This window comes from Bradyrhizobium hereditatis (assembly GCF_020329435.1).
GTDB lineage: Bacteria > Pseudomonadota > Alphaproteobacteria > Rhizobiales > Xanthobacteraceae > Bradyrhizobium > Bradyrhizobium hereditatis.
In genome coordinates, this window is record NZ_JAGKJK010000005.1 from 56,579 (window position 1) to 155,000 (window position 98,422).

Annotated in this window: 93 protein-coding genes and 1 tRNA gene; 42 read left to right on the forward strand and 52 right to left on the reverse strand. The window is 62.9% G+C overall.

Going from position 1 to position 98,422, the window contains the following annotated elements; genetic code table 11:
• Nucleotides 1-433 precede the first annotated feature (433 nt).
• The 4 genes from J6524_RS12975 to J6524_RS12990 all read right to left on the reverse strand — a co-directional run bounded on the left by J6524_RS12975 (nucleotide 434) and on the right by J6524_RS12990 (nucleotide 5,038).
• Nucleotides 434-871 carry an acyl-CoA thioesterase gene (locus tag J6524_RS12975; protein ID WP_225671029.1) on the reverse strand — a complete coding sequence of 146 codons (438 nt, stop codon included), beginning with the start codon at nucleotides 869-871 and terminating at the stop codon, nucleotides 434-436.
• 220 nt (nucleotides 872-1,091) lie between these two features.
• Complete coding sequence (locus tag J6524_RS12980) at nucleotides 1,092-2,156, reverse strand: nickel/cobalt transporter (RefSeq protein ID WP_249789451.1); 1,065 nt, start codon at nucleotides 2,154-2,156, stop codon at nucleotides 1,092-1,094.
• Nucleotides 2,157-2,158: 2 nt separating this feature from the next.
• Nucleotides 2,159-2,773, reverse strand: coding sequence for a DUF1007 family protein (locus J6524_RS12985; protein ID WP_376712025.1), 615 nt, complete (start codon nucleotides 2,771-2,773; stop codon nucleotides 2,159-2,161).
• A 183-nt stretch (nucleotides 2,774-2,956) separates the two neighbouring features.
• Complete coding sequence (locus J6524_RS12990; RefSeq protein ID WP_225671795.1) at nucleotides 2,957-5,038, reverse strand: M3 family metallopeptidase; 2,082 nt, start codon at nucleotides 5,036-5,038, stop codon at nucleotides 2,957-2,959.
• A 240-nt stretch (nucleotides 5,039-5,278) separates the two neighbouring features.
• Here J6524_RS12990 and J6524_RS12995 point away from each other — a divergent pair, with 240 nt between their 5' ends.
• From J6524_RS12995 to J6524_RS13020, 6 genes are all read left to right on the forward strand, one after another.
• Nucleotides 5,279-5,539 (forward strand): hypothetical protein, encoded by a 261-nt coding sequence (locus J6524_RS12995; RefSeq protein ID WP_225671032.1) that lies wholly within the window; start codon nucleotides 5,279-5,281, stop codon nucleotides 5,537-5,539.
• 652 nt (nucleotides 5,540-6,191) lie between these two features.
• The gene (locus J6524_RS13000) at nucleotides 6,192-7,334 is read left to right on the forward strand and encodes a type III PLP-dependent enzyme (RefSeq protein ID WP_225671034.1); all 1,143 of its coding nucleotides are present in this window, start codon (nucleotides 6,192-6,194) and stop codon (nucleotides 7,332-7,334) included.
• A gap of 124 nt (nucleotides 7,335-7,458) precedes the next feature.
• Complete coding sequence (locus J6524_RS13005; RefSeq protein ID WP_225671036.1) at nucleotides 7,459-8,064, forward strand: GNAT family N-acetyltransferase; 606 nt, start codon at nucleotides 7,459-7,461, stop codon at nucleotides 8,062-8,064.
• Between the two features lie 143 nt (nucleotides 8,065-8,207).
• Complete coding sequence (locus tag J6524_RS13010) at nucleotides 8,208-8,597, forward strand: RidA family protein (protein WP_225671037.1); 390 nt, start codon at nucleotides 8,208-8,210, stop codon at nucleotides 8,595-8,597.
• Between the two features lie 41 nt (nucleotides 8,598-8,638).
• Nucleotides 8,639-10,069 (forward strand): homospermidine synthase, encoded by a 1,431-nt coding sequence (locus J6524_RS13015; protein WP_225671039.1) that lies wholly within the window; start codon nucleotides 8,639-8,641, stop codon nucleotides 10,067-10,069.
• Between the two features lie 196 nt (nucleotides 10,070-10,265).
• Entirely contained in the window at nucleotides 10,266-10,493 is a 228-nt protein-coding gene (locus J6524_RS13020) for a hypothetical protein (RefSeq protein WP_225671041.1), read from the forward strand.
• Between the two features lie 16 nt (nucleotides 10,494-10,509).
• On the opposite strand, the gene J6524_RS13025 is transcribed toward J6524_RS13020, so the two are convergent.
• The 21 genes from J6524_RS13025 to J6524_RS13125 form a co-directional block, all read right to left on the reverse strand.
• Nucleotides 10,510-11,250, reverse strand: coding sequence for an acetoacetate decarboxylase (locus tag J6524_RS13025; protein WP_225671043.1), 741 nt, complete (start codon nucleotides 11,248-11,250; stop codon nucleotides 10,510-10,512).
• 107 nt (nucleotides 11,251-11,357) lie between these two features.
• A complete protein-coding gene (locus J6524_RS13030; protein ID WP_225671045.1) occupies nucleotides 11,358-12,095 on the reverse strand; it encodes an ABC transporter ATP-binding protein in 738 nt (245 codons plus the stop codon).
• Nucleotides 12,085-12,822 (reverse strand): ABC transporter ATP-binding protein, encoded by a 738-nt coding sequence (locus J6524_RS13035; RefSeq protein ID WP_225671047.1) that lies wholly within the window; start codon nucleotides 12,820-12,822, stop codon nucleotides 12,085-12,087. The genes J6524_RS13030 and J6524_RS13035 overlap by 11 nt, the downstream gene beginning before the upstream one ends.
• A complete protein-coding gene (locus J6524_RS13040) occupies nucleotides 12,819-13,784 on the reverse strand; it encodes a branched-chain amino acid ABC transporter permease (protein WP_225671049.1) in 966 nt (321 codons plus the stop codon). Before J6524_RS13040 ends, J6524_RS13035 begins: the two co-directional genes overlap by 4 nt.
• Nucleotides 13,781-14,656, reverse strand: a complete 876-nt coding sequence (locus J6524_RS13045; RefSeq protein ID WP_225671051.1) for a branched-chain amino acid ABC transporter permease — start codon at nucleotides 14,654-14,656, stop codon at nucleotides 13,781-13,783. The genes J6524_RS13040 and J6524_RS13045 overlap by 4 nt, the downstream gene beginning before the upstream one ends.
• Before the next feature lie 42 nt (nucleotides 14,657-14,698).
• Nucleotides 14,699-15,943, reverse strand: coding sequence for an amino acid ABC transporter substrate-binding protein (locus J6524_RS13050; RefSeq protein WP_225671053.1), 1,245 nt, complete (start codon nucleotides 15,941-15,943; stop codon nucleotides 14,699-14,701).
• A 76-nt stretch (nucleotides 15,944-16,019) separates the two neighbouring features.
• Entirely contained in the window at nucleotides 16,020-16,961 is a 942-nt protein-coding gene (locus tag J6524_RS13055; RefSeq protein ID WP_225671055.1) for a dioxygenase family protein, read from the reverse strand.
• 234 nt (nucleotides 16,962-17,195) lie between these two features.
• Nucleotides 17,196-17,504, reverse strand: a complete 309-nt coding sequence (locus tag J6524_RS13060) for a hypothetical protein (protein ID WP_312002381.1) — start codon at nucleotides 17,502-17,504, stop codon at nucleotides 17,196-17,198.
• A gap of 134 nt (nucleotides 17,505-17,638) precedes the next feature.
• Entirely contained in the window at nucleotides 17,639-18,355 is a 717-nt protein-coding gene (locus J6524_RS13065; RefSeq protein WP_225671059.1) for an MgtC/SapB family protein, read from the reverse strand.
• 33 nt (nucleotides 18,356-18,388) lie between these two features.
• Nucleotides 18,389-19,393 (reverse strand): WD40 repeat domain-containing protein, encoded by a 1,005-nt coding sequence (locus tag J6524_RS13070; RefSeq protein ID WP_225671061.1) that lies wholly within the window; start codon nucleotides 19,391-19,393, stop codon nucleotides 18,389-18,391.
• 19 nt (nucleotides 19,394-19,412) lie between these two features.
• On the reverse strand, nucleotides 19,413-20,471 hold the full coding sequence (locus J6524_RS13075; protein WP_225671063.1) for a CobW family GTP-binding protein: 1,059 nt from the start codon (nucleotides 20,469-20,471) through the stop codon (nucleotides 19,413-19,415).
• 55 nt (nucleotides 20,472-20,526) lie between these two features.
• On the reverse strand, nucleotides 20,527-21,396 hold the full coding sequence (locus J6524_RS13080; protein ID WP_225671065.1) for a metal ABC transporter solute-binding protein, Zn/Mn family: 870 nt from the start codon (nucleotides 21,394-21,396) through the stop codon (nucleotides 20,527-20,529).
• Between the two features lie 2 nt (nucleotides 21,397-21,398).
• Nucleotides 21,399-22,268, reverse strand: a complete 870-nt coding sequence (locus tag J6524_RS13085) for a metal ABC transporter permease (protein WP_225671067.1) — start codon at nucleotides 22,266-22,268, stop codon at nucleotides 21,399-21,401.
• Complete coding sequence (locus tag J6524_RS13090) at nucleotides 22,268-23,023, reverse strand: metal ABC transporter ATP-binding protein (protein WP_225671069.1); 756 nt, start codon at nucleotides 23,021-23,023, stop codon at nucleotides 22,268-22,270. The genes J6524_RS13085 and J6524_RS13090 overlap by 1 nt, the downstream gene beginning before the upstream one ends.
• 2 nt (nucleotides 23,024-23,025) lie before the next feature.
• Complete coding sequence (locus J6524_RS13095) at nucleotides 23,026-23,217, reverse strand: hypothetical protein (protein WP_225671071.1); 192 nt, start codon at nucleotides 23,215-23,217, stop codon at nucleotides 23,026-23,028.
• Between the two features lie 530 nt (nucleotides 23,218-23,747).
• A complete protein-coding gene (locus tag J6524_RS13100; protein WP_225671073.1) occupies nucleotides 23,748-24,386 on the reverse strand; it encodes a cation efflux transmembrane domain-containing protein in 639 nt (212 codons plus the stop codon).
• Between the two features lie 42 nt (nucleotides 24,387-24,428).
• On the reverse strand, nucleotides 24,429-24,632 hold the full coding sequence (locus tag J6524_RS13105) for a GDCCVxC domain-containing (seleno)protein (RefSeq protein WP_225671075.1): 204 nt from the start codon (nucleotides 24,630-24,632) through the stop codon (nucleotides 24,429-24,431).
• Between the two features lie 63 nt (nucleotides 24,633-24,695).
• Nucleotides 24,696-25,136, reverse strand: a complete 441-nt coding sequence (locus tag J6524_RS13110; protein ID WP_249789453.1) for a permease — start codon at nucleotides 25,134-25,136, stop codon at nucleotides 24,696-24,698.
• A gap of 59 nt (nucleotides 25,137-25,195) precedes the next feature.
• On the reverse strand, nucleotides 25,196-25,789 hold the full coding sequence (locus tag J6524_RS13115; RefSeq protein ID WP_225671079.1) for a permease: 594 nt from the start codon (nucleotides 25,787-25,789) through the stop codon (nucleotides 25,196-25,198).
• A 149-nt stretch (nucleotides 25,790-25,938) separates the two neighbouring features.
• On the reverse strand, nucleotides 25,939-26,313 hold the full coding sequence (gene crcB / locus J6524_RS13120; protein ID WP_225671081.1) for a fluoride efflux transporter CrcB: 375 nt from the start codon (nucleotides 26,311-26,313) through the stop codon (nucleotides 25,939-25,941).
• Nucleotides 26,314-26,551: 238 nt separating this feature from the next.
• Nucleotides 26,552-27,154, reverse strand: coding sequence for a superoxide dismutase (locus J6524_RS13125; RefSeq protein WP_225671082.1), 603 nt, complete (start codon nucleotides 27,152-27,154; stop codon nucleotides 26,552-26,554).
• A gap of 161 nt (nucleotides 27,155-27,315) precedes the next feature.
• Between J6524_RS13125 and J6524_RS13130 the strand changes: the two genes are divergently transcribed.
• From J6524_RS13130 to J6524_RS13140, 3 genes are all read left to right on the forward strand, one after another.
• Nucleotides 27,316-27,855 carry a GNAT family N-acetyltransferase gene (locus tag J6524_RS13130; RefSeq protein WP_225671083.1) on the forward strand — a complete coding sequence of 180 codons (540 nt, stop codon included), beginning with the start codon at nucleotides 27,316-27,318 and terminating at the stop codon, nucleotides 27,853-27,855.
• Between the two features lie 86 nt (nucleotides 27,856-27,941).
• The gene (locus tag J6524_RS13135) at nucleotides 27,942-29,324 is read left to right on the forward strand and encodes an MATE family efflux transporter (RefSeq protein WP_225671084.1); all 1,383 of its coding nucleotides are present in this window, start codon (nucleotides 27,942-27,944) and stop codon (nucleotides 29,322-29,324) included.
• Nucleotides 29,325-29,410: 86 nt separating this feature from the next.
• Nucleotides 29,411-29,854, forward strand: a complete 444-nt coding sequence (locus J6524_RS13140; protein ID WP_225671085.1) for a DUF2147 domain-containing protein — start codon at nucleotides 29,411-29,413, stop codon at nucleotides 29,852-29,854.
• Nucleotides 29,855-30,062: 208 nt separating this feature from the next.
• Here the strand turns inward: J6524_RS13140 and J6524_RS13145 are convergent, their stop codons facing one another.
• The 4 genes from J6524_RS13145 to J6524_RS13160 form a co-directional block, all read right to left on the reverse strand.
• Nucleotides 30,063-31,217, reverse strand: a complete 1,155-nt coding sequence (locus tag J6524_RS13145) for a DUF3095 domain-containing protein (RefSeq protein ID WP_225671086.1) — start codon at nucleotides 31,215-31,217, stop codon at nucleotides 30,063-30,065.
• Nucleotides 31,218-31,297: 80 nt separating this feature from the next.
• Nucleotides 31,298-33,166, reverse strand: a complete 1,869-nt coding sequence (gene htpG / locus J6524_RS13150; protein WP_225671087.1) for a molecular chaperone HtpG — start codon at nucleotides 33,164-33,166, stop codon at nucleotides 31,298-31,300.
• Nucleotides 33,167-33,270: 104 nt separating this feature from the next.
• The gene (locus tag J6524_RS13155; protein ID WP_225671089.1) at nucleotides 33,271-35,259 is read right to left on the reverse strand and encodes an HlyD family type I secretion periplasmic adaptor subunit; all 1,989 of its coding nucleotides are present in this window, start codon (nucleotides 35,257-35,259) and stop codon (nucleotides 33,271-33,273) included.
• Nucleotides 35,256-36,971, reverse strand: a complete 1,716-nt coding sequence (locus tag J6524_RS13160; protein WP_225671797.1) for a type I secretion system permease/ATPase — start codon at nucleotides 36,969-36,971, stop codon at nucleotides 35,256-35,258. The genes J6524_RS13155 and J6524_RS13160 overlap by 4 nt, the downstream gene beginning before the upstream one ends.
• A 576-nt stretch (nucleotides 36,972-37,547) precedes the next feature.
• Between J6524_RS13160 and J6524_RS13165 the strand changes: the two genes are divergently transcribed.
• The 3 genes from J6524_RS13165 to J6524_RS13175 all read left to right on the forward strand — a co-directional run bounded on the left by J6524_RS13165 (nucleotide 37,548) and on the right by J6524_RS13175 (nucleotide 42,196).
• The gene (locus J6524_RS13165) at nucleotides 37,548-38,996 is read left to right on the forward strand and encodes a hypothetical protein (protein WP_225671090.1); all 1,449 of its coding nucleotides are present in this window, start codon (nucleotides 37,548-37,550) and stop codon (nucleotides 38,994-38,996) included.
• Between the two features lie 251 nt (nucleotides 38,997-39,247).
• Complete coding sequence (locus tag J6524_RS37690) at nucleotides 39,248-41,122, forward strand: ethylbenzene dehydrogenase-related protein (protein WP_225671091.1); 1,875 nt, start codon at nucleotides 39,248-39,250, stop codon at nucleotides 41,120-41,122.
• Nucleotides 41,123-42,196: a 2Fe-2S iron-sulfur cluster-binding protein gene (locus tag J6524_RS13175; RefSeq protein WP_225671092.1), complete on the forward strand. Its 1,074-nt coding sequence runs from the start codon at nucleotides 41,123-41,125 to the stop codon at nucleotides 42,194-42,196.
• A 200-nt stretch (nucleotides 42,197-42,396) separates the two neighbouring features.
• Here J6524_RS13175 and J6524_RS13180 read toward each other — a convergent pair whose 3' ends face one another.
• The 5 genes from J6524_RS13180 to J6524_RS13200 form a co-directional block, all read right to left on the reverse strand.
• Nucleotides 42,397-42,888: a glutathione S-transferase family protein gene (locus tag J6524_RS13180; RefSeq protein WP_249789440.1), complete on the reverse strand. Its 492-nt coding sequence runs from the start codon at nucleotides 42,886-42,888 to the stop codon at nucleotides 42,397-42,399.
• The gene (locus tag J6524_RS13185) at nucleotides 42,885-43,430 is read right to left on the reverse strand and encodes a glutathione S-transferase N-terminal domain-containing protein (protein WP_225671094.1); all 546 of its coding nucleotides are present in this window, start codon (nucleotides 43,428-43,430) and stop codon (nucleotides 42,885-42,887) included. Before J6524_RS13185 ends, J6524_RS13180 begins: the two co-directional genes overlap by 4 nt.
• 92 nt (nucleotides 43,431-43,522) lie before the next feature.
• The gene (locus J6524_RS13190; RefSeq protein WP_225671095.1) at nucleotides 43,523-44,329 is read right to left on the reverse strand and encodes an MBL fold metallo-hydrolase; all 807 of its coding nucleotides are present in this window, start codon (nucleotides 44,327-44,329) and stop codon (nucleotides 43,523-43,525) included.
• A gap of 72 nt (nucleotides 44,330-44,401) precedes the next feature.
• Entirely contained in the window at nucleotides 44,402-46,024 is a 1,623-nt protein-coding gene (ggt, locus tag J6524_RS13195; protein ID WP_225671097.1) for a gamma-glutamyltransferase, read from the reverse strand.
• A 43-nt stretch (nucleotides 46,025-46,067) separates the two neighbouring features.
• Entirely contained in the window at nucleotides 46,068-48,044 is a 1,977-nt protein-coding gene (locus tag J6524_RS13200) for a primary-amine oxidase (RefSeq protein WP_225671099.1), read from the reverse strand.
• 63 nt (nucleotides 48,045-48,107) lie between these two features.
• Here J6524_RS13200 and J6524_RS13205 point away from each other — a divergent pair, with 63 nt between their 5' ends.
• A complete protein-coding gene (locus tag J6524_RS13205; protein ID WP_225671101.1) occupies nucleotides 48,108-49,163 on the forward strand; it encodes a helix-turn-helix domain-containing protein in 1,056 nt (351 codons plus the stop codon).
• Here J6524_RS13205 and J6524_RS13210 read toward each other — a convergent pair.
• The 5 genes from J6524_RS13210 to J6524_RS13230 all read right to left on the reverse strand — a co-directional run bounded on the left by J6524_RS13210 (nucleotide 49,148) and on the right by J6524_RS13230 (nucleotide 54,716).
• Nucleotides 49,148-50,170 (reverse strand): NAD-dependent epimerase, encoded by a 1,023-nt coding sequence (locus J6524_RS13210; protein WP_225671103.1) that lies wholly within the window; start codon nucleotides 50,168-50,170, stop codon nucleotides 49,148-49,150. The genes J6524_RS13205 and J6524_RS13210 overlap by 16 nt on opposite strands.
• A gap of 39 nt (nucleotides 50,171-50,209) precedes the next feature.
• Entirely contained in the window at nucleotides 50,210-51,529 is a 1,320-nt protein-coding gene (locus J6524_RS13215) for a UDP-glucose dehydrogenase family protein (RefSeq protein WP_225671105.1), read from the reverse strand.
• A gap of 71 nt (nucleotides 51,530-51,600) precedes the next feature.
• Nucleotides 51,601-52,389: an FkbM family methyltransferase gene (locus J6524_RS13220; protein WP_225671107.1), complete on the reverse strand. Its 789-nt coding sequence runs from the start codon at nucleotides 52,387-52,389 to the stop codon at nucleotides 51,601-51,603.
• An 84-nt stretch (nucleotides 52,390-52,473) separates the two neighbouring features.
• Entirely contained in the window at nucleotides 52,474-53,907 is a 1,434-nt protein-coding gene (locus tag J6524_RS13225) for a mannose-1-phosphate guanylyltransferase/mannose-6-phosphate isomerase (protein ID WP_225671799.1), read from the reverse strand.
• Between the two features lie 41 nt (nucleotides 53,908-53,948).
• Nucleotides 53,949-54,716 carry a sugar transferase gene (locus tag J6524_RS13230; protein ID WP_283843307.1) on the reverse strand — a complete coding sequence of 256 codons (768 nt, stop codon included), beginning with the start codon at nucleotides 54,714-54,716 and terminating at the stop codon, nucleotides 53,949-53,951.
• A 543-nt stretch (nucleotides 54,717-55,259) separates the two neighbouring features.
• Between J6524_RS13230 and J6524_RS13235 the strand changes: the two genes are divergently transcribed.
• The 10 genes from J6524_RS13235 (at nucleotide 55,260) to J6524_RS13280 (ending at nucleotide 67,045) form a co-directional block, all read left to right on the forward strand.
• Entirely contained in the window at nucleotides 55,260-55,403 is a 144-nt protein-coding gene (locus J6524_RS13235) for a hypothetical protein (protein ID WP_225671111.1), read from the forward strand.
• 63 nt (nucleotides 55,404-55,466) lie between these two features.
• Nucleotides 55,467-56,198: a metallophosphoesterase family protein gene (locus tag J6524_RS13240; protein ID WP_225671801.1), complete on the forward strand. Its 732-nt coding sequence runs from the start codon at nucleotides 55,467-55,469 to the stop codon at nucleotides 56,196-56,198.
• 163 nt (nucleotides 56,199-56,361) lie between these two features.
• Nucleotides 56,362-56,955 carry a polysaccharide biosynthesis/export family protein gene (locus tag J6524_RS13245; protein ID WP_225671113.1) on the forward strand — a complete coding sequence of 198 codons (594 nt, stop codon included), beginning with the start codon at nucleotides 56,362-56,364 and terminating at the stop codon, nucleotides 56,953-56,955.
• 388 nt (nucleotides 56,956-57,343) lie between these two features.
• Entirely contained in the window at nucleotides 57,344-58,672 is a 1,329-nt protein-coding gene (locus tag J6524_RS13250; RefSeq protein ID WP_225671115.1) for an outer membrane beta-barrel protein, read from the forward strand.
• Entirely contained in the window at nucleotides 58,653-60,965 is a 2,313-nt protein-coding gene (locus J6524_RS13255; RefSeq protein WP_225671117.1) for an AAA family ATPase, read from the forward strand. Before J6524_RS13250 ends, J6524_RS13255 begins: the two co-directional genes overlap by 20 nt.
• 32 nt (nucleotides 60,966-60,997) lie before the next feature.
• Complete coding sequence (locus J6524_RS13260) at nucleotides 60,998-62,362, forward strand: VpsF family polysaccharide biosynthesis protein (RefSeq protein ID WP_225671119.1); 1,365 nt, start codon at nucleotides 60,998-61,000, stop codon at nucleotides 62,360-62,362.
• A 16-nt stretch (nucleotides 62,363-62,378) separates the two neighbouring features.
• Complete coding sequence (locus J6524_RS13265) at nucleotides 62,379-63,452, forward strand: glycosyltransferase (protein WP_225671121.1); 1,074 nt, start codon at nucleotides 62,379-62,381, stop codon at nucleotides 63,450-63,452.
• Nucleotides 63,445-64,551, forward strand: a complete 1,107-nt coding sequence (locus tag J6524_RS13270; protein ID WP_225671123.1) for an acyltransferase family protein — start codon at nucleotides 63,445-63,447, stop codon at nucleotides 64,549-64,551. The genes J6524_RS13265 and J6524_RS13270 overlap by 8 nt, the downstream gene beginning before the upstream one ends.
• Entirely contained in the window at nucleotides 64,548-65,603 is a 1,056-nt protein-coding gene (locus J6524_RS13275) for an acyltransferase family protein (protein WP_225671124.1), read from the forward strand. The genes J6524_RS13270 and J6524_RS13275 overlap by 4 nt, the downstream gene beginning before the upstream one ends.
• A gap of 2 nt (nucleotides 65,604-65,605) precedes the next feature.
• The gene (locus tag J6524_RS13280) at nucleotides 65,606-67,045 is read left to right on the forward strand and encodes a lipopolysaccharide biosynthesis protein (RefSeq protein WP_225671125.1); all 1,440 of its coding nucleotides are present in this window, start codon (nucleotides 65,606-65,608) and stop codon (nucleotides 67,043-67,045) included.
• A 23-nt stretch (nucleotides 67,046-67,068) separates the two neighbouring features.
• Here the strand turns inward: J6524_RS13280 and J6524_RS13285 are convergent, their stop codons facing one another.
• Entirely contained in the window at nucleotides 67,069-68,169 is a 1,101-nt protein-coding gene (locus J6524_RS13285; RefSeq protein WP_225671126.1) for an endo-1,4-beta-xylanase, read from the reverse strand.
• A 198-nt stretch (nucleotides 68,170-68,367) separates the two neighbouring features.
• Here J6524_RS13285 and J6524_RS13290 point away from each other — a divergent pair, with 198 nt between their 5' ends.
• The 4 genes from J6524_RS13290 to J6524_RS13305 are packed head-to-tail and all read left to right on the forward strand — an operon-like array spanning nucleotide 68,368 to nucleotide 72,038.
• A complete protein-coding gene (locus J6524_RS13290) occupies nucleotides 68,368-69,162 on the forward strand; it encodes a WecB/TagA/CpsF family glycosyltransferase (RefSeq protein WP_225671127.1) in 795 nt (264 codons plus the stop codon).
• Nucleotides 69,159-70,436 carry a glycosyltransferase gene (locus tag J6524_RS13295; RefSeq protein WP_225671128.1) on the forward strand — a complete coding sequence of 426 codons (1,278 nt, stop codon included), beginning with the start codon at nucleotides 69,159-69,161 and terminating at the stop codon, nucleotides 70,434-70,436. The genes J6524_RS13290 and J6524_RS13295 overlap by 4 nt, the downstream gene beginning before the upstream one ends.
• The gene (locus J6524_RS13300) at nucleotides 70,399-71,628 is read left to right on the forward strand and encodes a glycosyltransferase family 4 protein (protein ID WP_225671129.1); all 1,230 of its coding nucleotides are present in this window, start codon (nucleotides 70,399-70,401) and stop codon (nucleotides 71,626-71,628) included. Before J6524_RS13295 ends, J6524_RS13300 begins: the two co-directional genes overlap by 38 nt.
• On the forward strand, nucleotides 71,625-72,038 hold the full coding sequence (locus J6524_RS13305; protein WP_225671131.1) for a hypothetical protein: 414 nt from the start codon (nucleotides 71,625-71,627) through the stop codon (nucleotides 72,036-72,038). Before J6524_RS13300 ends, J6524_RS13305 begins: the two co-directional genes overlap by 4 nt.
• Nucleotides 72,039-72,060: 22 nt before the next feature.
• On the opposite strand, the gene J6524_RS13310 is transcribed toward J6524_RS13305, so the two are convergent.
• From J6524_RS13310 to J6524_RS13335, 6 genes are all read right to left on the reverse strand, one after another.
• A complete protein-coding gene (locus J6524_RS13310) occupies nucleotides 72,061-72,882 on the reverse strand; it encodes a class I SAM-dependent methyltransferase (protein WP_225671133.1) in 822 nt (273 codons plus the stop codon).
• A 460-nt stretch (nucleotides 72,883-73,342) separates the two neighbouring features.
• Nucleotides 73,343-73,483, reverse strand: coding sequence for a hypothetical protein (locus J6524_RS13315; RefSeq protein WP_249789474.1), 141 nt, complete (start codon nucleotides 73,481-73,483; stop codon nucleotides 73,343-73,345).
• A gap of 39 nt (nucleotides 73,484-73,522) precedes the next feature.
• A complete protein-coding gene (locus J6524_RS13320; RefSeq protein WP_225671135.1) occupies nucleotides 73,523-74,260 on the reverse strand; it encodes an SDR family oxidoreductase in 738 nt (245 codons plus the stop codon).
• 45 nt (nucleotides 74,261-74,305) lie between these two features.
• Nucleotides 74,306-74,566 carry an AMP-binding enzyme gene (locus J6524_RS13325; RefSeq protein WP_225671137.1) on the reverse strand — a complete coding sequence of 87 codons (261 nt, stop codon included), beginning with the start codon at nucleotides 74,564-74,566 and terminating at the stop codon, nucleotides 74,306-74,308.
• Nucleotides 74,517-75,122: a uracil-DNA glycosylase gene (locus J6524_RS37940; protein WP_225671139.1), complete on the reverse strand. Its 606-nt coding sequence runs from the start codon at nucleotides 75,120-75,122 to the stop codon at nucleotides 74,517-74,519. Before J6524_RS37940 ends, J6524_RS13325 begins: the two co-directional genes overlap by 50 nt.
• Nucleotides 75,123-75,292: 170 nt before the next feature.
• On the reverse strand, nucleotides 75,293-75,553 hold the full coding sequence (locus J6524_RS13335; protein ID WP_225671141.1) for a DUF4167 domain-containing protein: 261 nt from the start codon (nucleotides 75,551-75,553) through the stop codon (nucleotides 75,293-75,295).
• Between the two features lie 1,084 nt (nucleotides 75,554-76,637).
• On the opposite strand from J6524_RS13335, the gene dinB reads away from it, so the two are divergent.
• Nucleotides 76,638-77,885 carry a DNA polymerase IV gene (dinB, locus tag J6524_RS13340; protein WP_225671143.1) on the forward strand — a complete coding sequence of 416 codons (1,248 nt, stop codon included), beginning with the start codon at nucleotides 76,638-76,640 and terminating at the stop codon, nucleotides 77,883-77,885.
• Nucleotides 77,886-77,944: 59 nt separating this feature from the next.
• Here dinB and J6524_RS13345 read toward each other — a convergent pair.
• Nucleotides 77,945-78,021 (reverse strand) — tRNA-Met (locus tag J6524_RS13345).
• Nucleotides 78,022-78,350: 329 nt separating this feature from the next.
• Here J6524_RS13345 and J6524_RS13350 point away from each other — a divergent pair.
• The 3 genes from J6524_RS13350 to J6524_RS13360 all read left to right on the forward strand — a co-directional run bounded on the left by J6524_RS13350 (nucleotide 78,351) and on the right by J6524_RS13360 (nucleotide 81,993).
• Nucleotides 78,351-79,958, forward strand: a complete 1,608-nt coding sequence (locus tag J6524_RS13350; protein WP_225671145.1) for a GMC family oxidoreductase — start codon at nucleotides 78,351-78,353, stop codon at nucleotides 79,956-79,958.
• 237 nt (nucleotides 79,959-80,195) lie between these two features.
• Nucleotides 80,196-80,978 carry an SDR family oxidoreductase gene (locus tag J6524_RS13355; protein WP_225671147.1) on the forward strand — a complete coding sequence of 261 codons (783 nt, stop codon included), beginning with the start codon at nucleotides 80,196-80,198 and terminating at the stop codon, nucleotides 80,976-80,978.
• A gap of 10 nt (nucleotides 80,979-80,988) precedes the next feature.
• Nucleotides 80,989-81,993, forward strand: a complete 1,005-nt coding sequence (locus J6524_RS13360) for an NADPH:quinone reductase (protein ID WP_225671149.1) — start codon at nucleotides 80,989-80,991, stop codon at nucleotides 81,991-81,993.
• On the opposite strand, the gene J6524_RS13365 is transcribed toward J6524_RS13360, so the two are convergent.
• Nucleotides 81,956-82,411 carry a DUF3775 domain-containing protein gene (locus tag J6524_RS13365; RefSeq protein ID WP_225671803.1) on the reverse strand — a complete coding sequence of 152 codons (456 nt, stop codon included), beginning with the start codon at nucleotides 82,409-82,411 and terminating at the stop codon, nucleotides 81,956-81,958. The genes J6524_RS13360 and J6524_RS13365 overlap by 38 nt on opposite strands.
• 115 nt (nucleotides 82,412-82,526) lie before the next feature.
• Between J6524_RS13365 and J6524_RS13370 the strand changes: the two genes are divergently transcribed.
• From J6524_RS13370 to J6524_RS13390, 5 genes are all read left to right on the forward strand, one after another.
• On the forward strand, nucleotides 82,527-83,375 hold the full coding sequence (locus tag J6524_RS13370; protein ID WP_225671151.1) for an MBL fold metallo-hydrolase: 849 nt from the start codon (nucleotides 82,527-82,529) through the stop codon (nucleotides 83,373-83,375).
• Nucleotides 83,376-83,498: 123 nt separating this feature from the next.
• The gene (locus J6524_RS13375; RefSeq protein ID WP_225671153.1) at nucleotides 83,499-84,341 is read left to right on the forward strand and encodes a fumarylacetoacetate hydrolase family protein; all 843 of its coding nucleotides are present in this window, start codon (nucleotides 83,499-83,501) and stop codon (nucleotides 84,339-84,341) included.
• A 147-nt stretch (nucleotides 84,342-84,488) separates the two neighbouring features.
• A complete protein-coding gene (locus J6524_RS13380) occupies nucleotides 84,489-85,103 on the forward strand; it encodes a glutathione S-transferase family protein (RefSeq protein WP_225671155.1) in 615 nt (204 codons plus the stop codon).
• Nucleotides 85,104-85,126: 23 nt separating this feature from the next.
• Nucleotides 85,127-86,314 (forward strand): serine hydrolase domain-containing protein, encoded by a 1,188-nt coding sequence (locus J6524_RS13385; protein ID WP_225671157.1) that lies wholly within the window; start codon nucleotides 85,127-85,129, stop codon nucleotides 86,312-86,314.
• A 31-nt stretch (nucleotides 86,315-86,345) separates the two neighbouring features.
• A complete protein-coding gene (locus J6524_RS13390) occupies nucleotides 86,346-87,215 on the forward strand; it encodes an MBL fold metallo-hydrolase (RefSeq protein WP_225671159.1) in 870 nt (289 codons plus the stop codon).
• A gap of 526 nt (nucleotides 87,216-87,741) precedes the next feature.
• Here the strand turns inward: J6524_RS13390 and J6524_RS13400 are convergent.
• Complete coding sequence (locus J6524_RS13400) at nucleotides 87,742-88,284, reverse strand: methylated-DNA--[protein]-cysteine S-methyltransferase (RefSeq protein ID WP_225671161.1); 543 nt, start codon at nucleotides 88,282-88,284, stop codon at nucleotides 87,742-87,744.
• 185 nt (nucleotides 88,285-88,469) lie between these two features.
• Between J6524_RS13400 and J6524_RS13405 the strand changes: the two genes are divergently transcribed.
• Both J6524_RS13405 and J6524_RS13410 read left to right on the forward strand, forming a co-directional pair.
• Complete coding sequence (locus J6524_RS13405) at nucleotides 88,470-89,294, forward strand: alpha/beta fold hydrolase (RefSeq protein WP_225671162.1); 825 nt, start codon at nucleotides 88,470-88,472, stop codon at nucleotides 89,292-89,294.
• A gap of 5 nt (nucleotides 89,295-89,299) precedes the next feature.
• Nucleotides 89,300-90,124, forward strand: coding sequence for an alpha/beta fold hydrolase (locus J6524_RS13410; protein WP_225671164.1), 825 nt, complete (start codon nucleotides 89,300-89,302; stop codon nucleotides 90,122-90,124).
• An 8-nt stretch (nucleotides 90,125-90,132) separates the two neighbouring features.
• On the opposite strand, the gene J6524_RS13415 is transcribed toward J6524_RS13410, so the two are convergent.
• Both J6524_RS13415 and J6524_RS13420 read right to left on the reverse strand, forming a co-directional pair.
• A complete protein-coding gene (locus J6524_RS13415) occupies nucleotides 90,133-91,866 on the reverse strand; it encodes an adenylate/guanylate cyclase domain-containing protein (protein WP_225671166.1) in 1,734 nt (577 codons plus the stop codon).
• 208 nt (nucleotides 91,867-92,074) lie between these two features.
• Entirely contained in the window at nucleotides 92,075-92,884 is an 810-nt protein-coding gene (locus J6524_RS13420; protein ID WP_225671169.1) for a class I SAM-dependent methyltransferase, read from the reverse strand.
• Nucleotides 92,885-93,025: 141 nt separating this feature from the next.
• Between J6524_RS13420 and J6524_RS13425 the strand changes: the two genes are divergently transcribed.
• The 4 genes from J6524_RS13425 (at nucleotide 93,026) to J6524_RS13440 (ending at nucleotide 97,634) form a co-directional block, all read left to right on the forward strand.
• Nucleotides 93,026-93,700 (forward strand): GntR family transcriptional regulator, encoded by a 675-nt coding sequence (locus tag J6524_RS13425; protein WP_225671171.1) that lies wholly within the window; start codon nucleotides 93,026-93,028, stop codon nucleotides 93,698-93,700.
• Between the two features lie 148 nt (nucleotides 93,701-93,848).
• Nucleotides 93,849-94,649, forward strand: coding sequence for a phytanoyl-CoA dioxygenase family protein (locus tag J6524_RS13430; protein WP_225671173.1), 801 nt, complete (start codon nucleotides 93,849-93,851; stop codon nucleotides 94,647-94,649).
• A 147-nt stretch (nucleotides 94,650-94,796) separates the two neighbouring features.
• Nucleotides 94,797-96,110, forward strand: a complete 1,314-nt coding sequence (locus tag J6524_RS13435) for an NAD(P)H-dependent oxidoreductase (protein ID WP_225671174.1) — start codon at nucleotides 94,797-94,799, stop codon at nucleotides 96,108-96,110.
• A gap of 435 nt (nucleotides 96,111-96,545) precedes the next feature.
• Nucleotides 96,546-97,634 (forward strand): TRAP transporter substrate-binding protein, encoded by a 1,089-nt coding sequence (locus J6524_RS13440; protein ID WP_225671175.1) that lies wholly within the window; start codon nucleotides 96,546-96,548, stop codon nucleotides 97,632-97,634.
• 159 nt (nucleotides 97,635-97,793) lie between these two features.
• On the opposite strand, the gene J6524_RS13445 is transcribed toward J6524_RS13440, so the two are convergent.
• Nucleotides 97,794-98,402 (reverse strand): hypothetical protein, encoded by a 609-nt coding sequence (locus J6524_RS13445; protein WP_225671176.1) that lies wholly within the window; start codon nucleotides 98,400-98,402, stop codon nucleotides 97,794-97,796.
• Between the last annotated feature and the right edge of the window lie 20 nt (nucleotides 98,403-98,422).

The following is a 98,422-nucleotide window of genomic DNA, read 5'->3' on the forward strand; positions in this document are numbered from 1 at the left end:
GCGCAACGTCTCTCGCGCCATCTGCGTCCATCGCATCTCACCGCGCGTTCGTGACGTTCGCGAGCGCCCCTCATCTGCGGCGAGACGGCCGGAGTTATGCGACTGATTTGGGTGAAAACGGAAGCGGAATATTTTTGATTTCAGGCCTTGACACGATTTCTGAAAATCAGAAGTGATTTGCTCATCGCCACCTTGTCGCGGGCGATTGCATCAAATTGCGCTTGCGCACTAACCAAATCAGTTAGCAGCGCGATCGGTGATGGATGGCGGCACGTCGCTAAAGCTCCTTTGCCCGCCCTTGTAGGGATGGCCCGCGCGTCATTGCGAGCGCAGCGAAGCAATCCATTGTCACCTCGTGCGTGGATGGATGGATTGCTTTGCTGCGCTCGCAATGACGGGTGGATGCATTCTTCGTGTTCATACGACACACATCTCACGCCGCCAGATGCTTCTCCCGCGTCGCGATCAGGTCGCGGATGTCGTTCGAAATCGGTACCGGGCGATGCGTCTCTTGATCGGTGTTGACCCAGACGATCTCGCCGGTGACGAGCGCCTCACTCCCGCCCTTCAGGAAAATCGCAAGCTCGAAGGTCATGCTCGAATTGCCGATCCGCGCCACGCGCGCGCCGACGTCGAGTTCCCAGTCGAAGCGGACGGGCGCCTTGTATTCGATGACGGATTTCACGACGTGGAAATCGACGCCGGATTTCTGCGCATCGGCATATTGATCGTAGCCGAGCGCGCGAAAATATTCCGTGATGGTGGTGTCGAAATAGGTCAGGTAATGCGCGTTGAACACGACGCCCTGACCGTCGATCTCGGAATAGCGCACCCGGAACGGGTGGAAGAACCAGAATTGCTCGCGTGACATGGGGGGTACTCGGCTTTGCGTGTTCGGCTGTTTGCATAGCCTATCGGATCGAGAATGCGTAGGGCGGATTAGCCGCAAGGCGTAATCCGCCATGTATCCCCAGGAATCGGCGGATTACGCTATCGCTAATCCGCCCTACGCTTCTGTAGCCCGCATGAGCGTAGCGATATGCGGGACAAGCTCCCCCGGATATCGCTTCGCTCATCCGGGCTACAGTTCTCTATAGACACGTCGCGCGTTCGGCGGCGAGATAGCCGAACAACAGGCCGAGGCCGAACAGCAGCACCAGACCGGCGGCGCCGAACTCGATACCGCGCATGATCAGAGCGCCGCCTCCCTCGCGCCCGGCGCTCAGGCGCTTGGCGAGGCCCTTTGCCGAGACGGCGATGATGGCGATGGTGGCGACCGTGATCGCGGTGCCGAGCCCCATCACGAAGGTTGCGGCGATGCCGGCGAGAAACAGGCCCTGGGCCAGCGAGAACACCAGCACCAGGATGGCGCCCGAGCAGGGCCGCATGCCGACCGCAAAGATTGTGCCCAAACCGCGCCGCCAGCCGCCGGGACCGGCGAGCTGATCCGGCGTCGGCCCATGCGAATGGCCGCAATGCTCGTCATGCACGTGGTCGTGGCCGTGGTGGTGATCATGCCCATGACCATGATGGTGGCCATGATCGTGATGATCATGATCATGATGGTGCGCGACAGCCATCGCTACCTGCGGCTTTGCCTGCAGCGCGCGCATAAAACCGGCGCCCTTGGTCCAGACCAGCCGCGCGCCAACGGCCGCGATCAGGGCGTAGCTGACGATCTCGATCGCCTTCTCCGCAGAGCACATCGTCTTGGCGGTTGAGGAAAGCAGCCAGGCGAACACCGCGACGATGGCGACCGCCACCAGCGCCTGCAGGAACGCGGAGGCAAACGACAGCACGATGCCACGCCGCGCGGTCTCCTCATTGGCGACGAGATAGGACGAGATCACCGCCTTGCCGTGGCCGGGGCCGGCAGCGTGGAAGATTCCGTACGCGAACGAAATCGCAAGCAGCGTCCAGACCGCGCTGCCGTCGGATTTCGCGGCGCGAATTGTTGCCGACATCTCGCGATAGAATTCGGATTGCTTGGCGAGGATCCAGCCGATGATGCCGCCGACCTGCGGCTCGGCGGCAGGCCGCGGGCCGCCGAACGGGTTCTGCGCCAGCACTGCGTGCCAGGCGGCGTCGAAAACCACAACGGCCGCGAACACCGCGGCCGTGATCACCACGCCCCGCGCGAGGCCTCGCGTGACCAACCTCACGGGCAGTTCACCGTGATCTTGTTGGCGAACATCGCGCCATAGTTGGAATTGTCGCCGTTCATGAAATTGTTCTCATTGAGCCTCTGGGTGTTGGCGGTCTCGTCGTTCGGCCGCTGAAACTGCATCTGGCACGCCGCGGGCGCGCCGACGAGCTTGATCGGGTCCTTGTCCTCGAACTTGAAGTCGATGAAGTAGGAGGGATCGAACACTTCCAGCGCCAACTGCTTGGACGCCACCGGCGCCTTCAGCGGCAGCACGAAATGCAGGGTGAGCGCGCTGTCCTTGTATTCGAGATAGTAGTCGGTCGGCTCGTTGAACTTCGCCTTCTTGCCGTCCGTCTTGGCGAAGGTGAAGTAGGCGAAATCCTTCAGCGACTCGACATTGGTCTGTGCCAGCGGCGCCAGCTCCTCGCGGGTGTAGACGCCCTTGGTCTTGGTCGCGACGCCCTGCAGCGCATAGGTCGAGAACATGTCATCGAAGGTCCAGGCGTGACGCACGCCGGTCATCGCGCCGTCGGGCCCGTAGACCACCTCGCTTCTGGCGGTGATCCAGACATGCGGATGGGCCTCGGCGGACGATGCGCCGGCCGACCAAGCAACGATCAACCCCAACAATCCGAACAGTACACGGAACGCGCCGTGCCCGCCGGATGCGCGATTTGCGCGCGGGGCGCGGGGACCGATACGCGGTGTCTTCTCGTTTTGGCAGTGTGGCAAAAGCTTTCCCTTCACGACGAACACCAGAAGTTATGGGTCCCTGCGTTCGCAGGGACGACCGCGGAGGCAGCCCGCATCTCAGGCCGCCGGCGTTGCTTCGAGCAGGCCCCGCCGGCGCAGCAGCGCATCCGCCTCCGGCTCGCGGCCGCGGAAGGCGATATAGGCTTCCTCCGGCTCGCGCGAGCCGCCCGACGAGTAGATGTTGTCGTGCAGGCGCTTGGCGGTGGCGGGGTCGAAGATGTCGCCGGCCTCTTCGAAGGCGCCGAACGCGTCGGCGTCCATCACTTCCGACCACATGTAGCTGTAATAGCCGGCGGCATAGTGGTCGCCGGAGAAGATGTGGCCGAACTGGGTGGGCCGGTGCCGCAGCGCGATTTCCGCGGGCATGCCGATCTTTTCCAGCTCGGCCTTCTCGAACGCGCCGACATCGCGGCTGGCCTCGGCCGGCTGGGTGTGGAATTCGAGATCGATCAGCGCCGAGGAGACGAACTCCACGGTGGCAAAGCCCTGGTTGAACTTGCGGGCAGCGAGGAAGCGCTGCAGCAGGTCATCCGGCAGCGGCTCGCCGGTCTGATAGTGTTTTGCGAACTGCCGCAGCACCTGCGGCTGCTCCTGCCAGTGCTCATAGAGCTGCGAGGGCAGCTCGACGAAGTCGGTGAACACGGATGTGCCCGACAGCGAGGGATAGGTGACGTTGGACAGCATGCCGTGCAGGCCGTGCCCGAATTCGTGGAATAGGGTGCGGGCGTCGTCGGGCGACAGCAGCGACGGCAGGCCGTCGGCTCCCTTGGCAAAGTTGCAGACGTTGATGATGAGCGGCGCGATCTCGCCATCGAGCTTCTGCTGGTCGCGCAGCGAGGTCATCCAGGCGCCGGAGCGCTTTGAGGGCCTCGCGAAGTAGTCGCCATAGAACAGCGCCTTGTGCTTGCCGTCGGCATCCTTGACCTCCCAGACCCGGACGTCCGGATGCCAGACCGGAATATCCTTCCGCTCCGAGAAGGTGATCCCGAACAGGCGGGTGGCGCAGTCGAAGGCGGCCTCGATCATGTGGTCGAGCACCAGATAGGGCTTGATGGCGGCGTCGTCGAAATCGGCGCGGCGCTGGCGCAGCTTTTCGGCGTAGTAGCGCCAGTCCCAGGGGGCGAGGTCGAAATTGCCGCCCTCCTCCGCGATCAACTCCTGCAGGGCGTCGCGGTCGGCCAGAGCCTGGGCGCGGGCCGGCTTCCAGACCCGCTCCAGCAGGCCGCGCACGGCCTCCGGTGTCTTGGCCATGGAATCCTCCAGCCGGTAGGCGGCGTAGGTCGAAAAACCCATGATCTTCGCGGCCTCCTCGCGCAGCGCGAGGATTTCCACGATGGTGCTGTTGTTGTCGTTGGCGTTGCCATTATCGCCGCGCGCGATGAAGGCCTTGTAGACCTTCTCGCGCAGGTCGCGGCGGGAGGAGCTCTTGAGGAACGGCTCGACCGAGGAGCGCGACAGCGTCACGATCGCCTTGCCCTCCATGCCCCGCTCTTCCGCCGCCGCCTTGGCCGCGGCGATGAAGGCGTCGGGAAGGCCGTCGCGGTCGTCCTCGCCGAGCTCCATGAACCACTCCTGCTCGTCGCCGAGCAGATGGTGGCTGAACGTGGTGCCGAGCTGCGCCAGGCGCTCGTTGATCTCGGCGCGACGCTTCTTGGCAGCTTCGTCGAGGCCAGCGCCGGCGCGGTAGAAGTTGGTGTAGGTGCGCTCCAGGAGCCGCTTCTGCTCACCCGTCAGGCCGAGCGTGGCGCGGTTCTCGTGCAGCAACGCGATGCGGCCAAACAGCACCGCGTTCATCATGATCGGGTTCCAGTGCCGCGCCATCCGCAAGGAGACTTCCTTGTCGATCTCGAGGATCGCCGGATTGGAGTGGGCCGAGACCAGGTCGTAAAACACTGCCGAGACCTTCGCGAGCAGCCGGCCCGAGCGCTCCAGCGCCGTGATGGTGTTGGCGAAGTCCGGAGCCGAGGGATCATGGGTGATCGCCGCGATCTCGGCGGCATGGTCGGCAAAGGCCTGCTCGAAGGCCGGCAGGAAGTGCTCCGGCTCGATCTCGGCAAAAGGCGGTGTCTCGAACGGCGTCTCCCAAGGCCTCAAGAGCGGGTTCGCCCTGGCTTCCGACAGGTCCGCCGGCTGCAGCATCTCTGACATCACAAATCCCGTTTTCGCCCCGGAACCCCTGGCGATTCTGATTGTATCAGAACCGGGCTCCGGCTCTTAGTTTTGACGCGTTTTCTTCACGCGAACCGGTACCCACTTCGCTTGAAAACGCTTTGAAACATGCGGCAATCTATAGCACGCGATGCGGCATTTTTGGGCCTTTTGCGCTTGATAGATGGGGCCTTTTCGGAGAGATTGCGCCCCCGGAAAAGGACCTTTTTCATGAGCCAACAGCCTGTTTCGAAATCCTCCCGCGAGATCGTCTGGCCGAGCGTCATCACCGTGATCTCGGCGGCGATCCTGATCGGCGCCGAAGTGTTCGGCGCGGCGTTTGCCGGCGGCTGGGCGCTCGCGATCCTGTTCGGTCTCAACGACACCAGCGCGCACATCTTGCAGGCGGTGCTGTTCGGGATCGGCGTGCTGATCATGGTGGCGTTCATCCGCGGCGCGCAGCGCATCGAGCCGTTCTCCAAGCGCGTCTGACGCGCGTTCGAGAAACCGCTGCAGCGCAGGCGCTGCAGCGCTTCACGTCTCTCAAGAAATCTTAACGCCCATTCATGTTCGTTCATCGGCGACGCGCGCGGCGAACGCTTTCGTAAGCACGCGCGCGGGAAATTTTTCCCCACCCTAAAAAAATTCTTGCGAAGCCGATTCAAAAGACTTATTTCCAGCCTTGCCCAATTTCGCACGTGCCTGTGGTCGTGTGTCAGTCGGTAGGTATCCGGACAAGAGGCCGGACAGCCGCCAAGGGATGGAAGAACCGAGGGTCGCTGAACAGGCGGCCAGCATCTCTCTCCAGGGATGCCGTTGAAGGTCTCACCACTCCTTGCAACCGTGACTGGCAGCCGGAGGCGAACCGGCGTACCTCGCTCTCAACGGGGGACGCGACTTAAAGCAACGACGGATCGGGCTTTTTTGGTCTCTACCGGCATTCCACCGCCGGCGCGGGCTACTGAAAAGGCTTGTCCTTCATTGCCAGGTGAGCGGGCGGGAAATCTCCCAACCAATCCACGGCAGCACAATTCGGTCCTCGAGTTCGAGGCTTTGTCGCGTCTCCATCGTGCGGCAAGGCCAAAACGCTCAGGTCCGAGAACTGTTTGAACGCGCCCGTCGCTGGGCCGTTTGGGAGAGTGCCATGACCGAACGTATTCAGGAATTCCTGCGCAACCGCCGCAGCGAGGGCCTCGACACCGAGCCGTGCCTCGTCGTCGACCTCGAAGTCGTGCGCGACAACTACCAGAGCTTTGCCAAGGCGCTGCCGGACAGCCGCGTGTTCTACGCCGTGAAGGCGAACCCGGCGCCCGAAGTGCTGTCGCTGCTGGCCTCGCTGGGCTCCTGCTTCGACACCGCCACCGTCGCCGAGATCGAAATGGCGCTGGCCGCGGGTGCGACGCCGGACCGCATCTCCTATGGCAATACGATCAAGAAGGAGCGCGACATCGCGCGCGCCTTCGCGCTCGGCATTCGCCTGTTCGCGGTCGACTGCGCCGCCGAGGTCGAGAAGATCGCCCGCGCCGCTCCCGGCGCCAAGGTGTTCTGCCGCATCCTCTACGACTGCGCCGGCGCCGAATGGCCGCTGTCGCGCAAGTTCGGCTGCGACCCGGAAATGGCAGTCGAGGTGCTCGACCTCGCCAAGCGTCTGGGCCTGGAGCCGTGCGGCATCTCGTTCCATGTCGGCTCGCAGCAGCGCAAGGTGAAGGCGTGGGACCGTGCGCTGGCGATGGCCTCGACGGTGTTCCGGGACTGCGCGGAGCGCGGGATCAACCTGTCCATGGTCAACATGGGCGGCGGCTTCCCGACCAGGTACCTCAAGGACGTTCCTCCGGTCGTGCAGTATGGCCGGTCGATCTTCCGTGCGCTGCGCAAGCATTTCGGCAACCAGATCCCGGAGACGATCATCGAGCCGGGTCGCGGCATGGTCGGAAATGCTGGGATCATCGAGACCGAAGTCGTTCTGATCTCCAAGAAGAGCGACGAGGACGAGGTGCGCTGGGTGTATCTCGACATCGGCAAGTTCGGCGGTCTCGCCGAGACGATGGACGAGTCGATCCGTTACGCCATCCGCACGCCGCATGACGGCGCGGACATGACGCCGTGCGTGCTCGCAGGTCCGACCTGCGATAGCGCCGACGTGCTGTACGAGAAGATGCCGTATCCGCTTCCGGTGACGCTCGAGATCGGCGACAAGCTGCTGATCGAAGGCACCGGGGCCTATACGTCGACCTACTCGTCGGTGGCGTTCAACGGCATCCCGCCGCTGAAGACCTACCACATCTAAGCGGCCTCCCTTCGAGGCCCGAATAGCGGGAGCCGGTGCGCCGGCTCCCTCCCCGTCATTTGCGATTTTCGAAGACAACGCTTTGCGCGGCAGTCCTGCCGTTGCGAGCGGGGACTGACGTGCCATGACTGCTTTGCGCAAGACCACTGCCGCCCTCATCTCCGATGCCGCTCCGTTCGCGATCCGAACGGAGCGGGCCTCGGATGTCGCTGCGCGCGAAACGCTGTTGGATGCCTGCTTTGGCGCCAACCGCCACATGCGCACCTGCCAGCGCCTGCGCGACGGACGCGCGCCCGCCGAAGGCCTCAGCCTGTCGGCCGTGGCAGCGGGCCGCCTGGTCGGTACATTGCGGTTGTGGCACGTCAGCGCCGGCGGCCAGCCGGCACTCATGCTCGGCCCGCTGGCGGTAGAGGCATCCTCCCGCAAGCTCGGGGTCGGGGCTGCGCTGATCACCTGCGCGCTCGCGGCGGCGAAGGCGCGTGGCCATAGCGCGGTGATCCTGCTGGGCGATGCGCCCTATTACGCCCGCTTCGGCTTCTCGGCCGCCAAGACCGGCGAGCTGTCGCTGCCGGGGGCGTTCGAGCGCGACCGGCTGCTCGGCCTCGAACTCCGTGAAGGTGCGCTCGACGGCGCCTGGGGCATGATCGTTGCCACCGGCACGAAGCTGCCGAAAATCAAGGCAAGCCGCGCTAGGAAGGCGAAGGCCTTGCTCGTGCCGCGCGTGGCCTGAAGACCATGCCGGCGAGCCTTGCCCGAGATGCGCGGTCGCGCCGCTAGCCCGCGAGGGGTTGCGCGCCGCGCAAAAAACCCCTTAAACCGCGCCCATCCCGCTTCCGGATCGGCCCAAGATCGCGCCCAAGATCGAGGTTCCTCATGTCCCGCCGCCTGATTTCCACCGGCTCGCCATTCGAGAAGACCGCCGGCTACAGCCGGGCCGTTATCGATGGCGACTTCGCCTTTGTCGCCGGCACCACCGGCTACGACTACGCCACGATGGTCATACCGGCCGATGTCACAGGCCAGGCACGTAACTGCTTTAGGAATATCGAGGCTGCCCTCAAGGAAGGCGGCTTTGCGATGGCCGATATCGTCCGCGCGACCTACTACATCACCGACATCGCAGACGCGGAGCCCTTCTTTGCGGTCTGCGGCGAAGTGTTTGGCGAGATACGCCCGGCCACTACCCTCCTGGTCGTCGCAGGGCTCTACAAGCCCGAGATGAAAATCGAGATCGAAGTGACCGCCAAACGCCGCACCGCCTGATCCCTCCATTCCCACGAATTTCAGTTTCCGGAGACCAACTGATGAACGCACTCGCGAAAATTCACGCGAAAGTCACTGGCCCCATCGTGATGATCGGCTTCGGTTCGATCGGCAAAGGCACGCTGCCCTTGATCGAGCGCCATTTCGACTATGACAAGTCGCGCTTCGTCATCATCGATCCGCATGAAGATGGCGAGCTCGCCAAGAAACACGGCGTGCGCTTCATCAAGCAAGCCGTGACCCGCGACAATTATCGCGAATTCCTGATCCCGCTGCTCACCGAAGGCGGTGGCCAGGGATTCTGCGTCAACCTCTCGGTCGACACCTCCTCGGTCGACATCATGACCATGTGCCGGGAAATCGGCGCGCTCTACATAGATACCGTGGTGGAGCCTTGGGCGGGTTTCTATTTCGACAAGAACATCGGCCCCGAAAAGCGCTCCAACTACGCCCTGCGCGAGACCTTGCTCGCCGCCAAGCGCAAGAGCCCGGGCGGCACGACCGCCGTCTCCACCTGCGGTGCCAATCCCGGCATGGTATCCTGGTTCGTCAAGCAGGCGCTGCTCGATATCGCTCGCGACACCAACACGCCTTTCAACGAGCCGAAGAGCCGCGAGGGTTGGGCTCAGCTCGCGCACAAGCTCGGCGTCAAAGGCATCCACATCGCCGAGCGCGACACCCAGCGCTCCAGGAATCCGAAGCCGCTGAATGTTTTCGTCAACACCTGGTCGGTGGAAGGATTCGTGTCCGAAGGCATGCAGCCGGCAGAGCTTGGCTGGGGTACCCACGAGACATGGATGCCGGAGAACGGCCGCCAGCACACCGAAGGCTGCGGTGCGGCGATCTATCTGCTGCAGCCGGGCGCCAACACCCGCGTACGCTCATGGTGCCCGACGCCGGGGCCGCAATACGGCTTCCTCGTCACCCACAACGAGTCGATCTCGATTGCGGACTATTTCACGCTGCGCGATGGCGACAAGTTGACCTATCGCCCGACCTGCCACTACGCCTACCACCCGGCCAACGACGCCGTGCTGTCGCTGCACGAGATGTTCGGCGCAACCGGCAAGATGCAGTCGAGTTGGCACATTCTGGACGAGCACGAGGTCGTCGACGGCATCGACGAGCTCGGCGTGCTCCTCTACGGCCACGCCAAGAACGCCTATTGGTACGGCTCGCAGCTCTCGATCGAGGAGACCCGCCTCGTCGCGCCGTACCAGAACGCCACCGGCATGCAGGTGTCGTCGGCCGTGCTGGCCGGCATGGTGTGGGCGCTGGAAAATCCGGAAGCCGGCATCGTCGAGGCCGACGAGATGGATTTCCGCCGCTGCCTCGAAATCCAGATGCCGTATCTCGGCCCCGTAAAGGGCTACTACACCGACTGGACGCCGCTGACCGACCGTCCGGGGCTATTCCCGGAAGATATCGACACGTCGGATCCCTGGCAGTTCAGGAATGTGCTGGTGCGCTAACACCGCTAGAAGTGCGCTGCAGTTCTCGCTGCAGCGCACATCTGCTTCCCCGACCGGGCGTAAAACTACCTACGAGAACTGCAATTCTCCGTAACCCTCGATTAACTCAATCGCGCAATCCTGAAGGATAATTTTTGCGAGGGCCCATGGCCGTCGCCGCTTGGTCCGCGCGACGGCTCCGGTTGGAGCAACCGATATGCGCGTCATCATTGCCATCATCCTGGCAGCCGCGGCATTGGCCGCGTGCACGCCCGAGAGCGGCAGCCATGCCGAGGTGACGGGCTCGATCGACAATTGCGCGCGCAAGCTCTACAGCCAGTACAATCCCAAGGACAAGAAGCAGTGCGTCGCGGTGTGCATCGCCTGCGAGCGCGGCGTGGTCACGACCTGCTCGACCGCCTGCACGCTCCGGGGCGCGATCTGATCGCGAGCCCGAGCCCTCACTTCGCCATGTAATCGAACGCCACCGTTCCGAGGCCGAGCGTCAGATCGGCCTTGAAATGCAGCGCGGAGACCACTTCGCGCACCGGGAGCCGAGCGACGTCGGCGAGCGCATGCGGAAACAGGCCGAGCGCCGCGGGGCCGGTCCAGGCCTCCTTCAGCGTGATGTCTTCGAGATAATAGCGCACCAGCTCGCAAATCCGTGGGCTCCCATCGACATGCGGGATGATCTTGAGCATGAAGTTCGGCGCCTTCATCGCCTTGAGCACCGCATCGTGATCGACCGGGCGGTGCTTGTAGCCCATGGTGGCGGAGGCGCACAGCACCGAGCCGTAATGCAGCGTGCCGACCAGCACATCGCTCTCGACGGCGATCTTCGGCGACGCCAGCTTCTTCGGAAAGCCCCAGAGTTCGCGGCCGCCGGCGATCGGCCCCTCGTCATCGAGATACATCGAATGAACGTAGACGCCCTCCTCGCCCTTGAAACGGACGGGGATCACCTGGCCGGTCTCGGTGTAATCGCCGAAGCCGGTTGAATCAGGCATGCGGATGAATTCGTATTTGACGAGCGACTCCACGACTTCGAGTGGCTCAGGCACCACGGCAGCGAGCGCCTCGGGATCGGTGCGATAGGTGATGATGAAAAATTCGCGGTTGAAGAAACGGTACGGCCCCGGCGGGAATGACGGGTTGGTCAGCGGCATCGAATAGGCGGTTCGCCTGACGTCATCGATCTTCATGGCCTGCCCCATTTGTCATCTGAACTGACGCAATGAGATTATGAGGCAGACGATAACAGCAGGCGAGGCCGAAGAAGCGGCACAACGTCACGATGCCGTCATATCGCTCACACCACGCCGCCGAGATAGAGCCGCTTGACGATGTCGTTGGCCTTCAATTCGTCGACCGATTGGGCGGCGACCGCGATCTCGCCGTGGACGATGATGTAGCCGCGATCGGCGATGCGGATCGCCTGGTTGAAATTCTGCTCCGCCATCAACACGGTCAGGCCGACGCGTTGCTTGAGCTCGCCGATCTTGGCAATGGTCTGCGATACGAGTAACGGCGACAGCCCGACAGACGGCTCGTCGATCAGGAGCAGTCGCGGCGACGACATCAGCGCGCGGGCGATCGCCAGCATCTGCTGCTGTCCGCCGGACATGGTGCCGGCGAGCTGATGGCGGCGCTCCTTCAGCACGGGAAAAGTGTCGAAGACGAGCGCGAGGTTGCCGTCGATCGTGGTGCGCGCGGCCTTGCGGAACGCGCCGAGCATCAGGTTTTCCGTCACCGTCAGCTTGGGAAACAGCCGCCGTCCTTCCGGCACCAGCGCCACACCGAGATCGACGATCGCCTCCGGCGAGAGTTTTGTAAGGTCGTGCGCCACACCGTCGATCGAGAGCGAGAGCCTGCCGCGATCGGGGCGGACCAGGCCGATGACGCACTTCATCAGCGTGCTCTTGCCGTTGCCGTTGGTGCCGAGCAGGGCAACGGTCTCGCCGGCCTCGACATGGAGCGTGACGCCGCGCAGCGCCTTGACGGCGCCATAGCCGGCATCGAGGCCTTCGACGGCAAGGCTAAGTGCCAAGATAGGCCTCCTGCACCCGCTTGTTGGCCATCACTTCATCAGGCGCGCCGAGCGCGATGATCTTGCCGGCGTCGAGACACATCACCCGTTCCGAGAAGCGCATCACCGCCTGCATGATATGCTCGATCATGATGATGGTGATATCTTCCTCGCCGAGGCTGATCAGGAGATCGAGCACCTCGTCGACTTCGGAAGAGGAAAGCCCGGCCATCGCCTCGTCAGAAATCAGGAGCTTCGGCCGCACCGCCATGGCGCGGGCGAGCTCCATCTTGCGCAGTTCGACCTGGCTCAGCGTATTGCTCGGCGCATCGGCTTTCGCGGCCAGCCCCATCCGCGTCAGGATTGACATCGCGGCCTCTTCCTCCGGCTGGCGCGAACCGGTTGCGGCAAAATCGAGCCCGACCATGAGGTTTTCCAGCACGGTCATGCTCTTGAACGGCCGTGGAATCTGGAAGCTGCGGGCAATGCCGCGGCGGGCGCGCAAGTGCGGCGGAAGTAGCGTGATGTCCTCGCCGCGAAAAATCACGCTGCCGGCCTGCGGGCGCAGCGCGCCGGAAATGCAGTTGATCAGCGTCGTCTTGCCCGAGCCGTTCGGCCCGATCAGGCCGAACCGTTCGCCTTGTCGGATATCAACGCTGATATTGTCGAGCGCGGTAAAGCCGCCAAACGTCTTGGTGATGGCCCCGACCTGCAGCAGCGGCGCCTCAGTTGCGGCGGGCGTGGTCATGGCTTGCCTCCCGCACGCAGACGATAGCGCGGCCGCAACAGCCCGATGATGCCCTTGGGTGCGCCGACCACGAACAGCACTAGCATGATGCCGAGCACCAGCACGTTGACCTCGGACGAGATTGTCACGGCAAGGAACTGTTGCGTCGAGCCGAGCAGGATCGCGCCGAGTACCGGTCCGATCCAGTGCGCGGTCCCGCCGATCAACGCCATGGCAAGCGCCGAAACGGAATAAGTGAGATTGAACGCCGAGAACGGATCGGCGTATTGCAGATACATCGCCGCAGGCGCGCCGGCCGCGGAAATCAGCGCGCCCGATATCATGCAGGCGATCAGTTTCAGCTTTAGCGTCGGCACACCGGTGCATTCGGCGGCGAGCTCGTCGTCCCGCAGCGCCTGCAGGCCGCGGCCTACCTTCGAATTCTGGATGTAGCGCGCGATCGAAATCGCTGTGACCGCCAGGATCGCCTGCACGAAGAACAGCATCTTAACGTAACTGTCGAATGGCGCCATTACCGGTGGTCGCTGGATCTGGATGCCGGCCGCGCCGCCGACGAACCGCCAGTTCATCACGAAGGTCTCGATGATGATGGCAAGCGCGATCGTCGCGATCGAGAAGAAGATGCCGCGCATCCGCAAGGTCAGAAGACCCACGCCGAAGCCAAGCGTCATACCAACGACGGCGGCGGCGGCGATCTGCACTACGAGCGGCGCACCCGTCGCCTTGAACAGCGCGACCGCTGTGTAGACGCCGACTCCAAAGAAGGCGTTTGTGCCGAAATTGACGTAACCGGCATAGCCGCCGAGGATACTCCAGGCCACCGCGAGCGCGATGAACTGCAGGATGACGTAGCCGGCAAAGAACGGATATTCGTTGCGGACGATTTGCGTCATCGTCAGCACGGCGACGAGGAAGACGGCCACCCCGCCCCAGAAGATGATGCTGTTGCGATGCCCTGTCATCGGCCGAGCAGACCTTGCGGGCGAACGGCCAGCACGCCGAGCAGCATCGCGAACGAGATCGCCGGCGCCCATGAGGCGCCGAACAGGGTCAGCACGATCGATTCGGCGACGCCAAGAATGATCGCGGCGATCAGCGTGCCGCTGATGCTGCCGAGCCCGGCCATGACCACGACGCAAAAGGTGCGTCCGATATAGGCACGGTCGAGCGTCGGCTCGACCGGCGCCACGATGATCAGAAGCGCGCCGGCGATCCCGAGCACGGCGGTGGCGATGCCGAAGGCATATTGCTTGATGCGGACCGGATTGGCGCCCATCAGCCGCAACGCCTCCTCGTCCTGCGCGACCGCGCGGATCGCGCGGCCCATGAAGGTTTTTGACAGGTAGACCGCAAGCAGCGCTGTCAGCGTCAAGGCCACCGCGAACGCGACCAGTTGCCGGATCGGAATCCGCATTTCGCCGAAACGCCAGGATTTTCCGATATAGGTCGCGGTGACCGAGCGCTGGTCGACGCCGAACTGCAGGATGATCAAGACCTCGATGATGAAGGCGATGCCGAAGAAGAACGCGATGCCGCGCACGGCGGCATCGCTGCCGCGCTTCTCGAAGGTCTCGTGATAGGTGCGGTAGGCGAGCAGGCCGAACAGGAAGAACAGCGGCGTGATCGCAAGCCCCGCCAGCAGTGGATCGATGTCGTAGCTCTCGTTGAGCTGGTAGACGCCGTAGGACGCCAGCACCAGGAAGGCGGGATGCGCGACGTGGGGCACGTCAAGCAGCCCAAACGAGACTGACAAGCCGACGCTGACGGCTGCATAGAAGCAGCCGAGCAGCACCCCGAGCACCACTGCCCCAAGCAGCAGGTCGATCGAAAACACGTCAGGTCCCCCTTTGGCTCCGAGCCGGAAAAGCCACGAGGCCTACTTTCGCGCCGCCTCGAAGGGACTGATGAGTTCGCCGGTTTTCAGCTTCTCGGGAAACAGGATCACCTGCTTGCCGGGGGAGCGGAACTGCTCGATGTCCTTGTCCTTGACGCCGCGGAACTGCGCCTGCAGCGTCGCGGTCTCCTTGCGCTCGCCATCCGCCGCAAAAGCGATCGGGCCGACGATGGTCTTGTGCTCGTTCTCGCGCAGATATTTCGCGATGCCCTTCTGGTCGAGCGACTTGGTGGAATTGACCGCCGCCTCGATCATCTGGCCCATCGCATAGCCGAATGGCGCCAGATAATAGCCGAGCGGATCGACCTTGGCTTCTATCGCGCGCTTGGTGTACTTGTCGAAAAATTCCTTGGTGCCTTCGAAATACATGCTCTTTTCCGGCAGCCAAGTGTTGTAGTTCACCACGCCGTTGAGCAGCGAGCCGAGGTTCGACATCACGGCGGCAAATTGTAGACCGACCATGCCCCCGCCGAAAATCTTGACGTTGTCGCCGACGCCGATCTCGTTGACCGCGCGCAGGATGCCCGCGGAATCCGGCGGATAGGACGCGACATAGACGATGTCAGGCTTGGCAGCGTTGAGCGCGCGAATGATGGACGAGAATTCCACCGTGTTCGGTGGATAGACCTGATCGAAGACAACAGGGATGTTGCGCTTCTTGGCGACATCGCGCGCGGTCAGCGCGAGGTTCTGCGCAAACTCCTGATCTGCCGTCAGCAGCGCCATGTTCTTGCCGCCGGCCTTCTGCGCCAGATCGAGGAACGAGGCCGCCCAGCTATCGGCCGGCCCCCAGGGCGCATTGTTGAACCACATGTCGTGGCCGACCTTGCTGTTCACCTGGAAGGAGAAATTGCCCATCAGCAATAGGCCGCGCTGCTTGACGAACGGCATGATCGGCGCTGTCGGCACCGTCGCATAGGGCGCGAACAACAGATCGACCTTGTCGACATCGACCAGCTTGGCGTAGATCGCCGGCGTCTCCGAGGCGCTCGACTTGTCGTCGTAGACGACGAGTTCGACCTTGCGACCGAGCAGGCCGCCCTTGGCGTTGACGTCGTCGCGCCAGATCTCGATGCCAAGCAGCGACGCCTTGCCGCCGCCGGCAAGACCGCCGGTTTGCGGCATCGACATGCCGATCTTGATCGGCGGCTGCTGGGCAAAGGCGCTCGAACCGTGCCCAACTACCGCGACAGCCATCGCGCCGCCCAGGAATGTTCTGCGTTTCATCGATTCCCCCTTTGTCGTTCTGCATCCGCCGGATCTTTTGCCCGGCTGCGGTGAAGTGGACCGTGTCAGGATCGGGCTAGCCTCCGGCGCCCGCCGGGGCAGGTTCGCCTTTAGCTTGTTTCAGGATCGCCGATGGATCGGCGCCGACGCGCCCGCTGGTCTTATCGGCGGCGCTTTCGCGCGACAGCCGCATGTCGAAACGAATGCTCGGCATGCCCTTGATCGGACAATCCGGATCGTTGGCGACGACATCGACCGCGAGATCGCCCGACGAGCCGAACACGACGTCGTCGTCAAGGTGCGGATCGTCGCGCAGATAGAGCGCGGTGACCAGTTCGCGATAACCTGCAGCGCCGACCAGGAAGTGAATATGGGCCGGCCGCATGCCATGCCGCGCCTGCGCTTTCACCATCGCGCCGACCGGACCGTCCATCGGGATAGAATAGCCGAGCGGCTTGACGGTCTTCAGGAAGTAGAGGCCATTTGCATCAGTCGTGAACACGCCGCGGTAATCGACGGACGTCGCGCTGGACTGGATGTCGTAGAGGCCATCGGCGCCGGTCTGCCAGATCGAAACCGTGGCGCCTGCGACCGGCTTGCCGGCGGCATCGGTGACGCGGCCATACAGCACGCACTCGGTGCCGGGCTTCGGATTTTTGGCGATCGAGCTGCCGGCGGCAAGCGTCGGGGCCGCCTCGCGGTAGAACGGGCCGAGCAGGCTGGTATGCGTGGCTTCCTCGAGGGCCGTCGCGTCGTGCAGGCCATTGATCAGCGCCGAGAGGCCTAGCGTATCCGAGAGCAGGATGAATTCCTGCCGCTCCGGCGAGCACATCTTGCCCGCTGCCGTCATGAATTCGATGCCCTTGATCCATTCCGCCGGAGTCAGGTTGACCTCGCGGGCGAAGGCATGGAGGTGTTTGACCGCTGCCGCCATGATCGTCTTCAGGCGCGGGTCCGGCGTCGTCGCCATCTGGTCGAGCACGGCGTCCGTGATCGTATCAGGCGTTAACTCACGCATGCGTCACTCCCTGGCGTGCCGGCGATTGTTTGACCTGCCGACTATTGTTGCGGCAAGCCTAACCGCTTGTTGGGGACCAACACAAGGCGTTCGGAGGCGGCGTCGGCGTCCTCTGCTACGAATTGATGCGGGCGAACGAGGTGTCATGGCGCGCAACGGTGCCGCAGAACATGCGACCGCAGCCTTCGGCGGCCACGATTTTGCGATTGCACAATCAGTGCTGGGAAAGTGGGATCATTTCTCGCGGACCGGCGGCGCGACTTTCTCCGCCGGTGCGGGCGGCAGCGCGGGCTGAGCGCCCCGCTTCTGCGCTTCCGGATCGGGACGGGCCGGTTGCGGCGGAATTTCGTGCGGCCTCTGGCCGGTCGTGCCGGGCTCCGGTGGCGCGGGCGGCTTTGTTTCCGAGCCCGGCGTCGATTGCGTCGGCGGCGTCGCCTGCGCGATCTGCTGGGGATCTCCGGCCATGATCCGACCGAGCGAAAGCACCGAAATCGCCACGCCCGCCGCGGCTAGCATGGCCGCAAACGCCAGATCCCTCTTCAAGGCGCGTTTCCTGTCGTCAGGAATCATCGTGGGTCACCGCGAAATTGTTCGCGACACCAACGATCATGACGAAGCCTGGTTCCGTGGATGACGTGCGGTGGAACAGCGCGCTAACCAGGCAAACGCCTCCGGAACTAGTCCGTCGTACTCACTTCCCAGGTCGCATGCTTCACGCCGGGTTGGTGCTTCAGGTCGACCAGAACGCGATTGAGTTCGTTGGGATTGACCGCCGTGCTGACCAGCGTCGCCACGATCTCCAGGAGGTCGTCGCCGAACTCAACCACATTGACATCGGCCACCGGATAGTTGGCGGCTTCCAGCTTCTCCACCAGGCGATCGCGCAGATCGGGCAGCGCCTCAGGTGTGACCGCGAGCTTGAAATAATAGGTTGCTTCCGACGTCTGCTCGTTCAGCGGAATGCGATTTATCGCATTCACAAGTGGACGCAGCATCGTATTGCCGGCAATCACGAAGATCGTGAGCGCCACCGCTTGGGCTACCAGGTCGGCGCCAGCGCAGGATCCCACCGCGGCCGACGCCCATAGCGTCGCCGCCGTGTTGAGACCACGCACGTCCATGCCCTGCTTCATGATGACGCCGGCGCCGAGGAAACCGATTCCCGACACGACGTAGGCAACCACGCGCACCGCGCCGTCGGCACCCGTCAGGTGCATGGCGAGGTCGACGAAGGCCGCCGCGCCGACGGCGACCAGCACATTGGTGCGCAAACCCGCCGTGCGCTGCCGATATTGTCGCTCGGCTCCGATCAAGGTGCCGAGGACAAACGCCGTGGCCAGGCTGACCAGCGTGTCGATGAAATCATAAATCTGGAAGGTCGTCAGAAACCGCATGGCCCCACATAGCGGCTGAATGCGACGGATCGATTAAAATTCCAGCATCCCCGCGTCGCCGTCTTCGGTGCCGAAGGCCAGCAGCGTGCCCTTGGCGTTCCAGGCCAGCGCCGAGACCGGCTCGCTGCCATTGCGGCGCACCAGGATTTCCGCGCCATCCTCGTAGCGCACGATCAGCACGGTGCCATCGCTGTAGCCTGCCGCCATGAACTCCTGCTTCGGATGACACGCGACCGCCGAGACGCGCGCCTGCAGCGGCGCCAGCATCGCCGGCTGCTTGCCCATCGGGCCATCCTTGCTGGTGAACGGCCAGATGATCACGCTGTCGGCGCCCGAGGTGGCGAGGCCCTTGCCGCCCGCGCTCCACGACATCGAGCGGACACGGCCGGGATAGCCGCTCATCCGCATGTGCCTGTTGTCGGCGAGCCGCCAGCCATGCAGCGCCGGCTCGTGCATGGCGGTGACGAGGAATTTGTTGTCCGGGCTGAAAGTCACCGAGAGATGCGAGCCGGCCCATTCCAGAAATTCCGGCTTCGCCGCCATGTTGGGAAACCACAGTGTCACGCCGCCATAATGGGCGACCGCCACGCGCAGGCCCTTCGGCGCAAATGCCAGCCCGCCGACGGTCGACGGCGCATCAAAGCTCTTCTCCTCGCCCTTGCCGCTGCGGACGAACGCGGTCTTGCCGGCCGACCACGCTACGGCGCCATCGGGATGTAGCGCGACGTTATCGATCCAGCGCCGCTTGGCGTCGATCGCGAGCACCGATGTCTCGCCCTTTGCGTTCAATGCGACGACCTTGCCGTCATCGCCGCCGGTGACGACGCGCGCGCCATCGGACACCGCGCAGAGGATGGCGCCACCATGAACGTCGGTATGCGAGACTTCGCCATCGGCACCGGCGAGCGCAATTTTCTCCTCCGCGCAAACGAAGGCGGCGCGGTCGCCGAGGAAATGCACTGATGCAACCGGCGCGCCGACCGCGACCGGTTTCACGCGGTCGGTCATGGAAGCAATGCTGAGCTGTTCGGAAGACATGAATTCGATCTTCTTCGCCTCAAGCGACAATGCAGCTCTCAAAACCTTCGCGGATCGTCTTTTCAGGCAATTCGCGGCCGATGAAGACGACGCGGCTTTCGCGCGGCTCGCCTTCCTTCCACTTCCGCTGATGATCGCCTTCCAGCATCATGTGCACGCCCTGGAAGACGTAACGGTCGTCGTCATCCGCGAAGGCAAGAATGCCCTTCGAGCGCAGAATCTTCTGTCCCTCGGTGGCGACGAGGTTCTGCAGCCAAGGCATGAACCTGGTGGGATCGAGCGGCTTATCCGAGCGCAGCGACAACGATTGCATGTCCTCGTCGTGATAGTGCTTCAAGCCGCCATGGCTGTGGCTGTGATCGTTGTGGTGGTGATGGCCATGGCTGTGATCATGATCATGATCGTGATGATGGTCGTCGCCGGCGTCGAGGAATTCCGGCTCGATCTCCAGAATGCGGTCGAGATCGAACGCACCGCGTTCCAGCACGTCTGAGAGCGCCACCTTGCAGCGCTCGGTGCGGTGCAGCTTTGCGTAAGGGTTGATGCCGCGGATGCGGGCCTCGACTTCGGCGAGCTCCGGCTTGGTGACGAGGTCGGTCTTGTTCAGCACGATGACGTCGGCGAACGCGATCTGGTTCTTGGCTTCCGGCGCATCCTTCAGACGGTCGCTCAGCCACTTCGCATCAGCGACCGTGACGACCGCATCGAGCCGCGCATTCTTCTGCACGTCCTCGTCGACGAAGAAGGTCTGCGCCACCGGGGCGGGATCGGCGAGGCCCGTGGTCTCGACGATGATGGCGTCGAACTTGCCCTTGCGCTTCATCAAGCCGTCCATGATGCGCACGAGATCGCCGCGCACGGTGCAGCAGACGCAGCCATTGTTCATTTCGAACACTTCCTCGTCGGCGCCGATGATGAGGTCGTTGTCGATGCCGATCTCGCCGAATTCGTTGACGATGACGGCGTATTTCTTGCCGTGGTTTTCCGACAGGATGCGGTTGAGCAGCGTGGTCTTGCCGGCGCCGAGATAACCCGTCAGCACAGTCACTGGAATCTTTTGAGACGAAAGTTCAGACATAATTGCTCCGGAGCGGAAATTGTAAGGCGCGCCGGCAGGCAGGGAGGCCCCTACCCTATGGGCTCAGCGCGCTGGTCAGGGCCTTTATATTGTGCCTGACCATCGCAATGTAAGTGGGAGAATCGCCCTTTTCGCCGGTAAGACTGTCCGAATAGAGTGTTCCGCCGACCTTGGCGCCGGTCTCGGCCGAGATCCGGCCCATCAGGCGTGGATCGGTGATATTTTCGAGGAACACGGCCGGTATTTTCGCCGCCCTGATCTGGGTGATGATCTTGGCGACATCGCGGGCACTGGCCTCGGACTCGGTCGAGACGCCGAGCGGCGCGATGAATTCGACGCCATAGGCACTGGCGAAATAGCCGAAGGCATCATGGGTCGAAATCACCTTGCGGCGGCCTTCCGGGATTTTTGCAATCGCCTCGCGCACCTCGCGGTCCAGCGCATCGAGTTCAGCCAGATAGGCATTGGCATTGGATTTGAAGACCTCGGCATCCGCGGGCGACGCCGCAGCCAGCGCGTCGCGGATATTGGTGACGTAGATCTTCGCATTGGCGACGGACTGCCAGGCATGCGGATCGGCCGCTGAGCCGAGCTTGAGCGGCGCTATCCCTGATGTCGTGGTCACGACAGTCGTCTTGCCACCGGCGGACTTCAACAGCCGCGACAGCCAGCCCTCGAAGCCGAGCCCGTTGACGAAGACGAGCTTCGCATCCGCGACGCGCTTGGCATCCGCCGGTGTCGGGGAATAGACATGTGCGTCACCGTCGGGACCGACCAGCGTCGTGACGCTGACACGATCGCGGCCGACATTGCGAACGAAATCGCCGATGATCGAGAAGCTGGCGGCGACATTGAGTCGCTCCGCGGCGCGCGCCGGACTGGCGGCTACGAACATGGCGAGAACGATGAGCCAGAGCCGGATCATGGCTACGCCTCCAGATGCCGGCCGGGGAACATCTGGCGTACCAGACCACTCACCGGACCGAACAATAGCGAGACCACGTAGAGCACGGCGGCAACCAGGATGATTGCAGGCCCCGACGGAATTTTGGTCTGAAACGACAGCACCATGCCGACATAACCCGAAAGAATCGCGCTGGCGACCGCGATGCAAATCATGCCGGTGATGTCGCGCGACCAGAACCGCGCGATGCCGGCGGGCAGGATCATCAGACCGACGCCGAGCAGCGTGCCGAGCGCGTGAAAGGCGTTGACGAGGTTGATGACAACGAGCGCCAGGAACGCCAGATGCGCGGGCGCGCCGGCGTGGCTGACCGTGCGCAGGAATACCGGATCGACGCATTCGATCACCAACGGACGATAGATGATCGCCATCACGACAAGCGTGATGGTGGCGTTGAAGGCGATCACAAGCAGCGTCTGATCGTCCATCGCGAGGATGTTGCCGAACAGCACGTGCAACAGATCGATATTGGTGCCCTTGATGGAAACGATGGTGACGCCGAGCGCGAGCGAGACCAGATAGAAGGTCGCGAGCGAGGCATCCTCCTTCAGCTCGGTGTTGCGCGCGACGAGGCCGGCGAGCAGCGCGACGGTGAAGCCAGCGATCAGGCCGCCGGTCGTCATCGCAAACAGATTGAGGCCGGAAACGAGGAAGCCGATCGCAGCGCCCGGCAGGATCGCGTGCGCCATGGCGTCGCCGACGAGGCTCATCCGTCGCAACATCAGGAATACGCCGATTGGAGCCGCGCCGAGCGCCAGCGCGATCACGGCTGCAAGCGCCCGCCGCATGAATTCGAATTCGGTGAAGGGCGCGATCAGCGCGTCGTACAGCATCAGGCGGCCTGCGATGGCATGTCGTCCGAGCAGGCGGCGGCGCTCTCGTCGAACGCCTCGCACATTCGCAAGGCGACCATCAGGTTTTCTGCCGTGAGCACTTCAGCGGTCGCACCCCAGGCCACGGGGCCGCGCGCGAGCAGCAGGGTTTCCGGAAAATGGTCACGCACCAACTCCATGTCATGCAGCGCCGCCAGCACGGTTCGGCCCTCGCCATGCCAGCGCTTCACCAGCGCCAGTAGATCGGCCGAGGTCTTGGTGTCGATGGCGTTGAACGGCTCATCCAGCACGATCAGCCGCGCATCCTGCAGCAGCACGCGCGCGAACAGCAGGCGCTGCATCTGCCCCCCGGACAGCGTGCCGATCGAACGGCCCTCAAATCCGTTGAGGCCGACGGCAGCGAGCGCCCGCGTGATCTTGTCCCGCACCGATTTTCCCATGCCGCCGAAAAATCCGATTGAGCGCCACAGGCCGGTGCCGACGAAATCAAACACCGAGATCGGGAAACTGCGGTCGATGTCGACGCTCTGCGGCAGATAGGCGATGTCGCGGATATCGAGGCCGCCAAGGTCGATCGATCCCGAGAGCGGTTTCAGAATCCCGGCCACCCCGCGGAACAGCGTCGACTTGCCCGCGCCGTTCGGCCCGATCACCGCCACCAGCGCGCCGGCGGCAACCTCGCCGGTGAGATGATGCACCGCCGGATGACGGTCATAACCGAGCGTGACGTTGTGGAATTTGAGCTGCACCCCCATGGTCACCTCATCGCCACCAGCACGACAGCCCACAGGGCGGCCGACACTGCCAGCGCCGCGGCAAGCCGGGCGACGACGGTCATTCGCAGGATCGACCACGGCGCCGCCTGCGCCGGATGCGGCGTCGCCGGGCCATGGGAATGGACGTGGCCGTGGTGGTGATGGGAGTGATCGTGGGTATATGAGTGCGGCATGCGAGAGACGTTATAATATAACATTACGGGAGTCTACGCGTGGAGACGCCGCCAGCGTCCCGGGAATGGTATTTACGTTCCTTCTGCTCGGGGATGGCCCAGGCATATTGGATATGGGCCAAGTGGAGGACGCTGGCACCCTGTCTCACCCTCTGACCCTGATGTGTGGGGTATAGCGCTGCTTGGTATCTGGATGTTGACGAAGATGATGCTGGTTAACGGGCGCGGCGCGGGCGGAGCTGAGATGGAGACAAATGGAATAATCTGTTGGCGCCAGTGTTAGGTACCTTTTAGAGGTCACCAGCCGAAGGGCTTCTGTCATAAGATTTTTAAATCGGTTTGCTTGTGTTTCGCTAGCTGGCCATGGCCGCTGCTTACGGGGCAGGACAATTAATATGGCTGGCAGGGGACCGTCTGAATTTCAGAGCAAGGCAGACGGTCCCACCAATTTTTTCCAGGCCCGAGTGAAGAGTTCGATCGTGACGCGACCGGCAACGGGCTTGCGCATGATATCAGGGCTTCCTGATCGCCTAGGCCGTAGCTGCAGCGGGCTGCTTCAACTCAGCCAGAGCGTGCCGCACGACCGTTACTGCGCCTTGCAGCGCAAGCACAGCCATAACCGCAGCAACGATGGTATCAGGCCAACCGGTGCCGGTGCCAAACACGCCAAGCGCAGCCAGCAACACAGCCAGATTGCCCAACACATCATTGCGCGTGCAAATCCAGGCTGATCGCATGTTGGCGTCACCCATGCGGTGCCGCCACAACAGGTGGAAAGACAGCGCGTTGGCGACGAGCGCAGCAAAGCCGACACTGCCCATGGTGATGGCCTGTGGCAGCGTCCCGTGCAGGACATGCCAGCCGGTGACGCCGATAACCCACAGTCCGAAAACGCCCATCGTGACGCCCTTGGCGAGCGCAGCGCTGGCCCGATAGCGCAAGGCCATGCCGACCACGAACAGGCTGATCGCGTAGTTCGCCGCATCGCCAAGAAAATCGAGGGCGTCGGCCTGGAGTGAGGCAGAGCCGGCAGCCAAGCCAGCGCCGATCTCAACCAGGAACATCGCGGCATTGATGCCGAGCACGGCCCACAGCACGCGCCGGAAGGCGCGCACGTCTTGACGCGGTCCGAGGTTCAAGGGTGGTGGCGCGCAGCAATGATCCGCCATAGCCGGAAGATAGTCGCGGCGAGCACGCTACACAATCACGCCTCAACGCTTTCCCTTGCGGTCGATCTGAATCGGCGGGCACGGCATGGTTCCGTACGAGCAGAAAACGCAGCAATCGCCGGGCTTGGGCTTAAGGCGCGTGCCGCAGCGCTGACAATCATAGAAAAACTGGCAAGCGTCTGTCGGCATGGTCTCGGTGGCCGAGTGCCCACATGAGGGACAGGTCAGTGTCGATTCAAGTTGCATGGACCTAAACTGGATCAAGACTCAGTCCGATTCAACACCAGGACAGGCCGTTTGCGCCTGCCCTCACGGCTTGCCGATCACCATCGCGATCGCTGCCGCCAGAAACGGAAATGGCAGCGACACCGCGGCGCGAAACCAGACAAAGCGGGCCGGCATGAAAGGGATTTCCCAGAGGATCATGCGCTGGAATGCGAACAGCGCCCAGGCGACGACATAGGCGATCACCTGCGGTGTGCCGCCACCGACCTTCAGCGCCACCGCGCCGATTGAGAAACCGACCACGGGGCCGCCCGGCGTCGCGGCGCCGGCAATCACGGCGGTCAATACGCCGAACCAGCCGCTGTCGGGCCCGAGCCAGCCGGTGATCACTTCCGGCGGGATGACAGCGGCGATGTAGCCCGAGCCGACCACGCCGAGCGCAATACGCGGCACGATGTTGATGAAGTCCATCGAACCTTCGCGCACCGACGACACCAGCACGACGCGTCCGCGCCGCCACGCCATGAAGCCGAGGATCGCGACCGAGCCCCACAGCGTGATGTCGATGATCAACGCGGATGCCGTCACTCGGGCTCACCTTTCGGATAGATCCGCACGAAGACGATGCGACCGAGCCAGCCTGCAAGGACGGGGATCGGCAGCGAGATCACGATGCGCCACAGCGTGAAATCGGTGCCGAGGATCGGCAATTCCCAGGCGACCGCGCGGCCGTAGCCGATCAAGGTCCAGCTCACGACCATGGCGATGGTGGCGCCGAAATCGGCGCCGACGGTCAGTAGCGCAGCAGCTACCGGATAGGCGGTAAAGGGGCCACCCGGGAGGATTGCGCCGAACGCCGTGCCGATCAAAAGGCCCTTGAGACCCGATTCCGGCCCGAGCGAGCGCGAGACTTTGTCGTGCGGCAGAATTTCCGCGATGAAGCCGCCGAGCAGGCAGCCGGCCAAGACGCGCGGGATGATTTCGCCGAACAGCCAAAGATCATGGCTGAGGATATCGAGCACGCCATCGATGCCGTCGCGCCGCCATACCAGCCCAGCGCTGACGGCAACGAGCGCGCCAATGAAGATCATCGACCAGCCGACCGGCTTGCGGGCGCGCCTGGGTTTTGGCTCGGTGTCATCGGCTGGCGCCGGATCTTTTAGCGGAGGTTCGGACAAGGCGATGGGGTTGGCCGGTAATGCAGATACATCCTGCTTAGTCCCGCCGTTGTAGCGAAGCAAACGGAAGCACGCACGGTATCCATGCGCTTCTCAGACACGCCCATGCGATGATGTCACGCGGGTCCGTGTTCTCGCGGCAATATCGCTCAGGCGAAGTGGCGCACCAGTGCAAGGCCGCCGAACAGGCCTGCGATCGACAGCACGACGGAGCCGACCACGTAGAGCGCCGCGAGCATGAGTTCGCCGCGCTCGTAGAGCAGCGCCGCATCGAGCGAGTATGCAGAGAACGTTGTGTAGCCGCCGAGGATGCCGGTCATCAGGAACAGCCGCCACGGCTGCGATGCCTCGCCCTTGAAGGCTAGATAGCCGGCGATCAGCCCCATCACGGTCGAGCCCGTGATGTTGATGATGAAAGTGCCCCAAGGAAAGTCGGTGCCGATGCAGCGCGCACAGGTGAGATTGATCAGATGGCGCAACGTTGCGCCGAGGCCGCCACCGACAAAGACCAGCAAATAGCTCATCGCAGCAATCTATCCACGTCAGGGAAGTCACCCGGCGGACTGCTTGTGCCGCACGCGAACCATCAGCGCAAGGATCGGAACGCAACAAAAAAGAGGCGGCAACCGCTGGCTACCGCCCCTACGAATTTATTCCGATGTCATTCCGGGGCGATGCGTCAGCATCGAACCCGGAATCTCGAGATGGTGCGCAATCGCGCACCGTAGTTCGCGCTACGCGCGCCCCGGAATGACTGTACCTTTAACCGCCGGCCTTGCCGAACAGCTCGTCGACATAGTCCCAGTTGATCAGATGATCGCAGAACGCCTTCAGATAGTCGGGACGGCGGTTGCGGTAATCGATGTAGTAGGAGTGCTCCCAGACGTCGCAGCCGAGGATCGGGGTTGCGCCATAGACCAGCGGGCTCTCGCCGTTGGCGGTCTTGGAGATTTCGAGCTTGCCGTTTTTGACCGACAGCCAGCACCAGCCGGAGCCGAACTGGGCGACGCCGGCGGCGGCGAAATCGGCCTTGAACTTCTCGAGCCCGCCGAGATCCTCGGTGATCTTCTTTTCCAGACGGCCGGGCAGCTTGCTGCCGCCGCCGTTGGGCTTCATCCAGTTCCAGAAATGCAGGTGGTTGTAGTGCTGGCCGGCATTGTTGAACACGGCCGGATTCTTGCCGAACGAACCCTTGACGATCTCCTCGAGGGACTTGCCTTCGAATTCAGTCCCCTTGATCGCGTTGTTTCCGTTGGTCACGTAAGCCTGGTGATGCTTGTCGTGGTGATATTCCAGCGTTTCCTTGGACATGTGGGGCGCAAGGGCGTCATGGGAATAGGGCAGATTGGGCAGCGTGAAGGTCATGGGTGATGTCCGAACTGATGGGAGACGTGGTCTGGTCTAACGGGAACCCTTATAGAAGGTTCCATTGCGCTTAAACAACGCAATTTGACAAGACGGGAGTGCGTAACGCCCCTTCGCGTCCAGCGTATGACGGACAGGGGCGCCGCGACGAGGGGAATGACATGAGCATCGAAATCGACGTCCTGAACGGGGATTCGTCATGGCCGCGGGCCGAGCCGCTGCTGCAGGCGGTCTGGCCGCGCCATGTCCTGGAAAAATTGCCCTGGGGTCACGTCAAATGGGCCCATGCCGATCTGCGGGTGCTGATCGATGCGCCGGAGGACTCGCCCTCCCCCGGTCTCGCCTGCCATGTCGGTGTTTACTTCCGTACCGTCACCTGGGACGGCCGCAAGGTCCATATCGGCGGCATCGGCGGGGTCTCGACCCGGGAAGACTGCCGCGGCCGCGGCTACGCCACGCTGGCGCTGAACGCTGCAGTCCGGACCCTGCGCGATCACGAAGCTGTGCGGTTTGCGATCCTGTTCTGCGAGCCGCACAACGAGGCCTTCTATGAGGCGCGCGGCTGGCACCGCTTCAATGGCGAGGTCTATGCCGAGCAGCCGGAGGGAAAAATTCGCTTCGATGCGATGGCGCCGTACATATTCGATTTCACGCGCAAGCCGCGCGATGGAATAATCGACCTATGCGGCCTGCCGTGGTAGCCCCTGCATTCGCAGCAGGTGGCTTGTAACGTGATAACCGGATAAAATGTCACCCATCATCTATTGATTTGGATCACCGGTGACGTATGACCATTGATGCCCCGCTCGACATACGTCCTGCCGTGATTCCGTCCGCGCCGACCAACGCGCTCCTCACCTCCCCGATCCTGCCGACGCTGCTCAAGCTCGCGCTTCCCAATGCGATCGCCATGGTCGGCACGACGCTAGTGGCCGTCGCCGAGACCTCCTATATCGGCCAGCTCGGCACCGAGCCGCTCGCCGGGATCGCACTGGTGTTTCCCTTCGTCATGCTGACGCAGATGATGTCGGCGGGCGCAATGGGCGGCGGCGTTTCCTCCGCCATCAGCCGTGCGCTCGGCGCGGGCAATCGCGACCGCGCGGCGACGCTGGCGCTGCACGCCGCGATGATCGGCGCCTGCGCGGGCCTTTTCTTCACGGTGATGATGCTGGCCTTCGGCCGCACGTTTTACACGCTGATGGGCGGGCGCGGCGGCGTGCTCGACGAGGCCCTGCAATATTCGCACGTGCTGTTCGCCGGCGCGATTTCGATCTGGCTGGTCAATACGCTGGCCTCGGTGGTGCGCGGCACCGGCGACATGCGGATTCCGTCGGTGACGCTGATCGGCACCGCCGTAGTGCAGATCGCGGTCGGCGGCGCGTTGGGCCTAGGTCTGTTCGGCCTGCCGAAATTGGGCATGGGCGGCGTCGCCGCCGGTCAGTTCGCTGCTTTCACGCTGGGTGCGCTATTCCTCGCCTGGTATCTTCTCAGCGGCCAGAGCCGGCTCACGCTGAAGCTGAAAGGCTTCAAATTCCAGCGCGACATGTTCTTCGACATCCTCAGGGTCGGTGCCGTCTCCTGCCTGTCGCCGCTGCAGACCGTGCTGACCGTGCTGATCTTCACCAAGATCCTCGCCGGCTACGGTACCGAGACATTGGCCGGCTATGGCATGGGCTCGCGGCTGGAATTTCTGCTCATTCCGATTTCCTTCGCCTTCGGCGTCGCCTCGGTGCCGATGGTCGGCATGGCCATGGGCGCCGGCCTCGTGTCACGCGCGCGGCAGGTGGCGTGGATAGCAGGCGCCGCGTCCGCCATCACGGTGGGCGCGATCGGGCTCATCGTCGCCGTAATGCCTTCGCTCTGGGTTTCGATGTTCACCAGCGACGCCGGCGTCACCGCTGCCGCTTCTTCCTATCTGGTCTGGGCAGGACCGGCGTTCGCCTTCTTCGGCATGGGCGTCTGCCTTTACTTCTCGTCGCAAGGCGCGGCCAAGGTCGGTGGCCCCGTGATCGCCGGCACCGCGCGACTATTGATCGTTGGTGGCGGCGGATGGCTGCAGGCCTCGATGGGCGCGCCGGCATGGACCTTGTTCGCGCTAGTCGGCGTTGCCATGGTGGTCTATGGCCTTGGCACGGCGCTGTCGATTCGTCTCACAGACTGGAGCAAATAAGCCACAGCTAACGCGACACACGCAATCGTACATTGCGAAAATCGGATTTGTTGATATGCAAGCCTGCTTTTTCGAAGGAATGATTCATGGCTTGCACAAAAACTCTCGTCATCGCTGTTACGGCGGCATTTTTGGCGGCCACGTCCGCTCTTGCGCAAGGCGCCGCTGAGCCGGGCGGCGTCTGGCAGACCCAGGCCGGCGACGCGCGGGTGAAGATCAGCAAGTGCGGCGGCGGTATCTGCGGCGTAATCGTCGGCCTGAAGGAGCCGATCGATCCGTCAACCGGCAAGCCGCAGGTCGATGACAAGAATCCCAATCCGGCGCTGAAGACGCGGCCGATGATCGGGCTTCCGCTATTCAACGGCATGCAGCCTGTCGCCGCCAACAAATGGTCGGGCCAGATCTACAATGCCGACGACGGTGGCACCTATGCGAGCAGCATCTCGATGACGGGTCCCGATACGCTGCGGATCGAAGGCTGCGTCGGCGCACTCTGCGGCGGCGAGAACTGGACGCGCGTGGGGAGGTGACGGTTCGCGCGATACGTTGATACTGCCGATGCGGAGACAGCCCCCACCCTAGCCCTCCCCCGCAAGCGGGAGAGGGAACCGACTGCTTCGTGGCAACGGCTCATCCAAGCGACGCGAAAGGCTGCCTCTCCCGCTTGCGGTGGAGGGCTGGGGTGGGGTGCCGTCGCATATTCGAACGGCGACGTTTGGCGCGATTTACCTACGGCATCTACGCCGCCATCGCCTTCAGCGCGGTCGCCGCAGACGCATACCCGCCGCGGGCGCCGTCGATGAAGTGGACGTGATCGCTGCGCATCACCGATGGCGTGAAGCAGGTCATCATCGCCGCGTCCTGCCGATGCAGGCCATAGCGCACGATCTTGTCCGACGCGGCCTTGGCCAGAAGCTCTGATAGCGCGCGCTCCAGCTCCGTTGTGCAGTCGAGGATCATCCGCAGGCCGTCGTCATATTTCCGAAAGTCGGAATTCTCCACCACCTGCTGCACATAGTTCTTCGGCACGAAATTGCCGACCTTGATTCCGAAGCGCATCACGACATAGGCCCACAGCGTGAACGCCAGCACGACGGTACGCCGCTTGAACAGCGGGCCGCCCCGCGCGGCGCGCGCTTCATACTCCAGGCCAGTGGGCGGCCAGCGTAGCGGTGGGCCGCCTGACGGCACCGGCCGCCCGGCATCCGGCGTTTCTTCGACCAGCTTGATGATGTCCTCGATCACCTTGCGAAAGCGGAGCGGATCGGAGCCCTTGGCCGGCACCACCAGCACCGACAGGATCAGCCCGCGCGCCGAGGGAATTTCCTCGAACCGGCACGACAGGCCGGAGAGATCAGGCTGCGAGCCCGGCGGCGCCGGCGGCACCGCGAACTCGCCGCGCTTCATCGCAGCATCCGCCCAGCCCAACCCTCCGCCAGAAAACATGGCATAGGAGAGATTGTCCGACGGGCCGAAGCGGGCGACGCGGACGTCGAGGCCCTGCGCGCGGATGTCCTTCATCGGCACCAGCGCCACCCGCATCACCAGATCGAGATCTTGCCGAACCCATGCGGCTGTGGCCGCCAACGCCTCGCGAGCGCGCGCTAAATCGCTAGACGCGACCGCAAAGCTGGCGCCGTCGCCGCCGAACACGAATGGAAATTCGCGCCCGTCGAGCGCATTGGTCACGGCGGCAATGACCGCGGCACCCGCCATGTTGACCGCCTTGTAACGCTGGTTCGCGATCGCCTTGGTCGATTCCACGATATCGGCGACGCCGACGGTCCAGTCGTCCGGCAGCGGCGAATACATCGCCGGGTCCATCAGGCGGCCGAAGCCGCGAAAGACCGGGATCCCGCCGTAGAAAATGTCAGTGCCGTCGGGCGTCGTCATGTCGATCTGGCTACCCCGATTCCAGCGTTGTGGCAGATACGGCCGGATTGGAATTTCGGTTCAGCGCGCGGCGAAACGTCCTACCCCTTCGCGATCCCCCGCAGCACCAGTTGATTGAGCCGGTTCGCAAACGCAGCCGGATCCTCGGGCAATTCGCCATCGAGGATTTGCGCCTGCTCCAGCAGCAGGAACGAGAGGTCCTTGGCCGCATCCTTGTCGCCGGTGATCGCCACCACCAGCGGATGACGCAGGTTGATCTCGAGGATCGGCTTGGTGGTTGGCCCCCTGTTCTGCATCGCGAGCAGCCGCTCGAGCATGCGGTCCTGCGCGCCGCCGCCGGCGACGAGACACGAGGCGCTCGAGGTCAGCCGCTGCGAGGCGCGCACGTCGGAGACGCGCTCGCCGAGCGCATCCTTGATCAGCGCAATCGTCGTGGCTTCATCGGCGCCCGGCTCGTCCTTCTTGTCCTCGGCCTTTTCGTCCAGCAGCGGGATCAGGCCGAAATCGATATCGCCTTGGCTCAGCGACTTTAGCGGCTTGCCGCCGAAATCGAGCGACGCCGAGGTCCAGAACGCATCGACCGGATCGGTGAGAAGCAACACCTCGATGCCGCGGGCGGTTGCAGATTCCAGTTTCGGATTCGACTTCAGCCGCTCGATGCTCTCGCCGGTGAGATAAAAGATGTCGGTCTGGTTCGGCCTGATATCATCAACATATTGCTTCAGCGAACGCTTCTCGCCCTTCGTGGTGGTGAAGCGCGACAGCGCCAGCAGCTTCTCGCGCCGCTCGTAATCCTCCCAGATGCCTTCCTTGATCACGGGACCGAACGCGTCCCAGATCTTGGCGAACGCCTCCGGCTCCTTCTCGCCGAGAGTTTCCAGTTCCGATATCACGCGGCCGGTGACGGCTTTCCGGATCTGCGCGAGCTGCGGATTGTTCTGCAGCATCTCGCGCGAGATGTTCAGCGGCAGGTCCTCGCTGTCGATCACGCCGCGGATGAAGCGCAAGTATGCCGGCAACAGATCGGCATCATCAGCGATGAAGACGCGGCGGACATAGAGCTTGACCTTGCCCTTGCGCGCCTGGTCGAACAAATCGAACGGCTTGGTCGATGGCGCGAACAAAAGCACCGCATAGGACTGCCGGCCCTCGGCGCGGTAATGCAGCGTCATCGCCGGCTCGTCGAACGCGCCGGCGACCTGCTGGTAGGCCTGCTTGTAATCTTCCGGCTTGAGCTCCGATTTCGGCCGCTGCCAGAGCGCGCTGGCTGAATTGATCTGGCGCGGCCCGCCCTCTTCCGGCACCAGTTCGATCGGAAACTGGATGTTGTCGGACCAGGCCCGGACGATGCGCTCGATCTCATAGGTCTCGAGATACTTCGCCGCTTCCTTTTTCAGGTGCAGCACGATCTCGGTGCCGCGGGTGACGCGCGCCGCGTCTTCATCGCTGGCCGGCGCGATTTCAAATCCGCTGCCGCCCGAGGACGACCAGACGAAGACCTGATCGGAGCCGGCGCGGCGGCTGGTGACGACGATGCGCTCGGCGACCATGAACGCCGCATAGAAACCGACGCCGAACTGGCCGATTAGATTGGCGCCGTCCTTGGCCTCGGTGAGGCGGGAGATAAATGACTTGGTGCCGGAACGCGCAATAGTGCCGAGATTGTCGATCAGCTCCTGCCGGTCCATGCCGATGCCGCTGTCGACTACTGCAAGGGTATTGGCCTTCTTGTTCGGCGAGATGCGGATCTTGGGCGGCGCGCCGTCGGCGATCAGCTCGGGGGCCGCGATCGCCTCATAGCGCAGCTTGTCGCAGGCGTCCGACGCGTTCGAAATCAGCTCGCGCAGGAAGATGTCGGTCTCCGAATAGACCGAGTGCACCATCAGGTTCAGAAGCTCGGCAACCTCGGCCTGGAACGGCTGGGATTCGGGGGCAGTGGTAGTGGTCATACGGATCTCACAATAGACGCAAGGCAGGACGGAAAGCCCTGATATAGCGCTGCCATTTAAAGTGGCAAGATTTGCGAGAACCCGTCAAAACCCATGCTATCCCCTCACCGCTCGACGAAGGCGCGCTGGAACTGATCCAGAATCGGCTTGAACAGGTAGCTCAGCATGGTCCGGCTGCCGGTCTGCATGAACACTTCCGCGGGCATGCCGGAGACGAGCTGCAACCCGGCGAGAAGCCGGCGCTCCTCTTCCGGCAGCATGATCCTGACAGTGAAATAGGACATGCCGGTCTGCTGGTCGCGGGTGGTGTCGGGCGAGACGAACGAAACCTGCCCGATCAATTGCGGCGTGACCCGCTGGTTAAAGGCCGAGAAGCGGACGAACGCCTGCTGGCCCTTGCGCACCTGATCGATATCGTTCGGCTGCAGCCGCGCCTCGATCTGTAGATCGTCAGAGTCCGGCACCACCTCCATGATGGTGTCGCCGGCGCGAATGACGCCGCCGATGGTATGGGCGGCCAATTGATGGATCACGCCCGATGTCGGCGCGCGCATCTCGATGCGCTCGAGCACGTCGCGCGCGGCGACAGCGCGCTCTGAGAGCTCGGCTTCCTTGCCCTGCGCCTCGCCGAGCTCCTTGACGACCTCGGTGCGGACATCCTGATCGAGCCTGACGATCTGAAGCTTCGCCTCGTCGATCTTGGTCTTGGTCTCGGCGATCGTGGAGAGCAACTGGCCGCGTTCGCCTTCGATTCTGGCACTCTCGCGCTGCAAGGCCGTGAGCCGCGCGATCGGCACCAGACGCTTGTCGAAGAGGTCCTGAACGCCGGTGAGTTCGCCGGTGATCAGTTCGAGTTGCTTGGCCTTGGACGCGACCTGCGCTTCAAGGCCGATGATCTCCTCGCCAAGCTGCGCAACCTTGCTCTGCAGCAATTCCTTCTGGCTCTCGCGCGCCGTCACCCGTGCCCTGAACAGCGAGGCCTCGGAGGCGAGCAGCGTCTTGACATTGTTGTCGTCAAGTCGGTTCGACAATTCCGGCGGTATGGCCGGCTTGGGCAGACCGTCGCGCTCGGCGACCAGGCGCGAAATTTTCGCGCGCATTTCGTCGAGCTGCTTGCTCACCACCTGAAGGCTGGCTTGCGCTTGCGTCGAATCCAGCCGCAGCAGGAGATCGCCGGCCTTGACCCGCATGCCGTTACTGACCGCGATCTTCGCGACGACGCCGCCGGTCGGATGCTGGATGGCCTTGACATTGGACTGCACCACGAGATTGCCCGGCACCACGACGGCGCCAGACAACGGCACGAACGCCATCCAGCCGCCCGCCAGCCCGCCGACGATGAGCAGCGCCCGCAAGCCGGTACGCAACTCGTGCTCGTAGGCGCGCCCCGCACGCTGCGTGATGCTCTCGCCGGGAGTCGCCGCATCCGCCGAAGCATCGCGATTGGCCAGGAAGGCAACGCCGGCGGTCAGGCCATTGCGGACGATCCGTGCCACTGAGCGATCGGGCGACACGGGACCTGCCGGGCTCGGCGGCGCCAACTGCGGCGCCTCGATGCGAGGCGGCTCACGTCTTTCGTCGATCTGCAATAGCTCCGGCCGCGACCTCGGCATGTTCAAAAGGGATGGATCATCGGGCGCGATGATCGGACCGCGCGCCTGGCGTTCGCTCCGCCACGCATTGTCATCTACCGCGCCTCGCGCGCGGCCGCGCGGTGGCGGCGCTGGTGGAGGTGACGCGAACTCCGGCTCGCGCGCGCGTCGGCCGCGCGGCGCCGGAGGCTCGATATCAACGTCATCGGACTGGGATGATCCGAAGGGGCCAAGCCACGCATCGAGCACCCGCCCCATCTTGCCTTTCTTGCGCCGCTTCGGGCGGCCCGGTCGCGGACGCCGTGCCGCGGTGCGTTCATCTTGTGGCGGACGGCGAAGCGGCGGCCGCTGCTCCAGCCGATTGTCCTGCTCGAACGCCTGCCGCAATCGCTGCAGTTCGAGAATCAGCGCCTGACCTTGCGGCGCAGCGGCCTCGGCATCCGTTCCTTCGAACCGGCTCCGCACCCTTTCGTCGCGATGGACGTGATCGAAACCCTTCATGACGAAACACTCTCGGCAAGTGACGCGCGTGGCTCGGCCTTGGCTTGGGGTGAGGACTGCGCCGGTGCGGGCGGGCCCTTGCCGCCAGCGTTGCGAACGCGCGCGAAGACTTCCTCGCTCGGCCCGAACGCGATCGCCTTGCCTTCGTAGAGCACCATCGTCATGTCGAGCGCGGAAAGCGCGCTCGGGCGATGCGAGATCACGACGACGATGGACTTGTTCTGGCGCATGATTCCAATGGCGCGCGTCAGGGCATTTTCGCCGTCGGCATCGAGATTGGCGTTGGGCTCATCGAGCACGAGCAGGAACGGATCGCCGTACACGGCGCGCGCCAGCCCCACGCGCTGCTTCTGGCCCGCCGACAGCGAAATGCCGCCGGCACCGATCCGGGTTGCGTAGCCTTCCGGCAGGCGCAGGATGATGTCATGGACGCCGGCGATCTGCGCGGCCTTGAGGATAGCGTCCGAGCTCGCATTCTCGTCGAAGCGGCAGATGTTCTCGGCAACGGTGCCGTCGAACAGGCCGACATCCTGCGGCAGATAGCCGATGTGACGGCCGAGATCCTCGTTGCGCCATTGATCGAGCGAGGCGCCGTCCAGCCGCACCGCGCCGCGATGCGCCGGCCAGATTCCAACCAGCGCTTTCGACAGCGACGTCTTGCCTGAGGCGCTCGCCCCAAGCAGCGCCAGCCCCGAGCCGGCCTTGAGCGAAAACGTGACACCTGAGACGATCGGCATGTCGCGGCCCGGCGGGGCGACCGCGAGATTCTGCACGGATAATTCGCGGCACGGACGCGGCAGCATGACCGGCGGTGGCGGAGGCGGCGCAGTCGCCTTGCAGATGTCGCGCAACCGCGCAAGCCCCTGGCGGGCGGCGGCCAGCTGTTTCCAGGTGCCGAGCGCGATTTCAACCGGCGCGAGCGCGCGTCCCATCAGGATCGAGGACGCGATCATGATGCCACCCGAAGCCTTGTCGGCAATGACGAGATAGGCGCCGATGCCCAGCATGCCCGATTGCAGGACATAGCGCAGCACCTTCGCAGCCGAGCCCAGATTGGCATGGACGTCGGTCGAGCGGATATTCTCCTGCAGGTAGCGCTCGTTGGCCTGCGACCAGCGCGCCGTCAATCGGTCGGTCATGCCGAGCGCCCGCACGATCTCCGCGTTGCGCTGCGTCGCATCCGCCAGCACCTGGCGCTGAGCATTCATGTCCATCGCCGCCTTGGCCGCACCGCGCGATATCCGCTCATTCAGCAAGGTCATGGCAACGATGGCCACCGTGCCGAGCAACGCGGTGAAACCGATCGCCGGATGAAACAGGAACAGGCCGAGCAGAAAGATCGGGATCCACGGCATGTCCAGGAACGCCGTCGGCCCCATGCCCGACATGAACGTGCGCACCTGGTCGAGATCGCGCAGCGGCTGCTGCATCAGGACCGGCTTGACCCCGCGCAGCGGCAAGGTGGCAAGCGCCCAATGGATCGAGGACTGCAGGCCGGCGTCGAACAGCGTTGCGATCCGGCACAGCATCCGCGACCGCATCGCATCGAAATATCCCTGCACCAGATAGGCGAACAGCACCATCAGGGACAGGCCGAACAGCGTCGCAAGGTTACGGCTCGGAATCACCCGATCGTATACCTGCAACATATAGATCGACCCTGATAGCATCAGGATGTTGATGACGCCGCTGAATACGGCGACACCGATCATGCGACGCCCGCTCGCCCGCAGCGCGTTCGCGACGGGATCGTCGGCAGCCAGCGTCGAACGCAGGCCGGAAATTGCGCGCGACATTTGTACTGCTCGCGCCTGCGGCTGGCCTTGAGCCATACTCATTGAACTGCCCTTCGACCCGCGCCTCCGCCGAGTCTCCCTGCAGGTCTCCTTGACGCGTGATGCGGACCATTTTTCGGCGAGAATGCGACGGATGCCGATTCTTCAAGTTCGCGCTTGGGTAGAACGATGGCAAACGTTTCGTCAGCGCCGACGCGTTGCGCGCGCGGCCACCTGAAATTCCACAGCCGGTGGCGCGTTCTTGCGATTCTGCGAGGAGCGCGGATAGCGGGTAGCGACAAGTTTTTCGCGTGCGCCTCATTCGTCATCCTTCGGCGCGGCTCGCGTCACGGATTCGTCCGTCTATCACCTTGCTTCGGCGCTCATTGGTCGCCGTGTGGGCCGAATGACGCCACGAAGCTCGATGATCCTTCATCCTGCGCACATCCTGCTCCCCGGCGGATAGCTGCGCCACACGTCAAGAACTCCTAAGGAAGTAACAGGGGACGAACAATGGCTCGCTTCGCTCACGGAGATCAGTCCGACGTCGATCTCGATCCGCCGATCGATGAAGTCGCCAGTCCGTCGGTCGCTCCTTCTTCGCCATCCACAGTAACGTCAGAGGAAACGCCGCCGGCGACCCCAACGGCGGCACGGCCTGTCGGTTCGAGTTTCTCCGACCTTAGCGCCACCTTTAACGGCATGGCGCGGCCGCCGGCGGATGCTTCGCCGCAAAGCGCTATCGACCAAGGCGGCCAGGGGCCTGCCAGCCTTGCGCTCCACACCAATGATCTGACCACAGTGCAAAGCAATCTGCTGGCCGAACTCAATACAGGCCAGTTTTCCGGCGCTGCGCTCGGCCATGTTCAGGCGGTCTTGTCCGACATCACCAGCGCTATTTCGGCGGCCAACGCCACGGTGAACGCGGCAGGCTCGTTCGGCGCGGCGGCCGCACAGCAAACGCTTCGCGCCAGCATCATCAATGCCGTCAATACCGATCCCACGCTGGCGAATCCGGCGCCCGAGGCGCCCCTGCCCGCCGCGCCGGCCGCCAAACCGCACAATCTCGCCGAGATCGGCGCGATGTTCGAGGACGTGGCCAGTCAGATCCTCGGCGGGGTCAACGACGACAACCGCGCGCAGATCACCGACGACATCAATGCCGTGATATCGGACATACAGGCGCTGATGGCTGCCGATCCGAAACTGTTCGAGGGGCTGACCGGCGAGCATGCCGACAAGATCGTGCAGCAACTCCAGCTCGAACTGGTCTATATCAACGACCCTTCAATAAGCCCCACCGCGGCGCAGGCCAGCAGCGATAACATCCTCGACATTATCGAGATCATTCAGGGCGATGCCAAGCTGGCGGATATGGCGACCCAAGGCGGCATCGGCGACTCCTTGCCGGATGCCGGCAATCCGGATCCGATCCATCTCGACAACGCCGTTGAGACGGCGTTCGTGGCCAATTTCATCGCGCAGTCCAATTCGCTTGGAAAGCAGGCCGTTGAGCTCGTGGGCAGCAACGACGCAGGCGCCATCGCCACGCTGATCGAAGATCTCAGGGCGTTCGAGAAGAGCATCACCGATCTCGACCCGACACAGGGCGGCATGCTCGGCGCCGAGATTGCCGCGATGATCAAGGGATTGCAGACGGGTGGTGCGGCCCTGGTCACTGCGGCTGCCGGCCAGATGCACGGCAATGCGGTCGATCTCGGCAATAGCAATGTCCCCGTGACCGGAGGTACCTACAATGCAAACGGCGTGACGGTCGCCGAGGTGCTGGGGACACCGGTGGCCACCGAAACGACGACGGCGCCGGCCGTACAACAGGCCGCGGCTCCCGCCATCAGCGTCGAGCCGGTGACGTTGGCAACCGCTGACGTTGCCGCGCCGGTCGTCGACCACGATCTTCCACCGGCGCCCGAATTGGCGCATTTGCATCACATGTGGGGATAGCGGCGCGCGGCACGACCTCCGGCGTTCCCGATGCTTCCGGGCACGCTGGAGGCCGATACATCAGAGAAGCGCGTTCGCCGATCCGGCTCACGCGGCGTGCGCATGAAGGCATTTTCGTCGGCCTGCGCCTGCCAAGGACGAAAAAAACGAGGTCTCGGCAACAAGAGACCACCAGCAATAGGGCAGCGACATCGGCGGTTGGTGGGATCGGCGCGGTTGCTGCTTCGGAAGTGAAGTAGCGGGGCGTATGCGTGAGGCAGCGTAAGACGGACTATGGGACCATCATTCTACACTGGACGTTCGTCGCGGCATTTGCCGTTGCGCTCGTCACCGGCTTGCGCATCGCGACGGAAACCCCCGACCGCACCTGGATCAACTGGTTCGATGCCGTGTTGCCGCGCGACAGCGTATGGATCGCCCACATGCAGGCGGCCGTCGTCCTGGTCGCCGTGGCGATCGGCTACATCGTCTACATGCTCCGCTCCGGTCTTGGACGCCGCGTCCAGCTCGACAAAGTTCGCCTGCGCGGCCTGTTCGGCCGCGGGCAGGCGCGATTGAGCGCAGTGATCGCCCTGATGTACTGGATCTTCTTTGTCACGATGTCGATCCTGCTGGTCAGCGGCGGCGCGCTCTATTTCGGCTTCTACTCCGGCTATGACGTGGCGATGCTGCACTGGGTGGGGACCTGGGTGATCCTCGCCTTCGTCGTGCTTCACGTCCTGACCCAGTACAAGAGCGGCGGCGTTGCGCAGCTCCTGCGCATCTTTCGTCCAGCTCCTTTGCCCGCGCCGCCACCGCGGCTCGATGCGGTCGAACTGCTGGGGATGCTCGCCGAGCAGTCGGCACGCCTGCCGGACACCGACGGCGCGCCACCGGAAGTCTCATCCCATCCGCTGCAGCCGCGCGCCGACATGCGGCGGGAGCGGACGACGGAGCCGGATCGGACGCCGCCAAACGCCGGTCCGGCACACTCCCGAAACCCGACCCTGCAGGCCAACGCATTCGTCGTGGCAGCCGCTGCGGCGATCACTGGTGCCTCGCTGCTGGTGGCAACAGACCGGCTGGCCGTGGACAGCGTGCAGATTCGCCGCATCAATCCCGCCGACGCCCCGACCCTCGACGGCGACACCTCCGATCGGGCCTGGCGCGGCGTCAAGCCGTTCTCGCTGCTAACCGGAGAAGGCGGCAATTTCGACGGCAAGGGCGAGACCAGAATCGCAATCCGCGCGGTGCATGACGGCACCTACGCGTATTTCCTCTTCACCTGGGAAGATTCGACGCGTTCGCTGAAGCACCTGCCGCTGATCAAGCAGGCCGACGGATGGCATCTGCTGCATTCCGGCTTTCAGATCGGCGACGAGCATCAATACAATGAAGACAAGTTCTCGGTGCTGCTGACCACCTCTGATGTCACGCTGGCCGGTGGCCGCACCTTTCATCCTGGGCCGCAGCCGGTCGCCGGCGCCCCGGCCACCATGAGCGGCCGCGGACTGCACTACACGGCAGCCGGCTATGCCGATGTCTGGCAGTGGAAGGCGACCAGTGGCGCGTCCGGGTGGATGGACGATGCCCATTTCGGACCGCCGCTCAATCCGACCCCGATGCAGGCGGCAAACGTCGTGCCGTACAAGGGCGGCTTCGCGCCCGATCCGGGAGCGGCGAACTATCGCGACAATTTCACCGTCGAGGCCGACCTTACCGGCGGTCCGCGCCGCAGCCGCCTGGTCGCGCCGCTGCGCCTGCCCAAGATCGTCACCGCTACATCGGATGCATTGGGAGATATCGATCTCGATCCCAATCACGGCGAAAGCGACGGCGCACGCTGGTTCATGACCGAGCAGGATTCAATTCCCTATTCGACCGAATTAGATGCCCGCATCCCAACCGGTACCGTGATCCCCGGTGTCATCCTGGGCGGCGAATTTTCAGGCGATCGCGCCGACGTTCGATCTGCAGCCCGCTGGGCTTCCGGCCATTGGGCACTGGAGGTGAAGCGCCGGCTCGACACAACAAGCGAATTTGACGTGCCGATCAGAAGCGGCGTGTTCATGCGGGTTGCCGCATTCGATCACAGCCAGATCAGACATACACGGCATGTCCGGCCCATTCGTATCGAGGTGGAATAAATGTCAAGGATTTGCAAGGTCACAATCAACAACGAGCCATTTCTGGCGAACCGCGGCGAGCTTCTGCTCGATTGGGCGCTGATGAACGGCGTCGATCTGCCACACGATTGCCGCTCCGGCATCTGCGGCGCCTGCCGCGTGCGCTTGGTCGACGGCAAGGTATTTGGCGGCCACAGCCGGGGCGACGAGATGATCCACGCCTGCCAGGCCAGAATCGTTTCCGATCTCGAGATTGCGATCGAGGCCGCGCCCGAGCCAGTGACGCTGTCGGCGGAAGTGGCGCAGACCGTTCAGCTCGCCCCCGACGTGGTCGGCGTCGACATCGGACTGCCGAAGCCGCTCGACTACCTTCCCGGTCAGTATTGCAAGCTGCAGTTTCAGGGATTCCCCGCGAGGTCCTACAGCCCGACCTATCCGCTGGAAGGTCCGCCGCACGACCACCTCTTGCATTTTCACATCCGCAAGGTCACGGACGGTCAGGTATCGTCGGCGCTCGGCCACGACATCCGCCCCGGGCACCGGGTCAAGCTGATGGGGCCGTACGGCCGCGCGTTCTTCCGGCAAGGCCATGAAGGCCGCATCGTTCTCGTCGCGAGCGGCACCGGTTTCGCCCCGATGTGGTCGGTTGCCGTCGCCGCGATCATGGAGCAGCCGAAACGGGAAATGGTGTTCATTGTCCAGGCGCGCAGCCTGCGCTCTCTCTACATGCATGCCGCCCTCTGCCGGCTGGCGCTGTTTCCCAACGTCACGCTGATCCCGATGGTGTCGGAGCCGCAGCAGGTCTCGCATGCCGTCCGCAGCGGCCGGCCGACTGATCATTTGCCAAAACTGACGGCCGACGATGTGGTCTATACCGCCGGTGCGCCGGCGATGACGGATGCGGTGGCGCGGATCGCCAAGGCCGCGGGCGCACGATGCTACACCGACCCATTCGTGCAGGAGGCGCGGACGGTCGAACAGCCCGGCCTGATGTCGCGCCTCACCGGCTGGCTCAACGAGCCGAAGAGCGCCATCCCGCTGCAGCCGGCGCCGATGCCGCGCGGCGCCGCCGCGGTTGGCGTGGGTAACCGTTAGCGGGCAGTGGGCTAGAGAAGTAAGCCCGGATGCGAATGTGATCCGTCACCCTGAGGAGGCCGCGAAGCTGCCGTCTCGAAGGGCGACGGCCACCAGCCGGGCCGCACATCCTTCGAGGCTCGCTTCGCTCGCGCCTCAGGATGACGGGACTGCTAGCGCGTGCGCGCTGCCTGGGCCTACCCTCACTATGCTTTTGGCGATCACGCCGCGGCAGGCAGCAGCCTCTCGCAGCCCGTCCCCGCGATGATTGACGACACTGCGTGCCGCGCGGAAGTATCCAGCTTGCCGTACTCCTCGCCGATCCACTTGATACATTTGGCCTGATAGGGGAATGGCTCCTGCACCCAGGGCAGGCCGTCGACTTCCGCCTCGACCTTTGCCGCGCCCTGCGCGACCGCTTTCGCGTTGGCCAGCATCACGGGGACATAGACGCGGCCCATCTCGACGAACAGGTCCTTCAGCGTCGCCGGAATATTGTCGCGCGAAATCCAGTCTGCCTCTGCCGGCTCGACGCCGGAGAGGTCTTCCAGCACTTCGGTCCAGGCGAACAGGCGGGGCGCTTCACTGAGTGTGATCGCTGTCGGCGTCAGATCGAAGCGCGCCAATTGGGGCAGTTGGCCATAGGCCGCAAAATCCGACGTGCCGGGACGCGCGCCCATCAGGAACGGATGATACTCTAGATGGCGTTTCATGGCGCCGAGATAACGGCGGAAGCTCGCCTCGATGACGGGGCGCGGTGGTGTCGTTGGAGCCGACGACATAGAGGCGCGAGATCTGGCGGTCCTTGATGAAGGGCCTTCGGCGCGAGCGCAGCTTCGGTCATCGGCTTGACCGACCAGCGCGGCAGGATTTCCGCGGCCTGCTCTGCATCGGCAGGAAAATGCCAGCGATAGTGAAACATCGCCTTGGTGAGCCACTCGTCGGCAAAGTCTTCCAGGAGATAGTCGAGGAAGGCGATCGCAGGATCCGATGGCACGAGCTTTCGATCCGGATAGTCGCGCTCGAACCGGCGGAGTAGCGGCGTCGAATCGACGACCGCCTCAATCGAGCCGTCCTCCTTCGTGAAATAGAAGGTCGGCAGCAGTTGCGGCTTCGGCCTGGGTAGATCGGTCGGCGTGCGGTGCGAGCCGACCAGGAGACGATAGGGAATGCGGCGGTAGCGCAAGGCCGCCAGCATCTTGCGTGTATAGGGCGAACCTGGCGCACCCAGCAGCATCAAGGGCGAATGTGGCATCGTGCTCCCCCCGTTTCTTGTCTGGCAATGATACTGCCAACGGCAAAACGGATGGAGAAGCCCCATAAAGATGGGATCGGCCAGCCGCGCTTTCAGCCCGAGATGGCTGCGATATACCGTCGGACGGACATTTCGAACGCCGCCTTGGCATTGCCTTCGATGTTACGGCCCCACCACGCACCATAGATGCGGTCGAACGCCAGTGGCTCGACCGCACCGGCGATGCGACGCACCGCTGCGGCATTGAGCGGAATGTAATTCGGATAGCTGTACATGAAGGAGAGTGAGCGACGGTCCATCGCGACCATCGCAATGTCTCCGGTGAGCAACGCGCCCCTACCCTCCGCACCGGTGCGCCAATGCAGGATGGTGGCGCCGGCAAAGTGACCACCGGTCCGCACCAGAAGAATGTCGTCGGATATCCGATAAGTGTCGCCGGTCCATGGCACGATGGTCCGATGCGGCCGCGTGACGAAGGCACTGTCATCGGCATGCAGATAGGCCGGCACACCGCCGAACGCCTCGCTCCAGTCGGCGACCGCGCCATAGTAATGCGGGTGTGAAATGGCGATTGCCTTCAGGCCGCCGAGCGAGCGGATGTAATCGATAGCTTCGGGAGTAGCGAGCGGCACGCAGTCCCACATCACGCAGCCGTCCGCCTCCCGCACCAGCAGCGCGCGCTGACCAATCGCAAAACCTGGTTCGAGGCCGATGCCGGGAATGCCGAGATCGTCGCGCCAGACGAGCTTGTGACTTTTCGCCAGTTCCTCGCGGGTGAGCCACGCTTGGCCCTTCCAGTTCACATACTGCCGCTCATCCTCGCAGACCAGACACGCGGCCGGCGGCTCGGCGCTATCGGGAAACTGGGCGCCACATTGTTCGCAGGTCCATAGCGGCATCGGCATCACTCCTGTTGGCGGAGTGGTAACGCAGAATGGCACGGTCAGCCAATGCGCGACGTAGATCAATAGTTAGTAACCGATCGCCGCGCCGTCGCTGCGCGGGTCGGAACCGCCGCTCAACATGCCATTTCGTCGGTTGATCGTGATGCCATGCGCGTGACCTGCCATTTCGTTCCAGGCTTCCCAGCGATTGATGAGGTGGCCGCGTTGCGCGAGCGCATCGATCGTGCTCGCGGGAAAGCGGCTTTCCATATGCAGGGTGTCGCGCGCCTCGCCGAGCGCGAAGCGTCCGGACAGGAACCGCGGCATCTCGATCGCTTCCTGGATGTCGAGACCGAAATCGATCATGGCGGAATAGAGCTGCAGCTGGATTTGCGGCTGCCCGTCCGCGCCCATGCAGCCGAGCACGCTCCAGAGTTTGCCATCGCGCTTGGCCATCGAGGCAATCAGCGTGTGCAGCGGAATCTTGCCGGGCTCGAGGCGATTGGGATGGCGACGATCGAGCGAGAAATATGCGCCACGATTTTGCAGGATCACGCCGGTCTTTCCTGCCACCACGCAGGAGCCGAACGCTCCGTAAAGGCTTTGGATCAGTGATGCAGCATTGCCATCGCGATCGACCGTGGCGACATAGACCGTATCGCCGGACAGGCAGCCATAGGACGGCACCATATCCCACCTCAATGCCGATCGCCCGTCGATCAGCCGCCCACGCTCGGCCGCATATTCCTTGGAGATGAGACGCTCGACCGGCACCTCGGCAAAGGCAGGATCGGCGAGCATCTGGTCGCGGTCGTGGTAGGCGATCTGCTTGGCCTGCACCATGAGATGCACATGGTCGGGTCCGAGGAAATCCTTGCGATGCAGTTCGTGCGGCTCGAGGAGGTTGAGCATTTCGAGCACGGTAAAGCCCTGCGTCGGCGGCGGCGTGTTGAAGACCGTGACGTCGCGGTAGTGGCCGACAAGAGGTTCGCCCCAGACGGCCTTCTGCCGGCGGAAATCACCGAGCCGGAACAGGCCGCTGTTTTCTTCCGAGAAGCGCGCCATCTCGGCGGCCACTTGGCCATCGTAAAATCCTTCCCATCCATGATCCGCGATCGATTGCAGCGTGCGCGCGAGATTTGCGTTGGTCAGCTTCGTTCCTGCCGGCGCGGCCGTGCCTTGCGGAAAGAACAACGCGGCGGTCTCGTGATCCCTCGCGAGATCATCGCGCATCATCTCGATGAAGCTCGCAAGGCGGCCGGTGACCGGATAGCCGTCGCGCGCATAGAAGATTGCGCTTTCCAGCACGCGACTGAGCGGCAACCGTCCATGAACACCATGCGCCTCTATCCAGCTCGCCACTGCACCGGGCACCGTCAGCGTCGCCGGCACGATGCCGCGCAGCGGAATCCCGTTCAGTCCGCGCGCTTCGAGCGCGGAAAGCGTCGCGCCCTCGGCCGCCTTGCCGCCGCCATTGAGGTAGCGGATCTCGCCGCTCGCACCATCATGGATGAGCCAGAACGCATCGCCGCCGAGCCCGGTCATGTGCGGATAGACCACCGCGAGCACGGCGCTGGTTGCGATCGCGGCATCGATCGCAGAGCCGCCGGCGCGCAGCACGTCGAGGCCGGCGGCGGAAGCGAGCGAATGCGGCGACGTCACCATGCCCTGTGACCCCAGCGTCACGGGCCGGCCGGTGCGGATATCCAATTTCAAGCCTCCGATTTACCAACGATACCGGCCACGGCAATCTTCAGCCGCAGCACGAGCCAGTGTCGCGATTGTCACGGCTGGCGCTGTTGCGGTCGGGCGGCAGGTCCATCGCTGGATTCTCGGCAAAGAAGCCGTTCGGCTTCAGCGTGAAGCCGACATACTCAACCGGCATCACCGGGAAATCCTCGGGACGGCAGACATGCGTCGCCCCAAAGCTGTGCCAGACTACAATATCCTGGTTTTCGATAGAACGGTTTTTGGCAGCATATTTCGGCAGGCCGTCGCCGCCGGCATGCTGGTTCGGAAACTCGCCGCTGGCATAGCGTTCATCGGGCGCGTAGCGCGTCACCCAGATGTGCTTGGTCGCAAAGCCGCCGCGTTCGGTCATGTAGCAGCCCGGCTGCGCCAGCATCACAGGCGCGCTATGCGCGATCAGCTTGTACGCCGTCGGGCCGCCGACGCTGTTCTTCCTGTTGGGATTGGTGATCTTCCAGTACCGCCCGGTCCGGCCATCGGCCTCGCGGACCGCGTCACGCTCGCGCGACAGCACCTGCGTCGTGGTGTCGAACACATTGCCATAAGGATTATCAGTGCCCCATGGCCGCGGCCGGAACTCATGCTCGGTGACGGTATTGCCCTCGCCGTCCAGCATCATGTGCAGGCGCGCATTGAAGAAATGCTGGTGCGTTGGGCCGCCGAGATTGTCGGCGACCATGCCGCCCCACGGATAGGATTTGCCGGATGCGACCGCCGCCGTCTGGATGATGCCGGTGAGCTTGACTTCGAGCTGAATGGTGCCGTCCTGGTAGAAGTACCAGAAGAATCCGTAATCGTAGTTTCCGACCGTCGTGAAGAAGGAGATGACGAGACGGCGCGACCGCCGCACCTCGAAGGTCTCGTTGCGGAATTCGTAGTGCTTCCAGAGGATGCCGTAGTCCTCTTCGTGCAGGCAGATCGCATTCTTCATGATGGTCGGCTGGCCGTAGTCGTCGGCGACCGGCACGTCGAAATAGTGGATATGGCCGAGACAGTCGCAGCCGAGTTCGAGGGCGTTGGCGAGCTTGCCCAAGCCATATTCCCCGGCATCGAACGCGCATTTCCAGAAATGGTTGGCGGTCGGATCGGCATAGGGAACGATCATATCGGTGATGCTGGCCCGATAGATGATCGGCCGCTCGTCCGCGCCGTCACGAAATGCGATCTGATGCAGCACGAGGCCTTCGCGTGCGGTCCAGCCGACGCGGAACGACCAGTTCTGCCAGGAGACCTTCCAGCCCTCGACGGTGAAACTCGGGCCGTCCTTTTGGACGATATCCAGCGCCTTCACGTCGTTACGCGTTTGCGGGATCGACGCGCGGTCGTAGCTGCGCGATTGCTTGGGGATCGGAATGATCTCAGGCTCGTCGACGAGATGGACGATCCTGTTCTCGATCAGGTCGACCAGCGCGACCACGCCTTCGATCGGGTGCGCATAGCCATTGTCCTTGAGATTCTTGCGCCAGTAGGACACGGCGCTGACCAGCCTGCGGCCCTTCTCCACTTCGCGGTCGAAGTAGCCGGCCGAGAACGGATCGACCTGAACGAGCTCGATCTCTTCGTCGCTGAGGCCGCGCCGCTTCATCGCGCGTCGCCAGTCCGCATCGGCCTTGACGATGTCGCCGACCTTGAAGACTTCCTCGATCGTGATCGGCGGCTGGCCGTAAGGATGGGCCTTGGTCGAATACTCCCGCCATTCCGTGACAGTCCTGGTTTCGAGATCCACGGTCGCGGTGTGCGTCGCGCCGGACTTGCAGTCGAACAGAGTGACGGCGGCCCGACGTGGGGGTCTCGATGTCAGCGTCCATCCAAGGACATCTGGTTTGGCCGGCTCTTCGAGCTGCACGTGGGTGAATCGCGCGTGCGGACCGAGGCTCTTTGCTTGCTTCAATATTTCAGACGCCAGCGCGACTTCGGTTTCGCTGAGCGGATCGAGCGGATGGCCGGCCGCGATGCCGGCGGATGGCTTTGTGCGCACCATATCGGACCGAATTCCTCCGGGAACTGACGTCAGGCTACGGCCGCCCGGGGCATCGCGTCTTGAATGAGCCTGCCACCTCCGGGCCGGTTCGGCCCTTGCCAGAGCCACAGGTCCTGGGCGACGCTGGGGGAACTCCAACCCGATCTCGTTGAGGCCATGCCGATCAGCGTCTCCACTGACTCGATCCTCCCGACGGATCGCCAGGCGTTCTGGACCGAGGCGATCTGCCGGTCCTTCGCCAATGTCGAGACCAGGCCGATCGGCTCGGCCGTGGTGAGCGGCCGCTTCGAGTTCGTCGAGATCGGCGATGCCAAGCTCGTGCGCTTCGACAGCAGCCCGCAATGCTACACCCGCGATGCCAGGCTGGTGAGCCGGGCCGGCTCGGACGAGTTCATGTTCGATTTCCAGCGCCGCGGCCGCAGCGCCATGATGCAGGCCGGCAATGAAGGCACGATCGATCCGGGATATGGCGTGCTCTACGATGCGCGGCGTCCGTTCGAGGACCGCCTGTTCGGCCCCGAACAACGCGCCGAGGTCTTGATCGCAACCGTGCCCGCTGTGTCGCTGCTGCGCGCCCTACCGAGTGCGGAGCGGCTTTGCGCCAGGCCCGTGCCGCTGTCGAGCACGATGGCGCGCGCAGTCGCGGCCTTCGTACATGCGGCAATCTCGGTGCCGAGTGCGCCGGCCAGGCGCGGAGAGCCCGACATCGTCGCCTATCTGTCGGCGCTATTGCGCGTCGCCGCAGGCGCCGATCATCAGCTCGCCCGCCCGGACCTGTTCCACCTGATCGACCGCTATCTCAAAGCAAACCTCAGTAACGTTCGATCGGCACCGACGCTCGCCGCCGAATTCAGCATTTCCGAGCGGACCTTTCACCGCATCTTCGCCGACCGTGAGACCACGTTCGAGCGCCACGTTCTTCATCTTCGTGTCGAACTATTCAAAGACCTGTTGCGGCAGGCTTCGCCGGCGAACGTTTCGATCGCGGCGCTGGCGCATCAGTGCGGCTTCGCCGATGCCGCCCATGCCACGCGCACATTTAAAGACAGATTTGGCCTGACGCCACGGGACTTTCGCACCAGCGCGCCCGAGCAGGGAATCAATCAAGCCTCACAATAGCTGCGATACCAGCTCGCGAAGCGATGAATGCCGTCCTCGATCGGGGTCGAGGGACGAAAACCCACGTCGCGCACGAGATCATCGACATCGGCGTAGGTCGTCGGCACGTCGCCCGGCTGCATCGGCAGCATTTCCTTGTTAGCCTTGCGTCCCAACGCCCGCTCGAGGATATCGAGCACGAGCATCAATTCCTGCGGCCTGTTGTTGCCGACATTGTAAATGCGCCAGGGGGCGATGCTCGACCCCGGGTCCTGAATTCCGTCCAGCCCCGGCCCTGGCGGTCCGACTTGCGGCGCGCGATCGATCAGGCGAACCAGCGCCTCTGTCACGTCGTCAATGTAGGTAAAGTCGCGAAGCATCCGGCCGCCATTGAACAGCTTGACCGGATTGCCGCTGATAATGGCATCCGCAAATACGAACAGCGCCATGTCGGGCCGGTACCACGGGCCATACACCGTAAAGAACCGCAAGCCAGTGCATGGGATGCCATAGAGATGGCTGTAGGAATGCGCCATCAGCTCGTTCGCCTTCTTGCTGGCTGCATAGAGGCTGATCGGATGATCAACATTGTCATGCACCGAGAACGGCAGCTTCCTGTTGGCCCCGTAAACGGACGATGACGACGCGAACAGGAGATGACGGCAACCATTGTGCCGGCAGCCCTCCAGGATATTGGTGAAGCCGACCAGGTTTGCGTCAACATAGGCGTGCGGATCCCTTAGCGAGTATCGCACGCCTGCCTGCGCGGCGAGATGGATGACGACGGGAAACCGGTAGCGCGCAAATAGCGCCGGCATCGCAACGCGATCCGCCACGTCAAGCCGCTCGAACTGAAAGCGTTCATCGTTGCGGAGAATGTCGAGCCGTGCCGCCTTCAGCCGCGGATCGTAATAGCCATTGAGATTATCCACCCCAACGACGCGATGGCCGGACTGCAGCAGCCGCTGCGCCACGTGGAATCCGATGAATCCCGCAGCTCCCGTTACCAGAATTGGCTGATCAGGCATCATGTGCGCATCCTCCCGCCGAGGTCGTGACGGTCCATGTCAGTACGCCATCGATTTCGGCCGCCCGACGCCGCAGTAAAGAAAGCCGTTCCGCTCCACCTCCTCCGGAGAGTAGATGTTGCGGAGATCAACGATGACGGGACAAGCCATGATGGTGGACAGCTCCTTGAGATCGAGTGCCCGGAACTGCTCCCATTCGGTGACGATGACGAGCGCGTGGCATCCCTTGGCGCAGCGATAGGCATTTTCGCAGAACGTGACGTTCTCGAACACCTTCTTCGCCTGCTCCATACCGACAGGATCGAAAATACGAACCTGGGCGCCCATGTCCTGCAATGCGGTGATGAGCGGAATCGACGGCGCGTCCCGCATATCGTCGGTGTCAGGCTTGAAAGTGACGCCGAGCACGCCAATGGATTTTCCCCTGATATTGCCGCCGAACGCGTTCGCGACCTTGCGCGCCATAGCCCGCTTGCGCTGATCGTTGACCGCGACCACCGTTTCCACGATCCGCACCGGCGCCTCATTGTCCTGGCCGGTCTTGATCAGCGCCATCGCATCCTTCGGGAAGCAGGATCCGCCGAAACCCGGCCCCGCGTGCAGGAACTTCTGTCCGATCCGGTTGTCGAGACCGATGCCGCGCGCGACTTCCTGCACGTTGGCGCCGACCTTTTCGGCAAGATCTGCGATCTCGTTGATGAACGCAATCTTGGTGGCAAGGAAGGAGTTGGCGGCGTATTTCGTCAGCTCCGCGGTGCGGCGGTCGGTATAGAGGATCGGCGACGCGTTGAGGTGAAGCGGCCGGTACACTTCGGCCATCACGCTGCGGGCACGCGCGTCATTCGTTCCAATCACGATCCGATCAGGATGCTTGAAATCGCGGATCGCCGCCCCTTCGCGCAGGAACTCGGGATTCGAGACGACGGCGACCGTGGCGGCGGGATTCTCTTCGCGGATGATGCGCTCGACCTCATCCCCGGTGCCGACCGGAACGGTGGATTTCGTGACCACCACCGCCTTCTCCGGAAGCGCGGTCGCGATCTGGCGCGCAGCCGCGTAGACATAAGACAAGTCGGCATGGCCGTCACCGCGGCGCGACGGCGTGCCGACCGCAATGAACACGACTTCCGCTTCCCTCACGGCCGATTTCAGGTCGCTGGCAAACGACAGGCGGCCCTGGCCGACATTTCGCGCCACCAGTTCGGCAAGCCCGGGTTCGTGGATCGGCATCTCTCCGTTTTTGAGGCCCTCCACCTTCTCCGCGTTGCTGTCGATACAGACCACTTGATGCCCAAAATCGGAAAAGCACGCCCCCGACACCAGCCCGACATAGCCGGCGCCAATCATCGCTATATGCATTACGGTTCCTGTCTGAAGAAGCCACGCGCGGCCGCACGCCGCGCCGGCGGGAATGGAAGTGAAACGACGCGTTAGCTGCTCAATATCGATTCACCGTCGAGATGGCGGGGAAAGAAGAAGAAGTTGTTGACGTAGAACCGCCCGTCCTTGCGGCCGCCGTCCGGTCGCAAGGCATCGGCATTCTGCAGACGCCGCGAATCGAACTGTTCCACGGCGATCACGTCATTGTTCTTCAGAAAGAATCCCCGATAGGATTTGTCCCGGAAGAATTCGAACACCGAGCGTGTCGCCTCGGCGCGATGGCGGTCCTCCGCCTCGACCAGGAAGACCGGCTGGCAGCGTTCCAGTAGCTCGACGGCGCCGTTCAGCACATTGAGCTCGTGGCCTTCGACGTCGATCTTCACGAACGCCACATCCTGGTCAATCACCGCATCGAGCCGCGCGATCGGCACATGGGCAGAGATAGATCTGGCCGATGAACTGACTCGCGCCTCCAGCGAGGCGAGACCATAGACCAGCCCATCTTCGCCTTGTGGGATATACAATTCGGCATCGCCGTCATGATCCGACAGCGCGATCTCATGGACGCTCACATTCCGCGCCGAGGTCCGCCGCAACAACCGTGCCATCTGCTGCGAGGGCTCGAAGGCATGAACCTGCCGGGAAAGCCGCGCCAGCCGGCGCGTGTAGAGGCCGCAGTTCGCGCCGACGTCGACCGTCACCGCATCATCGGGAATGACCTTGTCGAGGTAGGAGAGTTCACACTCCGCCGATTTGGGACGCCGCATGAAATGCCATTGCAGCCATATCGAGGGGAACGCATCCTTCACCAGCTCCTTGACCTGTTGCTTTGCGTTCATTGCCGCCTCCCTTCGTAGCGCACGCAAAAGTGACCATCGGCGCACGGCGTCCTCGATGCTGATGCTGCCTCCCCCAGGCGCATCTCAGACGCGGTCATAGATATCCTGAACGCGGACGATGTCGTCCTCCCCGAGATAGCTGCCCGACTGGACCTCGATCAGGTTGAGCGGAACCTTTCCGGGGTTCTCCAGACGGTGCATGCAGCCCAGCGGCACGAAAATCGATTCGTTCTCGCGCAGCAGGATTTCCTCGTCGTCGCGCGTGACGATCGCGGTGCCGTTCACCACGACCCAATGTTCGGCGCGATGATAGTGCTTCTGCAACGACAGCTTGGCGCCGGGATTAACGGTGATGCGCTTGACCTGAAACCGCTCGCCGGCATGGATCGACTGATAATAGCCCCAGGGTCGATGAACGCTGTGGGTCTGGGTCGCCGAGCGATGGCCGTTGGCCTTCAGCCGCTCGACAAGCTTCCCGACGTCCTGGTCGCGCTTGCGGCTGGTCACCAGCACGACGTCGGGCGAAGTTGCAATCACGAGATCCTCGACGCCGAGCGCCGCGACCAGTTGCCCGTCGCCCCGGACATAGCAGCCGGAGGCATCCTCCACGACCGCATCGCCAATCACGACATTGCCGGACTGATCCTTTTCCGCCATCGACCACAGCGCCGACCAGCTTCCGACATCGCTCCAGTCGAAGGTGGCGGGAACGACCACGGCGTTGTCGGTTTTCTCCATGATCGCGTAATCGATCGAGATGGACGGGCAAGCCTCGAAAGCGCTTGCGTCGAGCCGGAGAAAATCGAGATCGCGGGTGGCGCCGGTGAGCGCCTTGCGGCAGGCGGCGAGCACTTCCGGCGCACGCTGCGCCAATTCGTCGATGAACTGGCGCGCGGGCAGCAGGAATATGCCGCTATTCCAGACATGCTCGTCGCAGGCCAGCAGACGCTCGACCGTTACAAGATCCGGCTTCTCGACGAAGCAGGCAACACTGCGAATCGGAGACGCAGCTTCCATCTCGTCGCCCATCCGGATGTAGCCGAACCCGGTCGCTGCCGACGACGGCCGCACGCCAAACAGAACGAAGCGGCCATACCTCGCCGCCGTGATGCCCGTCGATACGGCAGCGCGAAACGCGGCGAGATCGCGCACCCAATGGTCGACCGGCATCGCCAGGATCACGGCATCGGGATCGGTCTCACTGGCGAGCAGGGCTGCGATCGCGACGGCAGGCGCCGTGTTTCTTCCGAACGGTTCGAGCACGATGGTTGGCCGATCGATGCCGACCGCGCGCAGCTGCTCGCCGATTGCAAAGCGGTGCTCGGCGTTGGCGATCACCATCGGATCGGAAAATAGCGTGGGGTCGTCGACCCGCAGCGCCGTCTGCTGCAGCAACGTGTTCTCGCCGAGCAGCGAGAGCAGCTGCTTGGGATAGGTCTCGCGCGAGAGCGGCCACAGCCGCGAGCCGGCGCCGCCTGACAGGAGAACGGGTACGATACGGCCGCGCGGCTCGATCATCGCCATTTGTATGGTTCCTTCGATACTTGGAGGTTGCGAGATCAGAAACCGCTGCCCGACAGGAACTCTTTGCGGATGGTGCGGATGATGATCATGATGTCGAGGCGCAGCGACCATCGCTCGATGTAGTGGAGATCGTAATCGATCCGCGAGATTGCTGGCCCGGATTCGGCCGTGCTTCCCCTGCAGCCATTGACCTGCGCGAGCCCGGTGAGCCCCGGCCGCGCGGTGTGGCGCTGGAAATAGTAGGGCACGAGATCTTCGTAAGGAAGATCGGCCGCCAGCATTCCCGGGACATGCGGCCGCGGCCCGACCAGCGACATGTCGCCCTTGATCACATTGATCAGTTGCGGAATTTCATCAAGGCTGGTCTTGCGCAGAATTCTTCCGATCGACGTGACGCGCGCATCGCCCTGCACCGTCTGCGTTACGCCGCGCACGTCGCATGCATCGCTGCGCATGGTGCGAAACTTGTAGATCTTGAAGCGGCGGTTTCGATAGCCGTAGCGATATTGAAAGAACAGCACCGGCCCCGGCGAGGTCACCTTGATCGCCACGGCAATGGCGATCAGCAGCGGGGCAAAAAACAACAGCGCGGCGCTGGCCGCCGTGACGTCGAAGATGCGCTTTGCGATCGACGACGACGGTTCTTTTCGCGCCACACGGCGCGAACGCCGACGGCCTCTGTACGCACCATGCGTACTACCGCCGGCAAACTCGACAGGACGGACCGATATCTGGGTTCGCTCTCTTCTGATCGGCGTGACATTATCGTTCCGATCGAAGTTGGCTGTCACGATGGAAGCCATGACTCTCCTCTGCGCTGGAACCGGACTGTGATAGAGCATGTCGAAATTGCTCGACACCGAGCGTAACGATTTCGCAGCAGCGAACGTCCGCTTTCGCGGTCGCTAAGACTTTCCAGAATCTTGAGCGAAATTTGGCGCGAAAACGAAAGTGATCCCGCAGACGCGTGGAACTGACTCGTTAAGAAAATATTGCGACGCGATATTCCGGTTTGTTCGGAGATGCTTAGTCGCGATGTGCCTGGTTAATGAGCTGCGCGAGACTCGAAGCAGCTATGCATAATCGAAAATCACGGAACAAATTCCATTGTTCGATTCTCGAGATTCAATTGAGCAAATGCATCGTCATCAGATCGCAACAAATGACGCTACGTCGTTGTTTGAAAGAGATTGCTCACCGAAAGCGAAGAGCATCGTCACGACGTGACAACAGAGTGTGATCAAGCCGCACGCGCCGTGCGATGATCGCAAGCTTTCGGAAGAAAAACAGAGGCGGCCGCGATTCGTGAGCCGCCCACCTCGCGGAACATTTCCGGGGAGGCGCCCATGATGGCCGAACGTCTGCATAGCCGCGCGCTGGTGCGACACGGCGAAGTGTTGCCTGATCGCAAGCTCAGAAACCGCATCATCATCGGCAATGTGATCGCGTGGCTGGCGATCGTGTTTCTGATTCTTCTGATCTTGTTCTAGCGCCACTATGTTGACACATCGTGGATTGACCGCCGTGCGGTTCCATGATCGACATTGCAGATCATGCACCGTCCCGCGGCATCTTCGCGCTCCGTAAGCGCTTCAGCGCCGGCCGGCACGCGCATCTATGCGGTCGGCGACATCCACGGCCGCGCCGATCTGTTGAGCGAGATCACCGCACGAATCGATGACGACATCAGGCGCAGGCCGATCGCACATACGGTCGAAGTCTATCTCGGCGACTACATCGATCGCGGGCCGCACTCAAAAACTGTGATCGATCTGCTCGCGGTCCGGCTGGTTGCTCATCACGCAGTGTGTCTGCGAGGCAACCACGAAGCTGTGATGGAAGGGTTCCTTCAGGATCCCGACATTCTGCCATACTGGCTGCAACTCGGCGGCATGCAGACGCTTGCATCTTACGGCATCGAACTACGCGACGACTCCGAAACAGCCTCTGCCTTGCATCGCCGCTTTATTGACGCGTTTCCTCGTGCACACGAATTGGTCATGCAATGCCTGCGCAACCATTTCAGTTGCGGCGATTTTCTGTTCGTGCATGCCGGCATTCGCCCAAACATTCCGATAGAACGTCAGGATATCAACGACCTAATCTGGATTCGCAACGAGTTCCTCGATTCTACGCGGACACACGAACGCTTCATCGTGCACGGTCATACACCGGTGCCGCACCCGGATATTCGTCACAACCGAATCAACATCGACACCTGCGCGTGGCGAACGGGAACCTTGACCTGCATTGCGATCGAGGGATCGACGATACTCTTCTTATGATGTGCTCTTAAGATGTGCACACGACTTTGATGTCTACACGACTCGTGAACCATGACGCGTTTGCGACTCGCTTACGATGCGATGGAACTCCTGCCTCACATTTTTTTGCCGTGTTTGCTTCGATAAGATCGGCGGCTGTACGTGCATTCACGGAGATGCAGCCATGCAGCAGCGGTCGTCCAGCGCCGGCCTGACGCTTCACTTTCTTCTATTCATCCTCGCGATCGCCGGCATCGTCGCGAGTCTTTCGCTTCACGCTTCGGCACAAACGCCGCGATCCGCACCGCCGTCGTCGGAGGAAAGTTACGTCCTCGGCCCGAACGACCGAATCAGGCTGAAGGTCTACGGCGAGCCCGACATCACCGGCGAATACGAAATCAGCAATAGCGGTCAGGTTTCGATCCCGCTCGCGGGCCACATCAGAGCTGCCGGCGCGACGACGCGGCAGCTCGAGAAATCGATCGCATCCGCGCTTGCAAAGGGAATCGTGCGTGATCCGCGCGTGAACGTCGAGATCGCGCAGTATCGGCCGTATTACATTCTCGGCGAGGTCAAGAAGAGTGGCGAGTATCCGTATCGCCATGGATTGACGGTGCTGGATGCGGTCGCGAGCGCCGGCGGCTTTACGTACCGGGCCAATGAAAACAAGGTCTTTCTGCGCCGCGCAGGCGCCGGTACGGAAGAGACTTATCCTCTCGATGCTCCCGTTCCGGTTTATCCGGGCGACAACATCCGAATTCCGGAGCGCTACTTCTAGCTATCCACGGAACTGCAGATGAGGTGAGTGCTGCGCGCAAGCGGATGATGGCGTTTGTGTTGCGCTGTCGTCACAGCATTTCGCGGATGCGAAAAATTTTGCAACGCGGGGGAAACTTTCCCGGCAAGGCGCGTTGCAGGCGTGCGCATCACTTCAATCTTACAATTCAATTCCTTGCGCCCGCGTACCGAGTATGAGGCCTGCCTTTCCTATGCGCAGTCGACGATCATTTTCTGAGCGATGGGCTTCGCCCCGTAAGTGTTCGCCGCCTCCGCGCTCCCGCAAGGGATGGGTGATGGGATCCGAGTCCGAACTTGCATCGCTGTCGGAGGAAAGCGGAGACCTAGTCCGTTCGCGACGCATGTTCGCTCGATGCCGCATAAGTTTCTTGCCCGCGCCGGCGGCTGCGATTCTGCTCGGGCTTGGGTCCTCAGCAAACGCGCAAGCCATTCCCTGGACAAACGGGGAGTTCGCTTCGCCATGGAACGCGCAGAAAATCTTTGAACCGTCGTCGCTGCCGGACCGAACCGATCCGGAGAATCGCGAGGAGATTCCGCCTGAGGACACGCCGGTGAAGAACAGGCAGCAGCCTGGCTACGAGCCCATCGGGATTCGCTCCGGCTCGTGGATGTTCAACCCCTCGCTCACCGCCGGCACATTCTACGACAGCAACGTCTTCTCGTCGAACACCACGCAGCGCTCCGATATCGCGGCGGTGATCGAGCCGACCTTGCGTGCGCATTCGCTGTGGGGACGGCACGGACTCGATCTGAAGCTGAATGCCCAATCGACGGCCTATAGCCAGTTCTCCAGCCTGAACCAGACCAATGCCAGCCTGAAGGGCAATGGCTGGCTGGATATCACGAAAGACACGATGCTGCTCGGCAGCTTTCAGATCGCGCATCTGAACGAGGGCGTCGGCACGCTCACCTCGCCCGCCAACGCTATCTCGCCGACGCCGTACAATCTGATGTCCGGCGATGTCACGCTGCGCAAGGAATTCAATCGGCTGACGACATCGATCGGCTTTCGCACCGATTCATATGATTATGGCTCGACGCGCGCGCAGGATGGCACGGTCATCAGCCAGGACGCCCGCGACGGGCAGATCTACTCGCTGCACAGCCGGATCGACTATGCGATCTCATCGACGCTCGGCTGGTTCGGCGGCGTCGAAGGCAATCAGCGCGACATCAGGGGAACCCCCGGCCACACTCTGGACTCACAAGGCTATCGCGCGCTGTCCGGCATCACCATCGGCTTGAGCAATCTGATCACCGGCGAATTCGGCGCCGGCTACGTCCAGCAGCGATTCGACGATCCATCGATAGGAATGGTCGAGGGCCCTTCCTACCGCGCGCGGCTGACATGGCGGCCGACGCGCCTTCTCGACGTTCACTTCAATGCCGAACAGCTCGTCACGCAGACGTCTGACACCAGCGCCACCGGCGTGCTCGCAAACGCGGTTCAGCTCGGCCTTGACTACGAGCTGCGCCGCAACGTCATCGTGTCGCTCGCGGGTGGATACGAGAACGACCGCTTCTTCGGCCAGTTCCGCAGGGATCACGTGCTCACGTCGGACACGCGCGTCAAATATCTCGTCAATCGATTCTCCGCCGTTTCCGCCTACTACCGCTACACCAAGCGCGACAGCGACGTGCCGGTCTTCACCTTCGACAAACATCTGGTAGGAATGAATGTTACAGCGCAATTCTGACCTGCCCTATGTGATCCCCGATGATCCTCCGGCTCGCCCGACTGAAGGCTGGCAGTATCCGACCGTCGATCTGCGCGAGATGGGCCGCATTCTGCGCCGCCGCTACAAGCTCGTGGCGCTGCCGGCTGTTGTCCTGCTCGGCCTGGCGATAACCTACCTGCTGTTGGCGACGACATTGTATACGGCGACATCGACCGTGCTGGTCGATCCGCGCCGCGCCAATGTCGTCGAGACCAACCAGTCCGTGCTGTCGAACTTCGGCACCGACGACGCGACGATCGAAAGCCAGACGCTGCTGATCCAATCGGTCGCGATCCTGACGCGCGTCGTCGGCAAGCTGAAGCTGACCGAAGACGAGGAGTTCACGCCGAAACCCGGCCTGCTCGATCCGATCAAGGCCCTGTTCCGCAGCAGCGGGCCGAGCGATGGCGCCAGCCCCGAGGATGCGGCCAAGGCGCGCTCGGTCGATATCCTTCAGAAGCGGATGAAGGTGACGCGGCAAGGCACCACCTTCCTGGTCGATATCGCCGTCAGCTCGCGATCGCCGCAGAAGGCCGCCACCATCGCCAACGCAATCGCGGACGCATACTTCGATGAGCAAGTCCGCGCCAAATACGAGGCCACGCGCATTGCCGCGAACTGGCTCAACAGCCAGATCGAGGATCTGAAGTCGAAGGTCGTCGCCTCCGAGAAAGCGGTCGAGGATTTTCGTTCCGCCAATAATCTGATGGTGTCGCAGGGCGTCACGCTCAACGACCAGCAGATCACCGATCTCAACAACAAGCTAATTGCCGCACGCGCCCAGACGGCGGAGGCGCGCGCCAAGTATGAGCAGGTCCAGGACATCACGAAGTCGGGCGGCGACCTAGGCGGCATCAACGCGGCCATTTCCTCGGAAATGATCACCAAGCTGCGCACGCAATACGCCGATATCGCGAAGAACGAGGCTGATCTGTCAAGCAAGTATGGCGCGCGTCACCCGGCCGTAGCCAATGTCCGGGCGCAGCGGCGCGACACCCAAAAGCTGATCAACGAGGAAATCCGGCGAATACTGGAGAGCACGAAGCACGACTATGACGTCGCCCGCTCCCGCGAGGCGTCGCTGCAGCAAAGCCTCGACCAGCTCCAGGGCGTTTCCACTTCGTCAGGCCAGGCGCAGGTGCGCCTGCGCGAGCTGCAGCGCGAGGCCGAAGCCAACCGCACGCAGTATGAATCCTACCTGGCGCGTTCCAAGGAAACGACCGCGCAGGAGAGCCTGGAGATGCCGGACTCCCGGATCGTGACCAAGGCCAGCGTTCCGATCAGGCCGTCATCGCCCAAGACGATGCTGATCCTGGGCCTTGCCGTGATGCTCGGCCTCGGCGCCGGCTCCGTGCTGGCGTTTCTCGCCGACTATCTCGACGACCGTGTGAAGACGCTCGATCGGGCCGAAGCCATTACCGGCGTGCCCGCGCTTGCCGCGGTTCCCTTGATCAGCACGCGCGAACTTGCCGGCCTGGCCCGGCGCGGACGAAAAGAACTCGGCCGCTATGACCCGAAGACCACGAAACTGCTACCGGCGCCGCTGCAGCCACCCTTGACGCGCTACGCGATCGACGAGCCCGGCACGTTCTTCGCGGAGGCGATCCGCGCCGTTCGCCTGGCGCTGCAACGGACGATGCGTTCGCAGCCGGTAAGGGTCGTGCAGGTCACCTCTGCGCTCGACAGCGAGGGCAAAACCACGCTTGCCATCAACCTTGCGCAGTCGCTGGCGACGCTCGGCATCCGGACGCTGCTCATCGACGGCGATCTCCGCAATCCGCAAGTGACGCGCGCGCTCTGTCCGCGCGCCGATGCCGGGCTGCTGGAAGTCGCCATCGGTCACGTTGCGCCGGAGCACGCGATCCTTGTCGACCAGAGCACGGGACTTTCGATCCTCCCCTCGACCAGGATCAAGCAGGTCGAATACATCACGGAGTTGATGTTCTCCGAGCGGATCGTCGACGTCCTCGATCACTTCCGCCACCGCTACGAACTGATCGTGGTCGATTCGCCGCCGCTCGTGCCGCTTGTCGATGGCCGCGCGCTCGCCGAACTGGCCGACCGCATCATTCTGGCGCTGGCCTGGGACCAGACACCGGGCGAAGTGCTGTCCCATGCCATGGATCTCTTATCTCCGGTTAGCGATCGCGTCATGGGCACTGTGCTGACCCGAGTCGATCTCAGCCGCCTGCAATTCTATGACTATTACCGCAGCTCGGCCTATCTCAAGCCTTATGGCGCAGCGAGCCTGAATGCCGGAGCGGCGCGGTGAGAATGCGCGGACCGTCGCATGGATCGGCCGGGATGGCGCAGGTGCAGCGTCGCCACACTGCGTCTGCAACATTGCGGCCGGCTTCCCCCGTCTCTGGGCGCGTTGCGAACGCTGACGCGCTCGTCGAACTGATCGCGACCGGCCTGATGCTGCTGGCCGTCATAGCGACGTTCACGCTCTCGTCTTCCGTTCTCACCAACTGGAAAATCCATTACCTGACGCCGGGCGGTAACTTTTACGAAAAGCTGCACCCGGCAACTTATTTCACGTTGCTCGCCTTCTCTCTGCTGCTGCTGCGCAGCCGCGGTCCAGTCGGCGAGCTCAATCGGATGTTCTCCGAATCGAAGCTGCTGCTCGCTTACCTGCTCTGCTGGCTGTTCCTCCTGATCCAGGTGTTCGTCCTCGAACGCCCGTTCACGGTGATCATCGACACGTTTCTGTTGCCGATCCTGATCGCCATGGTGATGTGGCAGTTGTCATCCGCGCAAAAACGCCCGCTGGTCTGGGCCATTCACCTGACGATCCTCGTGAACGTCGTGCTCGGATATTATGAGTATTTCTCCGGTCATCGGCTGATCCCGTTGACGCTCGGTGACGTCGTGGTGGTCGGGGAATGGCGGTCCGCGGCGTTGCTTGGCCACCCGCTCACGGCATCCGGCATCGTCGGCGCCTACGTGCTGGCGCTGGTGCTTCGCCCGGCAATCTGCCCGCCGCTACTCGTGAGGCTGCCACTGATCGCGTTCTGTCTGGCCTCGCTGATGGCCTTTGGCGGCCGCACCTCGCTGGTCACGGTGCTCGCGATGATCGGGCTCCTCGGCGGATTCGAGGCGCTTCGCCTGATGCGTGGCAAGCGAACGCAGCTTCCTGCGGTAATCCTCGCCATCTGCGTGCTGTTTGCCGCCGGCGCCATCACCTTCGCGGCTCTCGATCTCGGCATTTTCGACAAGATGCTACTGCGTTTCTCATCCGACAAGGGCAGCGCGCTGGCGCGCTTCGCCACCTTCAACCTGCTCTCGCATTTCGACTGGCATGAGCTGATCCTTGGCCCCAATCCGGTCCGGGTGAATGCCCTGCAGTCGCAGCTCGGTCTCAACTACGGCATCGAAAATTTCTGGATCTCCTCCATCGTCCAGTTCGGCCTCGTCCATACCATCCTGATGACGATCGGGCTGGTCTGCTTCTTCGTCGAATTGTTGCGCCGCTCCCACCACGCGGCATGGGCCATCATGGTGCTGATCGTTATCATCGCCGCGAGCTCCGTGAGCTTCTCATCGAAGAACATTCAGCTCGCGCAGTTCGTCATTCTCATTTCGGTCCTGCTACCGCGCGAGCAGCGGCGCGTTGCCGCGCCGGCGCAATTCCGCCCGCCTGTCAGCTACCGGTCCGTTCCGGTCTAACTCGGGATTTCATTCTATGACTATCTATGTCGATAACACTCATCTTGGACGTCACGTCACCGGACTGGAGCGCATTACGCTGGAGCTGTTCTCAGCCGCGGCGCTGGCGCCGCTCGACATCGTTCCGGTGACGGCGCGCGGTCTGCGCCAGATGCTGACGACGCAGACCTTTGGCTTGCCGATGCGGCTGGCGGTTTCGTCCTCCGTCCTGCTGTGCCCCGGCTTTCCGCCAAGCCCGCTGCTGCGGCCATTTGCATCACGGGTGCTGCCCTACATCCACGATGATTTCCTGATCACGCGCCGCGCCGAACTCAACATGCGGGCGCGGCTCTATATGGCCGGGCCGTTCAAGCTGGCGCTGCGCCACTACCCGCGGTTCCTGGCCAATTCAGGCGACACACGGCGCAAGCTTGCCGCGCATTGCCGGTCCGACGCCGAAGTGACGCTTTATCGGCCCGCGGTCCGCAACGTGTTTGGCCTTGACAACGGGCAACGGAGCGCGCGGGACGTACAACCCCAGCCGCTTCGGCTGATCGCGCTCGGCACGGTCGAGCCGCGCAAGAATTTTGCAGCCGCAGCAAAAATCCTCACCGCGCTGCGCATGCAGGGATTTCCGGACGCGACATTGGACATCGTCGGCAGGCCGGGCTGGGGCGGCGACTGGCAAGCCCTTGAGGGCCAGCCGGGCGTTACGCTGCACGGATACCAGTCTGCCGACCGGGTCAATCAGTTGCTCGACGCGGCCGACCTGTTCATCTGCACCTCCCATGACGAGGGCCTGGGCCTTCCCCTTTTGGAGGCGCAGTATGCCGGCCTCCCGATCATCGCGCCCGACGCCGCTATCTTCCGCGAGGTGCTCGGCGATTCCGGCATCCACATCGATACCGCCGATCCCGCTTCCGCGGCCGCGCGCATCGCAGCCGCGCTGTCGGACCAGGACTGGCGCGCCCGCTATGTGGCGCTTGCCGAACGTAATCTGGCGCGCTGGAACGAGCTGGCGCGCGGCGACCGCGAGAATGTCATCAGCCTGATCGCTCGTCTTGCTCAACCTCGCGAAGGCGTGAGCCCGGAGTACCGCCGTCTTGCATGACACCGGCACCACAAGGCATCAGGATGGCTTGCGGATCATTGCCGCTGGCGCTGTCGTGGTCCTTCACTATTCCGATTACTTCAAGGACGTGCCCGTCGGCCGTTTCATGGTCGCGTACACCTGGCATTTCAACCTGTTCGTCGACCTGTTCTTTATCGTCTCGGGCTTCGTCATCGCCCGCCAATATTTCGGCCGCGTCAATGGTTCTTCATCGATCGGCCGCTTCATCTGGCGTCGCCTCGCCCGCATCTATCCGCTGCATCTCGCGACGCTTGCCTTCTATGTGGCGCTAGCCGGCGCGCTTCATTTCGGCGCGGCGCGCACCGACAATCCGGCCCGCTACCCGCTTTCCGACGTCCCTTCGCAATTGCTGCTGCTTCACGCGTTCGTCGGGGAGCGCCTGACCTTCAACTTCCCGAGCTGGTCGCTCTCGGCGGAGATGTTCTGCTATCTGCTGTTCCCGGTTCTTGCGCTTCTCGCGCATCGTCGCAAAGAGGCCATCATCGCGCTTGTGATCGTCACCGCGCTCGCCAACTCGCTGTGGGCTTGGGCGATAGGAACGACGCCTTGGGCCGACTGGATCAACCAGGGCGGCGGCTTCAGAGCGCTGCCGGCCTTCAGCCTAGGCATGGCCTGCCATCTGTTTCGTGACCGGATCGCGCGCTGGCCTACGATTCCCGGCGCACTGGCCGCATCGCTGGCGGCGTTTATCGTGTTCGGCTCGCTACTGCCGACAATGGCCGCGCTGCTTGCGATCTACGCCATCGCACTGCTTGCCATTCAGGCCGATTGCGCGGGACGCGAGACACAGCTGTCGCGGCTCGGCTTCGATCGCTGGGCACCGCTGACCTTTTCCTGCTACATGCTGCATATTCCGGTGGCGACGGTGGTCATCACCTTCGGATCGCGCCTGCTTTCCCTGTCGCCGAATCAGCGGCTGATCCTTGCGCCGGTCGCGGTCATCGTCCTCGCCTTCGCGAGCGTGATTTCACTGCGCAACTTCGAAACACCGCTGCGGCGATATCTAACCGAGGCATACGACCGCCGCTCTATGAGGCCGGCGCCGGCCCCCGCGATCTCGCGGCAGGAGAGCCCATGATGACGATCGTCGAGCGCCTATCGGCCGGCACGCCGCCCCTGAGCGTTGCGCATGCGTCGGCAAGAAGCCGCGACGGCGTCGTCGATGCGATGCGCGGCATCGCCATCCTGATGGTGATCGGAATCCATTCACTGCCGCAGCCGCTCGATGCGGTCTGGGCGAAATCGCTCGACGCGGTACTGCGGCCTTGCGTGCCGGTGTTCCTGTTCGTATCAGGATATCTGACGGCGCTTTCCGGTCGCGTACCGCTTGCGAAACGGCTAAAGGCGGCGTTGATCCCCTACCTCATTGCCTTCGCCGCCGCCTATGGCTACATGGCGCTGCATAATCCGGCGATGGATCACCGTATTGGCACGACGCTGGCGCGGTTCACCCTCGGATATGTTTTTGTCTATTACTATGTCTTCGTCTATGTCTGCTGCACGCTCGGCCTGTGGCTCGTGTTTGCGGCTGGCGGGACAAGGGAGCCGGAGTCAAGAAAGCGTATCGCGACGCTGCTGATACTTGCGATCGGCTGCGGCCTGATTGCCGGGAGCTACCTCGACCCGGCGATGTCCAGGTTCGGCGCCTCGGACGCCCTGCTCGACGAAGTTCGTATGCGCGATATTCCCTTCTGGTTCTCGTTCGTCGCGCTTGGCGCGCTGACTGCGATGTTCGCCGACCTGACCGATCAGAACATCCGCCGCGCGCTTCTTGGCGCGATGCTGGCGGCCTACCTGCTTTATGCTGTCGTGCGCATTCTAGGTCTCGGCGACGCCGCCACCTACGATTCGATGGCGTTTTTCTGCTATGCCGCGCTGTTCTGCGTTTCACTGTTCGCCTTCCAGCCGAGCTCAGCGCTGCTTGGTTGGATCGGGTCGGGCAGCTATTTCATCTATCTCTGGCACATCTTTGTCATCATGGCGTTGCGCGATCACACCTGGCTGCGCCAGCTCGGCGGCGTTGCCAATTTTGCCATCGCCTTCGGTTTGACCGCGCTTGTCAGCGGCGCCGCGCTGCTGGCCGTCCGGCAGCTGGCCTCGCCCCGCCTGTGCCGCTGGTTGGGGGCCTAAAAATGCTGCTGAAGCACACCCTGCTCTATCTGCCCGCACAATTCGTCGGACCGCTGTTCCAGCTGCTGGCGATGATCGTATGGACGCATGTCGTCAATGAGCACACGCTCGGCATCATCACGCTGATCACCGCCACGCACGAACTGCTGCAGATCGGCTTTCTGGCCTGGTGGTCGCAGTACGCGCTGCGTTTCCTCGGCCGCTATCAGGATGCCAGCGACGCGCTCCGGTTCTATCGCACCGAGAATGCGGTTCTGCTGGCATCGGTTTTGCTGCAAAGCGCGGCCGCCATCGGCATTCTTCTTCTGGTCATCGCGCCCGACGCGAGGACCGGTCTTCTGCTTGCCAGTGTCGCCTATGTGATCACCCGATCCCTCAACCTTTATATCGGTGAGCGCGCCCGCGCGCAGCAGCAGATCCGGGTCTACACGATCCAGCAGGTGTTCGGACCATCGGTCGGATTTGTCGCAGGCCTCGCGTTGATCTGGATATTCGGCCAATCGGCCGAGTGGCCACTCGCCGGCTATGCCATGGCGCAGTTGATCGCCGTGCTAATCGTTCTGCCGCGACTCCACTGCGGCTACAGGCTTTGGCCGGTCGATCGGGAGATCGTAGTCCATGCGCTGCGCTACGGCCTTCCGCTGATCGTCGGCGGTGCACTCGGCTGGGTCGGCCTCAATGCGTCGCGTTTCATCGTCAACGAACTTTCGGGCGTTGCCGCCGCCGGACTGTTCGCGGTCGGCTATGGCCTTGGCCAGCGCGCCGCGGCAGTCGCGGCCATGCTGGTGACGGCGGCGGCGTTTCCACTGGCGGTGAAAAGCATGGAGCAAGACGGCCAACAGGCCGGCATGCGCCAACTCTCCAACAATAGCGCGCTGCTTGTCGCGATCCTGGCGCCTAGCCTTGCCGGCATCGTCATGCTGCGGACGGAGATCGTGCATCTGTTGATCGCTGTACCCTTTCAAGCGGTGACGCTCGCGATCCTTCCGCTCTCCACGCTCGCCGGCGCGATCCGCAACCTGCGCGCCCATTTCGGCGACCAAGTATTTCTCCTGCAGAACCGCACGCGCTGGATGATGGCGATTGCGGCGATCGACGCGGCAGCGACCGTCGTGCTGAGCGCGCTCTTCCTGCCGCGTTGGGGACTGGCCGGAGTTGCCGGTGCCACGGTGCTGGCGGCGCTTGCCGCCGCGAGTGTCAGCTTTTCGATCGGGTTTACGCGGTTCGGCCTGCGCCTTCCCGTCGGCCATCTCATTCGCATCGCGATCGCGACGATCGCGATGTCGGCGCTGCTGCGGATCTTTCCGTCGGCGCTCACGATTCCTATCCTGGCGGTCCATGTCGCCGCAGGCGCCGCCGCATACTTCGCGGCGCTTGCCCTGCTCTACGCACCGACGCTGGTGCGGATGCTCCGCCCACGCCCCCAGCATTCGGGGGCATGAGCGCCTTTGGCACGATCTGGCACCTAGGACTTCCTGACATTCTCGAACGCGCGCGCCATTGCGAACCAGAGCGGCTTCTTCTGCATCGATGAATCAAACGGCAGCGGCCGTGGCAGGCGCTGCGCCAGAGGATCCTTCTTCTTCGCCGCATCGGTATAGAACGAATAGTTGTCGGCCAGTTCCCAGGCGATCACCACCTTGACCGCGGGAACGCGCAGCGCGTTCTTCAGATATTTCTCGGCCGTCTCCGCAATCATGGCATCGCGGGTCGCTATGTCGTCCGGGAAGGTGTCGTCACGCACGTCGAATTCGGTCAGATAGATATCGACGCCGCGTGCGGCGAGCGCGTGAAGGAATTCGGCAAAGCGTCCGGGGTCGTGCGGATAGCGCGGCTGCAGGTGGCTCTGCAGTCCGACGGCATGCAGCGGCACGCCGGCATGTTTCAGTTCATCGACCAGCTGCAGCAAGCCGCGGCGAACCGCGAGGCCGACGTCGTCGTCGCGCTCACTCTGGGCTTCGTTGAGAACCAATTTGGTCGTGCGATCGACCGCCGCCACCCGCTCGAACGCGCGGCGCACATAGCCGGTACCGAACGTCTCGTACCACGGACCGAGTCGGTAACCGCCGGGCGCCTTGTGCCCCGGCCAGAACGGTTCGTTGACAACATCCCATGAGTGCAACTTGCCGACATAACGGGCAGCCACTTCGTCGATATAGGAATCGAAAAACCGCTCACGCTCGGCGCTGCTCATGCTCTTGATCCATTGCGGAACCCATTCGTTCCAGATCAGGCAATGGCCGCGCATCGGAAGCTTGTTGCCTGCACAAAATTGCAGCAGACGATCCGCGCTCTCGAATCGTTTCGGCCCCGGCTGCGGCGCGATGGTTCCCATTTTCATCGCCACATCCGTGGTCACGATGCGCGTCTGCGTCTGATAGAGCTCGCGATAGGCGCGGTCCTTGTCGATAACAGGCCCCGCCGCCGCGCCGAACAGGATTCCATTGCGGGCCGCAATCGCGCCGAGACTCTGCGCTGGCTGCGCGGCGAACACCTTGTTCTCGCATGGCGCAACACTTGCTCCCGCGATGAGAGCGAGTGCGCTTCGCCTCGACCACTGCTGCATAGCTGATCTCCATCATGTGAATGCTTCGTCGCCATGTGCCGACATTCGCAATGCGACATCGCCATCGTTGCGACGCATTAGTTCGATTTCGTGACGATGCTGGTCGAGAAGTTTGGCGCGTAGTTCCAAAGCGACGAGCAACGTCGATGCTTCAAACGTGAATGCGTCTCTCTTTCAAATCATCATCAGGAGATCGACTTGTCGGAACCGCAAGCGCAGTTGCAACCAAGCCTCACAGTCGACGGCATAACCATCAATGTTCCCACACTTCCGGAAGCGGTCTCGTCAATCGTGTCAGCCGCGCAACATGGCGACAACTTCAGCGTCTGCACGCTCAATCTCGATCACGTCGTGCAATTGCAGCAACACGCCAACTTTCGCGCCGCTTATCGTCGTGCCCGATTTGTCACAGCTGACGGGTTCCCGATCGTCGTGCTGAGTCGCCTCATGGGCACGCGAATCGAGCGAACGACCGGCGCCGATCTCGTCGAGCCGGTCTGCGCCGAGGCGCGCAAGAAAGGACTCTCCGTCTTTCTGTTGGGTGCAAACGATCGCACCCTGCAAGTGACAGCGCAGCGTTTGTCGGAGCGATTCAAGGGATTGCAGATCGCAGGACGCTTTGCGCCTGGACCCGGGTTTGATCCCTATTCCAGTGAAGCCGATACAGCAATCGAAAGGATTCGCGCCTCGGGCGCCAAACTCTGCTTCGTGGCGCTCGGCGCGCCACGGCAAGAACTGTTCGCGGCACGATGTCTCGACGAGCTGAATGGAACAGGCGTGTTGTGCATCGGAGCTGCGCTCGATTTCATCGCCGGCACACAAAGCCGCGCGCCGTCAATTGCGCGCAAGACAGGGCTTGAATGGGCGTGGCGCATGCTGCGCGAGCCGCGGCGGCTCGGCCCCCGCTATATCAAATGCGTGACGGTTGTTCCGCGTCTCGTCGCACGAACCATTCCGCAAATCGTCCAGGCACGCATGAGGAAAGCGGCATGACTTCAACTTTGACCCTCGCGCTACGGGCGCGCAACGCCAACCGGATCAAGCCGCGTTATCAGATTTGCCTGATCCATCCCTTCGACCCCCGCGGCGAGAAGGTCGGCGGGCTCGAAACATACATCCGCGACTTCATAACCTTCCATCCTACCGATACCGATATTCTCTTCATCGGCGTCGACTCCACGGGCGAGCTGGAGCTGGGACAGCTTCATCGCCTGACCTTCCGCGGCCGCGGCTTCGACTTTCTTCCCATCCTGCATTATTCGGACCAGCAGGCGCGCGAAGCGGCGCGCACGATTCGCTCGTCGCTGACCGGACAATTCTTCATGGCGCTGCTTCGCCATTTCGGCACGATCGCAAAGCTGATCCGCGCCAGACGATGTTCGGTCGATCTGCGTCGGGTCGAGTTTTCCTGGCTGCCGGCGATCCTGCGGCTTCCCTTCGTGCAGATGCTTCACGGCGAGGGTGCGCCGAAACTGCAGATGGATTCGCTCTTGCGGAAATACGCCTTCGTCCACAATACCGGCGAACGATTTGCCGTTGCCATGAGCGAAAAATTCCTGTGCGTCAATCCGTTCATCACCGAGCGGCTGCAGCAGACCTATCCGCGCCGCAAGGACAAGATCGATACGCTGTGGACGTGGGTCAACACGGATATCTTCAAGCCGCAGGTCTGGCCGCTGGAGTCTTCCCCGTTCCGGGTCGTGTTCGCAGGAAGGCTGGATGAGTTTAAGGATCCGCCGCTGATGTTCCACACCATCGATCGTCTACGGCGGCGATTGAACGGCGACGTGAGGTTTCACTATATCGGCACCAGCGATCCGCATCGGTTCGCTGAATTCGCCGCCATCGAAGACATCACCGTTCGCCACGGCTTCAAGGATGCTGCCGGAATGGCGGAGACGTTGGCCAGCGCGCACGCCGGCATCCTGACGTCAGAATTCGAAGGCATGCCGCGCTGCGTGCTCGAGACGCTAGCCGTCGGCCGTCCCGTCGTCGCCATGCACCTGCCACAGCTCGAATCCGTCATTCGCCCCGCCGTCAGCGGCTATCTGGTGGAACGCAACGGCAGTCGCGAGGACATGGTGGACGCGCTGGTGCAACGGTTCATCGATGTCAGGGATGGCATCGAGATGGGGACGATGAATCCGGTACACGTCGCCGAAACCATCAGATCATTTACCCCAAGCACCCAGCTCGCGCGGGTCTATCGTTACCACCAGGAAATTCAGGATGCGCGCGGACTTGCCGCTGCGGCGCCGACCTATTGAGGGCGCCGGCTTGAACATCCTGCTACTGACCAGCGAATTCGCTCCTGCCATGGGAGGTATCGGGACTTACGCCCGCGAAATAGCCGCGGCTGCGAGCAGGCTCGGTGCCGAGGTCACCGTGATGGCGCCGGATTACGCCCAGCAGACCGACGAAAGCGACCGAGCCCTCCCTTTCGAAGTCGTCCGATTTTCCGGCGGCCTGCATTCCATGCGCGACCTGCCGCGCAAGATCATGCTGGCGCGTCGCGGCGTCCGCGCACGCAGATACGATGTGGTCCATGCCGCTGACTGGCCGTTCTTCATTCCGGTCGCGCTTTCCAGATGGCAGACGCAAGCGCGTGTCTTGATGACGGTGCACGGCACCGAGATCAACGAGACGCAGACCGCGCTGAAGCGCATGGCGATACGCGGCGCCGGCGTGTTCGGGCCGCGGACGGAAGTCATCGCCAACAGCCGCTTTACCGAGACTCTGTTCCGCGAACGGTTTGCCGCCAACCCGGGCAGGATCAGCGCAATCAATCTCGGCGTATCGGGATTCTGGTTCAGCGGGCAAAGGAAACGCCGCGAGGTTCGGCTCGCCTATCGTCTGGCGGAGGACCGCGTGGTGATGATCACGGTTGCGCGCATCACGCGCCGCAAAGGTCATCATCTGACGCTTGCTGCGCTGTCGAAACTTCCGGATGATCTGCGCAAGCAAATCACCTGGCTCGTGATCGGCCCGGACGGCGAAGCCGACTATGTCAGCGAACTCAAACGCTCTGCCGCTCAACTGGCCTGCGACATTCGCTTCCTGGGTGCGCAGACGAACGAGGAGATCCGCGATATCTACGCGGCGTCGGATTTCTTTTGCTTGACGGGGCTGCCCGACACGAGCGGCCGTGTCGAGGGATTCGGACTGGTCTATCTCGAGGCCGGGGCCGCCGGCCTGCCAAGCGTCGCGACCGAGGTTGGCGGAGTGCCCGATGCCGTGCTCGCCGACGAGACCGGCATTCTCGTCTCGCCATCGGTGGAAAGCATCTCGCAGGCGATCGCGGAGCTGGCTTCGGATCGTGGCCTGCGCGCCATTCTCGCGGCCGGCGCCTCCGTCCATGCGGGCGCCCTTTCGTGGGAACGGTGCGCAGCGACAACCTATGGCCTGCCATATGCTGGCAAGCGGGCAGCCGCAGACCGCGCGGTCGGATTAACCGCATGAAGCTGATCGCCGCGACCGGGATGCTGCTGATGTTTGCGACCGGCGTCGCGCATGCGGATAGCGAGAACTGCCGCAAGAGCCGCGAGTATCTTCTCGGCACGCCCGGCGGCGACCAGTCCCTGACGCCGCAGGCCTATAACGACCTGTTCAAGATCTGCATCGCGACATCAGCCATGCCCAACGTGAAGGATGCGTATATGCTGAGGGACGGCGGCGTCGCCGTGATCCCCAAGCAGGACAGCGTTGCGGCGACGGCCTCCACGCTCGCGCAGTTCTGCGATGCCTATCCTCGTAGCGTGCTGCGCTTCATCACCCGCAAGGAAAGGCTCACCATCCGTTCCGTCGCCAATGTCGCGCAGATGTCGTCGACATCGTCGACGCCGTGCAAAAAGATCAAGGGACTCTCGTAAGGCCCGCTCGCTTGCCGGGATTTCATTTTTGCCGATTGTAGTATTCCGGCATGGCATGCGGATCCATTGACTCCTCGGACCGGCGACCGAGAAAGAAGAAGCCGCTGGCGGCGTCCGCGGCGGCCCGGCCGCGCCCGAACGCGTCGAGATATCTGATCCAGAAGAACGGCAGCACGATCAGCCGCGACAGCTTGTTGCCAGCGCCGAGCGCGCGCGAGAAATAGCGTATCGACCATGCCAGCGCCACGCCGGCGCCGCCGACCGGGCCAGCGCTGATCTCGGAGAATCGCCTGAACAGCCAGCGGTGACCGCTTTGCGTGAAGCGCGAGAAGTCATAGGCCTGTTCGTGCACCTGCTGCATGAATGGCGTCTCGGCATAGACCAGACCCTCCTGCCGCAGCACGCGATGCAGCTCGGCGACGACCGTTGCGGGTTCCAGCACGTGTTCCAGCACCGCTTGCACCCAAACGCCGTCGAATACGCCGTCTTCAAACGGCAGCCGATGCGCGTCAGCCACCAGCACGGTGTGCGGCGAGGCATAGACGTCGGTGCCGACGAGCTCGATGGAATCGTCGCGGTAGAGTTCTTCCGCGCCCAAGCCGATCGTTCCGCCGCCGATCACGAGCACGACCGGCCGTCGCGACTCCCGCTTCAACAGATCGATGAACTTCATGCTGTTCGAGACCGCAACCGGATTGCCACCGAACGTCATGCGATGCAGACGCGAACCGATGGAACGGCGGCCGATGTCTCGCTGCAATGCCGAGCCGTTCTCAGCCTCGTACAATCTGCGCTCAAAAATGCTTGCCGCAAAATCGATCAGCACCGGTTGCGCGCCAACCATGGGAAACCCGACCCTGCTATAATCGCAGGCACGGTTCGAACAGGCCGGCCGCACCCACGCACTCCGCAGCGCCGCCGAACAGCGGGGGCAGCGAAGACGCTTTTTCCAGTGTGCAGGTTCCGTATTCGCTACCGAATGATCGACGGCAGAAAGCTGCAAAGAGAGACCTCGTATGTCATTTCTTCTGCTGCCCTGCCCGCTTCCCGTTCGCGATCGATGCTAGTTCGAACGCAATGGCGGCGCAACGGTGTGGGAAGGGGAACAATCCGGAAGGTTGCAATCCGATGTCGCAGGGATCGCGGTGATGACTTGCAAGAACGCAACGCACGAACCCGCCCTGCTGTTTCGAGCGAAATGTGGGTTTCTCGAAGGCGTCGAAAAATCTTCCTGCTAGCAGTTCACCATCCCAGATTTAATCCGCGCTCAAGACCTCGCCGAACTGCTCCCAGGAAGTTCCCGTCTAGCGCGACGAAGCCGGGCCGCTGAACGGAAACATTCCGCCGATCTTGATCTCGGTCGCGGTGACGCCGATCGTTTCGGCGTGCAGCGGCACACCCGCCAGCGCAAGCGTCAGCGCCGCGGCAATCGCGGTTCTCTTCACTGTATTCTCCCCCTGTTATTCCTCCATGCGCGCCGCGCTTCACCACGGCTCCTTGAACGGCCGTATCTCCATTTCGAATGTCCAGGCGCTGCGCGGCTGCTGATAGAGTTGCCAATAGGCGTTTGCGACTGACGCAGGCGGCATCAGTGCGTCAGGATCCTTCAGCGCGTCAGGCCCATGGGCCTCGATCCGCCGTTGGCGAACCCATTCCGTATCGACACCGGAATCGATGATCAGGTGGGCGACATGGATATTCTTCGGCCCGAGTTCGCGTGCCATCGCTTGCGCCACCGCGCGAAGCCCGAACTTGGCGCTGGCAAAGGCCGCATAGCCGCGCCCGCCGCGCAGGCTCGCGGTGGCGCCGGTGAAGAAGATGTTGCCCTGCCCGCGCGGCAGCATCAGGCGCGCGGCTTCACGTCCCGCCAGAAAGCCTGAATAGCAGGCCATCTCCCAGACCTTGCGGAACACCCGCTCGGTGGTCTCGAGGATCGGGAAGTTGACGTTGGCGCCGACATTGAAGATGCAGACCTCGAGCGGCGCTTTCTTGTCGGCATCATTGAGGAAAGCGGTGATTTCCTCTTCCTTGCGGGCATCGAGCGAACGCGCGAATATCGTGCCGCCGGCGGCCTGAACTTCATTCACCAGCGGCGCCAGCTTGTCGCCGTTGCGGCGTCCGGCAAAGATCGTAAACCCCTCGGCGGCGAATTTCTTGGCAATCTCGGCGCCAATATAGTCTCCCGCACCGATGATCGCCGCGGTCGCATTTCTCTTGGCCATTGCTGCTCTCCTGTTCGCTGCCTACCGGACGCGGCTGATGACGCTTCAGCCTGCGGCCGCCCCGATCATGCTCTCGTTTGCGATCTCCCGCAGCTTGTGTTTGAGGATCTTGCCGGTCGAGGCCGCGGGCAATGCGTCGAGAATGCGAATTTCGCTCGGCCGCTTGTAGGAAGTCAGGAGCCCGGCCGCATATGATTCGAGCTCGCCGACGCCGATATTCGCGCCCGGCAGAAGCTGGACGAACGCGACCACTTCCTCATTGCCCTCGACGCTGCGCCCGAGAACGCTGCCTGCTTCGAGCGCCATTTGAGGACATTGCCGATGCTTTCCAGGCTCGGCGGAGATCAGCGACCATCTTGCGCCAAGGCTCGCCGTGCGATCCACCGAAGCGGCGGACGTAGGCCGGATGAAACGTGATTTGCAGGGGACGGCCATCAAATTGGAGCTTTGCCTTGCGCGACGCTCGGATCGAAGGCGACGCCCCGAATAGGCGAGCCGCCGTGCTGCCGAGCGCAACGATTACGCGCGGCTTGGAGCGGTGGATGTCCGTCAGTACCGCAGCACCGTAATGATTGATTTCCTCGATAGTTGGAGCGCGATTGCGCAGCTTGAGTTTTCTCGTGTGTTCTATAGGCCGAAATGGAATCGCGTTGGTCAAACGTAGCTGTCTGAGGTCGATCCCAGCCTGCTCGAGCAGTTCGCGTAACGCGCAGCCGGACGGCCCGACAAAAGGCCTGCCCTGCTCAGCTTCTTCGGCACCAGGTGCCTCGCCAACCAAATATAGCCGCGGTTGCCGGAAGCGACCCTCGGGCACGACCCGGCGCCGATCGAGGCGCTTGTTGGCAGTGCTTGTCTCGGCCATCAGTATTGGCCTTTAAGCGACATCGGTGACGGAACGGTCGTCGTGTCGAGAATGCCGCGCGTCACGCCCCCGAGGACGAACTCGCGCGACGGCGAATGGCCGCCCATTGCGTTTGCGACATCGGTCTCATCGGCGCCGCTAAGGTTCGCGATTGTAGAGGGATTGCTCCATCAGCCGCTGTGTCTCAACCGCTGCTTGGGCCGAATTTCCGACTGCGACGAGAGCCGCCCACCGTGCGCCTCATCGTGCATCGACCGCAAATAGTGCTCGGCGTGCTGAAGATAATTTTCCGCTGCAATCAGATCGCCTTTCAGCGCCTCGGCGCGAGCCAACTCTACGTAGCGCTCGTAATTCCTTTGTGCATTGTGGGACTGTCTCGGGAGCCGAGTCCCGACGACTTTGCTTTTCCGTGACCGTGTTCTTCTCGCCATTGTGGTAGCTGCAAGATTGCTCTTCGGCGCAGGGCTGCGGCCTTCAAGGAAGAGCGATGGTGCTTGCGGACTTGACTACTAGGCACCGAGCGACCGATGTCCGCCGCAAGCTCGAATTTGCCGCACTATCGCCGACGACGCGCTCTGGTCCGGGCCGCCTTTTTGGCTGCCGCGGAGCGCTGCGCCGGGCCCTTGGTTTTTGCGGCCTTGCGAGCCGCCGCTGAGCGGGCCGAGGCGGAGCGACGCGAGGCGGCTTGTCGTGCTTGTTTCGACAGCGCTGCGCGTGACGCGGTGCCGCGCGGTTCACGCTTGAGGACCCGCGACACAGCACGTGAAACGCGCGGCCGGCGCCGGGTCTTTCGCTTGCCCTGGCCCGCCTCATACGCGTATTCGGCACTCTTGCGGGTCCTTGCCTTGGCCTTGCCTTTTGCCGGCGGACGGAGCGGAACGCCCGCACGCCTTGCCTTGGACAGGCCGATTGCAATCGCCTGCTGTGGCGATCTCGCCCCATGTTGGCCGCGGCGGACCTTGCGAATCTCCTCATGCACAAACTCGCCCGCCTGGGTGGTTGGCGATTTGCCCGCGCGTTTGGCCCGCTTGGCCTTCTGCACTGTTCTTCGCTCTGGCATGATCGTCTCCAGTTGGTAGTGCCCCCATGAAACGGCTTCGCCAGTGTCTCAAGCCAATAACGTCCGAGCACGGGAATGGTCCCATAGCGCGGCTAGGCGAGTTCCTCACGAGCGCAAATCATGCCCCTGGTCTGGCCGGAAGGAGTCAGATCGGCCAGAGCACCGCGATAGCTTGACGGCGACGAACGGATTCCGACGAAGTACCCTGTCGCCGCCGCTCGAGTGGAAAGAATCGACCCGCGGGCAGCTCGCAGAGACCACCAGAGGTTTGCCGGCAGACACGGCCTTGATCTCTGTCTTGATACAGGAGCTCCATTTAGTTGCAGGAGGCTCGCAACGTCCGATCCCGCGATTGATCGACGTAGCGCATTTTTGACACGGGCAAGCGTCATTGACTTAATGTTCCCCTTTTGTTCTTATCACACGAGTGTCTCTAACCGTCGCGATGAATGGGGATGAACACGGTAGCCACCATCCTCCACGCGGATCTTGATGCCTTCTATGCATCCGTCGAGCAGATGCTCGACCCGTCCCTGCGCGGCAAGCCGATCGCGGTCGGGGGCGGCGTCGTGCTTGCCGCCTCATATGAGGCCAAGGCTTTCGGCGTCAGCGGCGGCATGCCGGGACGACGGGCGCGCGAATTGTGTCCGCAGCTGATCTTTGTCGACGGACATTTCAGGGAGTACCAGCGGCTGGGCAACGCTGCGATTGCTGTGCTCGGTGATTTCACGCCGCTGGTCGAGCGGATTTCCATCGACGAGGCCTTTGCCGACGTTGCAGGCTGCACGCATCTGTTCGGCACGCCCGCCGAGATCGCTGGACACATCCGGCGCCGTGTACGGACCGAGCTCGGCCTGCCCATCTCGATCGGGATCGCGCGCACCAAGCATCTGGCCAAGATCGCCTCGCAAGTGGCCAAGCCAGACGGGCTGGTGGTGATTGATCCCGATCGCGAACTCGACTTCCTCCATGATCTGCCGGTCGAGTTGATGTGGGGCGTCGGCCCGGTCACGCGGGCGCGCCTGGCCGAGATCGATGTCCGCACCATCGGCCAGCTGGCGCAAGTGCCGGGATGGTCGCTCGAGCAGTTGCTCGGTCGCGCAGCAGGAGACAAGCTGGCGCAACTAGCGTGGAATCGCGATCCGCGCGAGATCAAGACGCATCGCCGCGCGCACTCGGCCGGAGCGCAGTCGGCACTCGGCAAGAAGCCTGCTGACGAGAAAGTGTTTCGCCCCGCGCTATTTCATCTCGCCGACCGCGTCGCCACCCGGCTGCGCGCCAGCGTGCGACCGGGACGGACAGTGACGGTGCGCGTTCGCTTCGCTGATCTCAGATCGGTGACTCGCTCCGTCACGCTCGATGCACCGATCTCTGCGACCGCGATCCTGGCCGAGATCGCCGAGGAACTGGTGCGCGGTGTGCTCGCCGATCATGCGCACGAGCGGTTCATCTCGCTGCTGGCGATCTCCGTGTCGCATCTGGAAACCTGCTGGGACCTTCAGCTCGAACTGCCGCTCGCTTTGCCGGACGAAAGGCGCCGGCCCGGCGCCAGACGAGGGATGGCGCGCTGGTCGGCCGACTGCGCGATCGACAATATCCGCGATCGCTACGGCTGGGACGCAGTCGGCTATGGGTCTGTCGCGCTCGGCCTGTCCCGCTCCGTGCCCGACGCGTTTCGCGAATTGGCGGAGAAGGATCTTTGATCAGAACAGCCTGCCGATGAGCGGGGGGCTGTTCCTTGTCGTTGCCGTGGAAGAAGGATTGGTTGCGGGGGCAAGATTTGAACTTGCGACCTTCAGGTTATGAGCCTGACGAGCTACCGGGCTGCTCCACCCCGCGTTAAACCGTTGCAATGCCTTCGAAAAAAACCGGAGCCGGCGTGAATTCGGCCAACGCGTATACGGCGCCGATCGATCCCGTCCGGAGGCTTCCTGAGAAGGCGACCCGGGCAAAGCCATCGGGCGCGAGGGGTATGTATCAACGTCGCCCCGCTTTGGAAAGGGGCAAAGGCCGGCTTTTGCAGATTTTATGACAGCAAAAACGAAGGGTTGCAGCGCCAAAACCGCCCTCTGGAACCGCTCTTGCCAGAAACGCCGCAAAAGCGGAATTTTGCGCCCGAAAGCGCCGCCAGAGCGGCGCACCAGAACATGAAAAGCCGGGGGATACGCGTGACGGACATTTTCGATTTCGTGGTGGTGGGCGGCGGCTCCGGCGGTTGCACGGTGGCGGGGCGGCTGTCGGAGGATCCGAAGACGTCGGTGGCGCTATTGGATGCCGGCGGCCGGAACGACAATTGGGTGGTCACGACGCCGTTCGCGCTCGTGCTGATGGTCGCCGGCAACGTCAACAACTGGGCTTTCAGCACCGTGCCGCAGAAAGGCCTCAACGGCCGCATCGGCTATCAGCCGCGCGGCAAGGGCCTTGGCGGCTCATCCGCGATCAATGCGATGGTCTATATCCGCGGCCACCGCTCCGATTACGATCAATGGGCTTCCCTCGGCAATATCGGCTGGTCGTTCGCCGACGTGCTGCCCTATTTCAAACGCGCCGAAGACAATGCCGATTTCGACGGCGAGTATCACGGCAAAGGCGGCCCACTCGCTGTCAACAAGTCGCGCACCGGCAATCCGGTGCAGCAGATTTTTCTGCAGGCGGCGCAGGAAGCGCAATTCCGCCTGCGCGAGGACTTCAATTGTGACGAGCACGAAGGGCTCGGCATCTATCAGCTGACGCAGCGGAACGGCGAACGGTGCAGCGCCGCGCGCGCCTATATCCACCCGCATATGCGTAGTCGCACCAACCTGCGCGTCGAGACCCATGCCCATGCCACCCGAATCCTGTTCGACGGCAAGCGCGCGGTCGGCGTCGAATACCGGCAAGGCAAGCAGCTCAAGCAGATTCGCGCCCGGCGCGAGGTAATCTTGTCCGCCGGCGCGTTCCAGACGCCGCAGCTGTTGATGCTCTCAGGCGTCGGCGACGGCGCCGAGCTCGGCAAGCACGGCATCAGGACCGTGCATCATTCGCCCGGCGTCGGGCAGAACCTGCAGGATCATCCCGATTTCGTGTTCGGCTACATGTCGGACAATCCCCACTTCAACGGCATTTCGCTGAAAGCCATGCCGCGCCTCTTGCGGGCGATCCGCCAGTATCGCCGCGAACGCAGGGGACCAATGACCTCGAATTTCGCTGAATGCGGCGGGTTCCTGAAGACGCGGCCCGATCTCGACATTCCCGACATCCAACTCCATTTCGGCATGGCGCTGGCGGATGACCACGGCCGCAAGCGCCATCGTGGCACCGGCTTTAGCTGCCACGTCTGCCTGCTGCGGCCGAAGAGCCGCGGCAGCGTCTCGCTGCTCAGCGCAGATCCGCATGCCCCGCCCCTGATCGATCCGAACTTCTTCGGCGAGGAAGAGGATCTCGAGACCATGGTTGCGGGATTCAAGACGACGCGGCGGCTGATGGAGACGCCGGCGCTGCGCGCGTTGCAGAAGAAAGAGATGTTCACGGAGGGCGTGCATAGCGACGAGGATATCCGCAACCTGCTGCGCGCAGGTGTCGACACCGTCTATCACCCGGTCGGCACCGCGAAGATGGGCGTCAACGATCGGCTCGCGGTAGTCGATCCGAAGCTCAAGGTGTATGGGGTTGAAGGGCTGCGCGTGGTCGACGCCTCGATCATGCCGACGCTGATCGGCGGCAACACCAATGCGCCGACGATCATGATCGGGGAGAAGGCCGCTGATATGATAAGAGCGGAGATGCGGGCGGGTTGATTTGGCGCTCTCTCGTCCGTCATTGCGAGCGTAGCGAAGCAACCCATCGATCCGTTATACCGTGATATGGATTGCTTTGCTTCGCTTCGCTCGCAATGACGGGGGATGGAACGGAATGCATTTGACATCCGACTATGCATTATCACAGCCTCCGCGGCCTTATCAGCCACATCCGTCTTGGCTAGAGTGGCTGCATCGGACTAGAACAAAACCACAGGACATAACGGGAGAAAAATAGTGGATCTTGGGATCAAAGGCCGCCGCGCCATCGTCTGTGCATCGAGCAAGGGCCTGGGGCGCGCCTGCGCCATCGCGCTGGCCAATGAAGGCGTGCATGTCACGCTGACCGCGCGCGGCGCGGAGGCGCTGAAGAAGACGGCGGACGAAATCCGCAAAGCCAATCCTGGCGTCACCGTCACCGAGATCGTCGGCGACATCACCACGCCCGCCGGCCGCGAAGCCGTGCTGAAGGCCTGTCCTGAGCCTGACATCCTGATCAACAATGCCGGCGGTCCGCCGCCCGGCGATTTCCGCAACTGGACCCGCGACGACTGGATCAAGGCGATCGACGCTAACATGCTGACCCCGATCGAGCTGATCAAGGCGACAGTGGACGGCATGATGGCACGGAAGTTCGGCCGCATCGTCAACATCACCTCCGCCGCGGTGAAGGCGCCGATTGACATTCTGGGGCTTTCGAACGGCGCGCGCGCCGGCCTCACCGGCTTCATCGCGGGGCTGTCGCGCAAGACCGTCATCAACAACGTAACCATCAACGGCCTGTTGCCGGGGCCGTTCGTCACCGATCGCCTGACCGGCACCGCCAAGCCGGAAGCCGAGAAGCGCGGCATCAGTGTGGACCAGGTGCTGGCTGAGCGCGCCAAGCTCAATCCGTCCGGCCGCTTCGGCGATCCAGAGGAATTCGGCCTGGCCTGCGCCTTCCTGTGCGGCGCCAAGGCCGGTTTCATCACCGGCCAGAACATCCTCCTCGACGGCGGCGCTTTCCCGGGCACGCTATAAGGGGCGCGGGATGAAGGCGGTCTGGTACGAGCGAACGGGGCCAGCGGCCGAAGTTCTGGTCTATGGCGAGATGCCGACGCCGGTGGCCGGCCCGGGCGAGGTGCGCGTGCGGCTGGAGGCGTCCGGCGTCAATCCCGCCGATGTCGGCCGCCGCGGCGGCGGCTACCGGCCGATGGAGTATCCACGCGTCATTCCAAACAGCGACGGCGCCGGCATCATCGATCAGGTCGGCGACGGCGTCACGCGCTTGAAGCTCGGCCAGCGCGCCTGGCTGTTCAACGGCCAGCACAACGGCCGCGCCTTCGGCACCGCTGCCGAGCATATCGCGCTCGCTGAACATCTGGTGACGCCGCTGCCGGACAATCTGTCGTTTGCCGAAGGCGCAACGCTCGGCATTCCAGCGATGACGGCGTGGTGCTGTCTTTATTGCGATGGGCCGATCGTCGGACAGACGGTGCTCGTCACCGGCGGCGCCGGCGCGGTCGGGCACTACGCGGTGCAGCTCGCCAAATGGGGCGGCGCCAAGGTGATCGCGACCGTCAGCTCAGCCGCCAAGGCCGAGCAAGCGCGATTGGCCGGCGCCGATCTCGTCGTCAACTACAAGACGGAGGATGTTGTCGCCAAGGCGATGGCCTTTACCGGGCAGCGCGGTGTCGACCGTGTCATCGATGTCGATTTCGGCGGCAATATCGAGATCACGTTGAAACTGATGGGCATGAATTCGACGATCGCGCTCTACGCCACCAATGGCAACCGCACGCCGGTCGTGCCTGCGCGCGAGCTGATGGAAAAATGCATCGCGATACGCGCGCTCGTGCTGTTCGCGCTGCCGCGTCCGCTATTGGCAGCGGCGCAGGCGGATATCACGAAGTGGCTGGCGGCGGGCCGACGCATTCACAATGTGGCTGGACAGTTCGCGCTGTCCGACACCGCGCAGGCGCATCTCGCCGTGGAGAAAGGCGACAAGCTCGGCACCATCATCGTGGATTGCGCTCGTCTTCGTCCCGCTGGCTGACGCTGGAGGAATCCGCGGTCGTTCGCTCTTCACCCCAGGTGAGGCCGAACTCGTCGAGGCCCTGCGCCAGAAAATCTCCCAATAGCGGTTCGCCCAGGAGATAACGCGCAGTGCGGCGTTCTCGCTGGCCAGCGGCTTCCGCTCGCAAGTCTTCCCATTCGTCGATCGAGGCGTCGCCACGGCCGAGCCGCATCAAGGCGACGAGGTCAACGCGCTCGTCCTCCGAGAGCGCGTTGATGAAGCCGGCGAGCTCACGGAAGACGGGGTCCTGCCCGTTGTCCTGCAGCACATCGATCATATCGTCATCGGCGGCATTCGACCCGGAATCCGGATCGGAGATCGCTTCCTTCACGTCGAATTGCCGGGCCTTTTCAATCAAAAACCCGACCTTTTCCGTGGAAATCCCGAGTTCCGGCATCACGCGCTCCTGGTCTGATGTCCCGATAACGTTCCATCGCGTCATCCGATCCATTGCGCCGGCCTGCGGAAACCCGCATCTTCGCGGCCAAGAAACATCAACAAAGGATGCGCCAATGCACTGGACCGTGGGCAGGGTCAAGATCACTGAGATCGTCGAACTCGAAACTGTCGGCAGCACCCGCTTCATCCTGCCGCTCGCGACCAACGAGGAAATCCAGAAGCTGCCCTGGCTCATTCCCCACTTTGCGACCGCGGAAGGCCGGCTGAAAATGTCGATCCATTCGCTCGTCGTCGAAACGCCCTCGCGGAGAATCATCGTCGATACTGGATTGGGCAACGATAAGCAGGGCCGCAACGTGCCGACCTGGAACAACCGCAAGGATCCGTTCCTCGACAAGTTGACAGCAGCAGGCTTTCCGCCCGAAAGCATCGACACCGTGCTGTGCACGCATCTCCATGTCGACCATGTCGGATGGAACACAAAACTCGTCGACGGCAAATGGGCGCCGACATTTGCCAACGCGCGATACGTGTTCGGCAGAAGGGAATTCGAGTACTGGCGCGACCACAGCGATGCGCCGGACAAGCGCGCGGTGTTCAGCGATTCCGTGCAGCCGATCGCGGATGCCGGCAAGGCCGACCTCGTCGCCAGCGACGAAAGGCTGACGGACGAAATCACGCTGATCCCAACACCCGGCCACAGCCCCGGCCATATGAGCGTCCATATCAAGTCGGGCGGCGAAGAAGTCCTGCTCGCGGGGGACGCTGCCCATCACCCCTGCCAGATGGCCCATCTCGACTGGTCATCGACGGCGGATTCCGATGCCAGGCAATCGGCCGAGACCCGCCGCGAGCTGTTTTCGCGCTTTGCCGACACGCCGACGCTGGTGATCGGCGGGCACTTCAGCGCCGGGCACATCAGGCGTGACGGCGACGCCTTCCGGTTCGTTCCGCTGGGGTGATGTTGGGCGCCCGCGCACACCCTACCTTGCGCTTTCGGCAGTTGAATTTCCTGGCCCGCTGCTCCATGAAACGTGCCGAGGTATACCACCAATAAGTCTGATAACCCCGCAGGGAGTAACCAAATGAAGCTTGTTCGTTACGGCGCCAAGGGTGCGGAAAAGCCCGGCCTGATCGATAAATCCGGCCAGTTGCGCGATCTTTCGGCGCACGTAAGGGATCTCGACGGCGAGGCCTATTCGCCGGCCTCCTTGGCCAAGCTGGCGGCGCTGGATACCTCCAAGCTTCCCGCCGTCGAGGGCAAGCAGCGGTTCGGCGCGCCGGTCACCGGCATCTCGAAATTCGTCGCGATCGGCCTGAACTACAGCGACCACGCCAAGGAGACCGGATCGCCGATCCCGACCGAGCCGATCTTCTTCATCAAGGCAAACACCTCGCTGTCAGGCCCGAACGATGCCGTCGAAAAGCCCCGCGGCTCAACCAAGCTTGACTGGGAAGTCGAGATCGCCGCCATCATCGGAACCCGCGCCAAGTATGTCTCGGAAGCTGACGCGTTGAACCACGTCGCCGGCTATTGCGTCTGCAACGACGTCTCCGAGCGCAATTTTCAGCAGGAGCGCGGCGGCCAGTGGACCAAGGGCAAGTCGCACGACACGTTCGGCCCGCTAGGCCCGTGGCTGGTGACCAAGGATGAAATCCCTGACGTGCAGAAGCTCGACATGTGGCTCGATGTCAACGGCCAGCGCCGCCAAACCGGCAACACCTCGACCATGATCTTCTCGATGGCGAAGTGCGTTTCCTATGTCTCGCAGTTCATGACGCTGCTGCCCGGCGATATCATCACCACCGGCACCCCGCCCGGCGTCGGCCTCGGCATGAAGCCGCCGACCTTCCTCAATGTCGGCGACATCGTCACGCTCGGCATCGAAGGGCTGGGCGAGCAGCGCCAGGAAATCATCGCGGCTTAGGCCGGCGCACGCACCAACCGCGTCATTGCGAGGAGCGATAGCGACGAAGCAATCCATCCTTCCCCACGCTCGGAGGCAATGGATTGCTTCGCTTCGCTCGCAATGACGGAGGACCCAACTGCGCATCGCCTATCAGGGGCTCCTTCCATGAAACTCACCTTCTCCCCCGCCTCGCCATTCGCCCGCAAGGTTCGCATCGCCGCGATCGAGACCGGCCTGATCGACAAGATCGAGCTCACGCCTGCAACCGTCGCGCCGGCCCAGCCGAACGAGGAGTATTCCAAGATCACGCCGCTGAAGAAACTGCCGGTGCTGATCCTCGACAATGGCGAGGTCATTCTCGATTCTTACGTCATCGTCGAATATCTCGACGAGCTTGCCGGCGGCGGCAAGCTGATCCCGACCTCCGGTCCCGAGCGATGGAGGGTGAAGAGCGATCATTCGCTGCTGCAGGGCATGCTGGATTCCATGTTGCTGTGTCGCTATGAGGGCATGGTACGGCCGGAGCCGCTGCGATGGAAGGCGTGGTCGGACGATCACTGGAGCCGGGCCTGGGCCGGCATGGCGCGGTTCGAGAACAAGCCCGAGGTTTTGTCAGGACCCTTCAATATCGTGCAGATCGGCCTTACTTGCGTGCTCGGCTATGCCGATTTCCGCTTTGCCGATTGCGGCTGGCGCAAGGCCTTTCCGAAGCTCGATGCTTTCCATCAGAAGATGATGGAGCGGCCGTCGGTGAAAATCTCGGTACCGCCGCCGGCGTAACTGACAATCATGGAGGCGGCAGCATGCGCGAGGGTGGCAGACAATTGCGGCGCCTCGGCCTGGCTGCCGCTGTCGTGTTCGCGGCATCCGCTGCCGCCGCGCAGACCCATCAATTCTCCACCGACCAGCGCAATCTCGCCTGCGGCAGTCCGGCCGCCATCGGCGACGGCTGGTCCACCGCGACACCGGAAAGCGTCGGCCTTGACGGTGAGCGCCTGTGCGGCATCGCCGGCCGGCTGGCCGCCACCAACGCCAACGTTCATGGCGTGGTTATCGTCCGCCGCGGCACGCTCGTGTTCGAGCAGTATTTTCCGGGATACGACGAGCCTTGGGGAATGGGCGGCGGGCGGCACGAATTCGATGCCCAGACCAAGCACGACATGCGGTCGGTTTCGAAGAGCGTGATCTCTCTTCTGGTCGGCATCGCAATCGATCGCGAGTTGATCAAGAGCGCCGACGAGCCAGTGGTCAAATTTTTCCCGGATTATGCGGCGGTGAAATCGCCGGGTTGGGACAGCATCACGCTGCGCCATCTCCTGACCATGTCCTCGGGCATTCAATGGGACGAAAACCGCGCCTGGAAAGACCCTGAGAACGACGAACCGCGTCTCGGCAGCGAAGCCGATCCCTATCGTTATGTGTTATCGAAGCCGATCACGGCGCCGCCGGACACGGTGTGGAATTACAACGGCGGCGGAACGGACCTGCTCGGCAATATCATCGAGCGCGTGTCAGGCAAATCGCTGGAGGAATTCGCGCGCGAGGCGCTGTTCACGCCGCTTGGCATTTCCGACTGGGAATGGATGAAGTACCGCAATGAGCATGTCGCCTCGGGCGTGGGCCTTCGGCTGCGCCCGCGCGATGCCGCCAAGATCGGTCAGCTCGTGCTCAACAAGGGCGTATGGGCCGACAAGCAGATTGTCTCGGCCAAATGGATCGAGCAATCGGTCGCGCCGCGCTTTCAGGCGATCGGCTATTTTGGCGGCCTGTTCTACTACGGACAGCAATGGTGGATGGGCCGCACACTATCCGGCGATAAGGACGTGAAATGGATTGCTGCCATGGGCCTGGGCGGTCAGCGCCTCTTCATCGTCCCCGAGCTCGATCTTGTAGTGATGACCACGTCTGGTCTCTATGGCAGCGGACGCCAGGGCCAGGCGGCGCTAGACATCCTCGCTAATTTCATCATTCCCTCGATCAGGGACAAATAACGACGCGCGCCAAATCCAGCCGGGACAAAACATGAGCCTGAAATTCACAGTCGGCGACCTCACCATTCACCGCATCATCGAGCAGGAGACCACCTTCCTGCCGGCGCTGGAGCTGCTGCCCGGCCTGACGCCGGAGGTTCTCGCAGAGAACCGCGCATGGATGCAAAAGGCCGGCGCGCTCGATGACAAGGATGTGCTGATCCTGTGCTTCCAGTCGTATGTGGTGAAGACGCCGCATCACACGATCCTGATCGATAGCTGCATTGGCAATGACAAGCCACGGCCGCAGCGGCCGAAATGGAACATGAAGACCGACGACACCTATATGCGCGGCCTTGCTGCCGCCGGCTTTTCCGTCGACGACATCGACTACGTCATGTGCACGCATCTGCATGTCGACCATGTCGGCTGGAACACGCGGCTCGACAATGGGCGGTGGGTGCCGACCTTCGCCAAGGCCCGTTACGTCTTCGACAAGACAGAGTTCGACTACTGGGCCGAAACGCATGCGAAAACGCCGGTGCCGCCGTTTGGCGACAGCGTGCTGCCGATTGTCGAGGCGAAACAGGCCGAGATCGTGCGAAGCAACTTTTCGATTGGCGATCACACCCGCATCCTGCCGACCCCGGGACATACGCCGGGCCACGCCGCCTTCACCTTCGGCCGCGGCAAGGATGACGCCGTGTTCTCCGGCGACCTGATGCATTCGCCGCTGCAGACGCATTATCCGGAACTATCGATGAAGTTCGACGTCGATCAGGCGCAGGCGGCAAAGACGCGGCGCGGCTTCCTGGAGCGTTACTGCGACACCGATACGCTGTGCTGCACCGCGCATTTCCCCTCCCCTTCGGTCGGAAAGATCCGGCGCAAGGGAAGCGGCTTCTCCTGCGAGGCGATATGAACTCGTCCACTTTCGAGACGCTATCGGTAGAGCCGGTCGATGAACATGTGGCGATCATCAGGCTCAATCGGCCGGAGGCTTCCAACGCGCTCAACACCCAGATGGGGCGCGACCTCGTCCGCTATTCGAGGATACCGCGCTCGATCCACAACTGTCGCTGCGCGATGGCCTCGCGCTCGAGATCGAGGCCTGTAATCGCATGGTGCCGACGGAAGATCGCCGCGAGGGCGTGCTGGCCTTCAACGAGAAGCGCACGCCCAGGTTCAAGGGCAGGTAAGGCATGATGAAATTAAAGAAGGTGCGCTCTCCTCTCCCGCTTGCGGGGGAGGCATAGGCGGCCCACGGCCGCCGTTCTTTAGTAGAACGCCGATTTGGCGCATCGGCTATGGGTGGGGGTGTCTCCGCGGGCGACACTACCCGAGTGGAGAGAGCCCCCACCCGGCGCTTCGCGCCGACCTCCCCCGCAAGCGGGAGAGGTAAAGCCGCGTCTGCGCCAAACCAAACAATCGTCATGCTCTAACGCCGATCAATCGAACAGGCTCGGCGTGTGGTTCACTAGCGCGCCTTCGATCGCCAGCATCTTGAGCTTCGTCACCACGCCGCCATTGGCGGAGAAGCCGCCGGGTTTGTTGCCTGCCGCCAGCACGCGGTGACACGGCACCACGATCGGACAGGGGTTGCGGCCCAGCGCCTGGCCGACGTCGCGCGACAGCTCGACGCCGCCGAGTTTCTTGGCGATGTCGCCATAGGTCATGGTCTTGCCCGGCGGAATGGTGCGCGCGATGTCGTAGACGCCGCGGTTGAATTCCGGAACGCCGTCGAGGTCGAGCACGACATCGGTGAGATCGTTCGGCTTGCCTTCAAGCAATTCGACCATGCCGTCGATTGCAGCCTGCACGTTCGCAGGCGGCTCCGCCTCGATCAGGTCGCCATGGCGCTGCTGCAGGCGGGTGCGGGTCTTCTTCTCGTCGCCCATCGGCAATTGCACCGAGGTAATGCCACGCTCGCCCCATACGACGCCGCAGCGGCCGATCGCGGTATCGAATATCGCAAAATGGTGCCCGGTCATGGCTGGCTCCATCGTCTCCTGTTCAATGCCACTCAGCTTCCTTCTTGTTCCAAATCTAGGCTTGGAGATTATTGCTATCCACCCGAATCCCGGGGGAACTTGACGGCATGAACAACTTCCGCTGATCTGGGGCTCCTGCCGACGCCATTCAATGGCGCTCCTTTTCAATCCACGACGAGACCGCCATGCAAACCATAAGCGTCAACGGCTATGACATGGCCTATCTCGATATCGGCCGGAGCGCCGATGGCAGTCCGCCGCTGGTCTGCATACACGGCTCGCTTTGCGATTTCCGAATCTGGTCTTCGGTGCTGGGGCCGCTGACGCGCCGCCACCGCGTGATCGCCCCCTCGCTACGGCACTTCTTCCCCGAGCACTGGGACGGCGTCGGCGACACCTATTCGATCGCGCAACATGTCGAGGACGTGATCGGTTTTATCGAGAAGCTGGATGCGAAGCCTGTCGACCTGATGGGCCATTCCCGTGGCGGCCACATCTGCTTTCGCGTCGCGCAGCGGCGGCCGGACTTGTTGCGCAAGCTGATCCTGGCCGAGCCCGGCGGTGAGCTCGACGCGACCCTCGATCCCGCCTACAAGCCCGGTCCCTCACCGCTGGCCGGCATGATTGCGGCTTCCGCCGAGGCAATCGCCAAAGGCGATATCGACGGCGGCCTGCAGATCTTCCTGGATGCGCTGGAAGGTCCCGGCGCCTGGAAGCGCCTTCCTGCAACACCGAAGCAATTGCTGCGCGACAATGCGACGACCCTGATCGGCCAGATGCGCGACCAGCGTCCACCGTTCTCCAAGGCGGATGCCGAGGCCATTAAGACACCGACGCTGTTCATCGGCGGAGCCAACACCAAGGGCACGCTGCCAAAGGTGCTGAAGGCCCTGGCGTCCAACGTACGGGGATCGCGCACCGAGATGATCCCGGGCACCACGCACCCGATGTTCGAACAAGCGCCGCAGAAATATTGCGAGATTGTACTGTCCTATCTCGCGGAGGACTGATCGCGATGGAGACCCTGAACGTCAACGGCTACGACATCGCCTATCTCGACGTCGGCCAGAGCACTGGCAACCGCCCGCCGCTGGTCCTCGTCCACGGCACCCTCGGCGATTTCCGTACCTGGAACGCGGTGCTCGGACCACTATCAAAACGACATCGCGTGATCGCGTTGAGCCTGCGGCGGTTCTTTCCCGAGCATTGGGACGGCATCGGAAATGATTACCTGATGTCGCAGCACGTCGAGGATGTCATCGGCTTTATCGAAAAGCTGAATGCCGGCCCGGTCGATCTGATCGGCCATTCCCGCGGCGGCCATATTGGCTTCCGCGTGGCGCAGGCGCGGCCCGATCTGTTGCGCAAGCTGGTGCTTGCCGAACCGGGCGGCGATCTCGAGCCGGCACTGCAGCCGCTTACACCGCCGCCTGGCCCGGTGCCGCTGGGTCCACGCATCCCGCTCGCGGCCGAGATGGTGCAGAACGGCGACATCGACGGTGCGCTCGCGCTGTTCGTCGACGGGATCGACGGCGAAGGCTCATGGGCAAAGTGGTCCGCCGCACCGCGGCAGCAACTGCGCGACAACATCCAGACGCTGCTCGGCCAGGTCGGCGAAAACCGCAAGCCGTTCTTGAAACGTGAAGCGGAGTCGATCAAGACACCGACGCTGTTGATCGGCGGCGGCGACACCAAGGGCGCGCTGGCGGTGAACTGGCGGGTGCTGGCCGAACATATTCCTGGCGCAAGAACCGCGATCATCCCGGGCACGCGCCACTGGATGTTCGAACAGGCGCCGCAGGAGTTTTGCGAAATCGTGCTGGAATTTCTCGCGGCGTAAACGCGTCCCTACTTCTGATCGAGCCGCCACGCACCATCCCAATCGGCGGGCGGCGGATTGGCCTTAAAATTCTCGACGCGCTCAGCCAGCGCCTTCGACGGACCATCGCCGGGTACAGCTTCAAGCGCCGCCTGAAACGCCCGGCGCGCGTCATCCCAGCGGCGGGTCCGATAGGCCGCAAGGCCTTCGGCATAGCGCGCCAGCAGTACGAGCTGCTTCTCGGTCAACTCGCCAGCGCGGCCGATAATTTCGAACACTCTCTCGGAATGCGTCTGGCCGGCGACGACCACACGATCGACCTCGCGCGATTCAATCGCATCGCCGGCCGCGATGATTGTCGTCTCCGAAGCCAATGAATGACTGCCGTAGATCTTGTTGGCGTTCTCCAGGCGCGACGCCAGATTCACCGCGTCTCCCATCACCGTGTAACTCATCATGAATTCCGAGCCGATGCTGCCGACCAGCACCTCGCCGGTCGCGATGCCGATGCGCACCTCACAATCGCTCGGCACGGTGCGCACGCCGATCAGTTCGGGTAGCTCGGTGCGCAGCGCCGTGCCGCGGTCCGCCATTTCGACGGCGGCAAGGCAGGCAAGGCGCGCCTGTTCGCCATGCTCGGTGAAGGGAGGGCCCCAATAGGCCATGATCGCATCGCCGATATATTTGTCGATGATGCCGCGATGGCTGCGGATCGGTCCCGACATCGTCGAGAGATAGTGGTTCATCACCTTGACGAGGCCCTGCGGCGTCATGCCTTCGCTGAGACTGGTGAATCCCTTCATATCGCAGAACAGCACCGTCATCACCCGACGCTCGCCGCTGCCGGCGGCCAGCGATTTCGGATCGATCAGCCCTTCCACGACGCGGGGATCGACATAGCGGCCGAACGTCTCGCGCAGGCGCTCCTTGTGGCGCAATTGCTCAACCATGTTGTTGAAAGCGGTCGTAAGCTGGCCGATCTCATCGCGCGTGGTGACATCGATCGACCCGTCAAGCCGGCCGGCCTCGACGGCGCGGGTGCCCTCGAGCAGCCGCCGCACCGGCCGGATAATGCCGGTGCTCACGAACAACGAAAACAAAAGCCCGGCGACCGATGCCAGCACCGTCAGGATCACGGAGATCACGATGGCCGTTTGCTGATCGCGCATCGTTACCTTGGCATCGGCGCGGACCTGCCCCAGCATGTCGCTGCGAATTTCCTCGACTTTGCGGTTAAAGTCGTCGCGAAGCTCATCGGTGCGGGCGAGGCTGGCTCTGGCGTCCGAGAAATTACGCGCTTCGAGCAGCGACACCAGCCGCCTATATTCTTCACCGAGATAGCGACCGAGATCGCTGGTGACGTTCTCGATCCGGTTATCGATCCGGCCGAGCCGCGCGTTATCGGATTCGGTGGATGTATCGTCGATGATCGCGTTGATCAGGGCTCGCGCGGCCTTCGCTTCCTGCTCGATCTCCCGCGCCATGGCTTCATAGGCCTTCTGCCGCTCGACAAAGCCAGCCTCATCGGGCGGCATTTGCATCTTGGCGATCACCATTCGACGCAGCGCCAGCGCCTGCTCCAGCGAGCGGATATTCATTCGCGCCAGATGCCCGTAGGCCTCGACATATCTGGAGCTGAGCTCGTCGAGCTGATGCGCGACCTTTCGCGTCATCACCGTCGACAAGGCCGAAGTGATCGCCATCAGAAAGATCAGGCCCAGCGCGATGCCAAGGATGCGCTTGCGGATGGTCGGTCGCAGCATGGACTCGTATTCTGGAGCTATGGACATGATCGGGAAACGGGATGAAGTAACAAGCGCGAAAGCCCGGCCGATCCGGCCGATCTTGTTTGTTTAGCGCGCGCCGGTGAATTAAGCACGATCCCGCGCGCTAAAATTGAGCCTAGTCTGGGATGAGGTCAGCCATGGGGTCCCGTCGCGCTTGCCGCATCCGTGATAGCTCAGCCGGTATTCATCTCCTTGCTGCAGAGAACACGATCGCCTGGATGGGCATGCGGCCGGGATCGCCGAATTCCCGGCGGTATTCCCGCTCCAGGGCATCAACCACACGCTCAGGGTCGACGCCGCCCCGCGCCCGGATCTGATCGATCAGCGGATTACCAAAAACCGCCGATCGCGCGAAGCGGGCGACGTCAGGCAGCTCTCGCTCGTGCCTGATCACGGCAATCTCGAGATCACCGAAGCCCGCCGCAATCAGAAGCTCCTTGACCGGGTCGATCTGATGGCAGGAGAACGGCACGCTGTAAAATTGCGGCGGATCGCTCGGGAAGAAGCGCGCCGCGACCTCATGCGCGATGCGGCCAAACGAATTGTAGCGATGTGAATCCCAGACGCTCAGCAGATAGCGTCCGCCCGGGACAAGAACGCGACAGGCTTCGGCAAAGGATCTTTCCTTCTCGGGAAAGAACATCAGGCCGAATTGGCAGACGACGGCCTCGAAGCTTCGATCGGCAAACGGAAGCGCCATTGCATCAGCAGGCTCGAAGCTGACCTGCTCGCCCAGCCGGAATTTTGAGCGCGCGAGATCGAGCATCGGCGGATTGAGATCGGTCGCCGTCAACTGCGCGCCATCGGGCAAGACGTCTCGCAATTGCCGGGTGACGATGCCGGTGCCGGCCGCGGTCTCTAACACCCGCATCGGATGGCTGGCGGCTGTGCGTCTTGCAATATCGGCGGCGTAGCCGGCGAAGATGATCGGGCCGAGGCCCTGATCGTAATGTTGCGGGATATCGCCAGTGAAGCCGGCTGCGTCGCTGGTCATGGCAAACCTCCGGTCGCGCCCCGGGGAGGAGCATATCCCCGGCCACCTGCCGCGCCACCCCTGACCCGCCGGCTTGACGAGGACCGCGTCAGGCGATAGTCTCTGAATTCGGAATTCCGTATTCCAAGCTGGATGGACGGCATGATCCCCCTGGATCCGCTCCCCAACCTGATCGATCAGGTCTACGCCCGGATCCTCGAGGCGATTACCGATCGCACGCTGCCGCCCGGGCATCGCATCCGGCAGAACGAACTTGCGGAAAAGCTTGGCGTATCGCGGCAGCCCGTGTCCCACGCGCTGCATTTGCTGCACCGGCAGGGGCTCGTCGCCGAAAGCGGCCGCCGCGGCTTTGAGGTCACCCGGCTTGACCCCGAGCGCATCCGCCAACTCTACGAAGTGCGTGGCGCCATCGACGCGCTGGCAGCAAAGCTTGCGGCCGGACGCGCCAGGACTGATGCCAAAGCACGCGCGCAGCTCGAGGCGGCGCTGCGCGAGGGGCGAGCCATCAACAAGGACACACCGCTTTCGCGGCTGATCGCGCTCGACGTCGATTTTCACAGCGCGATCTACCGGCTCGCGGGCAATCCGGCGATCGAGGAGATGATCACGCCGCAATGGCCGCATATGCGCCGATCGATGGCGACCGTGCTCGCCGAACTCGATTACCGCGAACGCGCGTGGGCCGAGCACGAAAAGATCGCTGCCGAGATTCTCGCCGGCAATGCAAAGGCAGCGGAAGCCGCGGCGCTCGCGCATGCGCAGACGGCGGGACGGATGACTGAGGAGAGACTGAGGGCGACTGACGTGGCCGCTTAACCAACTGCACGTCCTCATGCTGAGGAGCCGCGAAGCGGCGTCTGGAAGGATGGGCCGCGGACAAGATGGGAGCATCTGGTTCGAGACGGCGCTAATCGCGCCACCTCACCACGAGGAGATAGAAACAAAAACCACCGGAGAGAACGCCATGAAACTGACGCCAGAGCAGATCGAGTTCTTCAATCGCGAAGGCTGGCTGTTCCTGCCCGAACTGTTCAGCCAGGAGGAAGTGGATTATCTCGCACGCGAAGCGGTCAGCATCTATGACGCCAACCGTCCCGAGGTGTGGCGCGAGAAGAGTGGCGCGCCGCGCACCGCGTTTGCCGCGCATCTCTATAACGAAGCCTTCCGCGTTCTCGGCGCCCATCCGCGCATGATCGAACCGATCGAGCAGATCTTCGGCGAGAAGGTCTACATGCACCAGTTCAAGATCAACGCCAAAGCCGCGTTCACCGGCGACGTCTGGCAATGGCATCAGGATTACGGCACCTGGAAGCGCGATGACGGCATGCCGCAGCCGCGCGCCATGAATATCGCAATCTTCCTCGACGAGGTGATGCCGATCAACGGGCCGCTGATGCTGGTGCCGAAGAGCCAGCATGCCGGCGACCTCAAGGCTTCGCATGACCTGGAAACCACTTCGTATCCACTGTGGACGCTGGATGAGGAGACCGTCACGCGGCTCGTCAAGGAAGGCGGCATCGTTGCGCCCACCGGAAAGGCCGGCGGCATGCTGATGTTCCACGGCAATCTGGTGCATGGATCGAGCGGCAACATCACGCCCTACCCGCGCAAGATCGTCTATCTGACGCTGAACGCGGTCTCGAACTACATCCGCACGCCGACCCGGCCGGACTACATCGCGCATCGCGATTTCACGCCGATCCAGACAGTGGAGGATGATGCACTGTTGCGGCTCGCGCGTGCGCATCGCCAGGCGGCGGAATAAAGCTCTCGTGCCCCGGACATAGCGCAGCGCGGAGCGGTGCGCTACAGAGCCGGGGCCTTCGTCCAGGCCTCTCCATGGGTCCCGGCTCTGCGGAGCAGCATTGCGCGCTGCACCGCGTCCGGGACACGACAGCTCGGATCACTTGCCATGAACCTTCACCGTCTTCTCTCTGCCCGTCATGCGGCCGGCAAGCCAGTTCGCGTTGCGCTGATCGGCGCCGGCAAATTCGGCTCGATGTTCTTGTCGCAGGTGCCGCACACGCCGGGGCTCGAAGTATCGGTCATCATCGACATCGACCGCGATCGCGCCCGCGAGGCGTGCCGTACCGTCGGCTGGGACCGGGAGCGGATCGCGCGAACGACGTTCACTGATGATGGCGTGGGCGCGATTGCGGGAAGTGCGGTGGATGTCGTCGTGGAAGCTACCGGCAATCCCGCCGTCGGCATCAGGCATGCCCGCGCAGCGATTGCGGCGGGCAAGCATGTCGTCATGGTCAATGTCGAGGCCGACGTGCTGGCCGGTCCGCTCTTGGCGGATGAAGCACGCAAGGCCGGCGTCGTTTACTCGCTGGCCTATGGCGACCAGCCGGCGCTCACTGCCGAGATGGTGGACTGGGCGCGCGCGACCGGCTTCCGCGTCGTCGCCGCCGGCAAGGGCACGAAGTACCTGCCCGCCTATCACGACGTGACGCCGGATGGGGTGTGGAGCCATTACGGACTGACGGCCGGCGAAGCGCAATCGGCCGGCATGAACCCGCAGATGTTCAACTCGTTTCTCGACGGCACCAAGTCCGCGATCGAGATGGCGGCAATCGCCAATGCAACCGGGCTCGACGTGCCGTCAGATGGATTGCTGTTTCCGCCCTGTGGCGTCGATGATCTCCCGCATGTGATGCGGCCGCGCGATAAGGGCGGCGTGCTGGAGAAAGCTGGCCTCGCGGAGGTTGTCTCCTCGCTCGAACGCGACGGCCGTCCTGTGTTCAGGGATCTGCGCTGGGGCGTCTATGTCGTGCTTGAAGCGCCGAATGATTACGCCGCCGATTGCTTCAGGCAATATGGCCTGAAGACCGACGCCTCGGGCCGATATGCGGCGATGTACAAGCCATATCATCTGATTGGGCTCGAGCTGAACATCTCGATCCTGTCGGCGGCGCTACGCAACGAGCCGACCGGGCAGCCGCATGATTTTCGCGGTGACGTCGTTGCGGTCGCCAAGCGTCATCTGCGCGCTGGCGAAATGCTCGACGGCGAAGGCGGCTACACGGTGTGGGGCAAGCTGATGCCGGCAACAACGAGCCTCGCCGCCGGCGCGCTGCCGATCGGACTTGCGCATCGCGTCAAGTTGAAGAACGACATCGTCCATGGCGCGGTGGTGCGCTGGAGCGATGTCGAGATCGACGCCAACAGCGACACGATCAAGACGCGCCGGGCGATGGAAGCGGCTTTCTCCGCAGAACGATAGTCGCGCGATGTCGGCGATCAGGGTGCGGCTATAAATCTGATCGCCCTACACGTGCATTCAGATAGACAGCGATCTCGCTGAGCGCGCTCATGCGGCGGAAATACTGCAATGCGGCATTTCCGATCCGCTTGCCGCCGAATGCAACGCATCGCTGTTCATCTTGGTCGTTCGTTGCATGAATTAACTCAATCGCCCGATATTCAGGCAGCTCTTCGCCCTGCGGCAGAACCAGAACGCTTGATTATCAATCACTGATTCGTCATCCTGCCCAACAGGTCCATAAGCCGGGAAATTGATTGCATTGAAAAACCAAGAGCCTTGGTTTCAGGGCCGACATTCCTAAACAACAGCCCAGCACCGTCCATCGGAAAACAGACAAGACGACACGAGATCGTTGTCCCTTGGTCGGCCTCGGCGATAACAGAGGGGAGACAAATGAAACGTCGTGATTTCTTGAAGGCGGGCGGCGTCGGACTTGCCGCGAGTGCGGTCGCCGCGCCAGCGATTGCGCAATCCAGTCCTGAGATAAAGTGGCGGTATACGGCAAGCTGGCCGAAGGCACTCGATACGCTCTATGGCGGCTGCGAATATTTCGCCAAGCGCGTCGCCGAAATCACCGACAACAAATTCCAGATCCAACCATTCGCAGCCGGTGAAATCGTGCCCGGCCTGCAGGTGCTCGACGCCGTCTCCAACGGCACCGTCGAGATGGGTAACACCGCGCTCTATTACTACTGGGGCAAGAACCCGGCCTTCACTTTCGGCACATCGCTGCCGTTCGGCCTCAACACACGCTCGCATATTTCCTGGCTGCGCTTCGGCGGCGGCATGGACATGCTCAACGACCTCTTGAAGGAGTATGGCTGCATCGGCCAGCCGACCGGCTCCACCGGCGCCCAGATGGGCGGCTGGTTCCGGAAAGAGATCAAGTCGATGGATGATTTCCGAGGCTTGAAATTCCGCGTCGGCGGTTTCGCGGGCACCATCATCGCCAAGGTCGGCGGCGTGCCGCAGCAGATCGCGGGCGGCGACATCTATCCGGCGCTTGAAAAAGGCACCATCGATGCGGCCGAGTGGGTCGGCCCCTACGACGACGAGAAGCTCGGCTTCGTGAAGGTCGCGAAGTACTACTATTATCCGGGTTGGTGGGAGGGCACCGGCCAGGGCCATAACATCATGAACCTCGAGAAGTTCAACGCCCTGCCGAAGCACTATCAGGCCGCGATCGAGACCGCGTCCTACGATACGTTCACCTGGGTCACCGGCAAATACGACTACGTCAATCCGCCGGCGCTGAAGCGGCTGCTCGCGGCCGGCGCAATCCTGCGGCCGTTCCCGCAGGAAGTTCTGGAAGCCTGCTACAATGCCGCCAACGGCATCTACGCAGATCTCGCCAAGAACAATCCGCACTTCAACAAGATGTACACGAGCCTGTCGGCGTTCCGTAACGAATCGCTGGCGTGGAATCAGGTCGCTGAACTGAGCTACGACAGCTTCATGATGCGGATGCGCACCCGCACCTGAGGCGGGCAAGGCGCTCGACGACAAAAAAGCCCCGGAGATTTCTCCGGGGCTTCTTCGTTTGACGAACAGCTCTCTATTTTTGGCGCGTTTTCTTCACGCGAACCGGCGTCGACCCTCGCATCACGTCCGAGGGCATGCTTCGCTCGAAAACGCTTTGGATTATTCTTCACCCTCGCCGAGCGCTTCGGCGAGCTTGTCGTAGTACTTCGCGACGAGATCAATGTTGGCCTTGTTCTCGATCGCCGGCGGCGGCGATTTCAGCGCCTCCTTTAGGTCGGCGAGCACCTCCTTCTTGTCCTTGGCCGACATCTTCTTGTCAGCCTGGACCTGCGCGATCTGCGCCTTGAGGACCGCCTCGGCGCCGACGAACTTCTTGGTTGCGGGATCGAAGCCGCCGAGCACCAGGCTGATGTTGTCGATGACGGTGTTGTATTCGTCATAGCTGGCAAAGCCGTTCTTCTTGGCGACGGCGTCGAGTTGCGCATCGATCTTCGGATCCGGCTTGGCGTTGTCAGGGATCTTGTCGGTGATCGCGTCGACGTCCTTCTGCGCCGCGAGCACGCCCTCGATCTGCTTTTCGGTCAGCGCGATTTGCTTGATTTGGGGGACTTCGGCCGCCGGCGGCGGCGCGGCCTGAGCCGGCGCGGACTGCTTCGGAGGCGCCTGCTTGGCCTGCGCCAGCACCTCGCCGCTGAAAATGGCCGACAATGCGAACGCGAGACAGGCAGCGCTCAAGGCGCAGGCGGCGGGACGAAAGATCTCACGCATGGGTAGGCTCCTTGGGAATT

Bases quoted from the DNA above. Each gene is read 5' to 3' on its own strand.
- J6524_RS12975 (WP_225671029.1), bottom strand. From the start codon at position 871: ATGTCACGCGAGCAATTCTGGTTCTTCCACCCGTTCCGGGTGCGCTAT.
- J6524_RS12990 (WP_225671795.1), bottom strand. From the start codon at position 5,038: ATGCTGCAGCCGGCGGACCTGTCGGAAGCCAGGGCGAACCCGCTCTTG.
- J6524_RS12995 (WP_225671032.1), top strand. From the start codon at position 5,279: ATGAGCCAACAGCCTGTTTCGAAATCCTCCCGCGAGATCGTCTGGCCG.
- J6524_RS13000 (WP_225671034.1), top strand. From the start codon at position 6,192: ATGACCGAACGTATTCAGGAATTCCTGCGCAACCGCCGCAGCGAGGGC.
- J6524_RS13005 (WP_225671036.1), top strand. From the start codon at position 7,459: ATGACTGCTTTGCGCAAGACCACTGCCGCCCTCATCTCCGATGCCGCT.
- J6524_RS13010 (WP_225671037.1), top strand. From the start codon at position 8,208: ATGTCCCGCCGCCTGATTTCCACCGGCTCGCCATTCGAGAAGACCGCC.
- J6524_RS13015 (WP_225671039.1), top strand. From the start codon at position 8,639: ATGAACGCACTCGCGAAAATTCACGCGAAAGTCACTGGCCCCATCGTG.
- J6524_RS13020 (WP_225671041.1), top strand. From the start codon at position 10,266: ATGCGCGTCATCATTGCCATCATCCTGGCAGCCGCGGCATTGGCCGCG.
- J6524_RS13025 (WP_225671043.1), bottom strand. From the start codon at position 11,250: ATGAAGATCGATGACGTCAGGCGAACCGCCTATTCGATGCCGCTGACC.
- J6524_RS13035 (WP_225671047.1), bottom strand. From the start codon at position 12,822: ATGACCACGCCCGCCGCAACTGAGGCGCCGCTGCTGCAGGTCGGGGCC.
- J6524_RS13040 (WP_225671049.1), bottom strand. From the start codon at position 13,784: ATGACAGGGCATCGCAACAGCATCATCTTCTGGGGCGGGGTGGCCGTC.
- J6524_RS13050 (WP_225671053.1), bottom strand. From the start codon at position 15,943: ATGAAACGCAGAACATTCCTGGGCGGCGCGATGGCTGTCGCGGTAGTT.
- J6524_RS13055 (WP_225671055.1), bottom strand. From the start codon at position 16,961: ATGCGTGAGTTAACGCCTGATACGATCACGGACGCCGTGCTCGACCAG.
- J6524_RS13065 (WP_225671059.1), bottom strand. From the start codon at position 18,355: ATGCGGTTTCTGACGACCTTCCAGATTTATGATTTCATCGACACGCTG.
- J6524_RS13070 (WP_225671061.1), bottom strand. From the start codon at position 19,393: ATGTCTTCCGAACAGCTCAGCATTGCTTCCATGACCGACCGCGTGAAA.
- J6524_RS13075 (WP_225671063.1), bottom strand. From the start codon at position 20,471: ATGTCTGAACTTTCGTCTCAAAAGATTCCAGTGACTGTGCTGACGGGT.
- J6524_RS13080 (WP_225671065.1), bottom strand. From the start codon at position 21,396: ATGATCCGGCTCTGGCTCATCGTTCTCGCCATGTTCGTAGCCGCCAGT.
- J6524_RS13085 (WP_225671067.1), bottom strand. From the start codon at position 22,268: ATGCTGTACGACGCGCTGATCGCGCCCTTCACCGAATTCGAATTCATG.
- J6524_RS13090 (WP_225671069.1), bottom strand. From the start codon at position 23,023: ATGGGGGTGCAGCTCAAATTCCACAACGTCACGCTCGGTTATGACCGT.
- J6524_RS13095 (WP_225671071.1), bottom strand. From the start codon at position 23,217: ATGCCGCACTCATATACCCACGATCACTCCCATCACCACCACGGCCAC.
- J6524_RS13100 (WP_225671073.1), bottom strand. From the start codon at position 24,386: ATGGCGGATCATTGCTGCGCGCCACCACCCTTGAACCTCGGACCGCGT.
- J6524_RS13105 (WP_225671075.1), bottom strand. From the start codon at position 24,632: ATGCAACTTGAATCGACACTGACCTGTCCCTCATGTGGGCACTCGGCC.
- J6524_RS13110 (WP_249789453.1), bottom strand. From the start codon at position 25,136: ATGGCGTGGCGGCGCGGACGCGTCGTGCTGGTGTCGTCGGTGCGCGAA.
- crcB (WP_225671081.1), bottom strand. From the start codon at position 26,313: ATGAGCTATTTGCTGGTCTTTGTCGGTGGCGGCCTCGGCGCAACGTTG.
- J6524_RS13125 (WP_225671082.1), bottom strand. From the start codon at position 27,154: ATGACCTTCACGCTGCCCAATCTGCCCTATTCCCATGACGCCCTTGCG.
- J6524_RS13130 (WP_225671083.1), top strand. From the start codon at position 27,316: ATGAGCATCGAAATCGACGTCCTGAACGGGGATTCGTCATGGCCGCGG.
- J6524_RS13135 (WP_225671084.1), top strand. From the start codon at position 27,942: ATGACCATTGATGCCCCGCTCGACATACGTCCTGCCGTGATTCCGTCC.
- J6524_RS13140 (WP_225671085.1), top strand. From the start codon at position 29,411: ATGGCTTGCACAAAAACTCTCGTCATCGCTGTTACGGCGGCATTTTTG.
- J6524_RS13145 (WP_225671086.1), bottom strand. From the start codon at position 31,217: ATGACGACGCCCGACGGCACTGACATTTTCTACGGCGGGATCCCGGTC.
- htpG (WP_225671087.1), bottom strand. From the start codon at position 33,166: ATGACCACTACCACTGCCCCCGAATCCCAGCCGTTCCAGGCCGAGGTT.
- J6524_RS13155 (WP_225671089.1), bottom strand. From the start codon at position 35,259: ATGAAGGGTTTCGATCACGTCCATCGCGACGAAAGGGTGCGGAGCCGG.
- J6524_RS13160 (WP_225671797.1), bottom strand. From the start codon at position 36,971: ATGATCGGTGTCGCCGTATTCAGCGGCGTCATCAACATCCTGATGCTA.
- J6524_RS13165 (WP_225671090.1), top strand. From the start codon at position 37,548: ATGGCTCGCTTCGCTCACGGAGATCAGTCCGACGTCGATCTCGATCCG.
- J6524_RS13175 (WP_225671092.1), top strand. From the start codon at position 41,123: ATGTCAAGGATTTGCAAGGTCACAATCAACAACGAGCCATTTCTGGCG.
- J6524_RS13180 (WP_249789440.1), bottom strand. From the start codon at position 42,888: ATGAAACGCCATCTAGAGTATCATCCGTTCCTGATGGGCGCGCGTCCC.
- J6524_RS13185 (WP_225671094.1), bottom strand. From the start codon at position 43,430: ATGCCACATTCGCCCTTGATGCTGCTGGGTGCGCCAGGTTCGCCCTAT.
- J6524_RS13190 (WP_225671095.1), bottom strand. From the start codon at position 44,329: ATGCCGCTATGGACCTGCGAACAATGTGGCGCCCAGTTTCCCGATAGC.
- J6524_RS13200 (WP_225671099.1), bottom strand. From the start codon at position 48,044: ATGGTGCGCACAAAGCCATCCGCCGGCATCGCGGCCGGCCATCCGCTC.
- J6524_RS13205 (WP_225671101.1), top strand. From the start codon at position 48,108: ATGAGCCTGCCACCTCCGGGCCGGTTCGGCCCTTGCCAGAGCCACAGG.
- J6524_RS13210 (WP_225671103.1), bottom strand. From the start codon at position 50,170: ATGCCTGATCAGCCAATTCTGGTAACGGGAGCTGCGGGATTCATCGGA.
- J6524_RS13215 (WP_225671105.1), bottom strand. From the start codon at position 51,529: ATGCATATAGCGATGATTGGCGCCGGCTATGTCGGGCTGGTGTCGGGG.
- J6524_RS13220 (WP_225671107.1), bottom strand. From the start codon at position 52,389: ATGAACGCAAAGCAACAGGTCAAGGAGCTGGTGAAGGATGCGTTCCCC.
- J6524_RS13225 (WP_225671799.1), bottom strand. From the start codon at position 53,907: ATGATCGAGCCGCGCGGCCGTATCGTACCCGTTCTCCTGTCAGGCGGC.
- J6524_RS13230 (WP_283843307.1), bottom strand. From the start codon at position 54,716: ATGGCTTCCATCGTGACAGCCAACTTCGATCGGAACGATAATGTCACG.
- J6524_RS13235 (WP_225671111.1), top strand. From the start codon at position 55,260: ATGATGGCCGAACGTCTGCATAGCCGCGCGCTGGTGCGACACGGCGAA.
- J6524_RS13240 (WP_225671801.1), top strand. From the start codon at position 55,467: ATGCACCGTCCCGCGGCATCTTCGCGCTCCGTAAGCGCTTCAGCGCCG.
- J6524_RS13245 (WP_225671113.1), top strand. From the start codon at position 56,362: ATGCAGCAGCGGTCGTCCAGCGCCGGCCTGACGCTTCACTTTCTTCTA.
- J6524_RS13255 (WP_225671117.1), top strand. From the start codon at position 58,653: ATGTTACAGCGCAATTCTGACCTGCCCTATGTGATCCCCGATGATCCT.
- J6524_RS13260 (WP_225671119.1), top strand. From the start codon at position 60,998: ATGGCGCAGGTGCAGCGTCGCCACACTGCGTCTGCAACATTGCGGCCG.
- J6524_RS13265 (WP_225671121.1), top strand. From the start codon at position 62,379: ATGACTATCTATGTCGATAACACTCATCTTGGACGTCACGTCACCGGA.
- J6524_RS13275 (WP_225671124.1), top strand. From the start codon at position 64,548: ATGATGACGATCGTCGAGCGCCTATCGGCCGGCACGCCGCCCCTGAGC.
- J6524_RS13280 (WP_225671125.1), top strand. From the start codon at position 65,606: ATGCTGCTGAAGCACACCCTGCTCTATCTGCCCGCACAATTCGTCGGA.
- J6524_RS13285 (WP_225671126.1), bottom strand. From the start codon at position 68,169: ATGCAGCAGTGGTCGAGGCGAAGCGCACTCGCTCTCATCGCGGGAGCA.
- J6524_RS13295 (WP_225671128.1), top strand. From the start codon at position 69,159: ATGACTTCAACTTTGACCCTCGCGCTACGGGCGCGCAACGCCAACCGG.
- J6524_RS13300 (WP_225671129.1), top strand. From the start codon at position 70,399: ATGCGCGCGGACTTGCCGCTGCGGCGCCGACCTATTGAGGGCGCCGGC.
- J6524_RS13305 (WP_225671131.1), top strand. From the start codon at position 71,625: ATGAAGCTGATCGCCGCGACCGGGATGCTGCTGATGTTTGCGACCGGC.
- J6524_RS13310 (WP_225671133.1), bottom strand. From the start codon at position 72,882: ATGGTTGGCGCGCAACCGGTGCTGATCGATTTTGCGGCAAGCATTTTT.
- J6524_RS13320 (WP_225671135.1), bottom strand. From the start codon at position 74,260: ATGGCCAAGAGAAATGCGACCGCGGCGATCATCGGTGCGGGAGACTAT.
- J6524_RS13325 (WP_225671137.1), bottom strand. From the start codon at position 74,566: ATGGCGCTCGAAGCAGGCAGCGTTCTCGGGCGCAGCGTCGAGGGCAAT.
- J6524_RS37940 (WP_225671139.1), bottom strand. From the start codon at position 75,122: ATGGCCGAGACAAGCACTGCCAACAAGCGCCTCGATCGGCGCCGGGTC.
- J6524_RS13335 (WP_225671141.1), bottom strand. From the start codon at position 75,553: ATGGCGAGAAGAACACGGTCACGGAAAAGCAAAGTCGTCGGGACTCGG.
- dinB (WP_225671143.1), top strand. From the start codon at position 76,638: ATGAACACGGTAGCCACCATCCTCCACGCGGATCTTGATGCCTTCTAT.
- J6524_RS13360 (WP_225671149.1), top strand. From the start codon at position 80,989: ATGAAGGCGGTCTGGTACGAGCGAACGGGGCCAGCGGCCGAAGTTCTG.
- J6524_RS13365 (WP_225671803.1), bottom strand. From the start codon at position 82,411: ATGCCGGAACTCGGGATTTCCACGGAAAAGGTCGGGTTTTTGATTGAA.
- J6524_RS13370 (WP_225671151.1), top strand. From the start codon at position 82,527: ATGCACTGGACCGTGGGCAGGGTCAAGATCACTGAGATCGTCGAACTC.
- J6524_RS13375 (WP_225671153.1), top strand. From the start codon at position 83,499: ATGAAGCTTGTTCGTTACGGCGCCAAGGGTGCGGAAAAGCCCGGCCTG.
- J6524_RS13380 (WP_225671155.1), top strand. From the start codon at position 84,489: ATGAAACTCACCTTCTCCCCCGCCTCGCCATTCGCCCGCAAGGTTCGC.
- J6524_RS13385 (WP_225671157.1), top strand. From the start codon at position 85,127: ATGCGCGAGGGTGGCAGACAATTGCGGCGCCTCGGCCTGGCTGCCGCT.
- J6524_RS13390 (WP_225671159.1), top strand. From the start codon at position 86,346: ATGAGCCTGAAATTCACAGTCGGCGACCTCACCATTCACCGCATCATC.
- J6524_RS13400 (WP_225671161.1), bottom strand. From the start codon at position 88,284: ATGACCGGGCACCATTTTGCGATATTCGATACCGCGATCGGCCGCTGC.
- J6524_RS13405 (WP_225671162.1), top strand. From the start codon at position 88,470: ATGCAAACCATAAGCGTCAACGGCTATGACATGGCCTATCTCGATATC.
- J6524_RS13410 (WP_225671164.1), top strand. From the start codon at position 89,300: ATGGAGACCCTGAACGTCAACGGCTACGACATCGCCTATCTCGACGTC.
- J6524_RS13415 (WP_225671166.1), bottom strand. From the start codon at position 91,866: ATGCTGCGACCGACCATCCGCAAGCGCATCCTTGGCATCGCGCTGGGC.
- J6524_RS13420 (WP_225671169.1), bottom strand. From the start codon at position 92,884: ATGACCAGCGACGCAGCCGGCTTCACTGGCGATATCCCGCAACATTAC.
- J6524_RS13425 (WP_225671171.1), top strand. From the start codon at position 93,026: ATGATCCCCCTGGATCCGCTCCCCAACCTGATCGATCAGGTCTACGCC.
- J6524_RS13430 (WP_225671173.1), top strand. From the start codon at position 93,849: ATGAAACTGACGCCAGAGCAGATCGAGTTCTTCAATCGCGAAGGCTGG.
- J6524_RS13435 (WP_225671174.1), top strand. From the start codon at position 94,797: ATGAACCTTCACCGTCTTCTCTCTGCCCGTCATGCGGCCGGCAAGCCA.
- J6524_RS13440 (WP_225671175.1), top strand. From the start codon at position 96,546: ATGAAACGTCGTGATTTCTTGAAGGCGGGCGGCGTCGGACTTGCCGCG.
- J6524_RS13445 (WP_225671176.1), bottom strand. From the start codon at position 98,402: ATGCGTGAGATCTTTCGTCCCGCCGCCTGCGCCTTGAGCGCTGCCTGT.